Raw genomic sequence first — 113,678 nt, 5'->3', positions numbered from 1 at the left:
GGCTTGGCCACGGCGTCGACGGCGCCGACCTCCAGCGCCGCCAGGGTCACGTCGGTCCCTGCCTGGGTCAGGGTCGAGACCATGACCACCGGCATGGGCCGCAGCCGCATGATCTTCTCGAGGAACTCCAGCCCGTTCATGTTGGGCATCTCGACGTCCAGGGTGATGACGTCGGGGTTCAGCTCCTTGATCTTCGTGCGCGCCTCCAGGGGATCGGCGGCCGTGCCGACCACGTTGATCTCCGGATCGCGGCGCAGGACGGCGCTGATCAGGCTGCGCATGGTGGCGCTGTCGTCCACCACCAGGACCGAGACCGCGCTCATGCCCCCGCGCCCTTGACGTAGGTGGTCAGTCCCGCCGGTTGCAGCTGTTGCGTCGCCGGGCCCGTCACCCGCTCGGAATGGCCGATATAGAGGACGCCGCCGGGGTTCAGGATCGGCGTGAACCGGCCCCAGACCCGCTCCTGGGTCGCGTCGTCGAAATAGATGACCACGTTGCGGCAGAAGATGACGTCGAAGCGGCCGCGCATCGGCCAGTCGCCGATCAGGTTCAGCTCCTTGAACGCCACCAGACGGCGCAGCGTCGCATCGGCGCTGAACCGGCCCGGCGCGCCCGCGACCGGCGTGAAATGCTTGCGCGACGCGGCCGGGACCGGGGCCAAAAGATCGTCGGAATAGACCCCCGCCGCGCCCTCGGCGACCATGTTGGGGTCGATGTCGGTGGCCAGGATGCGCACGTCCAGTTCCGCCGCTTCCGGCAGGACGTCCAGCACCGTCATCGCCATCGAATAGGGCTCCTGCCCGTTCGAACAGGCGGCGGACCACAGGCGCACCCGCCCGCCCGCCCGCGCCTTGGCGGCCAGCTCGGGCATCACCTTGTCGCGCAGGTGATCGAAGTGGTGCGGCTCGCGGTAGAAGCGGGTGACGTTGGTGGTCAGGGCCGCCATCATCGCCTGGCGCTCGTCCACGCCCTCTACGCCGTCGATCAGGGCGCAGTAGTCGCGGAAGCTGCGCAGCCCCAGCACGCGCAGCCGCTTGGCCAGACGCGAATAGACCAGCGCCGCCTTGCCTTCGCTGAGGGCGATGCCTGCGTGGGCGTGCAGGGTCTGGGCGATGTGGCGGAAATCCTCGGCCGTGAAGACGAACTCGCCTTCGACCAGGGCTTCGCGCCCGGCGACGGTCGTCATGCGGCTTCGGCCTCGCCTTCCGGCAGGACGTTGTTGAGGTCGATCAGGCTGATCATGCGGCCGCCCTCGACAGCGAAGATGCCCTTCACGAAGGACTTCACCTGTTCGCTGGCCACGTCCGGCGTCGGCTGGATGGCCGCGTCCGACAGCTGCACGATGTCCGACACCGCATCGACCAGCAGGCCGACCAGGCGCGAACCGACATGGGCCACCATGATGACGTGCCGTTCGGTCGGCTCGTTCGTGGCCAGGCCGAAGCGCGCGCCCAGGTCGATGATCGGCAGCACCACGCCGCGCAGGTTGATGACGCCCTTCATATAGGCGGGCGAGCGCGGCAGGGGCGTGGCGGGGGTCCAGCCGCGGATCTCGCGCACGCTCATGATGTCGACGCAGAATTCCTGCTCGCCGATGCGGAAGGCGATCAGTTCGCGGTCGGTCCCGGCGACATTGGGGGTCAGGGTCTGGTGTTCAGTCGGGGTCATGGTCTCAGCTCGCCATTTGCAGGTCGGAACGCGAGGGGGTTCGGGAACGCTTGGCGGTCACAAGGGCGTCGATGTCGAGGATCAGGGCCACGCGGCCGTCGCCCAGAATGGTGGCGGCGGCTACGCCCTCGACGTGGCGGTAATGGGTTTCCAGGCTCTTGATGACGACCTGGCGCTGGCCGTGGATGGCGTCGACCAGCAGGGCCGCGCGCTGGCGGCTTTCGGTCTCGACGATCATCACCACCCCGCCCTTCAGCTCGGTCGGGGCGTCGCGGAAGCCCATGACCAGGCCGACGTCCACCAGCGGCACGAAGGCCTCGCGGAAGCGCAGCACGGGATCGACGCCGCCGACGTAGTGGATGTCGCCCTCGTTGGGGGTCAGGCTCTCGACGATGGCGGCGAGCGGCGCGACCAGGGTCTGATCGGCGGCGCCCACCACCATGCCGTCCAGCACCGCCAGCGTCAGCGGCAGGCTGAGGGTGAAGGTCGAGCCCTTGCCCGGATTGGAGGTGATGGAGATGCGCCCGCCCAGCGACTGGATCGAGCGGCGCACCACGTCCATGCCGACGCCCCGGCCCGACAGGTCCGACACCTCGGTCGCGGTCGAGAAGCCCGGCAGGAATATCAGGTTGTCGATCTCGTCGTCCGAAAGCACCGCATCCTCGGCGATCAGGCCGCGCTCGACGGCGATGCCCTTCACGCGCGGGCGATTGATGCCCTTGCCGTCGTCGGAGATCTCGATGACGATCCGACCCGAGCGGTGCAGGGCCGCCAGCCGCACCGTCCCCTCTTCCGGCTTGCCCGCCGCCAGACGGTCCGCCGGGCTTTCCAGCCCGTGGTCGATGGCGTTGCGCAGCATGTGGGTGATCGGCTCGGCCAGACGCTCGACCACGGTCTTGTCGACCTCGGTGTCCTCGCCGGACGTGACCAGCTTCACCTTCTTGCCGGTGGCCTCGGCCGCCTCGCGCACCAGGCGCGGCATCCGCTGGAACACCGACTTCACCGGCTGGGCGCGGATAGCCATGACGCTGTCCTGAATCTCGCGCGTCAACAGCTCCAGATCTTCCAGACCCAGGCCGATGTCGGACGAGCGGGCCAGGCCGCTTTCGGTCACGCGCTGGGCCAGCATGGCTTGCTGGATGACCAGTTCTCCGACCGCATTGATCAGGCGGTCCACCCGCTCCAGATCGACGCGGATGGTCACGGGCGCCGCAGCGGCGGGGGCCGTCGCTTGCACAGGCGCCGGAGCGGTCGGCGCGGGCGCAGGTTTGACCGGCGACGGCGCGACCGGCGCGGCGGGCGGAGGGGCCACGGGCGCGACGGCGACAGGCGCGGGCGCCTCCGTCGGCGCGGCGCCGACCGAGGCCAGCAGGGCGGCGATGTCCAGTTCCGGCGCAGCCGCGCGGGCCAGGGCCGAAGCGTCGCTGCCGTCCTCGTCGACCGCGGCGGCAGGCGCGGCATCGACCGGCGCCGCATCGCCCAGCGGCGTGACGCTCAGGTCGCAGTCCATCTCCACGAAGTCGAAGACCTCGCGCACCTCGGCCTCGCTGACGTCGGCGTCCAGTTCGATGGTCCAGATCAGGTGGCTGTCGGTCGGCTCCAGCGCGTCCAGCAGCGGCAGGCCGCTGTCGTCCATCTGCACCCGCGTCGGGCCCAGGCGGCCCAGTTCGCGCAGCAGCAGACCCGTCTCATTGGCGCTGGCGTAGAGGCGCGGATGCGGACGGAAGACGACCCTCCACCCCTGCGATGCGCTCGGCGCCGACAGGTCGAGCAGCGGCGCCAGGGCGGCCAGGTCCGGCAAGGGCGGCAGGTCGGGAAGATCCGGCAGGCCCGCCGGAGCCTCGAACGCCCCAAGGTCCATGGCGACGGGCGTGAAGCCGAAGTCGTCCTCTTCCGACTCGGCCGCCGCAACCGGCGCGGCCCCGCCGTAGGTCAGGGCCTCCAGCTCGGCGACCAGACCGGCCGAGCGCACGGGATCGACGGGCGCGCCTGCGCCGCGCGCGGCGGCGACGTGGTCGGCCAGCACGTCCGCGGCGCGCAGCAGGGTCTTCACCGTCGGCTCGTCGCACGGTTTTCGGCCCGAGCGCAGCTCGTCCATCAGCGTCTCGAAGACGTGGGCGAAACGGACCAGGTCTTCCAGCCCGAAGGCCCCCGCCCCGCCCTTCACCGAATGGACGGCGCGGAAGACGGCGTTGATGACCTCGATATCCGTCGACCCGGACTCCAGCGTCAGCAGATTGCCTTCCAGATCAGCGAGCAGCTCCTCGCATTCCTGGAAGAAGGTCGCCTTGATCGCCTCGAACGGATCGTCGCTCATCGTCTTAGATCCTCAGGCCGCCACGCGGCGCACGGCGTCGACCAGACGCACGGGGTCGAACGGCTTGACGATCCAGCCGGTGGCCCCGGCCTCGCGGGCGCGCTGCTTCTTGGCGGCGTCGCTCTCGGTCGTCAGGACCAGCACGGGGACGGCGCTGAACGCCGGGTCGGCCCGCATCCCCTCGATGAAGCCGAAACCGTCCATACGCGGCATGTTGATGTCGGTGATGACGATGTCCGGGTTTTCGGCCTGAAGCACCTCCAGCCCGTGGACGCCGTCCTCGGCTTGGACCACGCGATAGCCCGCGTCCTTGAGCGCCAGCATCAGCATGTCGCGCATGGTGCGTGAATCATCGACGGTCAGAACGGTCTTGGTCATTGGGGGGCGTCCTGTGCGGAGAGATCGGAGGGCGAAGCGCCGAAGGCGCTCCATTGGGTCGTCAGCGCCTCGGACGCATTGACGAAGGTCAAGACCTGGCCGTCGGCGCGCCAGGTGCGGATCGCCGACAACAGCAGCTGAAGGCACAGCCCGCCCAGCCGCTCGACGGCCGAGCCGTCCAGCGTCAGGGCCTGACCGCGCGCCGCCAGCAGCTCGCCCTTCAGCGGCTCGGCTGCGCGCAGGTCCAGAACTGGGGCCAGAACGACGGCGGCCGTCATCAGAATTCCTCCCACCCGTCTTCGATGGCTTCGGGCTTCAGGGCGGCGCCGCCGCGCCCCATCGTCTTCAGGGCGGCGACCGTCTCGGCCACCGGCTGCGGCGTGCGGGCAGGCGCAGGCTCGACGGCGACCGGAGCCGGCTTGACCTTCGGCGCCGAGACCGGAGCGCGGCGCTGAGCGACGACCTGCGTCGCCTGCTTCACCCTGAAGTGCGCCACCGAGGCGGCCAGGACGTCGGCCTCCTGGGCCAGCGAGTGGCTGGCGGCCGTCGATTCCTCGACCATCGCAGCATTCTGCTGAGTGACCTGATCCATCTGGTTCACGGCGGTGTTGACCTGCTGCAGGCCTGTCGCCTGCTCCTGGGCCGAGGCCGAGATTTCAGAGACGAGACTATTGATCTCGGCCACTTCATCCACGATTCGGCTCAGCGCCTCGCCCGCCCGGCCCACCAGGTCGACGCCCTGTTCGACCTGACGGCTGGAGGCGGTGATCAGAGTCTTGATCTCCTTGGCGGCCCCGGCCGAACGCTGGGCCAGGGCGCGCACTTCGGAGGCCACGACCGCGAAGCCGCGGCCGGCGTCGCCCGCGCGCGCCGCCTCGACGCCCGCGTTCAGCGCCAGAAGGTTGGTCTGGAAGGCGATCTCGTCGATCACGCCGATGATGGCGCCGATCTGGTTGGACGACTGTTCGATGGCGGTCATGGCGGCGACCGCCTCGCCGACGACCAGGCCCGAAGCCTCGGCCTCGCCGCGCGTCTTCTGCACCACGTCGGCGGCCTGACGGGCGCCGTCGGCGGTGCGGTTCACCGTCGTCGTGATCTGGTCCAGGGCCGCAGCGGTTTCCTCCAGGCTGGCGGCCTGCTGTTCAGTGCGGCGCGACAGGTCGTCCGACGCCTGACTGATCTCGCTCGAGCCCGAACGGATGGCCGCGACATTGGCCGCCACCGAGGCGACGGCCTTCTCCAGCTGCGCAATGGCGTCGTTGAAGTCGGCCCGCAGCTGTTCGGCGTTCGGCGCGAACGTCACCTCGATGCGGTGGGTCAGGTCACCCGACGCCATGGCGTTCAGGCCCTGGCCTAGGGCGGTGATGGCGATGCGGTCTTCCTCGGCGGCCTTGGCCTTTTCGGCCTCGACGCGGGCGCGCTCCTCGGCCGCCGCCTGGCGCTGGGCCACGGCCTCGGCTTCCAGCCGCTCATTGGCGATGGCGGCGTCCTTGAACGCCAGGACGGCGGCGGCCATCTGGCCGACCTCATCCTTGCGGCCCATGGCGGGCACCTGGATCGACTTGTCGCCGCCGGCCAGGCGACGCATCGCGGCCGTCATGGCGGCGATCGGCTTGGCGATCGACTGGGCCAGAACCAGACCCGAAGCCACCGACAGGATCAGCGCGACCAGCACGCCGACGCCCAGGGCGATCTTGGTGGTCCGGAAGGCCGCATCCTGCGCCTTCAGGGCCGCCGCCTTGCGGGTCTCCTGCGCGTCGCTGATCTCCTTGAACGCAACATCGACCGGATCCATGAACTGGTTCGGCAGGGCGCTGGCCGCCAGGGCCAGGGCGTCGGAATGGGTCTCGGGACGGCCCGCCAGGGCGATCTCGGGATTGATGACCGAGGCCTCATAGGCGGCGACCGCCTTGTCCAACGCGTCCATGCGGCCCAGGGCGCCGGAGATGTGCGACACCATCTGGCGCATCTCGGCCGAACCCTGCTTGTAGCGGGCCTGATGCGACTTGACCCGTTCCAGATAGTCCGGCGACAGCGTCAGAAGATAGGCGCGGGCGTTGCTTTCCTGCTGGTCCACCGACCGCTTCAGCACATTGGTCTGGCCGATGACGGTCTCGGCCAGGGTGACCGTGGCCTTGGCCTTTTCCAACTGCCCCACTTCAAACAGCACCACCCCGCCCAGCGTCACGATGACGGCCAGGATCAGGGCGAAGGCGCCCGCAAGCTTGCGCGATATTCTGACGTTGTCCAACTGCACGAGAGTTTCCTGTTCGAAAACGCCGAGCCCCCCCGGCGGATAGCTAAGGTAGAGGAGAGAGGGTTCAGAAAGCGTAAGTGAGAGCGCCGACCAGACGCCCGTCATAGTTGTCGCCCAGCGCATGGCTGTCGGTGTCGTACCAGCGCACATCCACCGCAAAACGCTCGCTCAGGTTGTGCTTCACGCCCAGATTCCAGGCGTTGTAGTCAGCCCCGCCGTCCGCCGAGCGCACGCCGTATGCCGCCGACGCCTTGGTGCGCGGCCCCAGGGCCGTCGACGCCTGCGCCTCGATCCACCAGGCCTCCTTGGTCGCGGCGAAACCGTCGGGCGTGTAGTTGACCCGCAGCCGCCCCGAAACGCGCCCGAACTTGCGCGAGGCGTCAGCCTGATATTCCCAGAAGTTGGAGTCGATCCCGGCGCGCGTGCCCGGCAGGTCTCGGTTGGCGACCGAAAGATCAAAGGCGAAACCGGCCGCCTTGGGCCGCCAGCCCAGACTCGTGACGATCTCGGCGTCCGACCCCTGAGACAGTCTGGCGGTCGAGGCGAAAACGGCGCCGTAGAAATCGCCGTATGAGACTTCGAGCGAGCCGTTCAGACTGGGATCGTCGGCGCTCTTGCCCAGACCCTTGCCGACGTATTCGCTGGCGACGCCAAACTGGCCTTCGACAGACTGGGCCCCCGCAGGGGCCGCTAGCGCCGCTGACAGAGCGATGATCAAGCCGCCCGCGAGCGGATTACGGAGCGCGCGAGCGCCTTTCTGGCGTCGAGCGATGATTTGGAAGGGCATTCAGACCTCTTTGAGACTGATCCCCTTCTGCGTGAGACAACGGTAGGCAATCGTAAATTCGGCCGTACGTAGAAATCCGCAATTCATGCTGTCACTGCGCAGCTTTCCTTCGTCAGAACGTCGTTCTATTTATTAACACTCGAGTAACCATGATGACGAAGATCACACATACCCACGTTATGACAGAAATGGACATTTTTTCAGCTCACAAAGAACTGTGAGCGATAATTGCATGTTAGCCGAGACCTATTTAAGAGGCCCCTCTTACCTGCCTTATGACGACGACGACACGGAAGGGCTCGCCTCCTGATCTAGCGGGAAGCGAGGACAAGTTCGATTTACTCAGTATTGGACCGCCGCTCCCGTGACATCGCGCCATTCCCGCCTCCTTGGGCGGCGGCTGTCGCCTTGGCGTGCGCCCTGCTCGCCGTTGCGGCTCTGACGATGGGGCTGGCGGCGCCGTCCTTCCCGCGCGACCTCGCCCTGATCGCCTTGGCGGCGGCGCTGGCGGCTTCGACCGCCTCGATCCTGGTCTGGCGGCAGGCCTCGCGTCTCGCAAAGGCCCTGGCGGCGCGCGACGCCATGCTCCAGGTCGCCTTCCTGTCGACGCCGACCCTGATGCTGACCCGCGAGGGCGTCATCTCGCGCCTCAGCGACACGGCGCTCGCCATGTTCAGGACCACCAAGGAGCAGGCCCTGGGGCGCCCCTTCGCCGATATGGTTCCAGGCTTCACCATGGCCGCCGTCATCGCCTCTGGGATGCCATCCGGCCTGCTGAAAGCCGACGCCGACTATTGGGTCGGCCGACGAGCCGACGGCTCGACCTTTCCGGTCGGCGTGCAGTTCGGCCTGGCGCCGGGCGGGCCAGACCAGGATTTCGTGGCCCTGGGCCTGGCCGACCTGACGCTCCACTACGCCGCAGAGACGCAGGCGCGCGAACTGCATGCTCAGTTAAACACCGTCTGGCGGCTGAACTCCCTCGGCGAAATGGCCGCCACCCTGGCCCATGAACTGAACCAGCCGCTGAGCGCGGCCAGCGGCTACATGCACGCCAGCCGGGCCGACATGGAGAAGGCCGGATCCCTGGGCGACAGCGCCTGCCGCACCCTGGACCTGGCCCAGGCCCAGCTGTTGCGCGCGGGTCAGATCATTCGCCGCATCCGCGCCTTCCTGAGCCAGGAGACCGGCGGCATGGGCGACGAAAGCGTGGCTGCCATGATCGAGACCATGAAGCAGATTCTGACGCGAATGGGCCAGGACAAGGATGTCGTCGTACGCATCGATCTGGACGCCGACGGCGACCGGGTGCGGGCCGACCGCATCCAGTTCCAGCAGGCGGTCGTCAACCTGGTCCGCAACGCCGTCGAGGCGGCTGCGGGCGGCGTCGGCGCCCAGGTGCGCATCCTGGGCCGCGCCGAGGCCGACGGCTATCGCATCAGCATCGAGGACAACGGCCCCGGCGTCGCCGACGATCAGCGCGACCGTCTGTTCCAGCCCATGACCAGCACCAAGCCCGGCGGCATGGGTCTGGGCCTGTCCGTCACGCGCTCCATCGTCGAGCGGCACGGCGGCGTCCTGAACGTCGGGCGCAGTCAGGCCCTGGGCGGCGCCGCCTTCTTCTTCACCCTGCCCAAGGAACAGGAGGCCAGGACCGCGTGAGCGATCATTCCGTCTTCGTCATCGACGACGATTCCGCCGTGCGCGACGCCCTCCTGCGGGTGCTGCGCGGGCGCGGCGTGCGCGCGCGCGGTTTCTCCAGCGGGACCGAGTTCTTCGCCGCCCTGCCAGAGGACGCCTCGGCCTGCGTCATCACCGACGTACAGATGCCGGGCATGGACGGAACCGAGATCGTACGCCGCCTGGCCGAACTGCGCGGCGAGACCTGGCCCGTCATCGTCATCACCGGCCACGCCGATGTCTCCATGGCGGTGCAGATGATGAAAAACGGCATCGTGGACTTCATCGAAAAGCCCTTCGATCCCACTCGCCTGGTCGAGGTGGTGAAGGGTTGTCTGGCCAGGCTCGGAGAGCTGGACGCCCGCCAGCAAGCGCGCCAGCAGGCCCGCGTGCGCCTGGGCCGCCTGACCCCGCGCGAGCGGCAGGTCTTCGACGCCCTGGTCGCCGGCGCCTCCAACAAGGAGATGGCCCTGAACCTGAAGATCAGCCCGCGCACGGTCGAGGTCTTCCGCGCCAAGGTCATGACCAAGATGGAGGCCGACAGCCTGCCCGCCCTGGTCCGCATGGGGCTGATGCTCAGCTAGACGTTTCGTCTCCTTGCAGCCGCGCCCGCTCCGGCGCGTTATGTCGGCTCCCCGACCGCGACCAAGGAGCCGCCCCATGTCCGATCCCGCCCGCCTGCTCCGCCGTCAGGCCTATGTCGACGGCCGCTGGATCGACGCCGACGGCGGCGGGACCATTGAAGTGACCAACCCGGCCACCGGCGAGGTTCTGGCGACCGTCCCCGACATGGGCGCCCTTGAGACCCGCCGCGCCGTCGCCGCCGCCGAAGTCGCGATGAAGCCGTGGGCCGCCAAGACGGCGGGCGAACGCGCCCGCATCCTGCGCCGCTGGTTCGATCTGATGATGAGCGAGCAGGACGCCCTCGGCCGTCTGCTGACCCGCGAGCAAGGCAAGAGCCTGACCGAGGCCAAGGGCGAGATCGCCTACGCCGCCAGCTTCATCGAATGGTTCGCCGAAGAGGGGAAGCGCACCTACGGCGAGGTCATCCCGACCCACGACGCCTCAAAACGGCTGGTGACGCTGCGCCAGCCGGTCGGGGTGGTGGGGGCCATCACGCCGTGGAACTTCCCCGCCGCCATGATCACCCGCAAGGTCGGCCCGGCCCTGGCCGCCGGCTGCGCCGTGGTGCTGAAGCCCGCCAGCCAGACGCCGCTGTCGGCCCTGGCCCTGGCCGTTCTGGCGGAAGAGGCGGGCCTGCCGCCCGGCCTGTTCAACGTCGTCACCGGCTCGGCCTCGGCCATCGGCGGCGAGCTGACCTCCAATGAAACCGTGCGCAAGATCAGCTTCACCGGCTCGACCGAGATCGGCCGCCTGCTGATGAAGCAGTCATCGGACACCATCAAGAAGATGAGTCTGGAGCTGGGCGGCAACGCCCCCTTCCTGGTCTTCGACGACGCCGACATCGACGCCGCCGTGGCGGGCGCCGTGGCCTCCAAATACCGCAACGCAGGCCAGACCTGCGTCTGCACCAACCGCTTCTATGTGCAGGCCGCCGTCCACGATGAATTCGTCGCCAAGCTGACACAGGCCACGCAAGCCCTGAAGGTCGGAAACGGCCTCGGCGACGGCGTGCAGATCGGCCCCCTGATCGACGAAAAGGCGGTGAAGAAGGTCGAGGAGCACATCGCCGACGCCCTGGCCAAGGGCGCAAGCCTGCTGACAGGCGGCGCCCGCCATGAGCTGGGCATGACCTTCTTCCAGCCGACCGTCCTGTCGGGCGTGACCCAGGACATGCAGATGTGCCGCGAAGAGACCTTCGGTCCCGTCTCCGGCGTCGTCCGCTTCGAGACGGAAGAAGAAGGGATCGCCCTGGCCAACGACACCATCTTCGGTCTGGCCGGCTACTTCTACGCCCGCGACCTGAGCCGCGTCTGGCGCGTAGCCGAAGCGTTGGAGACCGGCATGATCGGCGTCAACACCGGCCTGATCTCCACCGAGGTCGCGCCCTTCGGCGGGATCAAGCAGTCGGGTCTGGGCCGCGAGGGCTCCAGCCACGGCATCGAGGATTATCTGGAGATCAAATACCTCTGCATGGGACTCTAGGCTCCGCTTCCCGCGAGCGATTATTCGACCAAGGTCGCTCTCCGCAAACCTGCGTTCCTGCTGTCACTCTCCCTTCCGACGCTCGGCGCAAAGCACGCCGGGCGCGAGGGAACGCGCCGCGCATCGCGGCCGCACAGGAAGGGAACTGCCCATGACCGACCGCACCATGGGTGCGGCGGACGGCGGCGAGCACACGGTCGACAAGAACGACCGGCTGGTGATTCTCGCCTCCTCCGTCGGCACCGTCATCGAATGGTACGACTTCTATCTTTACGGCTCGCTGGCCGCGATCATCTCCGCCCAGTTCTTTTCGGGCGTGAACGAGACCACCGGCTTCATCTTCGCCCTGATGGCCTTCGCCGCCGGTTTCGCCGTGCGTCCGTTCGGGGCCATCGTCTTCGGTCGCATGGGCGATCTGTGGGGGCGCAAGAACACCTTCCTGGTGACCATGCTGCTGATGGGCGTCTCGACCTTCGTGGTCGGCCTGTTGCCCCCCTATGCGGCCATCGGCATCGCCGCGCCGATCATCCTGGTGCTGATGCGCCTGATCCAGGGCCTGGCGCTGGGCGGGGAATACGGCGGCGCCGCCACCTACGTCGCCGAGCACGCCCCGCACGGCAAGCGCGGCTTCTACACCTCCTTCATCCAGATCACCGCCACCGTGGGCCTGCTGCTCAGCCTGATGGTGATCCTGGGCGTGCGCTTCGCCGTGGGCGAGGAAGCCTTCGTCGAATGGGGCTGGCGCATTCCGTTCCTGGTTTCGATCCTGCTGCTGGGCGTGTCCCTGTGGATCCGTCTGAAGCTGTCGGAAAGCCCGGCGTTCAAGCGCATGAAGGCCGAAGGCAAGGGCTCGACCACGCCCCTGAAGGACAGCTTCATGAAGTGGCCGAACCTGAAGCTGGTGCTGATCGCCCTGTTCGGCCTGGCGGCCGGTCAGGCCGTGGTCTGGTACACGGGCCAGTTCTACGCCCTCTTCTTCCTCGAGAAAACGCTCAAGGTCGATCCGGCCCTGTCGAACATCCTGATCGCCGCCGCCCTGGCGCTGGCGACGCCCTTCTTCGTCTTCTTCGGCTGGCTGTCGGACAAGGTGGGGCGCAAACCGATCATCCTGATCGGCTGCCTGCTGGCCGCCCTGACCTACTTCCCGCTGTTCCACGCCCTGACCGGCGCCGCCAACCCGCGCCTGGCCGCCGCCGTGGCCGAGTCGCCGGTGACCGTCTACGCCGATCCGGCCGACTGCCACTTCCAGTTCGACCCGGTGGGCAAGACCGTCTTCAACAGCTCATGCGACATAGCCAAGACCCACCTGGCCAAGGCGGGCGTCACCTATGTCAACGAAGCCGCCCCCGCCGGAACCGTGGCCCAGGTCCGCATCGGCGATCAGGTGGTCGACAGCTTCAACGGCAAGGTCATGCCCAAGGCCGACTTCGAAGCCCAGAAGAAGACCTGGGACGCCGGCCTGACCGCCGCCCTGACCCAGGCCGGCTATCCGGCCAAGGCCGACAGCGCCCTGGTCAACAAGCCCATGGTGATCGGCATCCTGTTCCTGCTGGTCCTGTATGTGACCATGGTCTACGGCCCGATCGCCGCCGCCCTGGTCGAGATGTTCCCGACCAAGGTGCGCTACACCTCCATGTCGCTGCCCTATCACATCGGCAACGGCTGGTTCGGGGGCTTCCTGCCGACCACGGCCTTCGCCATGGTCGCCGCCACGGGCAATATCTACTACGGCCTGTGGTACCCCATCGCCATCGCCGTGCTGACCCTGATCGTCGGCGTCCTCTTCGTGAAGGAAGGCAAGGACGTGGATATCCACGACTGATCGAGCGGCTTCGCAACAACTGACTTTCGCCAACCTGCGGGCGGTCCGGCTTCGGCCTGGCCGCCCTCTTTTTCACTTGCCCGCGTGAGCGCGCCCGGCCCAGATGACGCCCATGTTCAGCCTCGCCACCCTGGCCCTGACGGCCTTCTACATGGCCGCCCTGTTCGGCATCGCCTGGTGGTACGAGCGGCCGCAGATCAAGGCGCGGCGCGGGATGCTGGGGCCGTCGCTCTACGCCCTGTCGCTGGCCATCTACTGCACGTCGTGGACCTATTACGGGGCGGTGGGCACGGCCGCGCGCGACGGGTGGGAGTATCTGCCCATCTACGTCGGGCCGATCCTGGGGCTGACCCTGCTGCTGCCGCTGTGGCGGCGCATCGCCTCGGCCGCCCGGCGCGAGAACGTCGGCTCGATGGCCGACTTCATCTCATCCCGCTACGGCAAGAGCCCGGCGCTGGGCGCGGCGGTGGCGGGCGTCGCCATCCTGGGTTCGGTCCCCTACATCGCCCTTCAGCTCAAGTCGCTGTCGATGGCGGGCGAGATGATCACGGCGGGCACCCCCGTCGCCGGGTCCGAGAGCCTGACCGTCCTGGTCATGGCGGCGGTGCTGGCCGGGTTCGCCATCCTGTTCGGCGCGCGACGGCCCGACCTGACCGAGCACAACCGCGGCCTGATCCAGGCCATCGGCATCGAGTCCATCGTCAAGCTGGCCGCCCTGCTGGCCGTCGCCGTCTTCGCCGTCGCCCTGCTGGCCGCCTCGCCCTCGCGTCAGGCCGCAGCCGACAGCCTGGGCCAGTTGGGAACGTGGCCGCATATCGACGCCCGCTTCATGGCCATCACCCTGGTGGCGACCCTGGCGATCTTCTGCCTGCCGCGTCAGTTTCACGTCGCCTTCGTCGAGGGCGGCGATCCGGCCCAGGTGCGCCGCGCGCGCTGGATCTTTCCGCTGTATCTGATCCTGACCACCCTGGCGGTCCTGCCGCTGGTGGCGGCGGGCGGCCTGTTCCGGCCCGAGACCAACCCCGACCTGCTGGTGTTGGCTCTGCCGTTCGGCGCGGGACAGAGCCTGCTGACCGCCGTGGTCTTCGTCGGCGGCTTCTCGGCCGCCACCGCCATGGTCATCGTCGAGGCCGTGGCCCTGTCGGCCATGGTGTCCAACAACCTGGTCCTGCCGCTGATGGGGGCGGGACGCCGACGCGGCGCGGCCCAGCCGGACATGGCGCGGGCTCTGCTGAACATCCGCCGCCTGGCCATCGTCGCCCTGCTGCTGCTGGCCTGGCTCTATTATCTGGCGATGGACCGCTCCAGCGGCCTGGCGGCGATCGGCCTGGTGTCCTTCGCCGCCCTGGCCCAGTTGGCGCCGTCGCTGTTCGGGGCGGTGCTGTGGCGCGGCGGGCGGGCCAGCGGCGCCCTGGCGGGACTGGCGGCGGGGATGACGGTCTGGGCCGTCATGCTGGCCGCGCCGCAGCTGGCGCCCGGCTTCGGCCTGAACGTCCCCGCCATGCTGGGGCTGGAAGACCCGTTCGCGGCGGGGTCTTCCTCAGCCTGACGCTGAACCTCGGCGTCTTCGTCCTGGTGTCGCGGGCGCGGCCGCCGCGCCTGATCGACCGGGTGCAGGCCCGCGCCTTCGTCGACCGGCTCGGCCCCGACTGGCTGGAGGGGCGCGGCGGCTCGGCCGGGGCCTCGGTCGGCGACCTGCGCGCCCTGGTCGCCCGCTTCATCGGCGACGAGCGGGCCGAGCGCGCCTTCGCCGCCTGGGCGCGCGAAACCGACGTCAGGCTGAAGGACGCCGACCCGGCCGACGCCGCCCTGGCCCGCGCGGCCGAGCGGATGCTGGCCGGGGCCGTCGGCGCCGCCGCCGCCCGCCGCGTCCTGGCCGCCGCCCTGGCCGCCGGGGGCCGCGCGCCCGAGGACGTGGTGCGGATGCTCGACGAGGCGTCCCAGGCCGTCCAGTTCAACCGCGACCTGTTGCAGACCACGCTGGACAACATCGACCAGGGCGTCAGCGTCGTCGACGAAGACCTGCGCCTGACCGCCTGGAACCGCCGCTATGTCGAGATGTTCGGCCTGCCCGCGGGCTTCGTCCACGTCGGCCTGCCGATCGCCGCCGTCTATCGCCTGAACGCCGAGCGCGGCGAGGCGGGCGTGCCGGATCACGAGATCGACGCCTGGGTCGAGCGACGGCTGGAGGCCCTGGCCCGCCGCATCCCTCACGACCACGAGCGCGAACAGCCCGACGGCCGCATCCTGCGCTCGTCCGGGGCGCCCATTCCCGGCGGCGGCTACGCCACCAGCTACACCGACATCACCGCCCTGCGCCGCGCCGCGCGCGAGCTGGAAGAGGCCAACGAACGGCTGGAGGCCCGCGTCGCCGACCGCACCGAACGGCTGGAGGAGGCCCGCCGTCAGGCCGAAGACGCCACCGCTTCCAAGACCCGCTTCCTGGCCGCCGCCAGCCACGACCTGCTGCAGCCGCTGCACGCTGCGCGCCTGTTCATCGCCGCCCTGAGGGAAGACGCCGATCTGGCCGGATCGCCCGCGCGCGGCCTAGCGACCAATGCCGACCGCGCCATCGACAGCGCCCACCGCCTGCTGACCGCCCTGCTCAACCTGTCCCAAGCTGGAGGCGGGCGGGGTCCAGCCCGCCGTGGCGCCGCTGGCCCTGGGCGGTCTGTTCGACGAACTGGCGCGCGAGTTCGCCCCCGTCGCCCGCGCCAAGGGGCTGACGCTGACGGTGGCGCCGTCCAGCCTGTGGATCGCCTCGGACCGCGACCTGCTGCGCTCCATGCTGCAGAACCTGATCGCCAACGCCATCCGCTACACCGACCGGGGGCGGGTGCTGATCGGCGCCCGACGCGACGGCGAGCGGGTGCAGATCCTGGTCAGCGACACCGGGCGCGGCATCGCCGAGGCCGACCGCCAGGCCGTCTTCGGCGAATTCGTCCGCCTGCCCGGCGCCCCGGTGGACGAGCCGGGCGCGGGCCTGGGCCTGGCCATCGTGCAGAAGCTGTCGGACCTGCTGAGACACCCCCTGTCGCTGGCCTCGCGCGTCGGACGCGGCACGACCTTCCGCGTCGCCGTCCCCCGCGCCGCCGCCCGGCCCGAGCCGGAGATCATGTCCGACGACCGCCGCCTGCCGCTGGCGGACCTGCGGGTGCTGTGCGTGGACAACGAGCCCGCCATCCTCGACGCCCTGACGGCCCTGCTGGACCGCTGGGGCGCGCAGGCCGTGACCGCCCGCTCAGTCGCCGAAGCCCGCGCGTCCGACGGCCCGTTCGACGCGGCCCTGGTCGACCTGCATCTGGGCGACGACGAGCCGGACGGCCTGGCCGCCGTGGACGTTCTGCGCGCTCAGGGCGTCAGGCGCATCGCGCTGGTGACGGCCGACACCCGCGACGGCCTGAAAGAGAGGCGGCGGCCGCGGGGGCGGTGCTGCTGCCCAAGCCGGTCAAACCGGGCGGCGCTGAAGGCCTTCCTCCGCAGCTGACCCTTCTCCCCTTGTGGGAGAAGGGAAATGATGCGCTAGCGTTTTCGGCTGTTGGAGCGCCCGCTAAATATCCAGCGACTGCGCCAGGATCACCGCCTGGGTCCGGTTCTGCACGCCCAGCTTGCGGAAGACGCTGGTCAGGTGCGCCTTGATGGTGGCCTCGGTGACGCCCAGGTCGAAAGCGATCTGCTTGTTCAGCCTCCCGACCTTCAGCCCCTCCAGAATCCGCAGCTGCGACGGCGTCAGGCTGGCGATGCGGGCCTGAAGATCCGCTTCTTCCTCGCCCGCCGCCTCGACCTCGGGCGCCCAGCTGTCGCCTTCGAGGATGGCCCGGATGGCCTCGACCATGGTCGGCAGGGCCGCCGACTTGGGAATGAAGCCCGCCGCCCCCAGCGACAGGGCGCGGCGGATGGTCGGCGCCTCCTCGCTGGCCGAGACGACGGCGACCGGCACGGCCGGGTGATCGGCGCGGATCAGGGTCAAGCCCGTCATGCCGTCCACGTCCGACAGCTTCAGATCCAGCAGCAGCAGGTCCGTCGCCGCCGCGCCCAGGGCGGTCTGCGCCTCGGCCAGGCTGGCGCATTCGACGATCAGGGCGCCCTCGGACGCCTTTTCGACGGCCGACTTCAACGCCGCCCGAAACAGGGGGTGGTCGTCGGCGACGACGATGCGGTCCATAGGCGTCCTTCCCACGCGCGGTTCTTGTTCGTTCGGCCGCGTCGCGACGACACCATGCCGCGCCTCGACTTTGGTCGAAACTAGACGAATGGCTAATGGCCGCAAACCCGGAGCGCGCGGAATGCTGCCGTCCTGAGGCCTGCGACAGACAGGTCCGGAACAACGGTCTGGGAGGACCACGCATGGGAAGCTGCCGTTTGTTCGGCGGCGTGGCTGCGGCCGCGCTGCTGCTCGCGCCCCGGCGCCGCACTGGCTCAAGACGCCAGCGCGGCCCTGGAAGCCCGTATCGCCCAGCTCGAAGCCGAGCTGAACAGCCTGAAATCCGAAGTCGCCGCCGCCCGAACGCAGCAGGCCTCGCAGGCGCAGGACATCATCCGCCTGGAGACGCGGCCGGCGCCCGCGCCCACGCCGGTCTCCGCCCCGGCGGCGCCTTCAGACGGCTTCCGCATCGGCGACCACACGGTGAAGTTCGGCGGCTTCATCAAGACCGACTTCATGGCGTCGAAATATTCCGGCGGCGACCCGGCCAACGGCGATCCCTTGCGCGACTATCACCTGCCCGGCGCCATTCCGGTCGGCGGTACGGACGAAGACGTCGCCACCGACTTCAACGCCCGCCAGACCCGCTTCTGGCTGACCACCGACGGCGTGGTGGCCGGACACAAGATCGGCACGCGGCTGGAGATGGACTTCCAGACCCTGCCCGGCTCGGGCGATCAGCGCACGACCAGCGGCTCGAACCCCGCCCTTCGCCGCGCCTTCGTCACCATCGACAACTGGCTGATCGGCCAGGAGTGGACCAACTTCCAGAACACCGCCGTCCTGCCGGAATCGGCGGACTTCGTCGGCGCGGCCGAGGGCACGGTCTTCGCCCGTCAGGCCCAGGTCCGTTATACCCGCGGCCCCTTCTCCATCGCGCTGGAGAACCCCGAGACCACCATCACCCCCTTCGGCGGCGGCGCCCGCATCGTGGCCGACGACAACAGCCTGCCCGACCTGACCGCCCGCTACGCGCTGAGCCGCCCGTGGGGCGACGTTCAGTTGTCCGGCCTGGTGCGTCAGCTGAAGTATCAGAACCCGGCGAGCAACATCGATTCCACCGCCACGGGCTGGGGCCTGTCGGCCTCGGCCAAGTTCAAGGTCGGGGCGCAGGACGACATCCGCCTGATGCTGACGGGCGGCGAAGGCATCGGCCGCTATGTCGGGCTGAACTTCTCCAACGACCGCGGTGCTGGACGCCTCGGGCGATCTGGAGGCCATCGGCGTGGTCGCGGGCTTCGCCGCCTATCGCCACGTCTGGGCGCCGGGCTGGCGCTCCAGCCTGATCTGGTCGACGCAGAAGGTGGACAACGACACGGCCCTGACCGGCGTCGGCGTCAACCGCTCGGCCCAGAGCCTTCACGCCAATCTGATCTGGTCGCCGGTCACGGCGTTTGATGTGGGCGCCGAGGTGATGTTCGCTGATCGCAAACTGGAGTCAGGGCTGGACGGCGACATGACCCGTCTGATCCTGTTCGCCAAATACGGCTTCTGAAGCCGCAAAAGAAAAAGACCCTGGAGGAAAATCGCGTGTCTGATCCGGAAATCTATCCCGTCCCCGCCGAACTGGCCGCCCGCGCCCACATGGACCGCGCCGGCTATGAAGCGGCCCGGATGCAGGCGCGCGAGACCCCCGAGGCCTTCTGGGCGGAACAGGCCGAGCGCCTGGACTGGATGACCTTCCCGACCAAGATCAAGGACGTCTCCTTCAGGAAGGCCGACTTCCGCATCCGCTGGTTCGAGGACGGGGTGCTGAACGCCTCGGTCAACTGCATCGACCGCCACCTGCCCGCCCGCAAGGACGAGGTCGCCATCCTGTGGGAAGGCGACGAGCCGACCGACAGCGAAGCCGTCACCTTCGGCCAGCTTCACGACCGCGTCTGCCGCCTGGCCAATGTGCTGAAGGCCAACGGCGTCCAGAAGGGCGACCGCGTCACCATCTATCTGCCGATGATCCCGAGGCGGCCTACGCCATGCTGGCCTGCGCCCGCATCGGCGCCGTGCATTCGGTCATCTTCGGCGGCTTCTCGCCCGACAGTATCGCCGGGCGCATCGAGGACTGCCAGTCGACCTTCGTCATCACCGCCGACGAAGGCTGCCGCGGCGGCAAGAAGGTTCCGCTGAAGGCCAATGTCGACAAGGCGCTGGAGAAGGTCGGGGGCGTGAAGACCGTCGTCGTCCTGCGCCATACCGGCGCCGACGTGCCCTTCGTCGAAGGCCGCGACCTGGACTGGGGCGTCGAGGCGGACAAGGCCTCGCCCGACTGCGCGCCCGAGCCGATGAACGCCGAAGACCCGCTGTTCATCCTCTACACCTCCGGCTCGACGGGCAAACCCAAGGGCGTGCTGCACACCACCGGCGGCTATCTGTTCTGGGCCAGCTATACGCATGAGCTGGTGTTCGACTATCGCCCCGGCGAGGTCTTCTGGTGCACCGCCGACGTGGGCTGGGTCACGGGCCACACCTATGTCGTCTACGGCGCCCTGGCCAATGCGGCGACGACCCTGATGTTCGAGGGCGTGCCCAACTATCCGACCGTCAGCCGCTTCTGGGAGGTGGTGGACAAGCACCAAGTCAACATCTTCTACACCGCCCCCACGGCCCTGCGCGCCCTGATGCGCGAGGGCGACGCCCCGGTGAAGACGTCCAGCCGCAAGTCGCTGCGCCTGCTGGGCACCGTCGGCGAACCGATCAACCCCGAGGCCTGGCGCTGGTATCATGAGGTCGTCGGCGAGAGCCGCCTGCCCATCGTAGACACCTGGTGGCAGACCGAGACGGGCGGCGCCCTGATCTCGCCCCTGCCCGGCGCGACCGACCTGAAGCCCGGCTCGGCGACCCTGCCCCTGCCCGGCGTCGAACTTGAAATCGTGGACGCGGAAGGGGGCGTGCTGAGCGGCGCGACCGAGGGCAATCTGTGCATCACCGACAGTTGGCCGGGCCAGATGCGCACCGTCTACGGCGACCACCAACGCTTCTTCGAGACCTATTTCTCGACCTATCCGGGCAAGTATTTCACCGGCGACGGCTGCCGCCGCGACGCGGACGGCTACTACTGGATCACCGGCCGGGTCGATGACGTCATCAACGTCTCGGGCCACCGCATGGGCACGGCCGAGGTCGAGAGCGCCCTGGTCCTGCACGACATCGTGGCCGAGGCCGCCGTGGTCGGCTTCCCCCACGACATCAAGGGCCAGGGCATCTACGCCTATGTCACCCTGGTGCGAGGCGTCGACGCCACCGAGGACCTGCGCAAGGAGCTGGTCGCTCACGTCCGCAAGGAGATCGGCCCCATCGCCGCCCCTGACGTGATCCAGTGGGCGCCGGCCCTGCCCAAGACCCGCTCGGGCAAGATCATGCGGCGGATTCTGAGAAAGATCGCCGAGAACGAACTGGGCGCCCTGGGCGACACCTCGACCCTGGCCGATCCGTCGGTGGTGGACGATCTGGTGAAGAACCGGGCGGCCTGACTTCAATACCCGCTCATCCCGGCGGACGCCGGGGTGAGCGGTACATCATTCAGCTCCCCCCGAAGAGGCGGCCCCGGACGGCGCAAGCTGGACGGGGCCGCCCGCCTCGGCTTCAGTGCCGGACATGAGCGGAACCCTCGACGGCCTGACCATCATCGAAATCGGCGGCATCGGCCCCGCCCCCTTCTGCGGCATGATGCTGGCCGATCACGGGGCGGAGGTGGTGCTGGTCCACCGCCCCGGCGCCGCGCCCGACCCGCGCGATCCCCTGAACCGCAGCCGCGCCCGCCTGGTCGAAGCCGACCTGAAGACGCCCGAGGGCGCCGCCCTGATCCGCGATCTGGCCGGCGCCGCCGACGGCCTGATCGAGGGCTTTCGTCCCGGCGTGATGGAGCGTCTCGGCCTCGGCCCCGACGCGCTGCTGGCCGACAACCCGCGCCTCGTCTACGGCCGCATGACCGGCTGGGGCCAGGACGGGCCGCTGGCCCCGGCGCCGGGCCACGACATCGACTACATCGCCGTCTCGGGCGCGCTTCACGCCTTCGGCCGGGCGGGCGAGAAGCCGACCCCGCCGATCAACATGGTCGGCGACTTCGGCGGCGGCGGGATGCTGCTGGCCTTCGGCATGGTGGCGGGTCTGCTGAAGGCCCAGCGCACCGGGCGCGGCGACGTCGTCGACTGCGCCATGACCGACGGCTCCTCCCTGCTGATGAGCATGATCTGGGGCTTCCGCCAGAACCTGCCCGCGCCCCTGCCGCCCAGCCTGGCCTGGCGCGACGAGCGCGGCGTCAACCTGCTCGACACCGGCGCGCCCTTCTATGAGGTCTATGAGACGCAGGACGGCAAATACGTCGCCGTCGGCGCCATCGAACCGGCCTTCTACATCGCCCTGATGCGGCTGACCGGGCTGGGCGGCGATCCCGACTTCGCCATGCCCTTCGACCCGGCCCAGTGGCCGAGGCTGAAGGACAAGCTGGCCGCCGTCTTCCGCACCCGCACCCGCGACGACTGGTGCAGCGATCCCGACGCGCAAAGAGCCTGCGTCGCCCCCGTCCTGTCCATGACCGAGGCGCCCGACCACCCGCACAACCGCGCCCGCGAGGCCTTCGTCACCGCGCAGGGCGTGGTGCAGCCCGCGCCTGCACCCCGGTTCCGGGACAGCCCGGCGCGGCGGCCGGAATAGAAGGCCTGTCACGAAATCACCGCTCGTCCCGGCGGACGCCGGGGCCCAGTGCTTTGGCCTCAAACGCGCGGCCTGAATAGGCAAGTCCTGTGCGCGCGCTCTCACTGGATCCCGGCCTCCGCCGGGACGAGCAGGGGTAAGGTCAGCCCCCGTCCGTCCACACCGTCTTGTAGAGATCGAACCGGCGGTCGCGCAGGTTCCGCACCGTCCCCTGCGCCTTGGCCCAGGCCAGATCGGACAGGTCCAGGTCCGCCACCGTCACCGTCTCGACGTTCTCGCTGGCCTCGGCCGCCACCCCGTCGCGCGCGAAGGGAAAGTCGCACGGCGTCAGGATGCAGGACTGCGCATACTGGATGTCCATGTTCTCGACGTTGGGCAGGTTGCCGACATTGCCCGACAGGACGACGTAGCACTGGTTCTCGATCGCCCGCGCCTGAGAGCAGTACCGCACGCGCAGATAGCCCTGGCGGTTGTCGGTGCAAAAGGGGGTGAACAGGATGCGCGCCCCCTCGTCCGCCAGACGCCGCGCCAGTTCGGGGAACTCGGAATCGTAGCAGATCATCACCCCGATCGGCCCGCAGTCGGTGGGGATGGCGTGGACGCGGTCGCCGCCCTTGATGTTCCACCAGTGCCGCTCGTTCGGGGTCGGGTGGATCTTCTCCTGCTCATGCACCGAACCGTCGCGCAGGAAGACGTAGGCGACATTCTGGATCTCGCCGTCCTCGGTCCGCGTCGGGTGCGAGCCGCCGATGATGTTGACGTTGTAGCCGACCGCCAGCTCGCGCATCGCCTCGACGAAGCGCGGCGTGTAGCGGGTCAGGGCCTCGATCGATTCCGCAGGCGTCAGCTTCTTCGTCTCCAGCGACAGCAGCTGAAGCGTGAACAGCTCGGGGAAGACCACGAAGTCGGCGCGATAGTCCGATCCCACGTCGACGAAATATTCGACGTTGTCCATGAACTCGCGGAAGCTCTCGACCTTGCGCATCTGCAGCTGGACGGTGGCGACGCGCACCGTCTCCTTCACCGCAAAGGCCGCCCCCTTGCCCGTCGCCTCGACATAGTAGGGGTTGCGCCAGACCCAGCGCGCCGCATGGCCCAACGACGCCTTGTCCGACGGCAGATAGTTCAGCAGCACCCCCGCCGGCTCGAACCCCGAACGCTGGTGAAAGGCCATGATCGGATCCTTCACCTTGCGGTCGCGCACCGCCTCGACATAGGCGTTCGGGTCGGGATAGGCGGCTCGGCGGCGCGAAAGGCCCGGCATCCGGCCGCCGAACACGACGCCCTTCAGGTTCTGCGCCTCGCACAAGTCGCGGCGCGCGTCGTACAGGCGCTGGCCGATGCGCAGGCGACGTCGGGCGGGGTCGACGCAGACCTCCATCCCGTACAGCCACGCGCCCGCCGGATCGTGTCGCGCCGCATAGCCCCCGCCGGTGATCTCGTCCCAGCTGTGCGGCCCCATGGCCGAGGCCTCGTCGATGCGGAAGCTGGCGGCGTAGCCGACGATCTCGCCCTCGAACTCGACCACGAACTGGCCGTCGGGATAGGTGGCGATCTGGCCGCGCAGCATCCCCGGCGTATAGGGCGGCATGTCCTTGTAGACCCGCTCGACCAGGGCGTTGATCCCGGCGACGTCGCCCATGCGCGCGTTGCGGATGGTCAGGACGGCGGGCTTGGCCGGCTCGGCGGGCGGGACGGTTTGGGCGGTCTGAAGATCAGTCATCCGCTCCTAACGCACGAGCTTGGCCGTTGGATCATTTTCGTCGTCTTGGACCCGCGCCGGGATGGGCGCACAATGACGTCATGTCCGGCATGGCCCAGGAAATGGCGCAGGAAATCGAACTCAAGTTCCGGCTCGGCCCCGGCGCCGCCGCGCGCCTGGCCGCCCACCCGGCCCTGGCGGGCGAGGACAGCATGCAAAGCCTGCGCTCCGTCTATTTCGACACGCCGGATCAGGCGCTGCGCCGCGCCGGCTGGGGCCTGCGCGTGCGCGCAACCGGCCGCGGCTTCGTCCAGACCCTGAAGGGCCAGACCGGCGGCGACGTCCTCAACCGCGCCGAATGGGAGACGCCCGTCTCCAGCGAGGCCCTGGACTGGCGGGCCGTCAAGACGACGCCCGCCGCCGCCCTGCTGAAGGGCCGCCGCCGCAACCTGTCGCCCCGCTTCGCCAGCACGGTGCGTCGCCGCGCCCGGCTGGTCGCCTTCGAGGGCGCCGTGATCGAGGCCGCCTATGACGAGGGCGAGCTGTCGGCGGGCGGCCGCGTCGAGCCCTTGCGCGAACTCGAACTGGAGCTGAAGGACGGCCCGCCCCAGGCCCTGTTCGCCCTGGCCCGGCGCCTTTCGGCCGACGTCGCCCTGGTCCCCCTGTTCGAGAGCAAGGCCGAGCGCGGCTGGCGCCTGGCCGAGGGGTCGGAGCGCGCGCCCCGTTTCGCCCGCGTCGATCCCCTGCCGCGCGCCCTGAGCGCCGAGGCCGCCCTGCGCCGCACGGCCCTGGCCGCCTTGGGCCAGGTCTCGGCCAACGCCGAACTGCTGCGCCGGGTGCGGCGGCCCGAGGCCCTGCATCAGCTGCGCGTGGGCCTACGCCGCCTGCGCGCCGCCCTGTCCGTGTTCGCCCCCCTGCTGGGCGAGGACGCCGCCCCCGTCGTCGCCGAGCTGAAATGGCTGGCGCATGAGACCGACGCCGCGCGCGATCTGGACGTCTTCATCCGCGACGTCTTCCACCCCGCCGCGCTCGAAACGCCCGACCCCGACCTCGCCCCCCTGGGCCTGCGACTGCTGGCGGCCCGCAGCGGCGCCTATCGCCGGGCGATGGCGGCGATCGATTCGCCGCGCTACGCCGCCCTGATGTTCGAGACCCTGGCCTGGATCGAGACCGGCGCCTGGCGGACCGATCCTGACCCCGTGCGCGCCTGGCGCCGACAACGGCCCGTCGCCGCCTTCGCCGCCGAGGCTCTGGAGCGATTGAGCCGGCGCGTGCGGCGCGGCGGGCGACGCCTGGACCAGTTGGACGTCGCCGGTCGCCACCGTCTGCGCATCCGCGTCAAGCGTCTGCGCTATGCGGCCGAGTTCTTCGCCGGCCTGTTCGACCGCCCCGGCCGCGAGCGGCGTTTCCGCGCAGGTCTGGAGCAGGTCCAGGACGCGTTCGGCGCCCTCAACGACCTGGCCGTGGCGCGCGACCGCATCCCCGCCGAGGCCCGGCTGACCTCTCCCGAGATCGCCTTCACCGCCGGACGCCTGATCGGCCGCCGCGAACAGAGCGCCCCCGTCCTGCTGCTCGCCTCAAGCAGCGCCTTCGCCCGCCTGTCCCGCGCCCGGCGCTTCTGGCGGTAAACTTACGACTAAATCGGTCGCATCGCGATAAATGTTCTCGTTCAGTTCATGAGAACATCTTGCGAACAGGAACAAACCGTGTCCATAGTCCGGCTCAACGAGGGAGCGGGTCCGTGGCGGGTCTCTCCCGAAGTCAGATGGGAATCATGGCAAGGGAGAGAAAACCAATGTCACAGGCGGCACTGAAGCTCGTGGGTAAAGAAGACGGCGACAAACAACGCGCTCTAGAGGCGGCGATCGCGCAGATCGATCGCGCCTTCGGCAAGGGCTCGGTCATGAAACTGGGCAAGGCCGGACAGGTGGCCGAGATCGAAAGCGTCTCGACCGGCTCTCTGGGTCTCGACATGGCGCTCGGCATCGGCGGCCTGCCGGTCGGCCGGGTGATCGAGGTGTTCGGCCCCGAATCCTCGGGCAAGACGACCCTGGCCCTGCACACCGTGGCCGAGGTCCAGAAGAAGGGCGGCGTGGCCGCCTTCGTCGACGCCGAACACGCGCTGGACCCGGTCTACGCTCAGAAATTGGGCGTCAACCTCGACGACCTTCTGGTGTCGCAGCCCGATGCCGGCGAACAGGCGCTGGAGATCGTCGACACCCTGGTGCGCTCGGGCGCCGTGGACATCGTGGTGGTCGACTCCGTCGCCGCCCTGACGCCCCGCGCTGAGATCGAGGGCGAGATGGGCGACAGCCTGCCCGGCCTTCAGGCCCGCCTGATGTCGCAGGCCCTGCGTAAGCTGACGGCCTCCATCTCCAAGTCGAAGTGCATCGTCCTGTTCATCAACCAGATCCGTCACAAGATCGGCGTCATGTACGGTTCGCCGGAAACGACGACGGGCGGCAATGCGCTGAAGTTCTACGCCTCGGTGCGCCTGGACATCCGCCGCACCGGCGCGATCAAGAACCGCGACGAGGTGGTCGGCAACACCACCCGCGTCAAGGTGGTCAAGAACAAGGTCGCCCCGCCGTTCCGCGAGGTCATCTTCGACATCATGTACGGCGAAGGCATCTCCAAGATCGGCGAGATCATCGACCTAGGGGTCAAGGCCAACATCATCGAGAAGTCGGGTTCGTGGTTCTCCTACGACTCCACCCGCATCGGTCAGGGTCGCGAGAACGCCAAGGAGTTCCTGAAAAACAACCCCGACATGGCCCTCGCCATCGAAAAGGCGGTCCGCCAGTCCACGGCCAAGATCGCCGACGACATGCTGGGCGCGCCCGAGCCGGACGAAGGTCAGGATCTGGAGGGCTGATCCGTCCCATCACCTAAACGCCGTCATCCTCGGGCTTGACCCGAGGATCCAGCCAGGCAGCGTCCTCTTCCGTTCCAGCCGTGATCGCGCTGACGATCCGATCCTCGGGTCAAGCCCGAGGATGACGGCAGAAGGCAAGAGGCGTCCTGACGACCAGAGCTTCTCCGTTCGCCGCCTCGCGACCCGCCTACCGACCCCGCGGGGCCGGTCGGACGGAGACCGGCCCGCCCGACCTGCGTCGGGCGGGCCTCTTTTTTTATCCCGCCTCAATCTCCGCTCAAGGGCCTTGTTTCCCATGACCGCCAACGGGCAAGCTTCGCGCAAAGAACCGGAGCCTCCTCATGACCAGCCCCGCCACCGCCGACCTCTGCGACGCCCACTCCGACGTGGTGAAGGTCTGCCAGACTCTCTTCCGCAGCTTCGGCCAGGTCGCGGCCTTCCACGGCCCGATCCGCACCCTCAGCGTGCTGGACGACAACGCCCTGGTCCGCCAGACGCTGGAGCGCCCCGGCCAAGGCGCGGTCCTGGTCGTCAACGGCGGCGGTTCGCTCAAACGCGCCCTAGTCGGCGACAATCTGGCGAAGCTGGCCATCGACAACGGCTGGGCCGGGATCGTCGTCCACGGCGCCGTGCGCGACACAGCCGTCATCAACACCATGAACGTCGGCGTCAAAGCGCTTGGAACCGTTCCCCTGCGCGCGGACCGCGACGCCATCGGCGAGATCGACATCCCCACCGCCTTCGGCGGCGTCATCTTCACCCCCGGCGACTGGCTCTACGCTGACGAGGACGGCCTGATCGTCTCGCCGCATCGCCTGCACGATTAAAGCGCTCCTGGCCCTAAAAACGCGCCCGCGCCCGCAGGATCACGCGCCAGTGATGCGTTCGGCGCAAAATCCCTATATGACGCCGGTTCCGATATTTCCTCCCGCGCGCCCGAGTTCCAGAGCGATACGCCCATGACCAGCCTGAAGCAGATCCGTTCCACCTTCCTCGACTACTTCGCCGCCGACGGCCACGAGAAGGTGCAGTCGGCTCCGCTCGTGCCGCAGAACGACCCGACCCTGTTGTTCGTCAACGCGGGCATGGTGCCGTTCAAGGACTACTTCACCGGCGCGGCCGTCCCGCCCTATAAGCGCGCCACCAGCTCGCAGAAATGCGTGCGCGCCGGCGGCAAGCACAACGACCTGGACAACGTCGGCTACACCGCGCGCCACCACACCTTCTTTGAAATGCTGGGCAATTTCTCGTTCGGCGACTACTTCAAGGACCACGCCATCGAGAGCGCCTGGGGCCTGCTGACCAAGGAGTTCGGCCTGGCCCCCGCACGCCTGCTGGTCACCGTCTACCACACCGACGATCAGGCCTTCGACATCTGGAAGAAGGTGACGGGCTTCGCGGACGAGAAGATCATCCGCATCCCCACCAACGACAACTTCTGGGCCATGGGCGACAGCGGCCCCTGCGGCCCCTGCACCGAGATCTTCTACGACCACGGCGACCACATCTTCGGCGGCCCTCCCGGTTCGCCGGACGAGGACGGCGACCGCTTCGTCGAGATCTGGAACAACGTCTTCATGCAGTTCGAGAAGGAGAACGACGAGATCGTTCGCGAACTGCCCAAGAAGTCGGTCGACACCGGCATGGGTCTGGAGCGCATCGCCGCCGTGCTGCAGGGCGTCCACTCCAACTATGACGTCGACCTGTTCAAAAGCCTGATCAACGCCTCGGAAGAGCTGACCTCGACCAAGGCCGAGGGCGAGCGCGCCCCGTCGCACCGGGTCATCGCCGACCACCTGCGTTCGACCGCCTTCCTGATCGCCGACGGCGTGACGCCCTCGAACGAGGGCCGGGGCTACGTCCTGCGCCGCATCATGCGCCGCGCCATGCGCCACGCCCACCTGCTGGGCGCCGCCGATCCGCTGATGCACCGTCTGGTGCCGACCCTGGTCGAGGAGATGGGCGAGGCCTACCCCGAGCTCGGCCGCGCCCAGGCCTTCATCGAAGACACGCTGAAGCAGGAAGAGATCCGCTTCCGCACCACTCTGGGCCGCGGCATGAACCTGTTCGATCAGGCCACGACCGGCTTCAAGGCCGGCGACATGCTGGACGGCCAGACGGCCTTCACCCTGTACGACACCTACGGCTTCCCGCTGGACCTGACGCAGGACGAGGCCCGCCGTCGCGGCTTCAGCGTCAACGTCGACGGCTTCGAGGCCGCCATGACCGAGCAGCGCGACCGCTCGCGCGAGCACTGGAAGGGCTCGGGCCAGACGGCCTCGGCCGGCGCCTGGCTGGCCCTGCGCGACCAGCACGGCGGCACGGAATTCACCGGCTATGAGTCCGAGACCGGCGAGGGCAAGGTTCTGGCCATCGTCAAGGACGGCGCCGAAAGCCCCTCCGCCGCGACCGGCGAAACCGTCGAAATCCTGCTGGACAAGACCCCCTTCTACGGCGAAGGCGGCGGCCAGGCGGGCGACAAGGGCGCCTTCGTCTGGAGCGGCGGCGAAGGCCGCGTGCTGGACACCAAGAAGCACGGCGGCGATCTGCACGTTCACACCCTCGAAGTGACCAAGGGCGCGCTGGCGACCGGCGCGGTCGTGACCGCCACGGTCGAGGAAGGCTCGCGCCCGACCACCCGCGCCAACCACTCGGCCGCCCACCTGTTCCACGCCGCCGTCAAGAACGTCCTGGGCGCCCACGTCGCCCAGAAGGGCCAGATGGTCGACGCTGAGCGCATGCGCTTCGACTTCAGCCACAACGCCCCGATGACGGACGAGGAAATCGCCCGCGTCGAGGACGAGGTGAACGCCGTCATCCGCCAGAACGTCCCGGTCACGACCGAGTTGATGACGCCCGACGCCGCCATCGCGGCGGGCGCCGTGGCCCTGTTCGGCGAGAAATACGGCGACGAGGTCCGCGTCCTGACCATCGGCCGCGCCCTGTCGGGTCCAGGCGCCTATTCGGTTGAACTGTGCGGCGGCACCCACGTCTTCCGCACCGGCGACATCGCCCTGTTCAAGATCGTGTCCGAAGGCGGCGTGGCCGCCGGCGTGCGCCGCGTCGAGGCCCTGACCGGCGAGGCGGCCCGCCGCTTCCTGCTGGATCAGGCTAATGTCGCCCGCCATCTGGCGCAGGGCTTCAAGATCCAGCCCGCCGAGGTTCCGGCCCGCGTCGAGGGCCTGCAGGCTTCGGTCAAGACGCTGGAGAAGCAGGTCGCCGACCTGAAGAAGCAGCTGGCCCTGGGCGGCGGCGCAGGCGCCAATGCGGCCCCTGAAGAGATCGGCGGCATCAAGCTGATCGCCCGCATTCTGGACGGCGTCGACGGCAAGGGCCTGCGCGGCGTGGCCGAGGACTTCAAGAAGCAGATCGGCTCGGGCGTGGTCGCCCTGGTCGGCGTCACCGACGGCAAGGCGGCCATCACCGTCGCCGCCACGCCGGACATGGCCGGCAAGGTCAATGCGGCCGATCTGGCCCGCGACGCCGTCATCGCCATGGGCGGCAAGGGCGCAGGCGGCAAGCCCGACTTCGCCCAGGGCGGCGCCCCGGACGGAGCGAAGGCCGAGGACGGCCTGAACGCCATCCGCGCCGCGCTGAAGGGCTGATCGCCCGCACAGACTGAAACGACAAAGGGCGGCGCATTCGATGCGCCGCCCTTTTTCTTTCCTCCCCATGCAATGGGGAGGGGGACCGCGAAGCGGTGGAGGGGCCAGGATAACGGAACCAAGCAGCCCCTCCGTCTCGTCGGCTGCGCCGCCGATCCACCTCCCCATTACATGGGGAGGAGAAGCCTAGTCCGGCGTCCCCAGATCAATCGCCGCCAGCTTCCAGCCGAACAGGTTGCGGCGCTTCATCAGCAGCGACACCGCCTCGTCCGGCTGGTCGTCGCGGGTCAGGGTGACGGCGAAGGTGTCCAGGTCGCGATAGCCCCACGACTGCCGCACGCGGTCATGGCCGCTCTTCGCCTTCGGCTCCGTTTCGACCGAAAGGGCGGGTTTGGGCGTGCGGCCCTCCTGCACCATCATGGAGATCGCCTGCGGGGTGACGAAGGCGTCCACCGCCCCGCCGACGATGGCGGGCGCCAGCAGCATCCCCAGGCCCGACAGGCCGCTGTCGGCCATGCGCGGGTCATTGCGCATCTCGGCCATCATGCGGGCGTTCAGCTCGTCCTTCAGACTGGCGCGGAAGGCGGGAAAGTCCACCTGGCGCTCCAGCCCTTTTTCATCCCCCGCCTTCGCCGCCTGGATCAACGACCGCGCCGCCAGCAAGGGCGATGCGGCGTAGGCGACCACAAGGACTGCGGCCGCAGCCACCCCCAGACGAATGATCAATTTGCGATTCATCGGCCCTCCCCTGCCTTACGAACGCGACCAGACGACGACGAAACGGCGTCAAAATCCCCAAGAGTATTAGGGACATGGTTCGTCGGCCGGTTCAATGCGTGTTTTCACGCGGCTCCGTCCCCCTGTCCCCACGCCGTCTTCCTCGAGGATGACGACGCGTTTGAGGGGAGCGAACGCGATACGCGCCCAACAAAAAAAGCCCGCCGGATCGCTCCGGCGGGCCTTGATGTCTTGGCGGCTCCGGGCCGCGCCGGGTGGAGACCCGAAGGGCGGCGCGAAGCAGCCAAGGCGGAGCCTTCTGACCGCGGCCGACTAGAAAAGCCTCAGCCGATGCCCGGCAGGGCCTTCTTCAGGTTCTCGGACACCTTGTCCAGGAAGCCTTCGGTCGTCAGCCAGGACTGCTGATCGCCGACCAGCAGGGCCAGATCCTTGGTCATGAAGCCCGACTCGACGGTCTCGACGACCACGCGCTCCAGCGTATCAGCGAACTCGGCCAGCTCGGCGTTGCCGTCCAGCTTGGCGCGGTGCTTGAAGCCGCGGGTCCAGGCGAAGATCGAGGCGATCGAGTTGGTCGAGGTGGCCTCGCCCTTCTGATGCTGGCGATAGTGACGGGTGACGGTGCCGTGGGCGGCCTCGGTCTCCATGACCTTGCCGTCCGGCGTCATCAGCACCGAGGTCATCAGGCCCAGCGAGCCGAAGCCCTGCGCCACGATGTCCGACTGCACGTCGCCGTCGTAGTTCTTGCACGCCCAGACGAAGCCGCCCGACCACTTGATCGCGGCCGCGACCATGTCGTCGATCAGGCGGTGCTCATAGGTCAGGCCGCGCTTCTTGAATTCCTCGGCGTAGTCGGCGTCGAAGACTTCCTGGAAGATGTCCTTGAAGCGGCCGTCGTAGGCTTTCAGGATGGTGTTCTTGGTCGACAGATAGACCGGGTAGTTGCGCTGCAGGCCATAGGCGAACGAGGCGTGGGCGAACTCGCGGATCGAGGCGTCCAGGTTGTACATGCCCATGGCGACGCCGGCGCCCGGCGACTTGTAGACCTCGTGCTCGATGACCTGGCCGTCGTCGCCGACGAACTTGATGGTCAAGGTGCCCGGTCCCGGCATCAGGAAGTCGGTGGCCTTGTACTGGTCGCCGAAAGCGTGACGGCCGACGACGATCGGCTGGGTCCAGCCCGGCACCAGGCGCGGGACGTTCTTGCAGATGATCGGTTCGCGGAAGACCACGCCGCCCAGGATGTTGCGGATGGTGCCGTTCGGCGACTTCCACATCTTCTTCAGGCCGAATTCGGCGACGCGCGCCTCGTCCGGGGTGATGGTGGCGCACTTCACGCCGACGCCGTGCTTCTGGATGGCGTGGGCCGCGTCGATCGTGATCTGATCGTCGGTGGCGTCACGGCTTTCCATGCCGAGGTCGTAATAGTCGAGTTCGAGGTCCAGGTACGGGAAGACCAGCTTGTCCTTGATCATCTGCCAGATGATCCGGGTCATTTCGTCGCCGTCGATGTCCACGATGGGATTGGCGACCTTGATCTTGGCCATGCTTACGCCTCTGTCTCTCAGGGGAAGGAATTCGGTGCAGGGGATATAGCGACCCCGGCGCGCGGGCGCAAAGGGGACGAAAGCCGCACGGCCTGAACGGCGGGCCGGAACGAAACGACGGCTTGGCCGCTAGGCTTCTTCACGGCTACGCTTGGCGTCGCCGGTCGATCAAGAACCTATGGAACGCCTGATGACGCTTCGCCGCCTGCGGTTCGCCGCCTCCGTCGCTCTGCTTCCCCTGGCCCTGGCCGCCTGCAAGGGACGTGAGGCCGCCGCCGCGCCCGAAACGCCTGCCGCGCCGGCCCCCGCAGAAGCCGCCGCCGCGCCCGCCGTTCAGTCCGCGGCCGCCAACCCGCCCAGCGTGACGCGCGAGTTCCGCGACTGGACCGCCACCTGCGACAACACCAACCACTGCGTCGCCTTCGGACCGGGCGAGAATGAGATGGGCTTCGTCCTCGTCTCGCTCGCCCCCGGCCCTGAGGCGCGGCCCGTCGTCCACATGGGCGGCTGGGGCCTGGAGGACGGCGAAGGCTCCGTCTACGCTGAAATCGACGGCCGCCGCCATGCGGGCCAGAACACCAAGATGGACGAGGAAGGCGACGTCATCGCCTTCAACACCCCCTCGGCCCAGCTGATGAACGGACTGGGCAACGGCTCCTTCATGGCGCTGCGACGCGGCGACAAGCAGATCAAGGTCAGCCTGGGCGGGGCCGCCGCCGCCTTCCTGTGGATCGACGAGCGTCAAGGGCGGCTGGGCACGACCACCGCCCTGATCCGTCGCGGCGACCGCCCGGCCTCCAGCGTTTCCGCCGCCCCGGCCGCGCCGCGCGTGACCGTGGCCGCCGCCGTGTCCCAGAACGGCCTGGTGCAGGACGACCTGTCGCCGGCGCTGCTGGCCCACCCCAAGGTCAAGGAATGCCTGGCCACGAGCCGCAAGGGCGAACGCTTCGAGCCGGACGTCGAGGTCGCACGCCTGGCCTCCGACAAGCTGCTGTGGAGCGTGCCGTGCGGCGAGGGCGCCTATAACTTCACCCAGGTCTATTTCATCACTCCGGCGGACAGGACCGCACCCCAGCCGGTCGCCTTCCCCACGGCCACGGGCAGCCACGACGAACTGGTCAACAGCCGCTATGACCCCAAGAGCCGCACCCTGTTCGCCTTCGGGCGCGGGCGCGGCATCGGCGACTGCGGCCGCATGGGCACCTGGGCCTGGACCGGCGAACGCTTCGCCCTGCTGGACGAGAAAAACATGCCCAGCTGCACCGCCATACCTCAAGATCTGTGGCCGACCACCTGGCGCGCGGCGACCTGACGACAGCTCGACGCCAAACACGAAAACGGCCCGGACGCACGAACGTCCGGGCCGTCATTCGTTTCAGGCTTCAGTCACGCCTCAGGCGCGCATACGCCCTTCCAGCACCGCCAGCGGCAGGGAGCCGCTGCCCAGCACCTTGTCGTGGAAGGCGCGCAGGTCGAAGCCCGGCTTGGCTTGCGCCTCTTCGCGCAGGCGCGCGATCACCGTGTGGCCGACCTTGTAGGCGCAGGCCTGGCCCGGCCAGACCGAATAGCGGTTGATCTCGCTGTTCGAGGCGTCCAGCGGCTTGGCGCCCGAGGCCGCCATATAGTCGACCGCCTGCTCGCGGCTCCAGCGTTCGGAGTGAATGCCGGTGTCGACCACCAGGCGCACCGCCCGGAACAGGTAGGACATCAGGAAGCCCACGCGGCCCAGCGGATCGGTGGCGTAGGCGTCCAGGTCGTTGGCCGCCACGGCCTCGGCGTACAGCGCCCAGCCCTCGTTGAAGGCCGAGAAGCCGCCCGCGCGGCGCCATTGCGGCAGTTCGCCCGACTCGCGTTGCAGCGCCACCTGCAGGTGGTGGCCCGGCGAGGCCTCGTGATAGGTCAGGGTCGGCAGGGCGAACTTGGGCCAGTTCCCGCTGTCGCGCAGGTTGATGTAGTAGGCGCCCGGCCGCGAGCCATCCAGCGGCGGCCCCTGATAGTATCCGCCCGGCGCGCCCGACTGGATCGACACCGGCACGCGGCGCACCTCGACATGGGTCTTGGGCAGGCGGCCGAAGACGGCGGGCAGTTTCGGCTCCAGCGCGGCGACCTGCTCGTTCAGCCACTTCAGCAGCTCTTCCTTGCCCGCATCGGTGTTGGGGAACAGCTGGGCCGGATCCTTGTTCAGCGCCTGCACGCGTTCGCCGACCGTGCCCTGGGTCATGCCTTGCGACTTCAGGATGCCGTCGATCTCGGCGGTGATCTCGGCCACCTGCTCGCGGCCCATCGCGTGGATCTCCTTGGCCGAGAGCGTGGTCGTCGTGTTCGACTTCAGCCCGGCGGCGTAGAAGGCCTCGCCGTCCGGCAGGCGCCACACGCCCGCGTCGTGCACGGCGTCGGGGCGGATCTTCTCCAGCGCCTCGATCTGGCGGGCCAAGGCGGGCTTGATCTTCTGATCGACCAGGGCGACGGCGCGCGTGTCATAACCCGACAGGTTCAACGCCCCGGCCTTGCGGGCCAGCGACTTGATCATGGACATGTCCGCGGCCGACGTATCGCGCAGGGTGCGGATCTGCGGCAGCATCCGGTCGATGATGAAGTCCGGCGGAATGACGCCCTGACCAGCGTCCTCACGGATCTTGGCCGTCTCGCCGTCCAGCACGCCGGCGAAGGCGTCCAGGCGCGACAGGAAGGCGTCGGCGCCCGCCGCATCCTCGATGCGGTGCTGGTTGTCCATGAAGTCCGGCATGGAGAAATAGGCGCCCGACAGCTGGGTCACGACATAGGGGGACGGACGGCCCGGCCCGGCGCCGTAGGCGAAGCGCGCCGTCTCGGCCGAGGTCTGACGCCCGAAAGAGGCGATGGCGTAGTTCAGCGCCCCGGCCTCGGACAGGCCGGTCTGGTCGAAGGCGCGCAGCTCGGCCCAGCGGCTGATCGCCTTGTCGCGGTCCTTGCGGATGGCGTCAGGCCCGGCTTCGCTCAAGCGAGACGACAGGCCCGCGCGGGCGCCCTTGTCCAGGCCCAGATTGGTGGCGCGCTCGGGCGACTCGTCGATGTCGGCCTCGAACCAGCCGTCCAGCAGGGCGTTCAGACGCGCATCGGCGTCGGTGACAGCGGCGGCGGCTTGCGCCAGCGTCGGCGCGGCGACGGCGGTCGCGGCGGCGGTCAGAAGAAGGCGGCGGCGGTCGATCATTCGGATATTCCCCCAACGGAGCCGCGCCGCGCCGGACGCCGCTCCCAAAGCTTACTGAAATGACGGACCGGCGCGTCCGTAAGAGGTCCAGCCGTCAGACCGGGGTCCAGGCGTTCATGGTCCGCTCCAGAACCGTCAGCGGCACCCCGCCCAGGTTCAGGCCCGTGTCATGGAAGCCCTTGATGTCGAAACGCGATCCCAGGCGCTTCTTGGCGTCTTCACGCAGGCGCACCCAGGTGGTGTGGCCGACCTTGTAGCTGGACGCCTGACCCGGCCAGACGCAGTAGCGCTCGACCTCGGTGGCGATGCTGGATTCCTGATCGCCCAGGGTATCGACCATGTAGCGGATGCCCTGTTCGCGGCTCCAGCGCTTGTGGTGCAGGCCCGAGTCCACGACCAGACGCGCGGCGCGGAACATCAAGGACTGCAGATAGCCGATCTGGCCGAAGGGATCGTTCTCATAGGCGCCGATCTCGTCCGCCAACTGCTCCGAATACAGGCCCCAGCCCTCGGAATAGGCCGAGAAGCCCATGACCTTCATCAGCAGCGGGGTGTCCGGCTGCTCCATCTGCAGGGCGATCTGGAAGTGATGGCCCGGCACGGCCTCGTGATAGGTCAGGGTCGGCAGTGTCCACTTGGGCCACTCCGCCGTGTCGCGCAGATTGATGTAGTAGGCGCCCGGACGCGAGCCATCCAGGGCCGGCGCCATGTAGTAGCCGCCCGGCGCCCCGGCCTCGATGGCCTTGGGCACGCGACGGATGTCGCAGGGCGACTTGGGCAGGCGGCCGAAATAGTCCGGCATGCGGGCCTGCATGGCCGCCATCTGGACGTTCAGCTCCTTCAGCAGCTTTTCCTTGGCCTCGTCCGTGTTCGGATAGACGAAGCGCGGATCCTTGCCGAGGGCGGCGATGCGCTGGCCGACCGTGCCTTGCGTCAACCCTTGCGCCTTCAGCAGGCCGTCGGCGCGGGCCGAGATCTCGGCCACCTGATCCAGCCCCATCTGATGCACCTCGTCCGGCGTCATCGAGGAAGTGGTGTAGTTCTTCAGCCCATAGCGATAGTAGGCCTCGCCGTCGGGCAGACGCCACACGCCGCCGTCGTGCGTCGCGCCCGCGCGCACCGCCTTCAGGGCGTCGGCCTGGCGCTGGATGGCCGGATAGACCTCTCGCGTCAGGATCGTCTGCGCCCGTGCGGCCCAGTCGCCGGGGATGTTCTTCTCGGCCGTGCGACGCGCGATCGACTGGCTCATGACCGAGTCGGCCACAGCCGTGCCGGTGATGGCGCCCATCTGCGTCAGGGTGCGGTCGATGACGAAGTCCGGCGGCACGGCCCCGGCGGCGTAGTCGATCCGCATCCGCTCGCGTTCGTCGTCCAGGCTGCGGGCGAAGTCCGACAGGCGCGACAGATAGGCCTCGGCGTCATCCGCCGCCTCGATTCGGTGCTGGCTGTCGAGGAAGTCCGGGATCTGCTGGTATGAGCCGCCCAGCTGGCTGACCGTATAGGGCGAGGGGTACATCCCGCCGCCGTAGGGGAAGGCGTAGCCTTCCATCACCGTCTCGCCGAAGAAGGTCAGGGAGTCGTGATAGATCTGCTCCTTGGCCGGCAGGGCGTTGCGGTCGATGGCCGCCATGTCCTTCATGGCGGCGACGAACTTGACCTTGTCGGCCTCGACCTTGGCCTGGCTGCGGTCGCTCAACTTGAAGCGGGCGTCGGCGTGTTCGCCCCGGTCCATGCCCAGCATGGTCAGGGATTCCGGATCCGTCAGGAGCATCTCCTGCGCGATCCGGTTCATCAGGGCGTTGAAGTCGGCCGAGGCGGTCTGCGCCACAGCGGCGTGGGCGAGGGCGCGAACCGGGCCGACAGCGGCCAGCGCTCCCCCCGCGGCGACCGACATCAGCAGGCGGCGGCGATCCATCATGAGCTTCCTCCCAAAAGCGATGGGCCGGGATGCTAGCGAAGCGATGGCCGCCCGCAAGGCTTGATCGTCGCCTTGCGGATTAAGTCTGCGTCATGCGCCCGATCTGGGCGCGCTCACATGAGCCTTGATGCAGTCGCGCACCGCGCGCTTCAGGTCGCCGGGCGCGTTCGGCTCGTCCACGCCCTCGGCGGCGAAGACGGCGCGCATGGCGGCGTCCAAGCCCTTGGGCAGAGCCTCGATCACCTTCTTCTGCCCCTTTTCATGCAGGCAGAAGCCGACCTGATTGCACAGGTCTGCGAACATCTGATCAAAGTCGGGGGCGGCGTTAGTCATCACACTCAGGCTTTCAGCCGCTTGGCGTGGAAGGCCACATGGTCGTCCACGAAGCTGGCCATGAAGAAGTAGGAGTGGTCATAGCCCGGCTGCATCCTCAGGGTCAGCCCCTGCCCGGCCTTTTGCGCCGCCGCCTTCAGCAGTTCCGGCTTCAGCTGATCGGTCAGGAAGGAATCCGCGTCGCCCTGATCCACCAGGATGTCGTCGAAAACGCCTTTCGCCGCCCCGCCTTCGATCAGCAGGGCCGCGTCATGTTTAGCCCATTTCGTCCGGTCCTCGCCCAGATAGGCGGAGAAAGCCTTCTCGCCCCACGGACAGCGCGTCGGCGAGGAAATCGGCGCAAAGGCCGACACCGACCGGAACCGTTCGGGATGGCGCAGGGCCAGCGTCAGCGCCCCATGCCCGCCCATCGAATGACCGAAGATCGAGCGCGTCTTCGTCGTCGGGAACTGGGCGTCGATCAGGTCGATCAGTTCGCCCGTGACATAGCTTTCCATGCGGAAATGCGGCGCCCACGGCGCTTCCGTCGCATCGACATAGAAGCCCGCGCCCTGCCCCAGATCATAGGCGGCGTCATCGGCCACGCCTTCCCCGCGCGGCGAGGTGTCCGGCGCGACGATGATGACGCCGTGTTCGGCGGCGGCCTTATAGGCCCCGGCCTTGGTGGTGAAGTTGTCCTCGGTGCAGGTCAGGCCCGACAGCCAGATCAGGACCGGAAACGGCCCCTCCCCGGCGGGAATGAAAACTGACAGCGTCATGGGCGTGCCCGTCGTTGCGCTGTCGTGCTTCAGATAGCGCAGCGTCCCGCCGTGAACGACGTGGCTCTTGACCGTTTCCATCAGACTCAAACTCCAGATCAGTCCGGCCATACCTTGGCCATGAGGTCGTCATCGAGGACGCCCCCGTCTTCAGAGAAGTGCGCGTACCAGTCGCGCGGGATCGGGGCGACCGCCCCCTCGGGCTGCGCGCCGCCGCCCCAGGCGTCGAACTGCAGGCCGACCAGGATCGGTCCCTGCCGCACCGACGGCGCCGGAACCGCCCCGGCGGCGGCGGTCAGAGCCGCGACGACGTCCGGCTTCATCGCCGGCTCGCCGGTGACGACCCAGGCTCTGGACCGCTCGCCCGGCTTGACCATCAGCAGCATCATGCCCGAAGCGCCCGGCTGTATCGGCTGAGCCTCGGCGGCGTCGGCGACCGCCTCGTCGACAGCGGCCAGATAGGGGGACAGGTCGGCGACCGCGACCCGCTCCTTCATCACCCGATCCGGCAGATACAGCACCACCTTCTTGCGGACCCAGGCCTGCGCCGACGCCTCCGCGGGCGCGGGCGCCTCGCCCTGACTGCAGGCGGCGAGCGCCCCGACGGCCGCAACCGCCATGATCGACGCAACCGCCGCCTTCGCCTTCATCGCCTCAACCCTCAGCTCGGCCGGTGAACGGCGCAGATCTTATTGCCCGACGGATCGCGCAGATAGGCCAGGTGCACCACGCCGAAAGGCGTATTGCGCGGCCCAGCCGGATCTTCGATCGCCACGCCGCCCGCCGCGACCCCGGCCTCGGCGAAGGCCACGACCGCCTCCGGCGTAGACGCCGCGAAGCCGATGGTGCCGCCGTTGGCGTGGCAAGCCGCCTGGCCGTCGCGCGGACGGACCACGCCCAGCATTCCGCGCGGCGTCATGTACCAGACCCCCGGCATCGGCACGTCGCTGGGCGCGCCCGCCTGATGGCCCAGGGCGCCCAGAACGGCGTCATAGAATTTGTGCGAGGCTTCGAGGTCGTTGGCCCCGACAGTGACGTGTGTAAACATGGTGATCCTCCCAGATCCGCCCGATCATCGCGCCGGGCGCGGCAAGCTAAGCCGACAAGGTTTCGTTTGGCAACGAACTTTGCTGCACCTGCTCAGTCGGGCCGCGCGCCCTGGCGGGCGTAGGCGCCCATCAACTCGGCGTAATCCTCGGGCGGCGGGAATTCCGGATAGCCGACCTTGGCTCCCGACTGAGCGCCGGGCAGACGCTCCGTCGTCCAGGTGTCGGCATAGGGAACGACCCACGCCCCGTCGTCCAGCAGGCTGGGCCTCAGGTTGACGAACTGCCCCCCGGCGATGCCGCGCGTGAACAGCCAGGTCTTGCATGACGGACAGAAGTGATGCTCCGGCACGGGATTGTGCAGGCCGCCGATCTCCGTCTCGCCCTCGACCGTCAGCCCTTCGCTGGGCAGCATCAGGCTCAGGGAATAGGCGCCGCCCGTCAGCTTCTGACAGGCGCGGCAGTGACAGGCCGCCGCGAAGACCGGCGCCTGGACGACCTGAACTCTCACCTGCCCGCAGAGGCAGGCCCCCGTCCACGGCAGCTTCCAGTCACTCATAGGCCAGTCCCTCCCTGTTCTCTTAGACAATCAGCGCGCACGCTCAGATATCTGGTCGCCAGACAGAGCCGTCGCCACTGACATTATAGAACCCCACGCCATGCCGCTTGGCGAGGGTGAGCGCCAATTCCTGCGCCACATCAGCGCGGCTCCAGGCAAAACCCGCATAGATGGCGCTGGGCGCACAGGTGATATCCGCAGAATCGGAGGGCCTGAACCACGGCCCTGTTCGCGAGGCGTGCGGGCCGTTCAACGCCCAAAATCGCCGCCGCACACCCGCTTCCCAGCGTTGCAGGGCGGGCGAACAGACGGCGGGATCATTGTAGTCCCACGCGCCGTCCCAACGCATGAAGGCGTCATACCAAGCCTGAAACGCGGCACGCTCGACCGGAACGGCGGCAGGCTCGAACACCAGAAGATCGTAACTCATCGTCGCCCCGCCGCCTCATTTCACCCGTCTGTTAGAAGACGATGACCGAACGAATGCTCTTGCCTTCATGCATCAAATCGAAGGCCTCGTTAATCCGCTCCAGCGGCAGGGTGTGGGTGATCATCGGGTCGATCTCGATCTTGCCGTCCATGTACCAGTCGACGATCTTGGGCGTGTCGGTGCGGCCGCGCGCCCCGCCGAAGGCCGAGCCCTTCCAGACGCGGCCCGTGACCAGCTGGAACGGACGGGTGGCGATCTCCTTGCCCGCCTCGGCCACGCCGATGATGACGCTCTCGCCCCAGCCGCGGTGACAGGCTTCCAGCGCCTGACGCATGACCACGGTGTTGCCGGTGCAGTCGAAGGTGTAGTCGGCGCCGCCCCCGGTCAGCTCGACCAGATGGGCCACCACGTCCGACACGTCCTTGGGATTGACGAAGTGGGTCATGCCGAAGCGACGGCCCCACTCTTCCTTGTCGCCGTTGATGTCGACGCCGATGATCATGTCGGCCCCGACCATCTTCAGCCCCTGGATGACGTTCAGGCCGATGCCGCCCAGACCGAAGACCACGGCGTTGGCGCCCGGCTCGACCTTGGCCGTGTTGACCACGGCGCCCACGCCCGTCGTCACGCCGCAGCCCACGTAGCAGGCCTTGTCGAAGGGCGCGTCCTTGCGGATCTTGGCCACCGCGATCTCAGGCAGGACCGTGTAGTTCGAGAAGGTCGAGCAGCCCATGTAGTGGTGAAGGGTCTGGCCCTTGTAGGAAAAGCGCGAAGTGCCGTCCGGCATCAGCCCCTTGCCCTGCGTGCCCCGGATCGAGGTGCACAGGTTGGTCTTGCGGCTCAGGCACGACTTACACTGGCGGCATTCCGGCGTGTACAGCGGGATGACATGGTCGCCGACCGCAAGGCTGGTCACGCCCGGCCCCACCTCGACCACCACGCCCGCGCCCTCATGGCCCAGGATCGAGGGGAAGAGGCCCTCGCTGTCCAGACCGTCCAGCGTATAGGCGTCTGTGTGGCAGACGCCCGTCGCCTTGATCTCGATCAGCACCTCGCCCGCGCGCGGCCCTTCCAGATCGACCTCGACGATCTCGAGCGGACGTTTGGCTTCGAACGCGACGGCGGCGCGGGTTTTCATGATGAGTGGTCCTTCGGACGCCCCTAACGCTCGCGACGCGGTCGCTCGCTGCTTCAGGGGCATGAGGTGGGCGGGTGATTTGGCGACCTTACTACGCCGCGCCGCGCTTGGCCGAAACGGCGACAACCGCAAAACATTATTGCCGTTAAGCAATAATCCTGATCCAACGTCCCCATGAGCCGCTGGGACGGGATCGACGAATTCACCGCTGTCGCCGAACAGGCCAGCTTCTCGGCCGCCGCCAAACGGCTGGGCCTGTCGACCTCGGCGGTCAGCCGCGAGATCGCCCGGCTGGAAGACCGCCTGCAAACGCGTCTGCTCCACCGCACCACCCGCCGGGTCGAGCTGACCGACGCAGGCCGCGACTTCCTTTCCCGCTGCCGCCGCCTGATCGACGAACGCGACGAGGCCCTGGCCGCCGTCCAGCCCGACGATCAGGCCCCGCGCGGCCTACTGCGCATGACCTGCTCCGTCTCCTATGGCGAGCGGTTCATCGCCCCCGCCGTCAACGCCTTCGCGCGCCAGAACCCCGAGCTCAGGATCGAACTGGATCTAGACAACCGCCTGCGTGATCTGGTCGGCGACGGCTATGATCTGGCGGTGCGCTTCGGCCATCTGACCGACTCGCGGCTGATGGCGCGGCGGCTGGCCTCGCGGCGGCTGATCCTGTGCGCCAGCCCCGACTATCTGGCCCGGCGGGGCGCCCCGCGCGACCTGTCCGAGATCCCCAGCCACGACGGCCTGATCGGCTCGGCCGAACACTGGCGCTTCACCGAGGCGGGGCGCGAGGTCAGCCTTCGCCCCACCGGCCGCTGGCGCTGCAACTCCGGCGCGGCGGTGCTAGACGCGGCGTTGCAGGGGCTGGGCCTGTGCCAGCTGCCCGACTTCTACGTCGCCGAGGCCCTGTCAGCGGGCGCGCTCACCTCCCTGCTGGACGAGGCCCGCCCGCCCGACGAAGGCGTCTGGGCCGTCCACCCTCACCCCCGCCACGTCCCGCCCAAGGTCCGCGCCATGATCGACTGGCTGCACGACCGCCTGTCTGAGCAAAGGATCCCCGCATGAACCTCGTCATCCTGACCGGCGCCGGCGTCTCGGCTGAGAGCGGGGTGCCCACCTTCCGCGCCTCGGACGGCCTGTGGGAGGGGCATCGCGTCGAGGCCGTCGCCACGCCCGAGGGCTTCGCCGCCGACCCGGCCCTGGTGCAGGACTTCTACAACCAACGACGACGCCAACTGGCCGGCGTCCAACCCAACGCCGCGCACCGGGCGCTGGCCGATCTGGCGGCGCGATGGACGAGCGATTTCCTGCTGGTGACCCAGAACGTCGACGACCTGCACGACCGGGCGCACATGGACACGCCGCCCGCGCCGGACTTCGAGCTGATCCACATGCACGGCGAGCTGAAGAAGGCGCGCTGCACCGTCTCGGGCGTCGTCTGCGACTGGCATGATGATCTGGAGCCGGCCCACGCCTCGCCCCATCACCCGCACGGACGTTTGCGCCCGCACATCGTCTGGTTCGGCGAAATCCCGCTGGAGATGGAGCGGATCGAGGCGGCGCTGGCGCGATGCGATCTGTTCGTCTCCATCGGCACCTCGGGCGCAGTCTATCCGGCGGCGGGCTTCGTCCAGCTGGCGCGCATGGCCGGGGCGCGGACGGTCGAGATCAATCTGGAGCCGACGCAGGGCGCGGGCCTGTTCGACGAAGGCGTCTACGGCCCCGCCAGCGAGACCGTGCCCGCCTTCTTCGGCGCGCTTTAGGCCCTCGGCCCGAACAGAATGATCGCCGCGCCGATCAGGCAGACCGCGCCGCCGATGACATCCCAGCGGTCCGGCGTCGTCTTCTCGACCAGCGCCATCCACGCCAGCGACGCCACGATATAGACCCCGCCATAGGCCGCGAACGCCCGCCCCGCCGCTTCGGCCGGAACCAGCGCCAGCAGCCACGCAAAGGCGATGAGGCACAACACGCCCGGCGCCAGCCACCACGGCGAGCGATCCAGCTTCAGCCAGGCCCAGAAGGCGAAACAGCCGCCGATCTCAGCGAGGGCCGCGAGGGGATAGACAAGGACGAGTTTCACTTATCCTTCTTCGCCGCCTCCGCCTTTTCCGCCGCCAGCTTCGCCAGCACCCGGCCGCGCCCCTTGGCCAGGGCGTGGATGGCGCCGCGCATGGTGGCGACCTCCTGCTCGGTGAAGGCCGCGCGGCCCAGCATGACGCGCAGATTCTGGCTCATCGAACGCTTCTTCTCGGGCGGATAGAAGAAGCCGCCGTTGTCCAGCTCCGCCTCCAGATGCTCGTACATGCCCAGCAAGAGGTCGTTCGACGCGGGCGGCTCGCCCTCGCGGAAGCGCGGCGGTGGGGCGTCCAGGATCAGGGTGCGCCACTCATAGGCGTTGATCGCCACCGCCTGCGCCAGATTCAACGAGTGGTGCTTGGGGTCGATCGGAATGGTGGTGATCCCGGCGCACAGAGCGATGTCGCCTGTCTCCAGCCCCGCCCGCTCGCCGCCGAACAGCAGGCCGGTCTTCAGCCCCGAGGCCGTGTCGTCATACAGGATGCGCGCGCTCTCACGCGGGGTGCGCACCGGCTGGCGCGTCTCGCGCGGGCGGGCGGTGGTGGCGAAGACGGTGTTCAGGTCGGCGATGGCCTCGGCCACGCTGTCGAACACCTTGACCCCGTCCAGCACCCAGTCGGCGCCGGACGCCGTGGCCCAGGCGCGGTCCTGAGGCCAGCCGTCGCGCGGGCTGACCAGCCGCAATTCCGACAGGCCGAAATTGGCCATGACGCGGGCGACCGCGCCGATGTTGTCGGCCATCTGCGACTTGTCGAGGACGACGACGGGAGGGGTGAGTTCAGTCATGGGCGCTCAATAGTCCTTCTCCCCTTGCGGGAGAAGGTGGCAGTCCTCGGGCTTGTCCCGAGGGCTGACGGATGAGAGGTCTCGCCTCCCCATCCGTCAAAGCCTCGCGAAACCCCTCATCCGAGCCCTTCGGGCCTGCCTTTTCCCGCAAGGAGAGAAGGAAGAATCAGTCCTCGCCGACCATCGAGGTCCACGGGTCGACGCGGCCCGCCTCGACCTCGGCGACCTTCACCGCCGGCCAGCCGATGCTGCTGTTCGCCGACACGCGCCAGGCGGCCGACACGAAGTCGCGCAGCTCCGACGCCCCGGCCGCCAGACGCTCATTGACGAAGACCGCGCCGCGCGGGTCCGTGTCCTTGAACGCGCCCGCCTTCTCCATCCGATAGAAGGGGATCACCGTCGTCAGGGTGGCGTTCAGATGCGAGGCCGTGCGGGCGCGCAGGTCGAAGCCTTCGACGTTCATGGGCGCCATGGCCGCCTCGACCGCATCCAGACGCAGGGTCCGGCTGGTGAAGGCGCCCTCGAAATCGCCGTGGGTGCGGCGCGACTTGGTGAAGCCCTCGGGGTTGGTCTCGCCCGCCCAGCCGTTGAAGTGGATGGTCGTGTGGTGCGGCTGGGACGCATCGCCGACGAAGTGGCTCAGCACCCCGATGTCGCGCAGGATCAGCCGCTCGCGGCGTTCGCGGTCGGCGCGGTACCAGGCCTGCTTGGCCAGGTCCGGCTCGCGCGCCTCGGCCGCGGTCAGCACGCGCCAATAGGCGAAGTCGCGCTCCAGGTTCTGCCAGGCGTCCATGATGGCGTAGGGCAGGTATCCGGCCTTATCCACATCCAGACCGGCGCGGATCAGGGCGGCGTCGTATTCCGACTTCAGGCGCGGCAGGTCGGCCATGGTCATGCCGCGCGCATCCATCACCCGGCCCTCATCATCCATATCGACGAAGTGGGCGGTGTCGCGCTCGCGGTCGTGCGGCTGGCCCGCGCCCTTCCAGCGGTCGGGCTCGCGCGAATATTCGCCGACGTCAGACGCGGCCCCGGCCGTGCGCAGGAAGGCGGGCAGATCGCCCGGCAGGGCCCGCATGGCCGCCACGCCGATCACCCGGTGGCCCGAACTGCCCCAGGCCTCGACCTGAACGGCGGGCGCCGCGACGAGCACCAGGGCCGCGGCGGAAATCATCAGGCGTTTGACTTGTCGGTTCATGAGACGGCGCCGTTGGAAATTTCAGAAAGGGAAACGACGGCTTATCCCATTCCCGCGCACCGCTCCACCCGCCGCTCACGACCGCAGCAGCGCCGATCACGCCGCCGTTATCTTGGCGTCGGCGCCAGCTTTTCTTGCCAATAAAGTGTTAGCGCCCGCGATCAAGTCGTTAACGGCGGAGACGGCTACGACAGTATAGAACTTAAAATTGCTCAATACTTATATTCTATAGTCACAACAGTCTGACGCCGGGAGGCGATAGACTGGCCCCATTTGCGCCTTATCCACTACCGATACAGCGACTGATCTCATTTGCCGCAATTGCGCCGCAATTCGTCGTCAGAAACCGCCCTGCCGGAGCGTGTCGGGACCGGTGCTGCATGAAGTTTGAACGATGTTGAGCACGGCCGCCGCGCTTGCCATGTTGTGGACCATGGCCTTCTCCGGGTCCGGAGAGCCCGTCCCTTACGAAACGGCCGTCGCCCGCGACGCCGCTGTCGTAGAAGCCGCCGCGACGGCCCCCGGTTCCATCGACTCCGCCGAAACGGCGGACCTGTCGGCCGAACAGCTCGAGCTGATGGCCGGCGATCCCGACTGGCGCGCCTCGGCCCGCCTCTATCACGCCGGCGGCGGCGGAGCGACCGGCAACGATTCCCTGGGCTGCCGCCCGATTCCGATGCGCACGGTCGCGGTCGACCCGCGCGTCATCCCGCGCCGCACCAAGCTGTTCATCCGCGAGACGGTCGGCCTGCAGATGGCCGACGGCACGGTGCACGACGGCTACTGGTACGCCTCCGACACCGGCGGCGCGATCAAGGGCGCCAAGATCGACCTCTACACCGGCCACGGCCGCGCCTCGATGCGCCCGGCCATGAGCCTGAACATGAAGACCCTGACCATCGCTGACGCAGGCGATTTCGACGGCTGCCCCCCGGCGTGGGAGACCGCCTCGAACTGAGGCCTTTCAGCCTGACGACAAAAAGGGCGGCCGGTTCGATCCGGCCGCCCTTTTTCGTTCTCCTCCCTACGCAGTGGGGAGGTGGCGCGGCGCCGAAGGCGACGTGACGGAGGGTCTGCTTGGTTCCGCGACCTAAAACCTGACTGGCTGCACAGGGCTCGCCGTCCCGGCCCCTCCACCGCTTGGCTGCTCCGCGCCGCCCTTCGGGTCGCGGTCCCCCTCCCCATTGCATGGGGAGGAAAGCGTCAGTCAGAACTTCCGCTTGCCGCTGACCGTCTCGAAGAACAGGCGGAAGTCGCCCATCAGGCTCCACAGCGGATATTTGAACGTCGCGGGCCGGTTCTTCTCGAAGAAGAAATGCCCCACCCAGGCGAAGCCGTAGCCGACCAGCGGCACGGCCAGCAGCCACCAGGGATTCAGGGTGAAGCAGAAGGCCACGAAGGCCGCGATCACCAGCCCCGTCCCGACCACATGGATGCGGCGGCACGTCCGGTTGGAGTGCTCATGGATGTAATAGGGGTAGAAGGCCTCGAACGAGGCGTACCGCCCTTGGGGTTGCTCGATGCTCATGGCCCCAGCCTGCCCCCGGATCGCGCCGGGGGCAAGCCAAAGACCATCGATCAGGGATCAGCGATCAGTCGAAACGCTTGCCCGCCTTCTTCGGCCCCTTGGCGAAGGGCTTGCCGCCGCCCTTGAAGTCCGGCTTGCCCTTGAAGCCCGCCTTGGGCGTGAAGGGCTTCTTGTCGCCCTTATCCTTGAAGCCCGGCTTCTTGCTGAAGCCGCCCTCGCCCGGCGCCGCATCGGTGCGCGGCGCATAGGGCTTCTTCTTGAAGGAACGTTCGCCATCGGCGCTGCGGCCCGCGTCGCCGTCCGGGCTCCACGGCTTCTTCTTGAACGGCGGGCGGCCCTGGCCGTCCTCGTCGCGACGGAAAGGCTTCTTGGCGTAGGGGCGGGCCTCGCCGTCACGCTCGAAATTGCGGTTGCGGGCGCCCTTCATCGAACCGGGCGTCGGCGCCTCGGACGGGGTGATGCGGGCCTCTTCCTTGCTCTGGGCCGCCGCGGCGCGGAAGGCGTCGGCGTGGGTCAAGGCGACCTCAAAGCGCGTCTCTTCGGGGAAGGTGCGGATCGAGCCGATCTGCTGCTTGGTGATGCCCCCGATGCGGCAGATCAGCGGGATCAGCCACTTGGGATCGGCGTTGCGGTTGCGGCCGATGTCCAGACGGAACCAGCTGACTTCGTCCGGCTGCAGCCGGTCGCCCGGCCACGGCGCGGGGGCGTAGGCGTCGCCGCCCGCCGCATCGCGATCCTTGCGCGGCTTGCGCTGCGGGCCCTCGCCCGGATCGGTCAGGTCTTCCGGCGCGGGCAGGTTCTTGCGCAGCAGCACCAGCAGGGCGCGGGCCAGATCGTCCGGCGTGCGCTCCTTGACCAGCTTTTCGACCAGACCCGCGTCCTCGTCCGCGCCTTCCTCGGCGAAGACGGGGGCGGCCAGCAGGCGCTGCTCGTCCTGGGCGCGGATTTCATCGGCGGTCGGGGCGCCCGACCAGACGGCCTCGACCCCGGCCGAGCCCAGCAGCATCTCGGCCTTGCGGCGGCGGCTGTGCGGGACCAGCAGGACCGAGATCCCCTTCTTGCCCGCGCGGCCGGTGCGGCCCGAACGGTGCAGCATGGTCGCCTTGTTGATCGGCAGTTCGGCGTGGATCACCAGCCCCAGATCGGGCAGGTCCAGACCGCGCGCGGCCACGTCGGTGGCGACGCAGACGCGGGCGCGGCGATCGCGCAGGGCCTGCAGCGCCTCATTGCGCTCGCGCTGGCCCATCTCGCCCGACAGGGCCACCGAGGCGAAGCCGCGCTCGACCAGCGAGGCCTGAAGATGGCGCACGGAATCCCGCGTCGAGCAGAAGACCAGCACGCCCGGCGCCTCGAAATAGCGCAGGACGTTGACCACGGCGCGCTCGATCTCGTTCGGGGCGATGCGCAGGGCGCGATATTCGATGTCGTTGTGCGGCTGGCTGCGGTCGACGGTGTCGATGCGCACCGCGTCCTTCTGATAGCGCTTGGCCATGATCGCGATGTCGCGGGCGATGGTGGCCGAGAACAGCAGGGTGCGGCGCTCTTCCGGCGCCTGGTCGAGGATGTATTCCAGATCCTCGCGGAAACCCATGTCCAGCATTTCGTCGGCTTCATCCAGCACGACGACGCGGGCGGCCGACAGGTCCAGCGCCCCGCGATCGATATGGTCCTTCAGGCGGCCCGGCGTGCCGACGACGACGTGGGCGCCGTAGTTCAGGGCGCGGGCTTCCTTGCGGGCGTCCATGCCGCCGACGCAGGTGACGATCTTGGCGCCCGCCTCGGCGTACAGCCATTCCAGCTCCGCCGCGACCTGCAGCGCCAGTTCACGCGTCGGGGCGATGGCCAGCATCAGCGGCGTGTCCGGTTGACCGAACCGTTCGTCCTCGCCCAGCAGGGTCGGCGCCGCCGCCAGACCGAAGGCCACCGTCTTGCCCGATCCGGTCTGGGCCGAAACCAGCAGGTCCGCCTCGCCATGGCCTTCCAGCACGGCCGCCTGGACCGGCGTGGGCTCGGCATAGCCCTTGTTCAGCAGGGCGCGGTCAAGCGCGGGATGGATCGCGGGAAAGGGCATGAAAGGCCTGGAGTTCAGATGCGAGGCGACCGTCAAACGGCCGCGCCCGGCGAGGCGTCGCAGCCTGCCGGGCGTCGGGGAAGGCGCTCCCTATACACGAATAAGGGCCGGGGTGGGGCCGAATCGCACAAAAACGACCGCCGTTCACCACGTCCGTTGATCGGGCGTTGACCACGCAGGGGCGATGCTGGCCGGGTTCAGACCTCCGTCCGCCGAAGGATCATCCATGATCGCGCCGCTCAGCACCGCCGCCGCCGGGATGCAGGCCGCCTCGGCCCGGCTGGAGGACAGCGCCCGCCGCGTCGCCACAGTCCGGATGGACGACTACGCCGTCGAGGCGGTCGAGCAGATCCGCGCCAAGAGCGAGTTCTCGGCCAACGCCGCCGTCGCCCGCACGGCGGATGAGATGACGGGAACCCTGCTGGATATCCTGGTCTAGGCCCTAGCCGTTACCCCGCCTTGTCCGGCAGGTGGAAGAAGTCGACGAACCGCGCGAACATCGCCCGGTCGCCCTCGATCATCATCGCCCCCTCGCCTTCCAGCGCCTCTAGCGGAACCTTGCCGTAGACGGCGGCGGCCACGACCTGGGCCGGCGCGCGCACCACGACGTCGCAGCCCTCGACCTCGCCGCGCATGGCGTCGATGACGCCGCTCGCCACGCTTACGATCATCCGGTCCTCGCCCAGCGCAAAGCCCAGCCGCATCTCGGCGCCCTGCGCGCGGGCGGGATCGAACATGGTCTTGAACGACTGCATGATGGAGACGGCACTGATCGGCAGGGTCGGGTCGTGCTGGGGCGAGCGCGCGGCCCAGCGGCCCAGCACCATGAAGACCGGCTCGATCTCATAGCCCCAGTCGGTCAGCTCATAGACCTGGACCGAGGCGGGCGGCGGCAGCTTGCGGCGCCGGACCACGCCCGAGGCTTCCAGCCCCTCCAGCCGCTGGGTCAGCACATTGGCCGACAGGCCGCACAGGTCTTTTCGCAGGTCGCTGAAACGCCGCGGCCCCATCATGAGTTCTCTGATGACTAGCAAGGCCCACCGCTCGCCCACCAGGTCCAGCCCGTGCGCCGCCCCGCAGGCGTCGTGATAGCGCCGGGATCGGGATTCGGACCTATTAGTTACTTTTTCTAACTTCATGGTTGACTAACATAACATCAAGGCGCAGAACGACCAACATCATAGGGCAGGCCGTCCGGGGAGGGAGGGCCGCGCAAGGGAGGACCACCGCCGATGCCCAAGCTGATCTTCATCAACCTGCCGGTCGCCGATCTGCCGCGCTCCGTCGCCTTCTATGAGGCGGTCGGCGCGACCATGAACCCGCTGTTCTCGGACGAGACGGCGGCCTGCATGGTCTTTTCCGATACCATCCACGCCATGCTGCTGACGCATGAGAAGTGGGCGACCTTCACCGACCGCGCCATTCCGGACGCGAAGAAGACGGCCCAGGTGCTGATCTGCGTGTCGGAGGACAGCCGCGACGGCGTCGACGCCGTGATCGATCGCGCCGCCGCCGCCGGCGGCCAGGCCGATCCCAACGCCAGACAGGACTACGGCTTCATGTACGGCCGCAGCTACGCCGATCCCGACGGCCACATCTGGGAGGTCATGTGGATGGACCCGGAAGCCGCCGCCCAGGGGCCGGAAGCCTTCGCCTCCCAGGTCGGCGGGGGTTGAGCCATGAGCGACCTCTACGAACTCAGCATCAGCCGCTTCATCAAGGCCTCGCCCGAGACGGTGTGGCGGGCCTGGACCCGGCACGCGACCGAATGGTTCACCCCGCGCCCGTGGAGCACGGTGTCGGTCGACCATGACCTGCGTCCCGGAGGCCGCGCCGACGTCGTCATGCAGTCGCCCGAGGGCGAGCGGCATGAGTATCGCGGCGTGGTGCTGGAGGTCGAACCGGGCCGCCGCCTGGTGACGACCGGCGCCTTCACCGAAGGCTGGATCCCGCAACCGGGCGAGATGAACTTCGTCCGCATCGACACCTTCGAGCCCGAAGGCGACGGCACGCGCTACACCGCCCGCGCCCGCCACTGGGACGAAAAGGCCATGCAGACCCACCGCGACATGGGTTTCGAGCCCGGCTGGGGCGCCGCCGCCGACCAACTGGCCCAGGTCGCTGAAACCCTGAGCCCTCAGGAGAGCGCGCCATGAGCGACAAGATCATTCCCTGTATCTGGTACGACCTCGGCCAGGCGAAGAAGGCGGCCGAGTTCTACGTCTCGCTGGGCCTGCCCGACAGCCGCATCGAGCGCGTCGTCGCCAGCCCCGCCGACAATCCGTCCAGCCCCGAAGGGTCCGAACTGGTGGTCGAGTTCACCCTGGCCGGGCGCCGCTACGTCGGCCTGAACGGCGGTCCGAACTTCCCCCAAACCGAGGCCGTGTCGTTCATGATCATGACCGACGACCAGGCCGAGACCGACCGCCTGTGGGACGCCATCGTCGGAAACGGCGGGGCCGAAAGCGCCTGCGGCTGGTGCAAGGACCGCTGGGGCGTGAACTGGCAGATCACCCCGCGCCGCCTGATGGCCTTCTACGACGATCCTGACCCGGCCCGCGCCAAGGCCGCCTTCGAGGCGATGATGACAATGCACAAGATCGACATCGCCGCCATCGAGGCCGCTGCTGACAGGATCGGGTAGGCCAAGAAGCTAAGCCGTTCGATCTGTCGCTTTCGACCAAGACGACGACCCCGCCCGCCCCGACGATCCGCCTGCCCTCAAACAGCGAGCCGCCGCGCGGCGAGCGATTGGGGCCAACCTCCGAAGGAGAACCAAGATGAGCTACATCACCGGCTTCCTGACCCCCGTGAAGACCGAGAACAAGGCCCGCTACATCGAGTCCGCCCGCGTCGCCTGGCCGCTGTTCAAGGGCTACGGCGCCTTGGCCCATGTCGAGAACTGGGGCGTGGACGTGCCCGACGGCAAGGTCACCAGCTTTCCCATGTCGGTGAAGCTGGAGGACGGCGAGGTCGTCGTCTTCTCCTGGCTGATCTGGCCCGACAAGAAGACCGCTGACGACGCCTGGGCCAAGATGCAGGACGACCCCGCCATGGCGAACATGGACATGCCCTTCGACGGCAAGCGCATGATGTGGGGCGGCTTCGAAACCGTCTTCGACGAGAAGCAGTAAAACCTCGCCCAAGGCCCTCCCCCTCGATGCGGGAGGGAGACCGCGTCAATAAAAAAGGGCGGCCCCGTCGGAGCCGCCCTTTTCCAATCATTTTCCCGGATCAGCTGTCCAGGAAGCTCCGCAGCTTCCGCGACCGCGAGGGGTGCTTCAGCTTGCGCAGGGCCTTGGCCTCGATCTGACGGATGCGTTCGCGCGTGACCGAGAACTGCTGGCCGACCTCTTCCAGGGTGTGGTCGGTGTTCATGCCGATGCCGAAGCGCATCCGCAGGACACGCTCCTCGCGCGGGGTCAGCGAGGCCAGCACGCGGGTCGTCGTCTCGCGCAGGTTCGACTGGATGGCGGCGTCGATCGGCAGGACGGCGTTCTTGTCCTCGATGAAGTCGCCCAGGTGGCTGTCTTCCTCGTCGCCGATCGGGGTTTCCAGCGAGATCGGCTCCTTGGCGATCTTCAGCACCTTGCGGACCTTCTCCAGCGGCATGGCCAGACGTTCGGCCAGCTCTTCCGGGGTCGCCTCGCGGCCGATCTCGTGCAGCATCTGGCGCTGGGTGCGGACGATCTTGTTGATCGTCTCGATCATGTGCACCGGAATACGGATGGTGCGCGCCTGGTCGGCGATCGAGCGGGTGATCGCCTGACGGATCCACCAGGTGGCGTAGGTCGAGAACTTGTAGCCGCGGCGGTACTCGAACTTGTCGACCGCCTTCATCAGGCCGATGTTGCCTTCCTGGATCAGGTCCAGGAACTGCAGGCCGCGGTTGGTGTATTTCTTGGCGATGGAGATCACGAGGCGCAGGTTGGCCTCGACCATTTCCTTCTTGGCCTGACGGGCCTCGCGCTCGCCCTTCTGCACCATCTGGACGATGCGGCGATAGTCGTCGATCGGCACGCCCGCCTCGGTGGCGACAGCGGCGATCTGGGTGCGGATCGTGTCGATCTGGGCGGCTTCATTCTCGCTGAACTTGGTCCAGCGGACGCCCATCTCCTTGATGCGCTCGGCCCAGGTCGGGTCCATCTCCGAGCCGAAATAGGCCTTGAGGAACTCGGGCCGCGAAATGCCGTAGCCGTCGGCCAGACGCAGCAGGCGGCCTTCCTGGCCGATCAGGCGCTTGTTGATGGCGTACAGCTGCTCGACCAGCGCCTCGATACGGGCGTTGTTCAGCTTCATCGTCTTCAGGCGGTCCGAGATGGACGCCGTCAGGGCCTCATAGGTCTTCTGGTCCTTGGCGGTCAGGACTTCGCCCTTCAGGCGCGCCTCGACCAGCTTGTCCTGCAGCTTGCGGAACTCGCCGAAGTCGACGGCGATGGCGTCCAGCACCTCCATGACGCCGTCGCGCAGCTCGGCCTCCAGGGCCGAGATCGACATGGCGCCGCCGTCGTCGAAGTCCTCGTCGTCGTCCTCTTCGCCGTCGCCGTCCGGCTCGCCGGTCGGCTGGGCCGGGGCGGGCTGGTTGTGCGGCAGGGACGAGGGATTCAGGATGCCGTAGGTGGCGTCCAGGTCGATCACTTCGCGCAGCAGGATGCGGTTGTTGGCCAGCTCCTCGCGCCAGACCATGATGGCCTCGAAGGTCAGGGCGCTTTCGCACAGGCCCGAGATCATGGCGTCGCGGCCGGCCTCGATGCGCTTGGCGATGGCGATTTCGCCCTCGCGGCTCAGCAGCTCGACCGTGCCCATTTCGCGCAGATACATCCGCACCGGGTCGTCGGTGCGGTCATAGGCGGCCTTGGCCGGAGCTTCGGCGACCGAGGTCTCGGCGGCGGCGGCCACGTCGGTGCCGGTCGCCTCAGCGGCGTCCTCTTCGGCTTCGACGACGTTGACGCCCATCTCCGACAGCATGGCCAGGATGTCTTCGATCTGGTCCGGCGTGACTTCTTCGGACGGCAGAACCTTGTTCAGCTCCTCCATCGTCACATAGCCGCGCGTCTTCGCCTGGCGGATGAATTTCTTCACCCCGGCGTCGGTGAGATCGAGCAGGGGCCCGTCGGCGTTGGTTTCGGCGTCCTGCGTCTCGGTCTGCGCGCTCATTCAGTCTGTCTCCACGGCCACGGAGGGTGATCAGGCCCCTGCGGCGAAAATACAACGCCCGACGACTTCGTTGGTTACGAAGAAGCCGCGTCTTCCCAAATCGTTCCGGTCTTGATGGCTCGCCGCAAAGCATCGCGCTCAGCCTTCACCAGGGCGAAAGCTGAGTTATCGAAGGCCCGATGAGCCTCCGACTTCGCTGAAGCCAGCGCCTCGTCCAACGCCGCTGCGCGGGTCAGAGCGTCGAACGCTTGCGACCACCGGATCCTCGCCTCGCCGAGGGGCTTGTCTGCAGCCAGGAATGGCGCGCCGGACTTCGCCGCCGCCTTCTCGACCTCGTGCATCAAGGCATCATGACCCGATTGGGCCAGATGGCGGCGCAGGGCGGCGGAGTCAAGGGTCCGGCCCGAGAAACGCAGTCGAACCAGCTCCTGGGCCAGCCCGTCCAGGGCCGGATCGCCGAAGCCGTAGCGCGCCACCGCCTCCATGTGATCGTCCAGCCGCTCCGGGTCGTCGATGGCGCCGTGGGCCAGGGCGGCGGCGATCGGCTCGACCGATCGGAACAGGGCCTGCATGGCCTGCGCCCCCTCCACCGTCTGTCCCTGCAGGGGCGGCGGACCGCGCCAACGCCCGCCCGGCCCCGGCCGTCCGCCCGACTGCGGCGGCCGCTGCTGTTGCTGACGCGGGAACAGGGCGTCGAAGCGATCGAACAGGTCGCGCCTGTATTGCTCGGCCAGATCCTTGTCCTGCACCGCGTTGGCCGCCTGACGCAGACGCCCCTTCAGCCCCGCCTTGCGTTCGGGCGTGTCCAGCGGTTCGGCCTCCACCTCGCGGCGGAACAGCACCTCGGCGAAGGGCCGGGTCGTCGCCATCGCCTGACGCAGGGCGGGCGCCCCGCGATCGCGCAGGATGTCGTCCGGATCCTGCCCGCCCTCCAGCAGGGCGAAGCGGAACGATTTGCCCGGCTTCAACAGCGGCAGCGCCCGCTCGATCGAACGATAGGCGGCGCGCAGGCCCGCCGCATCTCCGTCGAAGCTCAGCACCGGCTCGGACGAGACGCGCCACAGACGCTCCATCTGCTCCTCGGTCAGGGCCGTGCCCATCGGCGCGACCGCAGGCAGCCCCGCCCGCTGGCAGGCGATGACGTCCATATAGCCTTCGACGACGATGATGCCCTGCTCGCCCCGGCTCTCGGCGCCCATGATCCGCCGCGCCTCCGGCAGGCCATAAAGCGTCGCCCCCTTGTGAAACAGGGAGGTCTCCGGCCCGTTCAGATACTTGGCCCGATCGTCGGGATTCATCGCCCGTCCGCCGAAGCTGACGATGCGCCCGCGCGCGTCCAGGATCGGGAACATCAGCCGGTCGCGGAAGCGGTCATAGGGCTGGCCGCCCCCTTCCGGCGCGATCAGCATCCCCGCCTCGACCAGATCGCCCGGCCGCGCCCCGCGCTGGACCAGCGCCTGCTTCAGCCCCTCGCGGTCGTTGGGCGCATAGCCCAGGCCGAAACGCTCCCACTGGTCCTCGGGCAGGCCGCGCTTTTCCAGATATTCGCGCGCCGCCTTGCCGACGCTGCGGCGCAGATTGGCGGCGAACCACTTCTGGGACAGGTCCATCCAGTCGGCCAGACCCTGACGCTTCTGCTCGCGCTCGGCGGCCTGAGGGTCTTCGGCCGGAAGCTGCATCCCCGCCTCGCCCGCCAGACGGCTGACCGCCTCGACGAAGCTGAGGCGCTCCGTCTCCTGCAGGAAGCTGATGACGTCGCCGTGCTTGCCCGAGCTGAAGTCGTGGAAGAAACCCTTGTCGTCATTGACGAAGAAGCTGGGCGACTTCTCCTTCGAGAAGGGGCTCAGGCCGACGAACTCGCGTCCCTGACGCTTGAGCTTCACCGTCCGCCCGATGATGTCGGACGGCCGAAGGCGGGCCTTCAGCTCCTCGATGAACCGTTCGTCAAATCGCACGCCTGACCTATGCCGTCCGATGGCGGGCAAAGGCCAGCCCCCGCCCGCTCGCCGCCGCGACGGCCCCCGGCCAAAACGCCGCCTGGGGATAAGTCCGGGGACAACCGCCTGACTTCCTTCTGTCGCACGACTGGGCTTTAAGTCGTGCCAGCCTTGCCGGAGTCCTTGCGATCATGCGCCACCTTCGCCTGCTGATCCTGATGCTGCTGCCCGCCGTCTTCCTGACGCTCGGCGCCTGCCAGACGATTCCGCGTCCGGTCTTCGACGCCGCCGACCTGGCCGCCGCCAGTCCGCCCTGGCGCTATGATTTCCGCACCGAGGGCGAGCGCGCCCGCTTCGTGCGCGAGACGATCAACGCCCAGAACGCCGCCCACGACGGAGCCTTCGACATCCTGGCCCTGTCCGGCGGCGGGGCCAATGGGGCCTATGGCGCGGGCGTCATGGTCGGATGGAGCCAGGCCGGAAACCGGCCCGACTTCGAGGTGGTGACCGGCGTGTCGACCGGCGCCCTGATCGCGCCCTTCGTCTTTGCGGGCCAGCGTTTCGACCCGGCGCTGGAGCACGCCTACACCAGCGGCCAGACCGACCAGCTGCTGAAGTCGCGCGGCCTCTACGCCCTGCTGCTGCCCGGCGTGTTCAAGCCCGAGCCCCTGACCAATCTGGTGCTCAACAACATCTCGCCCGAGCTGCTGGCGGCCATCGCCGAGGAACACCGCAAGGGCCGCCGCCTCTATGTCTCGACCACCAGCCTGGACACCCAGACCCAGGTCGTCTGGGACATGGGCGCCATCGCCCAGCGCGACGACCCGGCCTCGCGCCTGCTGTTCGTCAATGTGCTGATCGCCTCGGCCAGCATCCCCGGCGCCTTCCCGCCCGTCCTGCTGGACGTCGAGCATCAGGGCCGCCGCATTCAGGAGCTGCACGTCGACGGCGGCACGGTGTCCAGCTTCCTGGTCGTGCCGCAGGCCCTGCTGCTCGACACCCCGTCCAACCGCCCCCTCGGCGACGCCCGGATCTGGATCGTCGTCAACGGCCAGTGGGATCCTCGCTTCGAAGTGGCGCGCATCTCGGCGGTCAGCATCGCCGCGCGCAGCTTCGACACCATGATGAAGGCGCTGCAACGCTCGGATCTGACGGCCGTCACCCAGTTCGCGCACCGTCACGACATGACCCTGTCGGTCGCCGCCATTCCCGATGAGGTCGAGGCCAACACCCTGGACTTCACCCAGGCCCACATGACCGCCCTGTTCCAGGCGGGCGAGGCCCAGGCCATGGCCGGCCGCGCGTTCGAGCGGCGCGTCGCTCCGTCAGAGGCGCGCCCCAGCCCCCGCCGTCGTACGGACCAGGCCCCCAGGGTGGTCATCGGCCCGCCCGGCGGTTAGGATTTCATTAACCATATTGACCAGATTGCGACGACAACCATCTGATTACGAACAATATTTTTCGTATAACAGCGGAACTATCCACAGCTTCTGTGGATTCTTTCAGCGCCTCTGAGAAGCAGAGGCCGTTCCGACGACGCCGCCGCAGACCGTGGCCGACGCCGTCCCAGATGGGTTTTCGCATGTTCATCGCCATCGCCCGCCCGGCGGTGGAGCCCCAAGGCCCCGACGCCGTCGCCGTCCCCGGCTCTCCCGCTGTCCCCCCGCTCAAGCCGCGCGCGCTTCACGCCCGCCTGCTGGCCAACGCCGCGTTGAGGCGGCAGCGCGGCCGGCAGCGTCGGCAGGAGAATCGCAACGAGGACGCCGACTACTGGCTGCACGCCGCCTGCGTCGCCGTCGGCAAGGCGGCCGATCTGCGCCGCGCCGAGGCCGCGCCCCTGCCCTGAGCCTCAGCGCAGTTCGGGCAGACGCCGCGCCAGGGATTCCTTCAGCTTGCGCCCGCGCTCGGACAGGCTCTTGCCCCGCCGCCGCTCGCGCACCTCGAAGCCCCGCCCCCAGCGTTCGTGCATGGCGGCCATCAGGGCCGGGTGGCGGTCGTACTGGTGCACGATCGCGCTGATCCCCCCGTCCGGGTTGACGATCCGCCCGTCCGCCAGGGACAGGTCCGCGCTCGGGGTCAGGCCGATCGTGGCGATCCGGCCGTAGTTGGGGGACGCCTCCCCCTCGACCAGCCCCAGATGCAGGGCGATGTTGCAGGCCGCCTGATCCGCCCCGAAGGCGCCGCCGATCTCGGACCTCGGAATGGCCGCCAGCATCAGCAGGGTGCGGCAGAAGCGGATCATGCTCTCGCGCGGTCCCATCACCGTGCCGACGCAGACGCACGGCTTGTCGGCCAGCGCCCGCGCCACGTCCTCGCCGCCGACGCCGCGCAGATATTTCATGTTGAAGGCGTGGCCCTTCAGCCCCCCGTCATACTCGACGAAGAACTCGGACTTCAGCGGCGGCGGGTCGAAGGGCGGCGCCTGGAAGACCACGTCGCGCACATCGGTCATCAGCACGCTGCGCGCCCAGGGCCGCTCGCTCATCAGCCTGTCGAAGGCGGCGAACCGCTGCATCACCGGGTGCGGCCGCCAAGCGTCGTCGGGCAGGCGGGCGGGCGGGACCGACGCCACGTCGTGCTCGGCCAGAAAGGCCAGAAGCGCAGGCTCCTGATCCGTCACCAGCACCACCGGCCCGGCGTAGACCGCGCGCAGCGAGCGCACGAAGACCGCCACGTCGGCGGCCTCATACCCCGTGGCGTAGCCCAGGATCAGGTCATGTTCGGCCGCCGCAATGGCTGGAGAAGCCTCCCTCTCCCCTGCGATCGCAGCAGAAACCCAGCCGAGATAAGCGGACTTCGCTGCGGGAGCCCCCATTTACGCCCTCATGGAATCCACGAAACGCTTGAACAGATAGAGGCTGTCGGTCGGACCCGACGAGGCCTCCGGGTGATGCTGCACGCTGAACACGGGTTTATCCTTCAGCGCAATCCCGCAATTGGTCCCGTCGAACAGCGACACATGGGTTTCAACCACGGCCTCGGGCAGGCTGTCGCGGTCGACCGAGAACTCGTGGTTCATCGACACGATCTCGACCTTGCCCGTGGTCAGATCCTTGACCGGGTGGTTGGCGCCGTGGTGGCCCTGCTCCATCTTCAGCGTCTTGGCGCCGAGCGCGATGGCCAGCATCTGGTGGCCCAGGCAGATGCCCATCAGCGGCTTGCCGCTGTCCAGCAGCTTGCGGATTTCCGGCACGGCGTACTCGCCGGTCGCCGCCGGATCGCCCGGACCGTTCGACAGGACGACGCCGTCGGGGTTGCGGGCCAGAATCTCTTCCGCCGTGGTCGAGGCGGGGACCACGGTGATCTTCACCCCGGTCGAGGCCAGGGCGCGCAGGATGTTGCGCTTCACGCCGTAGTCGACGACCACCACCGACGTGTCGCCGGCCTCGGGCTGGGCGTAGCCGGTCGGCCATTCCCAGGCGCCCTCGGTCCATTCAAAGGCCTGGGTGGTCGAGGCGTCCTTGGCCAGGTCCAGGCCGACCAGGCCCTTCCAGTCGCGCGCCTGGGCCGTCAGAGCCTCCAGGTCGAACTGGCCGTCGGGGGCGTGGGCGATGACGGCGTGCGGGGCGCCCTTCTCGCGGATCAGCTGGGTCAGGGCGCGGGTGTCGACGCCCGCCAGGCCGATGACGCCGCGCGACTTCATCCAGGCGTCCAGCCCGCCCGAGGCGCGCCAGTTGGCCGGATCGGTCGGCACGTCGCGCAGGATGACGCCGCGCGCCGCGCGCTCGGGCGCCTCGCCGATCTGCTCGATGTCTTCCAGGTTCATGCCGACGTTGCCGATGTGCGGGAAGGTGAAGGCCAGGATCTGGCTCATGTACGAAGGGTCGGTCAGGATTTCCTGATAGCCCGTCATCGAGGTGTTGAAAACCACTTCGCCCAGGGCCGAGCCGGTCGCGCCGACGCCGATCCCCGACAGGACCGTTCCATCTGCGAGCACGAGGACGCCGGTGGCGCCGGACAGGATTTGAGTCGTCATGGCGCAGGGCTCCTAGCAGTGAATACGGGCGGACAAACGGCGGCGTCGCTAAAGAGATGAAGGGGGCGTGTCAACACAGGCTTTCGACTATGCGCCCTGCGCGCGTCCCTGTCGCTTGCGAACCCACAGCCAGGCCAAGCTGGTCGCGGCGAAAAAGCCGACGCTGGGCCAGATGTAGCCGCCCGCCGCCGCCGCGACCGCAAAGGCCGAGAACACCGCCCCGCCGACGGCCAGCAGACGCCAGCCCGGCTTGGTCGTCAGCTTCCACAGCGTCACCGAACACAGGGCGTAGAGGCACAGCGTCAGCACCGAGGTCACGCCGATCAGCACGCCGAACTGCTGGCCCAGGGTCGGCTGGGCGCTGGCGATCACCATGGCGCTCATGATGACCCCGTTGATCAAGGGATTGGACAGGGGCGTCTTGCCCTTCTGCGCCCCGCCGAACCAACGCGGCAGCCAGCCCGCCTCGGCCGAGGCGCGGGCCGTCTCGCCCCCCATCATGGTCCAGCCCGCAATGGTGCCGGTCGCCTTGATGACGGCGCAGGCCGCCACCAGCCCGGCCACCGAGGCCCCCATGACCCGCGCCACCAGATCGGCGTAAGGGCTGGTCGAATGGGCCAGCACGTCGGCCGGGATGACCCCGAACACGGCCACGCTGGCCGCCACATAGACGACGAAGGCCAGCAGCACCCCGCCCAGCGAGGCGCGGCCCACGTCGGTCGCCGGGTTCTTCACTTGGCTGGACAGGGCCGCCGCGCTCTCGACGCCCAGGAAGGCCCAGAAGATCACGGCCAGCGAGGCCGGAACCGTCTTCATCAGCGGCTCGCCCGCCGGGCTCCACGATGCGGCGAAGGTCTCTCCGCTGAAGGCGATGACGCCGGCGATGATGGCCAGGCCGATCGGGATCAGCCCCAGCACCAGGGTGATCGCCCCGAACCGCGCCGCCGTCTTCGACCCCGCCGCATAGGCCGCCGTGGTCAGCCAGATCAGCGCCAGATTGCTGAGCGCGCCCCACATCGGCTCCTTCAGCGCGGGGAAGAAGAAGGCCAGATAGCCGGTCCCCGCCACCGCCACGGCGACGTTGCCGGTCAGACAGGCCGCCCAATAGGCCAGCCCCGTCTGATAACCCAGGAAACGCCCCAGACCGCGCCGGGCGAAGTCCGACAGGCCGTCGGCCTCCGGCTGCATCCGCCCCAGACCGCCGAACACCAGCGCCAGGGTCACGGCCCCGACGCCGCAGACGAGCCAGCCGATGACGCTCGAGCTGCCGGTCGGCGCCAGGGTGGCGGGCAACAGGTAGACGCCCGATCCGATCATGTTCCCCGCCACCACCAGGGCGGCCAGGCCCCAGCCGATGCGGTGCGAGGGTTCAGGCAGGATGTCGACTTGGCTCATGTCCGCCGCATAGACCGAAATGTCGCAGCCGTCGCCATGAAGATTCTTCCCACACCGCCGCCTTCCCCCCGCTCATCCCGGCGGACGTCGGGATGAGCGGGGACATGAACCATGCTAATGCCCCGGCCAGAAGTTCTGGAGTTCGCCCATGCCCGTCACCACGGTCGGCCTCGATGCCGACGACACCCTCTGGCACAATGAGACCATCTTCCGCCTGAGCCAGAAGCGGTTCGCCGAACTGCTGGCCGACCACGCCGAAGAGCCGGTGATGATGGACCGCCTGGCCCAGGTCGAGCGGCGCAACCTGCGGCTCTACGGCTACGGCGTGAAGGGCTTCACCCTGTCGATGCTGGAGACGGCGATGGAGCTGTGCGACGGCTCGGCCCCGCCCCACATCGTGCGCGAAATCCTCGCCGCCGGGCGCGAGATGCTGGTCCACCCCGTCGAGACCCTGCCGGGCGTCGACGAGACCCTGGCCGAACTGGCCGAGACCTACCGCCTGGTGCTCGTGACCAAGGGCGACCTGATGGACCAGGAGCGCAAGCTGGCGGCCTCGGGCCTGGGCGAGCTGTTCGCCGCCGTCGAGATCGTGTCGGAGAAGGACCGCTCGACCTATGACCGCGTCTTCGCCCGCCACGGCTCGGGCGCGGCCGAGGCGGTGATGGCCGGCAATTCCATGAAGTCTGACGTCCTGCCCGCCATCGAGGCCGGCGCCTGGGCGGCGCACATCCCCTACCACATCACCTGGGCCCACGAACTGGCCGACGCGCCAGAGGGCAACGCCCGCTACGTCAGCCTCAGCCGCATCGCCGAACTGCCCGACTGGATCGCCGCGATCGACCAGAAATAACGGCTTCGGCTCAGACGTATCCCAGAAGACGGCGCAGACCCGGCGCGTGAAAATCGACCAGTTCTTTTTGCTGTTCAGGTAGCGACTTAGGGAAGGCCATGCCGTCCGGCAGCTTCAGATTTTCGCGCGCAGTCCGGCTTTGCTTGCGGTCGGAGCCGATACGCACGCGCTCACGCCAATCGCCTGGCCGATCAATGCCGCACGCATCAAGCAAGGCGCCGAAATACGCCTCGGCGGCCTCCGATTCCAGGTCCGAAAGGGCGCCGAGTATGTCCTCGTAGCGTACCAGATACACCCCGGTTCCCAACCAGGCGGCGGCATTGTGCGTGTAGACGTCCGCCAGGGCCGGCGTCTTTCCGTGCAAGCCGAAGATCATAAAATTCAGCAGCATGGTCGGATTGAAGACGCCGGACTTCAGATGCTCGAGATTGTCCTGGTGAAAGGCGTCCGAGACAAAGAAACGGGCCCGAGCCAAAACCCAGTCATAGGGGTCGCGGACAAGCAGAATGTGACGCGCGGTTCGCACATTCGCGGCAGCCTGGTCGCTAAAAAGCAGATGGGCGGCGCACAGCTTGGGCCGGTGCGGATTGAACGCCTCCAGATGCAGATGCATGTTCGGAATTTGAATGAAATCAGCGTCATAGTGCTGATCGATCGGCACGAACATCCTGATGATGTTCCTGAGTAGGTGCGTTCCACCCTTTGGCACGCTGTTGAGCATGACGGGCTGGTTCAGAGAGACCTGATTGAAGCGCGCCACCTCCTGATTCAACGTGTCTGCAATCCCCGTGATAATCGCCATCTTTTCCCCCACAGCGGCCAGATTAAGCGCCCGCCCCACGCCCACCTGTTCCTAATCCAGATGAAAAGAGGGCGACAAGGTACAACCTTGCCGCCCCCATAGATTTTAAGTCCTTAAATTTCCGTCAGATCAGAAGGACTTGCTGATCCGAACGAAGACACGACGCCCATAGTAAGCCTCGTTGTACTGCGAAGCTAGAATCGAGTTTCCAACTGTCGAGTACTCGCCGATCACGGTCGTGGCCGCCGGCGGCTTTTCGTCGAACAGATTCGCGACGCCGCCAATCAGCTTCCAGCTATCGAAATCATAGCCCAGCGAAGCGCTATGGAAGCCGGTGAACTCGGCATGCGCCTTCACCGCGACCCTGCGGCCGTCGACGGTCAGGGTCGGCGAACCATTGCCTGCCAGGAACTCGCCGAAGCTGTCCTGCTTGCCGATCCAGTCGAAGCCCCAGAAGGCCGTCCAAGGCCCCCGCTGGAACGACAGGTTGATGTTGCCGACCAACTCAGGATAGCCGACTTCACCCAGCGGATTCTCGATATTGTCCGCGAACATCGCGGTTTGGTTCTCAAGCGTCCACGTCGTCTGGCTGTCGATCGTCAGCTCGCCCCAGCGGGTATCCTGGACATAGCGGACAGTGAAATCGAGACCGCGGTTATTCTGCTTGGCGACGTTGATGAAGCTGTCGCGCACCTGCGTGATGCCCAAATTCGGATCACGATCGAACTGGTTGCAGATCGGGTCGGTCGGGAAGTTGTCCGACAGATAACAGGCTCTCAAAATGCCGCTGGCGCCCAGAGAATCCACCTGATCTTCGATCTCGATGTCGAAGTAATCGACAGCCAGGCTCAGCCCGCTGTTCGGCGGCGTGATGACCACGCCCAGAACCGTTGCCTTGGAGGTTTCCGGCGTCAGGACGCCTAGACCGCCGCCCGTCACGATCTCCGACGAGGAGTTGCCGCCCGTATAATCGCCGGCCACGCCGCCGCCAGGTCCGGCCGTGCTCGTGCAGTTGTTGTAGAGCTTTTGCGTGACCGAACCGTCTGCCAGACGTTGATCTAGATTCAGGCAGGGGTCGATGTTTCGTTGGCCCAGGTAGCTGGTCTGGTCAGCGAGGTAGAGCTCGAACAGCGCCGGGGCGCGGAAGGATGTGCCATGCGTCGCACGGAAGCGGACGGCATCGTTCACCGACCAGTTCAGGCCGATCTTATAAGTCGAGGCGTCGCCCGATGTCTTTGTATCGGTGTAGCGACCCGACAGCGACAGATCGAGCTCCTGAGCGAACGGAGCGTCCTTCAGCAGCGGCACGCCCAGTTCGGCGTAGACCTCGCGGGTGTCCTCCGTCCCCTTGGTGATGCCTGCACCGGTCAGGCCCCAGCTGTTGCTCGCCAGCGTGATTTCGCCCGGCGTGTCATTGATCTCATCGCGACGAATATGGAAGCCGAGGGCGAGGCCGAGCGGCCCGGCGGGCAGATCCATCAGCGTGCCGCCGATAGAGCCCTCAGCATAGACCTGTTCATAGACCGTCGTGCCGGTCTCACGATCCAGCAGGAAGGCGCGTTCTTCCGCCGTAAGGTCGCCCCGCAGGACGCGCGGGTCCGCAAAGTTCATGTCGATGCACTTGCGACCGCTGACCGCCAGAGTTTGGCCGACGCAGCTTTCCGTCTTGAAGTTGGTCGACTCGAGCGCGTCCTTCAGGATCACATCCGAGGTGTATTCGCCGTCAGAGCGGCTGTACTGCGCGAAGACATCCCACTTCCAGTTGTTGGAGAACAACCGCAGATCGCCACGGACGCCCGCAACGCCGCGAATATAATCCACGCGCTGCGACTGATCGAAGTGGTCCGTGACGGGAGTCGGGCTCAGATAGTAGTCGCCGGTGAAGCCGTTGACCGGGTCGCCGCCAGCCCCCATTCCCGTCGAGGTATAGGTATAGTTCCAGAACTGGCGATAGCTGTCCGTCCGGCTTTCACGGCGGTTCAGCAGGAACTCACCGTAGAGCTCCACGCCGCCGACTTCATAGGCGCCGTCGATGAACGCCGTGTAGCGCTCGACCTCTGGAATGATCGATTCTTCGCGAGCGAAGGGATGGCTGGCGTTGACGACACCGCGCGAGGCCGCGTCGTAGTTCACCAGGTAGAAGCCCGAGGGCGCGCCGGGATACTGGGCGCTGACGGCGGGATTGGTCGGACGCACAGGAATATGTTGGCCCAGGTCGCCGTCATAGTCGTATTGGAAGCGGCCGGCGCGGCCGGCGAAACCCGGACCATAGACGTAAACTTGGCCCCACAGGGTGTCGTTGCAGGTCGGTTGCCCGGTGCGTGGGTCGATACGGTCCGCCCGATTCTTGGTGCCGGGCTCAAAGACGAACTGGTTCTTACAGATCAGATAGTCGCGGTCCCCGGCGCGCAACGCCTCTTGGCGATAGTAGTCGCCCGAGATGCTGATGTGACCGCGATCGAAGCGCTTACCGAACGAGCCCGAGATGTTGTACTGCTCGCCGCCGCCGTCGATGGGCGCCGTAGCGAACACGCTCATCTGGCCGCCGTCGCGTCCCCGTTCAGTGATCAGGTTGACCACGCCGGCGACTGCGTCCGAGCCATAGATCGAGGAGGCGCCGTCCTTCAGGACGTCAATGCGATTGATGGCCGACTGCGGAATGACGTTCAAGTCGAAGGCGGACACGCTGCCTCGCGTACCGGCCGGACCGGCGCGACGGCCGTTCAACAAAACCAGGGTGCGGTTGGCGCCCAGGCCGCGCAACGAGATCGTCGCCGCGCCCGGCCCGCCGTCCGTGACGAAGGCGCTGGAAATGGTCGAGTTCACCTGCGGCGCCCCCGCGGCGACCGTCGACGACTGCAGCATCTGAGCTGTATCGCTTAGGCCGCGCGCCTGCGCGCGCGCGCTGGTCAGAACCTGTACGGGCGACGCGCTCGTGAACTCGTTGCGAGGAATACGCGATCCGGTAACGACGATCTGCTCGACCTGAGTGGCTTGTTCCTCCCCCGCCACCGGCTCCGGCGTCGTCTGGGCAACGGCCGGAGCCGTGACCAACATGGCGGCGAGGACGCCTCCCGCCAGCGATGAAGTTTCACGCAAACGCATTTTGACGGCCATTACAGCCCCTTCCTAACTATCGACGCCGCGTCCCCCAGCAAGCCCTCCAGCTGCCGATCAACGCCGCAATTCGAACATGCAAACAGTGTTTTGAGCGCACGGCACGCACAAAAAAGTCGCAAACATGACATAAATACCATCTTCGGCCGCCTGCGTGACAAACGCGCCACAGAAAATGCGAAACGCTCGCATATCAAGGCCCTTGCCCCCCGGCCCCTCCCTCTCTAAACGGGCCGCTTAACCGACAACCTGAACGGATCGGCCGCGAGCGCGCTCGCGCCCGTCCGTCTGCGCGCGTGGAGACCGCCGCCCTGACCAGCCACGAAGAAAAGGACGCCATGGTGCGCGCCGCGCTCGCAGAGCAAGGCGACAGCGGGATCACCCCGCGCCATACGCTGTTCTACTTCTACGGCGAGGAAGAGGCGCACGGCGACCTGTGCGAGGTGGCCCGCCGTGCGGGCTTCCTGACGCGGGGCCAGGGCGACATGACCGTCCTGGAGACCACCATGCCGGTCGACGAGGCGTCGTTTTCGCCTGTGTCGGCCATGATGCAAACCTGGGCCGCGGCCTTCCAGCTCGACTACGACGGCTGGGAGTGCGCGGTCGTGACGAACTGAGTAGACGCCGATGCCCAAGCGCACAGACATCCAGTCCATCCTGATCATCGGCGCCGGTCCGATCGTCATCGGCCAGGCGTGCGAGTTCGACTATTCCGGCGTTCAGGCCTGTAAGGCGCTGAAGGCCGAGGGCTACCGGGTCATCCTGGTCAACTCGAACCCCGCCACCATCATGACGGACCCCGAGGTGGCCGACGCCACCTATATCGAGCCGATCACCCCCGAGATGGTCGAGAAGATCATCGCCAAGGAGAAGCCGGACGCCCTGCTGCCCACCATGGGCGGCCAGACGGCGCTGAACACGGCGCTGGCCCTGAACGCCTCGGGCGCCCTGGCCCGTCACGGCGTCGAGATGATCGGCGCCAAGGCCGAGGTCATCGACAAGGCCGAGGACCGTCAGAAGTTCCGCGACGCGATGGACAAGCTGGGCCTGGAATCGCCCCGCTCGCGCGCCATCCACCATATCGAGGAAGCCGACGACGCCCTGGCCTTCGTCGGCCTGCCCGCCATCATCCGCCCGTCGTTCACGCTGGCGGGCACCGGCGGCGGCATCGCCTACAACGTCGAGGAATTCCACGAGATCGTGGAGCGCGGCCTCGACCTGTCGCCGACCACCGAAGTGCTGATCGAAGAGTCGGTGCTGGGCTGGAAGGAATATGAGATGGAGGTCGTCCGCGATCATGCGGACAACTGCATCATCATCTGCTCGATCGAGAACATCGACCCGATGGGCGTCCACACCGGCGACAGCATCACCGTCGCCCCGGCCATGACGCTGACGGACAAGGAATACCAGATGATGCGCGCGGCCTCGATCGCCGTGCTGCGCGAGATCGGGGTCGAGACGGGCGGATCGAACGTCCAGTTCGCGGTCAACCCCAAGGACGGCCGTCTGGTCGTCATCGAGATGAACCCGCGCGTGTCGCGCTCCTCGGCGCTGGCGTCCAAGGCCACCGGCTTCCCGATCGCCAAGATCGCCGCCAAGCTGGCCGTCGGCTATACGCTGGACGAGCTGAAGAACGACATCACCATGGTCACCCCGGCCAGCTTCGAGCCGGCCATCGACTATGTCGTCACCAAGATCCCGCGCTTCGCCTTCGAAAAATATCCGGGCTCCGAGCCGTCGCTGACCACGGCGATGAAGTCGGTCGGCGAGGTCATGGCCATCGGCCGCACCTTCCAGGAATCCATGCAGAAGGCCCTGCGCGGGCTGGAGACGGGCCTCAACGGCTTCGACGACATCGAGATCGACGGCGTGGCCGGGGCCGAGGACGACGCCGCGATCAAGGCCGCCGTCATCCGCGCCCTGGGCCTGCCGACGCCGGACCGCATCCGCGTCATCGCCCAGGCCTTCCGCCACGGCCTGACGGTCGAGGAAGTGCAGGCCGCCTGCGCCTATGAGCCGTGGTTCCTGCGCCAGATCGCCGACCTGATCCGCACCGAAGGCCACGTCCGCGTTCAGGGCCTGCCCACGGACGCGACCGATTTCCGCAAGCTGAAGGCCAAGGGCTTCTCCGACGCCCGTCTGGGCGCCCTGACCGGCAAGACCGAGGGCGAGGTCCGCAAGGCCCGCCGCGCGCTGGCCGTGCGCCCGGTGTTCAAGCGCATCGACACCTGCGCCGCCGAGTTCGCCTCGGCCACCGCCTATATGTATTCGACCTATGAGACCGGCGCGTTGGGCCAGATCCCGGCCTGCGAGGCCGAGGTGTCGGACCGCAAGAAGGCCGTCATTCTGGGCGGCGGTCCGAACCGCATCGGTCAGGGCATCGAGTTCGACTACTGCTGCTGCCACGCGGCCTTCGCCTTCGACGACATCGGCGTCGAGAGCATCATGGTCAACTGCAACCCCGAGACCGTCTCGACCGACTACGACACCTCCGACCGCCTGTATTTCGAGCCGCTGACGGCTGAGGACGTGCTGGAGCTGATCGACGTCGAACGCTCCAAGGGCGAACTGCTGGGCGTGGTCGTCCAGTTCGGCGGCCAGACCCCGCTGAAGCTGGCCCACGCCCTGCAAGAGGACGGCGTGCCGATCCTGGGCACCAGCGTCGACAGCATCGACCTGGCCGAGGACCGCGAGCGCTTCCAGCAGATGCTTCAGGCCATCGGCCTGCAACAGCCGCCCAACGCCCTGGCCCGCTCGGCCGAGGAAGCCGCGATCAAGGCCGAGGAGGTCGGCTATCCGGTCGTCCTGCGCCCGTCCTACGTCCTGGGCGGCCGCGGCATGATGATCGTCCACGACCGCGAGGGTCTGGACCGCTACGTCGGCGAGGCCATGCGCGTCTCGGGCGACGATCCCGTCCTGATCGACCACTATCTGAACCGCGCCACCGAGGTGGACGTCGACGCCCTGTGCGACGACGAGACCGTCTTCGTCGCCGGTGTGCTGGAGCACATCGAGGAAGCCGGCGTCCATTCGGGCGACAGCGCCTGCTCCATGCCGCCCTTCTCCCTGCGCCCCGAGACGGTGGCCGAGCTGAAGCGCCAGACCACCGCCATGGCCAAGGCCCTGAAGGTGCGCGGCCTGATGAACGTGCAGTTCGCCATCGAGGAGCCGCACAGCGAGAACCCGCGCATCTTCGTGCTGGAAGTGAACCCGCGCGCCAGCCGCACCGCGCCCTTCGTCGCCAAGACCATCGGCCAGCCGGTCGCCGCCATCGCCGCCAAGGTCATGGCCGGGGTTCCGCTGTCGTCCTTCGGTCTGGTCGACAAGAATCTGGACCACATCGCGGTCAAGGAAGCCGTCTTCCCGTTTGCCCGTTTCGCCGGGGTCGACACCATCCTGGGCCCGGAAATGCGCTCGACCGGCGAGGTCATGGGCCTGGACTGGAAGCGTGAGGGCGAGGCCGATCTGGCCCCCGCCTTCGCCCGCGCCTTCGCCAAGTCCCAGACCGGCGGCGGCACCATCCTGCCGACCGAGGGCACAGCCTTCGTCTCGGTGCGCGACGCCGACAAGCCCTTCATCGTCGAGGCGGTGAAGACCCTGCTGGCGCAGGGCTTCTCGGTCATCGCCACCGGCGGCACCCACAGCTACCTGACCGAACAGGGCCTTGAGGTCGGTCTGGTCAAGAAGGTGCTGGAAGGCCGTCCGAACATCGTCGACGCCATGAAGAACGGCGAGGTCCAGCTGGTCTTCAACACCACGGACGGCAAGCAGGCCCTGGCCGACAGCTTCTCGATCCGCCGCACGGCGCTGATGATGAAGATCCCCTACTACACCACGGCGTCCGGCTCCCTGGCCGCCGCCCAGGCCATCGCCGCCGTCCGCCACGGCGAAATGGATGTCCGCCCGATCCAGTCCTACAACTGAGATCAGGCTTCGACCTGAAGAAAGGCCCCCGGCGATCGCTCGCCGGGGGCCTTTTCGTGCCCCGCCTAGGCGCCGCCATCACCCCTTCCCCGGTTGCCCCATCCCCACCAGCGGCTAAGGTCGTGCGTGACATTGGAGGGGACGCCATCATGAAGAAGACCACGCTCACCGCCATTCTGGCCGCCGTTCTGGCGGCCGGTGCCGCGCCCGCCATCGCCCAGGACGCGGGGCTGAAGGCGGCGGTCAAGGCGGACTATGACGCCAACCTGGCCAGTCTGTTCGACCACTTCCACCGCAACCCCGAACTGTCCGGCCTCGAAGTCCAGACCGCCGCCCGCATGGCGCAGGAGCTGCGCGCCCTGGGCTATGACGTGACCACCGGCGTCGGCGGCACGGGCGTGGTCGCCGTCCTGCGCAACGGCCCTGGACCCACGGTCATGATCCGCGCCGACATGGACGGCCTGCCGGTCGAGGAGAAGTCGGGCCTCGCCAACGCCTCCACCGCCCGCCAGGTCGACAGCGACGGCGTGGAGAAGCCCGTCATGCACGCCTGCGGCCACGACGTTCACATCACCGCCCTGGTCGGCACGGCGCGCCAGATGCAGGCGCGCAAAGCCAACTGGTCCGGCACGCTGGTCCTGATCGCCCAGCCGGCCGAGGAGCGCATCTTCGGCGCCCGCGCCATGGTCGAGGACGGCCTCTACTCCCGCTTCCCCAAGCCGGACTACGCCCTGGCCTTCCACGTCTCGGCCGACACCCCGACCGGCAAGATCGAGGCGCCGCTGGGCATCACCTCCTCCAGCTCGGACAGCGTGGACATCGCCGTCCACGGCGTCGGCACGCACGGCGCCTCGCCGCACATGGGGGTCGATCCCATCCTGGTCGCCTCGCACATCGTGGTGGCGCTGCAATCCCTGCGCAGCCGCGAGACCAATCCTCTGGAGGGCGCCGTGGTCACGGTCGGGGCCATCAAGGGCGGCATCAAGCACAACATCATCTCGGACCGCGTGGACCTGCAGCTGACCGTCCGCGCCGACAGCCCCGAGGTGCGCGCCCAGCTGCTGGACGGCATCGACCGCATCGCCCGCAACACGGCCCTGGCCCTGGGCGTGCCCGACGACAAGCTGCCGACGGTGGTGCGTTCACCCCTTGAGAACACCCCGCCGACCATCAACGACGCCGAGACCGCCGCCCGCGTGCGCGCCGCCCTGACCGCGGGTCTGGGCGACGACGTGCTGATCGACAAGCCGCGCGGCGGCATGGGCGCCGAGGACTTCGCCTATTTCGTCACCCCCGAAAGCGGGGTGAAGGGCGTCTACTTCAGCGTCGGCGGCACCCCGCCCGCACAGGTGGACGACGCCCCCGGCCACCACTCGCCCCTGTTCCGCATCACGCCCGAACCCGCCGTCACCCTGGGCGTCGAAGGCTCGGTCCTGGCCGCCGAGGCCCTGATGCCCAAGCGTTAGGCAAGGGGCGCTGAACCCGGCGGCGCCGCAGCCGTTCCTCAGGCAGGTTCCGCTTCCCGAGGAGACGCCGCCGATGCCCCTGCCCCGCCTTTCCACCCTGCTGGGCGGCCTGCTGCTGTCCCGCCGGGGCCGCAGCATGGCCGCCCGCCACGCGGGCAAGATCGCCCTGGCGACCCTGGCCTGGCGGCTGTGGAAGAGCCGCCGCGCGCCGGTCCAGAGCGCTCAGACGGGCGGAGCAGGCGCCCGCGCGCCGCACCGGCGTCAGCGCTGGAGCGGACGGCGCCGCTGACGGCGCGTCGTCCCGCCCAGGAAACCCGGATCGGCCGACGGCGTTAACATCTTCATGCGTCTGTCCGTTATCCAGGTCATCGCCGCCCTGTTCGCGGCCGTCTGTCTCGTCATCGCCTTCATCGCCGCGGGCGTCGCGGTCGTATCGGGCGTCTTCATGCTTCTGGCCGTCGCCGCCCTGGGCTTCATCGCCTGGAGCGCCCTGCGGCGCGCCTTCAGCAAGGCGCGCGGGCCGTCATCCCCGCCCGCCCCGCCCTCCGGGCCGTAGGGAAACCGCCGAAACACGGCTGCGCGCTTGCGTCGCGCGGCATGGCGCCGTTTCGCCATCTTGAGTTTGGGCGTCGGGCGCCCTAACTTCCTTCCCCGGTCACGCAACGCCCCCGTGGCCGCAGCGGTACCGGAACGTCTCTCACCTGTCTTCGGGCGTAGCAAGAAACTCACGACACAATGGAAAAAGTGCCGATGACGGCCGAGGGATATCGCTCCCTCGACGATCAACTCAAGCAATTGAAGTCGGTGGAACGACCCAGCGTGATCGCCGCCATCGCGGAAGCCCGCGAACATGGCGATCTGTCTGAAAACGCCGAATACCACGCCGCCAAGGAACGCCAGGGCTGGATCGAAGGCTCGATCGCCGAGATCGAGGACAAGCTGTCGCGCGCCCAGGTGATCGACGTGTCCAAGCTTTCGGGCGACCAGGTCAAGTTCGGCGCCACCGTCACCTTCGTGGACGAGGACACCGAGGAAGAAGGCGTCTATCAGATCGTTGGCGAACACGAAGCCGACGTGAAGCTGGGCAAGATCTCCATCGCCTCGCCGATCGCCCGCGCCCTGATCTCGAAAGAGGTCGGCGACGTGGTCGAGGTCAACACGCCCGGCGGCGTGAAGGCCTATGAGATCCTGAAGGTCGAGTGGAAGTAACCTCCGCCGACAGTGAGGCTGAAGGCAGGGCGCGCGGCTTGGCCGCGCGCCCTCTTTCCATCTGGGTCGTGTCCGACGGCCGCACCGGCATCCAGAACCAGGCCTTAGGGCTGGCCGAGGCGGTCGCCCGCCTGACCCCGGCCGAGATCACGGTTCAAACCGTCCGCTGGCGCCCCGCCTTCGACCGCTGGCCGTCGGCGCTGAAGACCCCCGCCATGCTGGCGCCGGGGTCGTTCGATCCGCGCGACGTGACCGAATGGCCCGACCTGTGGATCGCCACCGGCCGCGCCAGCCTGCCGCTGTCGGCGCGCGTGCGCGGCTGGAGCGGCGGCAAGACCTTCATCGTCCAGACCCAGGATCCGCGCTGGCGCAACGACCGCTACGACCTGATCGTCGCCCCCGCCCATGACGGCCTCAGCGACCCCAACGTCCTGTCGATCATCGGCAGCCCCCATCGCATCACCCGTGAAAGACTGGCCGAGGCCGCGCCCGCCTTCGCCGCGCGCATCGCCCCCCTGCCCCATCCGCGCGTAGCGGTGATGGTGGGCGGCGCGTCCGCCGCCTTCGACCTGCCGCCCGCCCACGCCGCCGAACTGGCCGACCGGATCGCCAAGGCCGTATCGGCCGCGAACGGCGCCCTGCTGCTGACCTATTCGCGCCGCACGCCCGAAGCGGCCAAGGCGGCGATGACCGAGCGCCTGTCGGCCCTGCCCGGCTGGATCTGGGACGGTACGGGCGACAATCCCCTGTTCGCCATGCTGGACGGCGCCGACCACATCCTCGTCACCGAGGACAGCGCCAATATGGCGACCGAGGCCGCCTCGACCGGCAAGCCCGTCCACATCCTGCCGATGGTCGCGAAGAAGGCGCCGGGCAAGTTCGCCCGCCTGCACGCCGATCTTCAGGCGCGCGGCGCCGCCCGACCCTTCGACGGGTCGCTGGCGCCCTGGACCTATGAGCCGCTGAACGAGACCGAGCGCGCCGCCCGCGCCGTGCTGGCGGCGACGCGCCGCGCCTAGTCGCCGCCGCCGTCGCCTCCGCCGTCGGAACCGTCGCTGTGGTGGCTGTTCACGCAGGGAACGCCGTCCGTCAGCGGCGCAGCCTCTTCGGTCTTCTTGTCCGCTCGCTTGACGCCGCTCAGCCCCATCAGGGCCACGCCCAGACCCGAACCGATGGCCACGCCCAGCGCCAGCCACATCGCCAGATTGTCGGTCGCCGCGCCGATCCCGGCGCCGATCGCGATGCCCGCGCCGATGCCGACCGGCATCCAGACCGCCTTGTTCACCTGTTTCATCTGGTCCCCCCTCGTTGAAAACCCGAACTAGCCCAGCGACAGCCGGGCCATGTTCTGATCGCCGCGCTGACAGGTCGGCCCGCTCTCGGAACGGATCGACACCCCCGCCGCCGCCAGTTCGGCCAGGAAGACCTGTCCGGCGTCCGGCTGGGCCTCGCGCCCCTCGGCCGCGGGCGCGCCCGGCGCCGGTCGGCACAGGCTCACGGTCGGCGCGGCGCGCCAGCGCGCCAGGGCCCAGACCATGCGCGCGCGCGCCTCGGCGTCGCCCAGGTCCACCGCCTTCGGCTCCTGCACCGGCGGCGTCACCCACACGTCCACCCCGTCGAACCGCGTCCGCAGGGCCGCCTCCAGCGCATAGGCGCTGTCCAGGTCCAGCCCCGCATCGGGCCGCAGCAGGACGATGGCCCGCCGCCCCTCGGCGTCGGTCATCACCGCATCGGTGGCGAAGGGCACGGCCTCGGCCAGGCGGTTGCGCAGGGCCGCAGCCGGATCAGGGGCCGCTGACTGGCTGGTCTGCACGGCGCGCGCCGCCGCCTGCGGATCGGCCACGACGATCTGGTCCAGGGTCGCCGACACCGGCACGTGCAGGGCGCCGGTCAGCCGCTCCTGCAGCCGCGCCTGGGCGTCGGCCACCAGCTTGCGCGTGCTGACCAGAGCCGAGACCGTCACGCCGCGCCCCTCGCTGCGCGCGTCCAGCAGGGTGATGCGCGACTCGGCGCCGGCGAAGATGTCCTCGACCGCCACCCGGGTCTCGGCCGTGGCCCGGCTCTCCAGGGCGATGCTGCGCAGCGACAGGGCCAAGGGCACGGCCAGCAGGACGAACACGACCATGACCGCCACCCCGCGCCAGGGCTTGGGCCGCTCCAGCAGACGCGGCCGGAAGCCGTAGAAGCCCGCCGTCACCGTCGCCGCCAGAGCGATGGCCACCAGGTTGGTCATGAACAGGAAGAAGGCGCCCCCCGCGATCGACAGGTCGCCGGTCCCCAGGCCGAAGCCCACCGTCGCGACCGGCGGCATCAGGGCGGTGGCGATGGCCACGCCGATGATGGTCTCGCCGCGCTGGCGGATCACCGCATAGGCGCCCGCGATCCCGGAGAAGACCGCGATCAGCAGGTCGAAGAAGTTCGGCCGGGTGCGGGCCAGGATCTCTGCCGTCGGCTCCTTCAGCGGCGACAGCAGGGTCAGCAGGATCGCCACGAACAGGGCCAGCCCCACCCCGACGCCCAGCGCCGTCAGCGACTGCTTCAACTCGTTCCAGTCCAGCAGGGCCAGGGAGAAGCCCATGGCCACGATCGGCCCCATCATCGGCGACACCAGCATGGCCCCGATCACCACCGCCGGCGACGACAGCATCAGGCCCAGGGCCGCGATGGCGGCCGAGATCACCGTCATCATCAGATAGCGGCCGCTCAGCCCGCCGTTCTCATAGACGGCGGCGGCCGCCTCGGCGTGATCCACGCCGCGGCGGGCGCCGACCAGCAGACGACGCAGCAGGTTTCGGGTCTGGGCGGCGGCGGGCGTTTCGGCGGTCATCCCCGTTTCATATCCCTCCATGAAGCGTGACGGAACGACAGGCGTCGCGAAATCGGGAATCAGCGCCTAAATAGGAGCCATGACCCAAGCCAAAGCCCCAGCCCGCACCGTCCGCGTCGCCATCATCGGTTCCGGCCCCGCCGGCTGGACCGCCGCCATCTACGCCGCTCGCGCCTCGCTGAACCCGGTGATCATCGCCGGCCTGCAGCCCGGCGGCCAGCTGACCATCACCACGGACGTCGAGAACTATCCCGGCTTCGCCGAGACCATCCAGGGCCCCTGGCTGATGCAGCAGATGCAGGCCCAGGCCGAGCACGTCGGCACGGAGGTCATCCACGACATCGTCACCCAGGCCGACCTGTCCCAGCGTCCCTTCCGCCTGACGCTGGACTCGGGCGCCGAGATCCTGGCCGAGACGGTCATCATCTCCACCGGCGCCCAGGCCAAATGGCTGGGCCTGGACTCCGAGGCTGAGTATCAGGGCTTCGGCGTCTCGGCCTGCGCCACCTGCGACGGCTTCTTCTATCGCGGCAAGCAGGTGGTGGTGGTCGGCGGCGGCAACACCGCCGTCGAGGAAGCCCTGTTCCTGACCAACTTCGCCGAGACCGTCACCGTGGTTCACCGCCGCGACGAGTTCCGCGCCGAGAAGATCCTGCAGGACCGCCTGTTCGCCCATCCCAAGATCAAGGTGATCTGGGACGTGGCTGTCGAGGAGATCGTCGGCGTCGTCGACGGCGTGGCCCGCAACGTCACCGGCGTGCGCCTGAAGAACGTCAAGACCGGCGAGATCAGCGAAATCCCCGCCGACGGCGTCTTCATCGCCATCGGCCACGCCCCCTCGTCCGAACTGTTCAAGGGCCAGCTGGAAACCAATTCCGGCGGCTATCTGCGGGTCAAGCCGGGCACGGCGGCGACCGCCATCGAAGGCGTCTGGGCCGCCGGCGACGTCACCGACGACGTCTATCGCCAGGCCGTCACGGCGGCGGGCATGGGCTGCATGGCCGCCCTCGAAGCCGCCCGCTTCCTCGCCGAGGAAGACCACAAGGCCGCTCAACACCCCATCAGCCACAAGGAAGCCGAGAAGATCGGCGCCTGGTGAGTCCTCAGGCCCCGCCCTGATCCGACAGGGCGGGCGCCGCCCGCGGCAGGCGCACCGTCGCCCGCAGCCCGCCTTCGGGGCGATCGCCCAGGACCACGCCGCCGCCGCTGCGCTCGATGATCGACCGACTGATCGCCAGGCCCAGCCCCGCCCCGCCCGTGGCGCGGCTGCGCGACGCCTCCAGCCTGTGAAAAGGCGAGAACACCGCTTCCAGCTGATCTGGCGGCAGGCCCGGCCCTGAATCGTCGATGATGCAGACGACCGCGCCCTCATCGGACGTCACGGCGACCTCGGCTCGATCGCCATACAGCACCGCATTGTCGATCAGATTGGACAGCGCCCGGTCCAGTTGGTCCCGATCGCCGTTGACCAGATACTCTCCGTCCGCCGACAGCCTCACGTCCCGCCCCATTGCGACCTGCCGCGTCGCCATTTCGCGCGCCAGATCCGCCAGGTCGACAGGCTCGATGGTCCACGGCGCATCCTCGCCCCGCACATAGGTCAGCAGTTGGGCGATCAGCCGCTCCATGCGCGCGATGTCGGCCGCCGCGGCCTCGCGCGGCGCGGCCGCCAGCCCCTCGACCCGCAAACGCAGGCCGGTCAGCGGCGTGCGCAGGTCATGGGCGACGGCGGCCATGATGGCGGTGCGCTCCTTCAACGCCTCGCCCAGACGGTCGCGCATGGCGTCCAGCGCCCGGGCCGCTTCCTGGGCCTCGCGCGGGCCGCCGACGAAGGCCGCCGCACGACGGTCCCCCCGCGTCGCCTCGGCCAGCCGCTGGAAGGGCGCAGTCAACCGTCCGGCGCCCCACAAGGCCAGCGGCATCAGGACAGCGGCGGCGATCAGGAAGGCCAGCGCCATGCGCAGACGCTGCGGCGTCAGCCAAGGCGACGGCGGCGTCGCCACGACCCAGCGCCCGTCCGCCTGACGCGCCGCCGCCTCGAAGGGCGCAAAGCTCATTCCCGGCGACAGGGCCATGCCCGCCAGCAGGGCCTTCAACCTCTCGGACGGCGGTCCTGACGGCGCGGGCGGCCCGCCCGCCGGGGCGCGCTCGGGGTTCAACGGCCGCACCCGCACCTCAGCGTCCAGCAGCACCGCCAGCCCGGCCTGAGCCACCAGGGCCTGCCCCTCGTGCGCCGCCTTGAACGGCGGCGCGGCGACGACGCGGCGCCGCCAGCCGGTCTCCGCGTCTCCCGTCACAGCCGCCTCGGCCTCGGCCAGCGTCACCCGTGCGGGGGGCGGGGCGGGAAAGGCCAGGGCGATGACGAAGGCGACCGTCAGACTCAGCAGGATAGCCGCGACGGTGAAGCCCGCCGCCAAGGTGCGAATGGACAGGCTGCGGATGCTCATCCCCGCACCGGCGTTCGGAAGCGATAGCCCGCCCCGCGCACCGTCTCGATCAACGACGCCTGTCCCGGCCGGTCCAACTTGCGCCGCAGGCGGCTGACCGCCAGATCGACCGCTCGGTCGAAATTCTCGGCCAGCGGTCCGTGGGTGTTCTCCAGAATTTGATCGCGGCTGAGGATGCGCCCCGACGATCGCAGGAAGGTCAGCAGCAGGGCGAACTCGCCCCCTGTCAGCTCGACCGGCGCCCCCGCCGGATCGGTCAGGCGCCGCGCCTCGACCTCCAGCGTCCAGCCCTCGAAAATCAGCGGTCGATCCGTCGCCTCGTCCAGAAGGGTCGGGCGACGCAACACTGCGCGGACGCGGGCCAGGAGCTCGCGCGGCTCGAACGGCTTGGGCAGATAGTCGGCGGCCCCGACCTCCAGCCCGACGATGCGGTCGGTGGTCTCGCCCATGGCGCTCAGCATCAGCACCGGCGCCCGCCCCTGCAGCCGTCGACAGATCGACAGCCCGTCCTCGCCCGGCATCATCACATCCAGAACGACCAGGTCCGGCGCGGCCTCGGCCAGCCGCGCGTCCATCGCCCCGCCGCTGTCGGCGGTCCGCACGGCATAGCCGGCGCCCGACAGATAGTCCTGCAGCGCCGCCCTCAGGCTGGCGTCGTCATCAACGATCAGAATGTCGGCCGTCGCGTCCATGCTCCCCCTTTTCTTCTTCCCCCTTGTATCTCTCGTGTGTCGGAACGCCCTCGGCAAGCGCCCGCAGCCGACATGAAGGCGATACGAACGCCCACGAGCCTGTCTTCCCATCTTCGGAGACGCCCATGCTCGCCCTCGTCCTGCTGCTGACCTCGACCGCTCCCTCCCCGGTCCCCGATCCGATGTGCGCCCGCGCCCTGCGTGCTGCGCCCGATCTCAGTTGCGCGGCGGCGGATCACGGCGTCGCCCTGGCCGCCTCGCCAGCGGAAGCGGAACGGCTCGCGACCTACGCGCGCGCGGGCGAAGCCCGCTTCAGCACCCGCTTCGACCGCGACATCGCCCCCTATGTCGTCGTCTCGACCCCGCCCCAGCCCGACCGGGCCGCGCTGAACGCCGCGGGCTTCTCTCACATCCTGCCCTGGCCCGCGCCACGGGCGTTCGACGAGGCGGCGCGCCGCAGCGTCGAACAAGGCGCGCGCCGTTTCGCCGCCTCCCAGAACATGAGCCCGGCCCAGACCGAGGAAGTCGTCGCCCGCGCCCTGTCCCAGATCCCCGACGCCAAGGCCCAGGCCGCGCTGGACGCAGCCATGGTCCCGCATGAACTGGGCCACCTGTGGTTCACCGCCGCCTTCTGGCCGGAACGGGCCGCGGCGGACGTCGCCCCGCGCCACTACGGCGGCCCCGGCCCCGACTGGCTGGACGAAGCCGCCGCCGTCATTCTGGAAGACGAGCCGACCGCCGCCCAGCGCCGCGACCACTTCGGCGCCCTGATGAAAGGAGAAACGGTCCCCGCCGTCGGTCCCATCGACGGCCGCGCCATACTGCTGGACCTGCCCGGCTTGCTGGCGCGCGAGCATCCCGGTCTGGCGCGCGCCGTCGCGGTCGCGCCCGAGGTAGCGGCCAGCGGCGGCATCGGCGTCAGCTTCACCCCGGCTGGCGCAGGCCCGCGTCCGGCCGCGCTTGAGCGCGTCTTCTACATCCAAACCCGTGTCTTCGCCGACTATCTGATCCACACCTCAGGCCGCCCGGCCATTCTGGCGGTCATCGCCCAGGCGATGGCGGACGGACGCAGCTTCGAAGACTGGCTGGCGTCTGACGGCGCAGCCCATGGCCTGCCTTCGACCCTCTCCGCCCTCAGCGACGGCTGGCGCGACTACGTCTTAGGCGTTTAGGCGATCGCCCGCCCCTCTCACCCCTGCGGCTTGCCGACCTCTTCGACGGCCATCGGCGTAACGCCCGCAGGCGGCGGGGCGGTCACGGTCACGCTGGGGACGGCGCCGCTCTCGAAAGCCTTGAGCCGTTCGTTGATGGCGGCGATCTCGTCCTTTCCTGCCTGACGACGGCCGCCCAGGCTGGCGACGCCCACCACGCGGGTCTGGCCGTCGATCTCGACCGTGCGCAGTTCGCCCGACTTGGCGCCCTCCAGCGCCGCTTCCACGCTGTCGGCGGCCGTGGCCAGCAGAACGCGGGACTGGGCGAAGCGGGCCTCATCGATCGACGGCTCGCGGCCGGAATAGGCGGTGACGAAGGCGGCCGTCTCTCCGGCCGCGCCCTTCCAGCGATAGAAGATGTGCGCCCCGACCTGGGTGATCTTGGCCAGGCTGGGCGACCACCAGGGGTGGACGTAGTCGGCGTGGTAGTGGGTCGCCGTGCCCACGCGCTCGGACACATGGCCGTTCAGGGCGCGGGCCGCGACCCGCTCGGCCCGGTCCCAGGCCCAGCGCACCGGGCCCCGCGCCAGGGAGCCGTCGCAGGTGAAGCTGAACTGGCAGCCCGTGGTCCGCTCGGCGCCCTGATAGACGACGCCGCAGACGCTGGAGGGATAGTTGGGATCGCGCACCCGGTTCAGCACGACCTGGGCCACGCCCTCCTGCCCCTCGGTCGGCTCCAGCGCCGCCTCGTAATAGACCGCCTGGGTCAGACAGCGCAGGGCGCGCTTGCGCGACGCCTCGTCCGCCGGGCGGAACAGGAAGGGCCGCGCGGGCTGAAGCGCGCCCAAGGCGTTGGGCATGGCGGCGTTCAACTGCTGCGCCGCGACGCCGGCCACGCCCTGATCCAAAGAGGGCTTGCCGCCCAGGGTCAGGCTCTCCCAGCCGGGGGTCAGGCCGTAAAGCTCGGGCAGGCCCAGAGCCGGGTCGTGCCGACGCGCGATCGCCAGTTGCCCCGCATCCATCCGCGCCGTCACCGCCGCCAGGCCGTCCGGCCCCAGGTCGCCGCCCGTGGCGCGGGCCACGGCTTCGGCGGTGCGGTCGATGTCGGGGCGCGGGGTCGAACTGGCCGACATGGCCACGCCCATCGCCGCCAGGGTCACGGCCATGGCGGCGGGCGCCGCTGCCACAGCCCGGCGTCCGGTCGTCTTCAGCGGCGTAAGGCGGCCGAGGTTCATGCGATGTCCGTATAGCGGCGTCTGACGGCGCCGGAAATCAGCGATCTGCATGACCGCCCAATCCGGCGCTTTTCAGACGCGAAGATTACCGTTCCGTGAGGCGGAAGCGGCGATCTCCTCGCCGCTTAACGATCGCCCAGGCTGGAGCGCAGCATCCAGGCGGCCTTTTCGTGGGCGGCCAGACGCTGGGTCATCAGGTCGACCGAGGCCTCGTCCCCCACCTCGTCGGCGGCGTCCAGGGCCGCTCGCGCGGTCGATATGACCACGCCGTGGTCCTTGATCAGCTCCTTGAGCATCTCGGACGAATCCTTCTCCGGATCGCCGTCCTTGATCGAGGTCAGATTGGCGAAGGCCGAGGCGCTCTGCGGGGCCAGTTCGCCCAGGGCGCGGATGCGCTCGGCGATGTCGTCCAGGGCGGCCCAGATCTCGCGGTACTGCTCTTCCAGCAGGTTGTGCAGGCTGAAGAACTCCGGCCCGCGCACGTTCCAGTGATAGCCGTGCGTCTTCAGATAGAGGGCGTAGCTGTCGGCCAGGGCCTTGGACAGTTCGCGCGCGACGTCGGCGCGTTCCTTGGGCTTGAGACCGGTGTCGATGGCGTTCATGACGGCTCCCGTTGGCAGTGCTGTGTGAAGATCAGCCTTGCAGTTAGGTCGCCGAACGCACGATCCAAGAGGTCGGCGGCGACGCGTCGCAGGAATCTTCGCGCCTGTAACGCGACGGCCGCAGGGATGTTGCAACGCAAACCCTTCTCCCCCTGCGGGAGAAGGTGGCCGATCCCGGATTCAATCCGGGTGAGGTTGGATGAGGGGTTGCTCGACGATGGCTTCGCCCTTCGTCAGACTTCGGAGAGACCCCTCATCCGTCGGCCTGCGGCCGCCACCTTCTCCCGCAGGGGGAGAAGGATGCAGCCCTTTAGCGCTGGCGCGCCTTGCGGGCGGCGTAGCGCGCGTCGCGGGCCGCCTTCTGCTCTTCCTTGGTCAGTTGCTTGCGCTCCTTGCGGGCGGCGCGCTTGGCGGCGTCGACCTCTTCCTGAGCGGCCATTTCGGCGGCCAGACGGGCGGCGTCCTTCTCGGCCTTCTCGCGACGAATCTCGGCCTTGGCCAGTTCGTGCTGCTGGCGGATCGCCTCCTTCTCGGCGGCGCGCTTTTCGGCGAGTTTCTCGAACTCGGGATCCTGAACGGTCGGCTTCGGCTTGAACCGGGCCAGCAGGGCTTGTTTGGCGTCTTTCTGGGCGGACAGGCGGTCGTTAAAGCCGGTGTTCTTGAGGTCGCGCATGCTGAGAGGCGGGTGTCCTTGATAGGGAATGGAGACGGCGAAAAAGGCCGATCGCCGGAGCGACGGCTGCAGATCGGGCCGGAAGGCGCATCTCGACGCGCTCGACCCGGCGCGAGGCCAAAGCCGAATTTCGCGCCGAAATCAAGCTCTACGGCCCGTTTTCATGGGATTTAGCGGCAATAGGGCCGCCAGAACGCAGAATGCGGCCGCTCGACGCGGCCGCATCCACGCCGAGGCTTCAGTGCGGCTTCTGGGCGTGGCCGACGGCCGCGCCGGCGGCGCCGCCGACCGCCGCTCCGACCGGACCGGCCACCACGGCCCCGGCGATCGCGCCGGTGGCGGCCTTCTGTTCAATGCTGTGGCCGCAGGCCGACAGCGCCAGGGCTCCGGCCCCGGCCAGCGCCACGACGGCCAGACGGGAAGCGATGCGGGTCATGGGTCAACTCCTTGAAATAGCACAGCTTGCAACGCGAGAGTCGCAGGCTGGTTCCCATCTATGGCGCGACTCTGACGAACAAGTTGTCACACCCTGATCAATAGCTTATTCGCGCCCCACGCACATCAGCGCCAATCTTCCATCAGCATACAAATACAGTCTTCGTAAGAAATTCTAAGGCGCAATTTCGTCACGATTAAAAACAATCCAAATAATGACTGAATATCATTTTCTCTATGCTGCGGAAATTACAATTCTAGCGAATCAGTCACATTGAGGCCATGATCGGATGGATAAAGGCCCGCCTTCGAGGGCCGGCGTTCAGTCGGCGTTCGCCCGACCTGCTTAAGCGCGACGCGTCCTTGTCGCCGGGGTTCGGGATTTACGGGGGCGGCATCCTCGCCCTGTTGTACAGGACTACGCCTTTGTTTCTCTCCTCGCAGACGCGTGCGCTGATGCACGCCGCCCGCTCATTCCGCCTGCGCCCCACGACGGCTGCGGCGGCGTTCGGCGGCGTCGTCGGCCTCGCAGTCGGAGGGGCCTATCTGGGCGGCCTGGCCGCCCAGGCCTCGACCGTGCGCGCCCAGGCCGAGCGCCTGCAGAACGCCGGCGCCGGCGGCTATACTCAGGAAGCCCTGGCCCAGGCGGCCGGCGGTCTGGACGCCAGCGCCCTGACCATCGCCCATCGCCATGACCCCTATTCCGTCGCCGGCTCGGCCCAGCGCGACCGCCAGGCCGAACTGCTGACCGCCCGCCTGGAGCAGCTTCAGGGCCAGGACGGTCTGCGTCGTGAGTCCGCGACCAGGGTCTCCGCCGCCCGTCCTTTCCGCCTCGACGGCGCCCTGGACCAGTCGCGCGACCTCGATTGCCTGACCCAGGCCGTCTATTATGAAGCGCGCGGCGAAGGCCGCGACGGCATGAAGGCCGTGGCCCAGGTGGTGCTGAACCGCGCCCGCCACCCCGCCTTCCCCAACACCGTCTGCAGCGTCGTCTATCAGGGCGCCAACCGCAGCACGGGCTGCCAGTTCAGCTTCACCTGCAACGGCGCCATGCGCGGCCGCGTCAATCGCGCCGCCTGGAACCGCGCCCGCGAAGTGGCGACCAAGGCTCTGTCGGGCCAGGTCTTCGCCGCCGTCGGCAACGCCACCCACTTCCACACCACCGCCGTCTCGCCGTCGTGGCGCAACAGCCTGGTGCGCGTGAACCAGGTCGGCGACCACCTATTCTACCGCTTCGGCGGCCGCTCGGGCGGCAGCCAGGCCTTCGCCTACAACCCGCGCCCGTCGGGTCCGGCCGAGCAGGCTCCGCGCCTGATCCAGGCCAGCCTCGACCCGGTGGAGACCGCCCGCAACGCCTCGGGCGCCGTGGCCTACACCGCCGTCCTGGCCCGCGAAGCCCTGACCTCCGGCGGCAAGACGGAAGAGCGTCCGGTCGCCGCGCCGCGCGCCTCCGCGACGCCCGCACCGACGGCGACGCCCCCGGCCGCGCCGAAGCCCGCCGCCGCACCCGTCACGGTCAACGCCGAGGCCTGATCGCGCGCCTCAAGGGTGCGTCTGGCGGTGGGTCGTCAGATTCTGCTGCAGATTGCCGTAGCGCCCCTGCTGGCTCAGGTTGACGTCTGCGTCGCCCGGCTGACCGGACTGCACGCCGTTCGCTCGGTCGCGCCGATCAGCGGCGGCCTCATCCTTCAGCTGGGCGCCGCGATCGGCGAAGCTGCGTTGCTCCCTGGGCGGCTGTGGGGCCCTGGTCATGGCGTCTCTCCTTCGAGGTCGCGCCCTCCCGCCCCATGAAAACGGCCCCCCGCCGGGCCCGTTCCCCGAAAAACCCCGGTCCGCGTCCGCTCAGCCGGCGTCCAGGCCGATGTCGAGCTGCATGACCGAATGGGTCAGGGCGCCCACGGAGATGACATCCACCCCCGTCGCGGCGATGCCTGCGACGGTGCTCAGGTTCACCCCGCCCGACGCCTCCAGCACCACCGGCCCGAAGGCGCTGTCGCGCACCCGCCGCACCGCCTCGGCCATGTCGTCCAGGCTGAAGTTGTCCAGCATGACGACGTCCGGCCGCTCGGGCAGCACCTCGTCCAGCTGATCCAGACTGTCGACCTCGACCTCGACCTTCATCAGGTGGGGGGCGAAGGCCCTGGCGCGGCGCACCGCCTCGCCCGCCCCGCCGCAGACGGCGACGTGGTTGTCCTTGATCAGGATGGCGTCATCCAGACCGAAGCGATGGTTCAGCCCGCCGCCGCAGGCCACCGCGTGCTTCTCCAGCGCGCGCAGCCCCGGCGTCGTCTTGCGCGTGTCGGCGATGCGCGCCTTCGTCCCCTCGACCGCCTGCACATAGGTCCGCGTCAGGGTGGCGATGCCGCACATCCGGCCCAGCAGGTTCAACGCCGTCCGCTCGGCCGCCAGCAGGGCGCGGGCGTTGGCCTCGACCGCGATCAGCACCGCTCCGGCCTCGAACGCCTCGCCGTCGGCGACCTTCACCGTCACCGTCGCCTGCGGGTCCAGCGCGTGGACGGCGATCCGCGCGACCGCCCCGCCGGCCATCACCCCCGCCTGACGCGCTGAAAACACGGCGCTGAAGCGGGCGTCCTCGGGGATGCAGGCCTGCGCCGTCACATCGCCCGTGCGCCCCAGATCCTCGGCCAGCGCCATGCGCACCACGGGCTCGATCAGCAGGTCCGGCAGGGTTCGGGTCACGGAAACGTCCTTCGTCATTCAGATCACGGCCGCCAGGGCGGCGAGCGTCGCCGCCTCGGCCTCTTCGTCGCGCACCGGCGCCGGCGCTGCGCGCATCCGCGTGTGCTCGGCCCTCGGCAGACTGTCGGGGAAGTCGCGGCGATAGTGGCCGCCCCGGCTTTCGCGCCGGTTCAGCGCCCCTTCGGCGACCAGCCGCGCCGCCGCCAGGCACGCCGCCGTCGGATGGGCCTTCGCCAGGTCGTCGATCAGGGCCAGCAGCGCCGTCAGCCCCGCCTCGTCCCGCACCACGCCCGCATGGCGCGTCATGGCGGCGCGCAAGGCCGCCAGCGCCTCGGGCGGCAAATCCGTCATCGCCTGCGCCGCCGCCAGCGGCCGCCGCTCGGGCTGGACCTCGGCCGCCGCCGCCCGGCCCGCGCGCCGCCCGAAGGCGCCCGCCTCCAGCAGGGAGTTGGACGCCAGCCGGTTGGCCCCATGCACCCCCGTCGCCGCGCACTCGCCGATGGCGAACAGGCCGGGGACCGTGGTGCGCCCCTCGTCGTCGGCGACGATGCCGCCCATGTGATAGTGGGCCGCCGCGGCCACCGGAATGGGACTGACACGCGGGTCCAGCCCCGCCCTCATGCAGGCGGCGAAGACAGCCGGAAACTCATGCGGAAAGGCCTCGCCCACCGCCTTGGTCGCGTCGAGGAAGGCGCCGCGCCCCTCGATGCGCGCCGCGTGCACCGCCCGCGCCACGATGTCCCGCGGCGCCAGATCGGCGTCGGGATGATCGCCCAACAGGAAGACGCCGCGCCCATCGACCAGCCGCGCCCCCTCGCCGCGCAGGGCCTCGGTCGCCAGCGGCGCCGGGTCCAGCCCCACGTCGATGGCCGTCGGGTGGAACTGCACGAACTCGGGGTCCAGAATCTCGGCTCCCGCCTGATAGGCCAGCGCCAGCCCCTCGCCGCGCAGGGCGGACGGATTGGTGGTCGCCTCGTACAGGCCGCCGATCCCGCCGGTGGCCAGCACCACGGCGGGCGCGAACACCTCGTCCAGACGGCCGCCGCGCCGCTCGATCACCGCGCCGCGTACCCGACCGTCCACGTCGCGGATCAGACCGCGCAGCCGCCCGTCCTCCCAGATCTCAATGGCCTTCGTCGCCCGCGCGGCGGCGACCACGGCCGACAGTATGGCCCGGCCCGCGCCGTCGCCGCCCACCCGCGCCACGCGCGGCAGGCTGTGCGCCGCCTCCAGACTGACGGAAAAGCCGCCGTCGGCGTCGCGGTCGAAGGGCGCGCCCAGCGCCGCCAGCCACTCGACCGTCTCACGCCCCCGCGTCGTCAGGGCGCGCGCCGCCTCGGCCTCGACCAGGCCCGCGCCCGCGCCTTCGGTGTCCTTGGCGTGCAGGGCCGCGCTGTCCTGCGGCGACAGGGCCGCCGCCATCCCGCCCTGCGCCCAGGCCGAAGAGCAGGCGTTCAGCAAGGGCTCGGGCGTCACCACCAGCACCTTGCCGTCCGCCCCCAGCACCCCGGCCGCCTCCAGCGCCGCCGACAGGCCCGCCAGCCCGCCGCCTATGATCAGAGGCCCGTCATGCCGGATGCGCGCCATTCGCCTAGCGGCCTCCCAAGCCGAAGAACCGCAGGCCCATCTCGAACGCCGGTTCGACCGCCCCGCCCGTCAGCGGCAGCAGGGCGCCGATCGCCGCCGCCGCGCAGACCACGGCCGTCAGCAGGTAAAGGGCGAGGCTGCGCCCCGCCTCGGGCCAGCTCAGTCGTCCCCACGCCGCGCGCCAGACGCCGCGCTTCAGATGGCCGAACACCGCCAGTCCCAGAAACACCGCCAGGATGAACCGCCCCGTCGACACGCCCCACCACACGGCCAGGCCGCCGATGAGCAGCAGCACCACCTGCTCCAGCCGCGGATGCACCCGCGTGAGCACCGGCCCCAGCGCCTTGGACCCGTCCAGCGGCGGGGCAGGCAGCAGGTTCAACAGATTGATCATGGCGATGAAGAAGGCGCCCATCAGCCATTCCGGCGACTTCATCGCCAGACCCACGGCCACGAAGGGGATCATGGCCAGCAGGCCGAACGCCGGCCCCGCCAGCGACACCAGCACCCCGTGCCACTCGCTCTTCGGCTCACGCTGGCCCTTCGCCAGTCCGCCCAGGAAGGGGATGATGTAGATACGCGCCGGCCCCATGCCGACCCGGTTCATCGCCAGCACATGGCCGTACTCGTGCACGAACAGGCCGAACAGCACCGCCCCCGCCACCACCCAGCTGCCGGTCAGGAACCACAGGAAACCCGCCATCAGCAGGGTCGAGACCACCGCCCAGACCGGGTGCTGGCCCTTGTCCTCCTGCGGCGCCTCATGGCGCGCGCTGTAGCGGATCGTCTCGCGCGCAGGCTCAGGCGCAGACTTCGACCCGTCGCGAGACCCCCAAGGCCCCTCGACGCTCATCCTTCTCCCCTCGGGGGAGAAGGTGGACGGCGGAGCCGGACGGATGAGGGGGACGCCAGCCACACCCTCGCCGTCTCACCCGTATCCGACAGCCCCCTCATCCGAGGCGCTGCGCGCCCCACCTTCTCCCCGAGGGGAGAAGGATTGCGGACAGGGCCATCAGATCAGCTCCACATCGACATGATGCCGCGCCTTGACCAGGTCGTAGCGCGCGGGCTTCGACGGCGGCGGCAGGTCGATCATCCGCTGCACCGCCAGGCGCGCCTTCTCCAGCATGTCTTCGGGGACCGTCACCTCGAACTGCATGTGCAGCAGGCAGTCGCGGATGTTCTCCAGCGTGATGCGCTTCATGTGCGGGCACAGGTTGCACGGACCGACGAACTCCACCTCGGGCACGTCGCCCTTGATGTTGGAGGCCATCGAGCATTCGGTGATCAGCACCACCCGCTTGGGCCGACGCTTTTCAACATACTCCGTCATGGCCGCGGTCGAACCGGCGAAGTCGGCGGCGCGCAGGATCTCTTCAGGGCATTCGGGGTGGGCCAGCACCTCGGCGTCCGGCCAGGCGTCGCGCATGTCGGCGATGTCCTGCGTCGTAAAGCGCTTGTGCACCTCGCAGTGGCCCGCCCAGGCGATGATGCCCACCGTCGTCTGCGCCGCCACGTTGCGCGCCAGATATTCGTCGGGGATCAGGATGACCTTGTCGACGCCCCACTCCTTGGCCGCCCATTCGACGACCTGAACGGCGTTGGCGCTGGTGCAGCAGATGTCGGTCTCGGCCTTCACATCGGCCGTGGTGTTCACATAGGTGACGACCGGCAGACCCGGATGCCGCTCCTTGATCAGCCGCACGTCCGCCCCCGTGATTGAGGACGCCAGCGAACAGCCCGCGCGCAGGTCGGGGATCAGCACCGTCTTGTCCGGCGACAGGATCTTGGACGTCTCGGCCATGAAGTGAACGCCCGCCTGAACGATCACCTTGGCGTCCGAGCGCGCGGCCTCCTTGGCCAGCCCCAGGCTGTCGCCGACATAGTCGCCCACGCCGTGAAAGATCTCGGGCGTCATATAGTTGTGGGCCAGGATGACCGCGTCGCGCTCGCGCTTCAGCCGGTTGATCTCGCTGATCAGCCGGGCCTGCTCGGGCCATTCCAACGGCGTGACGTGGTCCTTGACCTTCTCCCACACCGGAGCGGTTTCTTCCGCCAGTTCCTTCGACAGACCGAAAGCGCCGTCCGCCATCGTCCCTACTCCCTATCGGCCGTCTGCGCGGCCCCGACTTATGCTCAAACTTAGCATAAGCAGGCGCAATGTAGGCTCTTCCGCACGCGGCGCAAGGGAAATCGGCTCAGTCTTCCAGGGTGAACAGAGCGTCCAGCGGCACGCCCAGCGCCTGCGCCAGCGTCAGGGCCACCAGCACCGAAGGGGTGAAGACCCCGTTCTCCACCGTATTCACCGTCTTGCGCGACAGCCCGGCCCGGTCGGCCAGTTCCTGCTGCGTCAGGCCCGCCGCCGTGCGGACGGCCTTCAGCTTCACGACCAGACGCGGATCAGCCACCGGCGGCCCGCCGGTCCAGCTGCCAGTAACGCAGCCCCGCCGCCGAGGCCGTGACGAACATCAGCCCCGGCATGGCCGCCACCGCCGCCTGCGGCTTCCACAGGCCCAGGGCGAAGACGACCACCATCCCCGCCAGCGCCACGCCCAGGGCTGCGTTCAGCGCCGAGCGCCGGAAGGACAGGGTCAGTTCGTCCTCCAGCAGCCGCTTCATCTTCTTGTCGCCACGAATATCGAAACCCGTGACCATCATCAGGTGCACCGCCGACATCATCGGCGACAGCGCCACCATCATCCAATTCAGCGCCTCGCCCTGACCTCCGGCGATAGCCCAGGCCGAGATCGTGCCCTGATAGACAAGAAAGAGCGACGCAAACGGCATGAACGCCATCGACACGGCGCGCTTCTTCTGGACGGTGTCGCGATAGCCCTCCTTGGAGCGCTCCACCCGTATGGTGTCGGAATCCGGTCCATTGTGTGTTCCCAGCACCATCGAAACGACGACAGCGCAGAGTCCGAGCAAGGCCAGGATAGGCCCGACGGTCACCGTCCGGCCTTCGCTACGCTTGACCATCAGGACACCGCAGAAGGCCGCCGTGAGGCCCACGCCGCCCAGAGCCGCGATCATCTGCAGCCGCCGCACCCGACGTCGCTCGTTCGCCTTCGCTCTTTCGAGTTCGTCGCTCATCCGCCCCTCACATGACACCTACAGGTTACATATCACCTACAGGTTACATCGCAAGATCCCAACCTTCCTTCTCCCGCAAGGGAAGAAGACTAGAACGCAATTTTCGTTCTCATGCGCCGCAGCATCGCCTAGACCGGGACACGCTTCATCCTCCCCTGCGCCGCCTGACCGAGATCATCGTGCAAGATACTGTCCGCCGCATCCTGACCGCCCGCGTCTATGACGTGGCTGTAGAGACCCCGCTCGATCCGCTGAAGCGGCTGTCGGCGCGGATCGGGCGCCCCGCCCTGCTGAAGCGCGAGGATCTGCAGCCGGTCTTCTCGTTCAAAATCCGCGGCGCCTACAACCGGATCGCGGCCCTGAGCGAGGCCGAGCTGGCGCGCGGCGTCATCTGCGCCTCGGCGGGCAATCACGCGCAGGGGGTGGCGCTGGCGGCGGCCAGACGCGGGGCGGCGGCGACCATCGTCATGCCGACCACCACGCCGGGCATCAAGGTGGCGGCGGTTCAGGGCCTGGGCGGTCAGGTGGTGCTGCACGGCGAAAGCTTCGATGACGCCTACGCCCACGCCCGCACGCTGGAGAAACAGACCGGCGCGACTTTCGTCCATCCCTTCGACGACCCCGACGTCATCGCGGGGCAAGGCACGGTCGGGCTGGAGATCCTGCGCCAGCACCCGGACCCGATCGACGCCGTCTTCATCCCCATCGGCGGCGGCGGGCTGGCGGCGGGGGTGGCGGCCATCGTCCGTTTCCTGCGGCCAGAGACGCGGCTGATCGGCGTCGAACCCGCCGAGGCCCCGACGATGAAGAGCGCCATCGAGGCCGGGCGCGTGGTCGATCTGGATCAGGTCGGCCTGTTCGCCGACGGGGTGGCGGTGCGCCGCGCCGGGTCCGAGACCTTCCGCCTGTGCCGCGACCTGCTGGACGAGATCGTGCTGGTGGACACGGACGCCATCTGCGCCGCGGTGAAGGACATCTTTGACGACGTGCGCGCCGTGGCCGAGCCGTCGGGCGCCGTGGCCCTGGCCGGGCTCAAGGCCTGGGCCGCGCGCCATCCCGGATCGGGCGCGTTGGTGGCGATCAACTCGGGCGCCAACGTCAACTTCGACCGCCTGCGCCACGTCGCCGAGCGGGCTGAGATCGGCGAGGGCGCCGAGGCTCTGTTCGCCGTCTCCATGCCCGACCGACGCGAGGATTATCACCGCTTCCTGCGCAGCCTCGACGGCCGTTCGATCACGGAGTTCAACTACCGCTGGTCCGGCGACGGCGCGGCCCAGATCTTCGTCGGCGTAGCCCTGCGCGACGGCGCTGCCGAGCGCGAAAGCCTGCTCAGACACCTGACCGCCGACGGCTATTCCGTCGTGGACATGAGCGACAATGAGACCGCCAAGCTGCACGTCCGCCACATGGTCGGCGGCCGCACCATCGGCCTGCCGCACGAGCGTCTGCTGCGCTTCGAATTCCCCGAACGGCCGGGCGCCTTCCTGCGCTTCCTCAACAGCCTGCAGCCCGCCTGGGCGCTGACCCTGTTCCACTATCGCAACCACGGCGACGACGCAGGCCGGGTGCTGGCGGGGGTCAGTGTGCCGCCGGATCAACAGGCGGCCCTCAGCGCGGCGCTGGACGAACTGGGCTACCCTTACGTCGACGAGACCGACAACCCGGCCTGCCGCCTGTTTCTGGACGGAGCGACGTAGAAAAGACCTTCTTCTCGACGGTAGAGCACAAGGCGGCGCAACGACTCTCCTCTCTAGTCAGCCCCGTCGCTCCTTATACCCCCCCAAACCATGGTCCCCTCCCCGTCCGCCAATGGGAAGGCGGCGGCGAATGTTTACGCTAGCGCGCGGCGCGGCGGCTGCTAGCGTGGCGGTCATGAAATCGGCGCGCTCCTTTCTGACCTCTCTCAGCACGCTTGTGCTGCTGTCGCTTGTGCTGGGCCTGCTGGCCGGGGCGGCGGCGCAGGCCTGGGGCCTGCCGGGCGGTCATGTGACGGCGGACTTCATCCAGGCGCTGGGCCAGCTGTGGCTGAATGCGCTGAGGATGACGATCATTCCGCTAGTGTTCAGCCTGCTGGTGACGGGCATCGCCTCCATCGCCGATGCGGCGCGGACCGGGCGGCTGGCGCTGAGGGCGGTGTCGTGGTTCGGGGGGCTGATCGTCTTCGCGACCGTCTACGCCGTCGCGGCGGCCTATGGGCTGCACGCCCTGTGGCCGATCGACCCGGAAGGCGCGCGCCTGTTGCTGGCGATCAAGCCGGAAGGCGCTGAGGGCCTGGGCGCGGGCGCGCCGTTCAGCGAATTCGTCAAGACCATCGCCCCGGCCAATCCGATCCGCGCGGCGGCTGAGGACGCCATTCTGGGCATGGTGGTGTTCGCGGTCTTCTTCGGCTTTGCGGCGTCGGGCCTGCCGGAGCGGCTGCGAGTTCCGCTGATCACCTTCTTCGAGGCGGTGGGCGAGACGATGATCGTCATCGTCCGCTGGGTGCTGAAGGCGGCGCCGCTGGGCGTCTTCGCCCTGTCGATCGGGGTGGGGCTGACGGCGGGGGCCAGCGCGGCGGGGGTTCTGCTGCACTATGTGGCGCTGATCTCGCTCGCCTGCATCGGCATCGGCCTGATCTTCTATCCGCTGGCGGTCCTCTTCGGGCGGGTGAGCCTGGGCCGTTTCGCGCGGGCGGCGGCGCCGGCGCAGGTGGTGGCCTTCTCGACCCAGTCGTCGCTGGCCAGCCTGCCGGTCATGGTCGAGCGGGCGGTCGACGAACTGGGCGTCAAGCGGTCGACGGCGGGCCTGGTCCTGCCGCTGGCGGTGGCGGTGTTCCGCATCACCAGCCCGGTCGCCAACCTGGGCGTCGCCATCTATTGCGCCCATCTGTTCGGACTGGAGCCTTCGGCGGGGCAGTTGCTGGCCGCCATGCTGACGGCGGTGCTGATCTCGATCGGCACGGTGGGCCTGCCGGGTCAGGCCAGCTTCTTCGCCTCCATCGCCCCGATCTGCATCGCCATGGGCGTGCCGCTGGAGCTGCTGCCCCTGTTGCTGGCGGTCGAGGTCGTGCCCGACATCTTCCGCACCTTGGGCAACGTCACGGCTGACCTGGCCGTGGTCCGCATCGTCCAGGGCGGAGAGGTCGAAGCCGCAGAGTGAACATCGGTTGACGACGCGGCCGCGCCGAGGTCAAGCTTTCCCACGGGGCGTAAGGGGAGTGACCATGAGCAAGACGATTCTGCGCGCGGCCGCCGCAATGGCGACGGTCGCAGCCATGACATGCGGCGCCGCGGCGCCCGCCCAGGCCCAGCAGGCGGCGACGGTCGAGGCGCGCTCGGCGCCCGGCGGGGTGGCCGTGACCTGGCGCCTGGTCGAGCCGACGACGCGCGTGGCGTTCCTCAATCAGAACATCGTCCGCACCGAGTGGACTGTGACGACGCCGGGCCTGACGTTGACGGATGGGGCGGTCGAGGGCGAGGCGCCGTTCCAGTCCTTCGAGATTCTGATCACGCCCGATACGACCGAGCGCGACCGCGGCTACCTTGCCCTGGCGCGGATCGGATCGGGCAGCATCCTGTACGGACCCGCCGTGGCGTTGCGGGGCATGGACGCCGAGTTGACCGCGCGCCCCGCGGCGGGCGAGACGACCCTGCCGACGACGAAGGCGGAGAGGGGCTCTGTCTATCTCGGCCCTCAAAGCCAGGTCGAGACCTATCCAGGCGCCAAGCTGGTGATCGGCGAGACCGTATCGCCGACCTTGGCTGGGATCATGCGCGACGGCTTCTTCGCGGCCCAAGCCTTTTTCGGCGCGCGGCTGGGACGGGATCTGCCGTATGAGCCGGTGCTGTTGGTGACGACCGACAGCCCGGGGCCGGTGGATTTCCGCGGCGACGTGAGCGACAGCGGCGTCATCTCGACCCGGTTTCACGGGGCGGCCTGGGACGAACCGCCAGCGCTCGTGGCGGCCGGCCTGGCGACCTTCGTCTGGCATGAGACCTTTCATCTGTGGAACGGACATCGGCTGGAGAACCGGGACGGCGAGGCCGCGCCCTGGCTGCATGAGGGCGCGGCTGAATACGGCGCCTGGGCGGCGGCGGTCTCCACAGGCGCGGTGACGGAGACGGCGGCGCATGAGGCTCTGTCGCAACGGTTGAACGGGTGCCGCAAGGCCTTGGGCGACCGCGATTACGACCCGGCGCGGCTGCGCTCGGGGTCGGCGGTCTATGATTGCGGGACGGTGGTGCAGTGGATGGCCGATCTAGAGACCCGTCATGCGTCGTCAGGCGCGCGGGATGTCTTCGACCTGTGGAAGGAGGTCTTGGATCAGGGCATGGCGGGCGACGGTTACGGCGTCGCCGAGTTCCGCGCCCGGCCTGAGGGCGAACGCGCGGTCGCCCTGCTGATGGATGGTTCAGGAGCGACGCGCTGGGACGGCGTCGCCGCGCGGCTGGCGGCGCTGGGCGTCACCCTGGAGGAAAAGCCTTCCCCGGACGAGTATCGCGCGGCGGCCCTGTTCCACCTGAACGGCGAGAATTGCACCGGGGGGAGCACAGGCTTCTATCGGACGGAGAAGGGCGTGCGGCTGGACACGGGCGACAAGTGCGGCGTCCTGTCGGGCGATCCCTTGCTGGCGAAGGTCGAGGGTCATGATCCGATGACGGACGCGACGGCCATGTTCTTCGCCGTCCAGGCGCGCTGCGCGTCCGCCTCGCCTGTGCGCTACAGCACGCAGGAGGGGCGGATGATCGAGGCGAAGTGCGACAGGCCTTTGGTCGCGCCCCGGGCTTGGAGCGTTACGGCCGCCCCGCCGCTGGCGACGCGGGCGCAGTGATCGCCGGGAAATCGTAGCGGATCGCGCTGCGCTGGACGGAGGGCCGGGGCAGGAAGGCGTGATGGCGGCGCTCTGTCCGGGTCTGGATGATCAGGCCGCCGTTGGGGCCGACGGACAGGACGCCGAGGGCGCGGGTCTCGGTCATGGTCTCATACTGGGTGCGGACGGTGCTGAGACCGATCCACAGTCGTCCGTTTGCACAACCAGCGACGCGGGAGCCGTGGGCCGACCAGTCGGGGTCGAGGGGGGCGGGCGCTCCATCGGCGGCCAACCGAACCTCGCCGTGGGCGTCGGACAGGAGCCAGGCGTTGCCGGTTGCGGCGCGGGCGATGGTCACGGTCGCGGCCGGTTCGGCGTTCACGGCCAGCAGCCGCGTAAGGCCCAACTCGCGGCCGAGCACGGCTTGAAGCGTCGCCGCCTTCGTCTCGTCGCCCTGGGCCTGGCCGGTCGAGTCGTAGGCGCCGTCGAGGGTCGGGCAGTCGCCGGGCGGGGCGGTCACGACCGGCGGGCCGTCGGCGCGCCACTGCACGGGCAGGCCGCCTACGCTGGAGGCGCAGCCGCTGAGCAGCACGGCGCCCGCCAACAGAGCGGGCCAAGCGGCGCGGCTCACTCCTCCATCGCTTCGAACATGGCTTCGGCCTCGTCGAAGGTGTCGTAGTCGAGGCGTTCGGGCGGGCGCAGGATGACGAAGCGGCTGAGGACGGGCGCGTCCGGCTCGCGGCGGCGATCCCACTGCCAGAAGCTGCGGTCGATCCGGCTTTGCAGCAGAGTCCAGTCGCCGTCGTCGGCGGGCGGGCGCGGCGTGTGGATGGTCATGCGTGGTCAGCTCCCCTGCTGGCGGACGCAGCAAAGCCTGTGCGGGCGCGGGTTGTCAAAGCCGGTGTGCTGTTCCTTCCCCCCTTGTGCGAGAAGGTGGCCGAACGGAGTGAGGTCGGATGAGGGGTTGCGAGACCTCAGCCTCGGCCTCTCGTCAAACCTCAAACAGACCCCTCATCCGTCCGGCTTCGCCGTCCACCTTCTCCCACAAGGGGAGAAGGGATGTCAGTCGCCCTTCGTCCCTGACGTATGCGCCGGGCCGCGGAAGACGGCGTTGAGGAACAAAGGCTTCAGCCCTTCCAGGAAGGCGCGCATGGTTACGTCCTGGGTGAAGGCGACGACCTGGCCGCGACCGACTTCGGAGGCCATGGCGACGGGCTTGTAGGCCAGCTGGCGGCGGTTCTCGGCCCACAGCTGGCCGGACGCCAGCACCTGATCCGGTCCGGCCAGACGCACGACGTTGGTCCCCTGGTCGCGGGCCAGCGGAGTGTAGATGTCCGAGCCGCGCACCATGACGCTGAGGGTCGGGGCGACGCCCGCGCCCAGCCAGTGTTCGTTGTCGACCACGGCGCTGGCCAGGACGCCGGCGACCGGATCGGGCGCGCCGCCGTGGTGGCCGGTCAGGGCCATGTATTCGGCGTCGGTGGCGATCTCGCTGCCGCCGTCCTTCTTGTCCTTGTCGCCGTCGCCGGAGACGGCGTTTTCGCGGCGGCTCTCCAGCAGCTTGGAATCGGGATCGGTCAGCAGGCGGCTGGCCGAGCCGACGCCGATCAGGACGCCGCCCGCCTGGACCCAGGCGCGCAGGTTGGCGACGCCGCTCTCGCCGAGGATCTGCTCATAGTTTCCGCCCGACGGCAGGATTAGCACCTGGTAGCGGGACAGGTCGGCGTTCGCCAGGCGGCGGGTGCGGACGGCCGTGACGGGCCAGCCGTATTCGCGCTCCAGCACATGACGGATGGAGCCGGCGGATTCCGGCTCGGTCGGGTCGTCCCAGGCCATGGCGACGCGCGGGGCGGCGATGACGGTGGCCTTGTCCGAGCCGACGCTGGGGCCGCTGGAGACCCAGGAGGTGGCCAGGGGCGTCACCTGGGCGCCGCTGCCGGCGGCCAGGCGGCGGACGCGCTCGTCCAGGTCGGCGGGCGAGCCGGCGCGCGGCACGATGAAGGTTCCGCCCGGATAGGCGCGGCCGTCCAGGGTGAAGGGCTCCTCGACCGAGCGGACCGGCAGCTTGTCCGTCAGGGCGGCGGTCAGGAAGCGCATCCCCGCCGTGCCCGGATGGATGGCGTAGCCGTAGGCCGCGTCGCCCGAGGCCACGGCGGCGGGGCGGATCAGTTCGGGGCCGACGGCGGCCGTCTGCACCGACGGAGCGCCGGTGCAGCGCTGGCTCGGCACGTTGAACAGTAGCGGCAGGGACCAGCCGGTCAGGTCGTAGATCTCGTCGCCTAGGCCGCGCGCGCGGCGGGCCTCCTGTTCGGCCAGGAATTTGGGGTCCAGCGGCACGTCCTTGGCCAGCAGGGTCTCGGCCATGCGGCGCTGGGGCTGGGACAGGTTCACGATGTAATCGCCCGCCTGATAATTCTGGCCGCAGGCGGAGAAGGATGCGGCGGCGCGTCCGACTTCCAGTCCCGAACGGACCAGCAGGCCCGCCAGCTTGTCGGCGGCGGCCGGATCGGCGGCGGCGGAGCGCGACAGGACATAGGCGCCGCGTCCGCCCGAAATCCCGTCGCGGTGGAAGGCGTAGAAGTCGCTGAGCAGCTTCTCGCGGTCGCGGGCGGCGGTCTCGATGGTCGACAGGGTGGCGGTCAGATGGCCCTTGACCGTGTCGGCGTAGGTCAGCATCTCGCCCGACGAGCGGCGCGCCAGCAGACCGCGCGACGAGCCCTGCTCATAGGTCATGGAGACGGCGCCGAAATAGGCGGGCCAGCCGTCGCCGTAGCCGGGATAGAAGGCGTCGAAGGTCTCGCGCGTGAAATAGTCCAGCCCGGCCTGGTCGAAGCGCCCGGCGGTGTTGCGGCCGAACCGCTCGCGCGCGTCCAGGATCGGCGGATAGATCCACGGGTTCAGCGGCTGGGCCTCGGGCGGGAAGAAGAAGCTGGAGTCGGTGCCCATCTCGTGGGAATCGACCACCACCTGCGGCCGCCATTCGCGGATCAGGGCCGAGTGGCCCTGCGTCTCCGGCTGGGACTGGATGAACCAGTCGCGGTTGAGGTCGAACAGATTGTGGTTGAAGCGGCCGGACGGCCACGGCTCGGCCCGCTCGGCCGACAGGGGATCGCCGTTGGGCTGGGCGCCGAGGCCCGCCTCGAAGCTGTTGATGAAGCGCTCGCGCCCGTCGGGGTTCTGGGTCGGGACGAAGACGACCACGACGTTCTCCAGCCAGCCCTGCGCCTCGGCGTCGAGGCTGTCGGTCAGGCGGCGCGCGGCGATCAGGGCGGCGTCGGCGGGGCTGATCTCATTGCCGTGGACGGAATAGGCCATCCAGACGATGGCCGGGGTGTCGTTGATCAGGGCGCGGGCCTGCTCGGGCGAGGTCTTGCGCGGGTCGGCCAGGGCGTTGGTCGCGGCCTTGATGGCGTCCAGTCGGGCGATGTTGCGCGGCGAGCCGACGGCGGCCCAGAACAGGGGGCGGCCTTCCCACGACTGGGCGTAGTCGCCCATGACCATGCGGTCGGGATTGGCGGTCCGCAGCGCCTCGAAATAGCGGCGCACGTCGGCCGAGCGGGTGATGCGCTCGCCGCTGTCGTGGCCGACGACAGCCAGAAGTTCGGGCTGATTCTGTTGCGCCAGGGCGGGCGCGGCGCCCAGGGCCAGGCTGAGCGCCAGCAGAGAACAGGCGGCGCGGCGACGATACGGCATGAGAATACTCCCCCTACGGAACGCCGACCTTAACCGTGGAGCCGAGGGGAAGGGAAGCGGCGCCGCGCCGTCATTTCTTTGGGTTTCGAGCCGGAACGCGACGGAGATCAGGTTGGGGGGCTTGGGTCAGGAAGAAATGGATGGAAAGCGCACGCCGTCGCGATCGCCGGGAGGCCTTTTCGCCGCCGATAGCAGGTGCGCGCCTTGTGGCGAATGGGTCGATGTCCTGTAGAGGTCACCAGGCGTCGGGTTCGCGGACCACGTGCACGATGTTGGCGGGGTTCATGATCCAGCCGCCGCGAAACGCCTCGCCCAGCGGTTCGATCAGGTCGCAGCGTACGGCGCCGCCGTCCTCCAGCCGTCGCAGGGCGGCGCTGTGGTCCGGGGAGAACAGTTCGAGCCAGACCTCGGCCTGGGTCAGGGTGTCCGAGGCATCGATCCAGAGCTGGTTCGGGCCGAGCTTGAAGCCGATTGCGGGCGCTTTCTCGTCGATGCTCTCTAGTCCGACCACGTCGCGATAGAAGGCGACCACGGCCTGATGCTGGTGGCCAGGCACCTTCATGGCGATGTTGACGCCGCCTTCTATCTTGATGGTCATGGGGAGGCTCACTTCCGGTTGTCGCTGGTGGGAAGGGCGCCGCGCAACTCGGAGGGATAGAAGCCCTCGCGCAGGTTGATGCCGTATTCGAGCCAGGCCTTCATCGCCGACAGCATGGCCGCCCAGCCTTCGCAGTTGGCGAAGGAGGCCTTCTTCCCCGCCGCGTCGTCGAGCCATCCAGACTCGGCGATGGTGACGAAGGTCGAGCCGTCGTCCAGCGGCTCGAACTCCATGACGATGCGGGTCTTGAAGGCAGGCTGTCCGTCAGCCGTGTCCGCATCCCAGCGCAGCACGATGCGCTGATCGGGCGTGACCTCCTCGACGTCCACGGGAACGGAGCCCCACCAGATGACGACAGCCCCTGGCGTCAACGGCGCGCTGGCGCCGCCCAGGGTGGTGAAATAGCGGCTCAGCTTGTTCGGGTTGACCACTGCGTCGAACACCTCGTGAGGCGGCTTGGCGATGCGCCCCGAAACCGTGAAACCCAAGGACATGTTCGAACCCTTCGTGCTTGCAGGAGGTCAGTTTATGTTATAAAAAAATAACATGTCAAACGAGACAGAAGATGATCGTGTTTTCAAGGCGTTGGCCCATGCTCGTCGTCGGCAGATGCTGGACTGCCTGAAGGAAGGCCCGGTCACCACCGGCGGATTGTGCGAGCGTTTCGACGACATGGACCGCTGCACCGTGATGCAGCATCTGAAGGTGCTGGAAGGCGCAGGTCTGGTGGTGGCGCGAAGGGAGGGGCGCGAGCGGTGGAACCACCTCGACGCCCTGCCGATCAAACGCATTCATGACCGCTGGATCAGCGAATACGCTGGTCACGCCCTGTCTTTGATCGACCGGCTGAAGCACGACCTGGAAGGCGCTAAGCGGTCCTGACGCAAATCAGATAGCGAAGGTCGTTGACTCATACGGTATGCCGCATACACTGTGTATCACACACTATGTGACGGCAGGTGAGGCGGCGACGTGGATCGGGAACTGTTCGAGACGATGCGGCTGGAGCTGCGGCGCGGGACGCTGGTCCTGGCGGTGCTCGCCTGCCTGCGGACCGAACGCTACGGCTACACCCTGCGGCAGGCGCTGGCGGCGGACGGGCTGGAGATGGAAGAATCCACCCTCTACCCCCTGCTGCGGCGGCTGGAGGGGCAGGGGCTGCTGACCAGCGAATGGCGCGAGGAGGAGAAGCGAAAGAAGCGTTTCTACGTCCTGTCGCCGGGGGGCGAGGCCATGCTGGCCGCCCTGACCGAGGAATGGCGCGGCATCAACGCCTCGCTGGAACGGATTCTCTAAAAGGGATGGGAGTGGGCGCGATGGACATCATCGAACGCTATCTGGAGGCCGTGGCCGCGCAGCTGCCGACCGAGGACCGCGAGGACATCGTCGCCGAACTACGCGACCTGATCCTGAGCCGCGTCGAGGCGCGCGAGGAGGAGCTGGGCCGGGCGCTGAACGACGAGGAGAAGGAGGCGATCCTGCACGAGATCGGCCACCCGCTGATCGTCGCCGCCCGCTATCGCAAGGGGCCGGACAGCCTGATCGGCCCGGAGCTGTTCCCCTATTGGCTGTTCGGGGCCAAGGCCGGGCTGATCGTCATTGCGGCGGTTCAGGCGCTGGGGCTGCTGATCAGCGTGCTGGGCGCGCCGGCCGATTTCGGGCGGGCGATCAGCCAAGCCTTCCACGGCTTCTTCTCCGGAGGGCTGACCCTGCTGGGGGCGCTGACGCTGGCCGGTGCGATCATGGAGCATTACGACATCAAGCCGAAGTGGCTGACGAAGTGGCGGGTGCGCGACCTGTCGGCCTTCGGCCTGGCCGATCCGGCGAAGTGGGGCGCGTCTCTGGCCGGAACCGAGAAGGCCAAGTCCGAGTGGTTGCCGAAGGGCGCGCGCGTCTGGGGCGTGACGGCGAACGACAAGCCGGGGCTGGAAGCGCTGGCTTCCCTGATCGTCGGGGGCGTCTTCGTGATGTGGTGGATCGGCGTGATCCGCTTTCCGGGCCTGGGCGAGTTCTCCTTGAGAAGCGGCGCGGTGGGGATCGAGGCGGCGCCGGTGTGGGCGGCCCTGTACGGCCCCATCCTGGCCCTGGCCGTCGGCGGCATGGCGGTGGACGCGGTCAGTCTGATCCGCGGGCGCGAAGGGCGGTTGACCTGGCTGCTGAAGATCCCGCTGGCGGGCGCGGCGCTGTGGGTGCTGTGGCGGCTGTTCGATGCGGGCTGGTGGCTCACCCTGACCCAGGGCGCGGCGAGCGCCCGCGTCGAGGGCGGGGCGACGAACATCAATCTGGACGCCCTGCGCGCGGTGAACGATGCGGGCCGCGATCTGAATGGGACGGCCCTGACCCTGGGTACGGTGCTGACCTGGGTGTTCGCGGTGATGGCGATCAGCTTCGTCGTCAATATCGCGACCTATGTCTGGCGGCTCGCGACGACGCGCGAGGGGTGATCCGCCGGGCTGCGGCGCCGTCATGTCCGAAAACCGCGAGACAGGGCGGCGCGGCGAGCGCATGTTGCGGGTATGGAAAACGCCCGCGACATGCTGGATCAGGATGCCTGCTACCGGGCCGTCCTGACGCGCGACCCGCGCTTCGACGGGCGCTTCTTCACCTGTGTGAAGTCCACCGGAATCTATTGTCGCCCGGTCTGTCCGGCGCGGACGCCCAAGCGCGAGAACATGCGCTTCGTCGCCAGCGCGGCGGCGGCCGAAGAGGGCGGTTTCCGCGCCTGTTTGCGCTGTCGGCCGGAGACCGCGCCCGACATGGGCGCGTGGCGCGGGACGTCCAACACCGTCAGCCGGGCTCTGAACCTGATCGAGGCGGGCGCGCTCGATGAAGGCGACGTCGACGCCCTGGCCGCCCGTCTGGGCGTGGGCGAGCGGCACCTGCGCCGCCTGTTTCGCCAGCATCTGGGCGCCGCTCCGGTCAGCGTGGCCCAGACGCGTCGCGTCCTGTTGGCCAAGGCCCTGATCCACCAGACCGATCTGCCGATGGCCGAGGTCGCCATGGCGTCCGGCTTCGGCAGCGTGCGGCGCTTCAATGAGACGTTTCAGGCCCTGTATGGACGGCCGCCGTCGGCGCTGCGGGCGCGGGCCGAGCGGCCGTGGGATGGAGGCGTGCGGCTGAGCCTGCCCTATCGTCCGCCCTATGAGGTCGAGGCCATGCTGACCGCCCTGAAGGCGAAGGGCGAGACGGTCGAGGGCGGGGTCTGGCGCCGCGTTCTGGCCCCGGCGACGGACGGGGCGGCGGGCGAGGTCATGGCCCGGTTCGAGGCGGAAAACCGGCTGGCGGTGACGGCGGCGCTGGATGATCTGAAGGCCCTGCCGGGGGTGCTGGCGCGGGTGCGGCGGCTGTTCGACCTGTCGGCCGATCCCGAGGCGATCCGCCGCGACCTGTCGGCGGACCCTGTGCTGGCGCCGCTGGTGAAGGCGCGGCCGGGGCTGCGTCTGCCGGGCGTCTGGCTTGATGAGGCGGCAGACATGGCCAGCGACCGGCTTGAGGACGAGCGGCTGGCGGGGCGGGCCGAGCAATGGCGGCCCTGGCGGGCCTATGGCGTGCTGCACCTGCGCGAGGCGGGGATCGACGGCATGACGATCATGGAGAATGACGATGAAAAAGACGCAGCCTGAGACCTTCACCCTGGACCGCATCGCCACGCCGGTGGGCGAGGTGCTGCTGGTCACGGACGCGGACGGCGCCGTGCGCGCCTTCGACTTCACCGATTATGAGGCGCGGATGATGAAGCTGTTGGCCCGCCACTACGGCGAAGCGCGGCTGACGCCGGGGCGGGCGCCCGAAGCCGTGCGGAGCGCCATTATCGCCTATTTCGACGGCGATCTGACGGCGTTGGACGGCCTCGCCGTGAAGACGGGCGGCACGGAGTTCCAACGCGCCGTCTGGGCGGCGCTGCGGACCATTCCGGCGGGCCGGACCTGGAGCTACGGCCAACTGGCCCACGCCATCGGCAAGCCCGCCGCCGTGCGCGCCGTGGGTCTGGCCAACGGCGCCAATCCGATCGGCGTCATCGTGCCCTGCCACCGGGTCGTCGGCGCCAATGGAACCCTGACCGGTTATGCGGGCGGGCTGGAGCGCAAGCGGTGGCTGCTGGCGCACGAAGCGTCGCAGGAGGGAACGGTGCAAGGGGCGTTTGCGCTAGACTGACAGCGCCCTCCCTTTCGGCGCTCATTTCGGGAGTCTGATGATGAACCTGCCCAACGGGGCCCTGGTCGCCGTCGCCGACGGCGAGAAGCTGAGCCTGTTCCGCAACACCGGCCACAACCTCGACATCCAGCTCAAGCCGATGGCGACGCCCGAGATCCCCGAACGCCTGTCCGGCGCGCCGGGCCGCCGTTCCAGCGACGCCAACCCCGACAACGACACCCAGGCCGAGGACGGCTTCGCCATGGGCGTGGCCGAGGCGCTGAACCACATGGCCCTGACCAACAAGATCGAGGCCCTGGCCGTCGTCGCCGCGCCCAAGACCCTGGGTCAGCTGCGCAAGCATTGGCACAAGACGTTGGAGCAGCGCCTGGTCGGCGAGATCGCCAAGGATCTGGCCGGCCGCCCCGCCGAGGAAATCGCCGAGGCGATCAGCCGGGCGTAGGCGCGAACGCCCTCCCCTGCCGAGGGGAGGGCTTTTAATTCGGCGCGCCCGAGTTGGCCGGGTCCAGCGGCAGGCCCGCCGCCTGACGCGCCTTCATCACCCGCAGCCAGCCGTGCATGGCCTCCGAATCCAGCCCGTGCATCATCAGCCGATAGCCCGCCTGCAGCGTCGACAGCGCCACCAGCGGATGGCCGTTCTTGACGAAGGCCATGTGGTAGCTCGTGCCCAGGATGCGGGCGATATAGATGGCCATCACCTCGTCCAGCTGCAGCGAACTGGACGCCCGCACGAAGTCGTCGCGCGGCAGCATCAGCGCATAGATCGGGGTGTAGAACTCCACCGCCGTCTGCACGTCGACGAAGTTATGCCACTTCCGCGGAAACTCCTCGAACGGCGGAAATTCGTCCGAGATCATGGAGAAGTCGATCCGCTCGGGGGGCATAAGCTCCCGCCCCTCGGCGCGCAGGGCGGCGTTCATCTCGATGACAAAGTTGAAGATGTTCAGATCGTGCTGAAGGAACAGGTCCGGTTCGATGTCCTTCAAGCGCGTCGGCGTCAGCGGCCACTTCGTCACCTTGTCGCCCACGCCCGCATTTTCGCGCACGAAGGCCGTCAGCTCCGATCCGACGTGGAAGTGGCGCAGGATCACCCGGTTGCCCTCGGGCGTCACAAAGGTCCGCAGGCCCCAGTGGATGGTCTTGTGCAGCAGGCCGTTCAGGTTCGGGTATTTGGGCGAAATGACCCGCAGCACCTTCACCAGACAGAAGAACAGGAACACCAGCGGCCGCGCCACCGGAAACAGCCAGCGCCGCGACCGCGACCGCGCCCCCAGCAACAGATCGCGCTTGGCTCCGTCGTCGATCGGCAGGCTGTGGTCCAGATACAGCGCCATCCACGGATCGGGATCCTTGGGGTCGAACCGCGCGGGGTCGAACGGATCCTCCCCCGGCTTGTAGTACCTCACGCCGCGATCTCCTCGATCTGCAGGGCGTAGAGGCGGGCCGTCACCCTGGCCGTCGTGACGATGCGTTCTGCGATGAAGGGATCGGGCAGCACCATGCCCAGCATCTCCTCGAACTCCTTCATATGCTCGGCGTCGTTGTCGCCGTGATAGAGCAGGAAGCGCACCGCCTCGTCGGGCAACTCCAGCCGCTCCTGCACCTTCAGGCCCCACGGCCGCGCCTTGATCGAGCCAAGCCCCTCGATGATGAACATGGCGCCCAGAAGGCCGAAGGGATCGGGCTTCGACGCCTCATGGAACATCCAAGCCGACAGGGCCTCGGACCCCACGTTCTTCGGCGCCGACTGGATGTCCTCCAGCGCCCCGCCCGCCGCCACAAAGTCGGCCTCCAGCAGACGGAAGTCCCGATGCTCCGTCACCGCATGGCGCATCAGGGTCGAGCGCAACTCCAGATGGTCTTCGCCGATGTTGGACGCCGCCCGGCTCATCCACAGCGCCCCGTCCTTCACCTGCTGGCGCAGATTGATCAGGAAGGCGTGGTAGTCGGCGATCTCGAACCGCCCGCGCGTCAGCTTGCGGATCAGCGGCGTCGCCTCCAGCCGCTGCTCGAAATCGGCGAATACGACCGCCAGCTTCCTCAAGGTCTCGGCCACTGCCGCCTCGGCTTCGCGTTCCGCCATCACACAATCTCCAGCATCATGAAGCCGATCATCGCCCGCCCGCTCTCGGGCACGATGCACAGCACCTTGTCTCCGCGCTTTCCGCGTCCCGATTTCAGGAAGGCGTCCAGCATGACCCATATCGAGGCCGAGCCGACATTGCCGCTGTCCGGCAGGGTCGTGAACCACTTCTCCTCCGGGATCATGGCCGCCGTGCTTTCCAGCAGGCCGACGATCTCCTCGCGCAGCGACCGCGCGGAGTAATGACACAGCAGATGGTCGACCTGATCGGGCACGATCCGCCCGGCGTCCACCTTCTCCAGCCAGACGCCGATCCAGGCGCGAATGACGATCTTCAGCAGGTCGAAGTCCTGCAACAGGGCCACCGCCCCCGCCGCGTGAGCGGCCGCCGGTCCCGCATGGCTCCAGGCGCTGGTCATGTCGGCGCGCGCCTGCGGCGTCGATCCGGCCCACATGCAGGGATCGAAGCGCCCGGCCAGGGAGGTCATGTCGATCCACTCGACCTTCAGGCTCAGCCCCTCGGGTTTCGGCCTCGGCTCCATCACCACGGCGCCCGCCCCGTCCGACAGGGTGAAGCGCAGGAAGTCCGCCTCGATCCGCGCCCGCCCCTTCTCGTCCACCAGCGCCGTGCCCTCATAGAAGGCGGGCCGGAACCAGCGGGATGAAAACTCCCCTGCACAGGCCGCGGCCACCTCCGCCTCGCCCGCACGCACGCTCAGCCACGCCCCCTTGGCCGCCATCAGGGCGCTGGCGCAGACGGACTGATAGCTGAACGCCTCCAGCGGCCCCGCGCCCAGTTCGGCCTGAACGGCGCTGGCGTGACCGGGCACCAGATAGTCGCCCTGCGTCGCCGCCGCGCCCAGATGCTCAAGGTCGCCCAGGCTCAACCCCGCCTCATCCAGCGCCGCCCGCACGGCGTCCGCGCACATGGAGGCGTTGGAATGCAGCGGCTCGCCCTCAGCATCCAGGGCGTAGTGCCGCCCTCGATCCCGTTCCAGCGCAGGGCGCGCCGCCCGACGGCGGACGCCCGCCCGCCGATGCGGCCGATGAAGTCCTCCATCCGATCATTGCCGATCCGCTCGCCGGGCAGAACGGCGCCGGTCCCGGTGATGAAGACGTCGCGAAGCTCACTCATGGTTGCGGACCTTGGCGACCCGCCCTGCTTCGCACAACCCGGAAACTGCCGTTTCAAAAGCAGAAAGGGCGGCGAACCGAAGTCCGCCGCCCTCTCCTCAACCTGAAATCTGACCCGTCTTAGAACGGGCGATAGTTGAAGCTCAGGAAGAACCGACGCCCGAACAGATCGAAGTTGTCCGAGGTCGTATTGCCCAGCCAGCGCGCCCGGCTCCGCGTCGAAGGCGTTCACCACGCCGGCGCGAACCGTCAGGTTATCACGCGCCGCCCAGCGGACCGAGAAGTCATGCTGAGAGAAGTCGCCCGTCTCCAGGTACTTCGAAGTGGCATACAGGTCCGGATTGGAGCGCATGTTGTCGACGTCGAAGATTTCCTGGCTCGCCTGCCAGTCCCAGGCCCAGGTGAAGGCCAGGGTCGAGGTCGGCTCCCAAGTCATGGTCGACAGGAAGCGCACGCGCGGGTCACCAACCGTGTCTTCGTTGATGTCCGCATCCGTCGGATCCTCGATGTTGACGAAGTCGTGCTGCTCGATCAACCAGTTACCGCGGATCGAATGGCTGAACGCACCCCACTGACGACCGAAGAACTCCGGCAGATCAGTACGGTAGGAGACCGTGAAGTCCACGCCCTTGGCCGTCAGCGCCGCATAGTTCAGCGAGCCCTGAATGAAGCTCGTGACCAGGAACGTCGAGGGATCACGGGTCTGGGTGGCGCAAGCGCCGCCGTTCACGGCGTCGCCGTTCACGCACTGGTTGGCCGCATCCTGGGCCGACACCGAGTCGATCGCATCGCTGATCTCGATGTCATAGTAGTCCATTACGACCTGTAGGTTCGGCAGCAGGAAGTCCGGGGTCCAGACGCCGCCGATGGTGTAGCTTTTCGACGTCTCAGGCTTCAGGAAGGGGTTGCCGCCCGACAAACCGGAAACCGAGCGCTGCCGTAGTTGGGCAGGTAGGCGTTGCTGGCCGACGGATCCGAAAAGCTCAGATCCAGCCCCGCAGCCTTGGCCAGAGCGCCGCAGTTGGCGATACGGTTAGTGGCGATGGAGCGATCGGCCAGATTGTTGATGACCGTGGCGCTGCAGGGGTCGACGAAGCCGTTTGCGAAGGTCTGGCTGTAGGGATCATGCGTCTCGGCCAGGTTCGGAACGCGGATCGCGGTCGCGGTGGTGGCGCGGAACATGAACTGATCGACCGGACGCCATTGGAACTGGGCGCTGTACGTATCCTGCTTGCCGACGTGCGAGTAGTCCGAGAAGCGATAGGCGCCGCTGATCTCAGCCGAACGCCCAAGAACAGAGTCGCGCAGCAGCGGAATGCTGATTTCAGCGAAGATGTCGTTGGTGTCGTAGCTCACTTCCGGGAAGTCCGGACCCGAGTTCAGGAACAGGAAGCGACCAGCGCGATCACGATCTCGCCCCGTGCCGCTGGTGATCTCCTTGCGGTACTCATAACCAATCGACGCACCGATCGGACCTGCGCCCCAGAAGTCCCACAGCTTACCCGACGCATAGGTCAAGAAGTCGTGCTGCTTGTTCTGGTCCGTGACCGTGACCGAGGCCTGAATATAGTCAAGCGCTTCCTGGCTGAAACCACCCGGGCCGAAGACGCGGATCGGCGCGCAATCATCAATGACCGCGCCCTGTCGCGAATAGGTGTTGCCGCCGACCACGGCGTCCGGCACGGCGACGCCCTGAGCCTTCAGCAGTTGCACGCGGCAGACGACTTCGCCCGCTCGGCCGTTGACCAGACCGCCGGTATCGACGACGGCGTCCACGGCGGCCTGGTAGCGAACGACGTCCACGCCCAGCTCGCGGTTCTTGTTATTCATTTCGCCGTAGGTGTAGCCGGCTTCCCAGTTGATGTCCTTGACGAAGCCGAAGTCGCCCAGATCGCCGCGCAGGCCGACGACATAGCGCTGAAGGTCGCGGTTGTTCAGTTGGTTTCGGGCCGGACCGTACAGCTTGTGCTGAGCGCGCCGGTCAGCGACCGTGCTGGTCAGGACGCCGGCCGAGTTGTAGACCTCGCGGCGGTTGTTCATGATCGCCTGGCGCACGTTTTCGGGCAGATAGGCGTTGTCCAGACCGATCTCGAAGGCCGAGGTGCCGGTGATGGCCCCCATGGTGTTCGGCGACAGCTGGCGGATGTTGAAGTCGTGGAAGACGCGCTGACCGGCGTCGTACGTTTCTTCCTCGATATACTTGGCTTCGGCGAACAGCTGGATGTTGTTCGTGATGTCGAAGTTCAGACCCGTCTGGAAGCGGTAGTTGGTCGACTCCGGCAGACGGCTGGCCTGGCCCTGCTCGGTGTTCAACAGTTGGCCTTCGCCGCCGTTGCTGACGACGCGGTTGATGCCCGTGCCCTGACGGATCGAGCCGAAGGTCACGCCCCGCGAAACGCCGTTCTCGTCATAGAGATAGGCGTTGTCGAGACGATTGGCGGGCGCCAAGGCGAAGCAGTTGGCGGCGAACGACGTCGCCGAGCAACTGCCGAACGGCACATCCGGATCGCTGGCCGGACTGGGCTTCACGCCGGTGGCCAGTATGGTCATGCCGCCGAAATTCGTGCCGCGGATGTAGGTACGGGCGTTACGAATCAGAATCTGGTCCGGCACGCCGTCCGAAGGCGCCGAGGCCGGATCGGAGTCGTTGCCGATCAGGGCCCACGACTCACGTCGCCAGTCGACGTCCGAGTCCAGCACCTCGTCGCTACGCTGATACTCGCCTGACACGTAATAGTTCAGTCGGTCGTTCAGAAGGTTCTGGCCCCACAGCACCGACAGGCGCTGGCTGAGCTGATGGTCCTGGTTGACCTCGGCGATCGACCCGTCGATCTCCAGGCCGTCGAAGTCCTTGCGCAGAACGAAGTTGACCACGCCCGAAACGGCGTCCGCGCCGTAAACGGCGGCGGCGCCGCCGGTGATCACTTCGGTGTTGGCGACCAGCAGACGCGGAATGGTGTCGACATCCACCGACAGACCTCCAGGCGTCGAGCCTACATGGCGACGGCCGTCGACCAGGGTCAGCGTGCGTACCGACCCAAGGCCTCGCAGGCTCAGCAGCGACAGACCGCCGTCATTCAGGTTCGAGCCGGTGGTGTCTTCCGGCACGATCGAAGTCGACAGAGCGGGGATATCGGCCAGGAAGTCGATGACGTTGACCTGTCCCGACTGCATCAGCTCCTCTTGGCCGATCTGGATAAGCGGCGTGGGCGAGTTGGTCGGGCTGCGGCGGATGCGCGAGCCGGTGACCACGATCTCATCGACCTGGCTTACCTGTTCTTCCTGGGCGTAGGCGGCGTTCGGCGCGAGGGCCATGCCGCCAGCGATCGCCATCCCGGCGATCAGCGTCGAGCCTAACAGCTTCGTCTTGCTGAGCATTTCTGTTCTTCCTAAGCGCTGCAGGACCCCTCGTCCGCAACACGCGCTTTTCTGCTCAACAGCGTCGTGTCCGCAACAAATTACGTCAAGATAACGACGATTGATTGCTGATTTGGAGACAGGTGCAACATTTTCGCCATATTCGAACAGCTTCTCGAACGGCCATCCGCCCGTTGAACAATAAGCCGCATTGATCCACGAAAAAGGGCGGCGAACCGAAGTCCGCCGCCCTCTCCTCAACCTAAAATCAGGTCAGACCTTAGAAGGACTTCGTGAGGTTCACGAAGGCCGTCCGGCCCAGGTAGTCGTAGCCCGAGTACAGCGGGGCGTTGCCGACCCGGTTGTAGTAGCCCGACGAGATCGTCGGCGGGTCTTCGTTCAGCAGGTTGCGAACGCCGACCGTAGCCGTCCAGCCCTCGGCAGTGTACTGGACCGAGGCGTTGTGCAGCCAGTAATCCGGCACCTGGTGATCGTAATTCACCATGGCGGGACGATCCTTGTAGTAATCGTAGCTATCCATGCCTTGGATCCACTCGACACCGTAACGAACGCGCCACTGATCCCAAGCATAGGACACATCCGCCGTTCCAGTGAACTCAGGATTGTTCAGCATGCCCTTGTAGTCTTCCAGGCGGTCTTCCTCGAACAGCTTGCTCGAGATTTCCGTGTACTGGGTAACTGCCAGGTTCGCCAGGATCGAGCCAGGGCCGACGTCCTTGCGATAGCGGACCGTGTAATCCAGGCCCTTCACATTGTCCGTAGCCAGGTTCACGTAGCTGTCGTGCACCGTCAGCTTGTTCGAGGTCGGGTCACGCTCGACCAGACGGCAGAAGCCCGCGCGAGCCGTGAAGTCGGCTTGGCTAGAGTTGTAGCAGCGGTCCAGGATTTCCCCCGCACCAGTGCGCGACACGCCGTTCTTAACTTCAATCTCGTAGTAGTCGACGGCGAAGGCCAGATCGCCCCAGCCCGAGGGCAGCGGCGGCTGAAGGACCATGCCGATCGTCATGTTGGTCGAGGTTTCGGCAGCCAGGCCTGCATCCGCGCCGCCGGCCGTGATCACCGTCACGCCGTTGGTCGACTGGAAGTCGTCGGCCAGACCGTCGATCTTGCAGTTCTTGTACAGATCGGTGGCTTTGTCCTTGCTCGCCAGGCTGTCGCAACGATCGAAGTTGCTGGACTGGAAGCCCGTGGACGCGCCGACGAACTGCTCGAACAGCGCCGGGGCGCGGTACGAGGTGCCGTAGGTTGCGCGCACCGTCACCCAATCGATCGGACGATAGACCAGGCCCGCCTTATAGGTGGTGTCGTCACCGTACGAGTCATAGTCCGTGTAGCGGAACGAGCCGTTGAACGTCAGTTCCTTGGCGAAGGGCGCGTCACGCAGCAGCGGCGCTTCGATTTCACCGAAAACTTCCCACACCGAGTCCGAACCGCGCGTGATCGCCGAGCTCGAATAGTTGTAGGTGTTGTTGTTTTGGGAATCGAGAGCCGGCGTGTCGTCGATTTCCGACTTGCGGTACTCGGCGCCGAAGAAGCCCATCACCTGGCCCGCAGGCAGGCTGAACAGCGGGCCGTCGAAGCCGGCGCTGATGATGGTTTCCTTGTATTCGGTAATGCCCGTGACCGGACGGAAGACGTAGTCCACCCACTCCTTCGGCAGCTTGCCGCCGATAGTCGCGCCGTTCAGAGCCGGAGCGGCGACGCAACCCGGGTTCGAAGCCAGCTCGCGGCACACGAAACCGCCGGCGCCGTTGCTTACGACATCCAGGCTTTCGCGCAGACGGTTCGTCAGGAACTGCTGGCTAACGTACTCGGAACGCGACCGCGAGTAGCTCGCCGCGACGTCATAGCGCCATTCCGGAATGAACAGGTCGCCCTTGAGGCCGACGACATTGCGGTTGAACACCTGCTCCTGCGTCGAAGTGTCGTTACCGAAGCCGATGAAGGCGCGCACGCCGACAGCTTGACCCTTGCTCAGTCCCAAATCCGAAGCGGACATGGTGCTCCACGCCAGATTGCTCGGGATCAGCGGGCTGCCCTTGGCGTAGTCCAGCGCCAGCTGGCGATAGCCGGTCTGCGAGGACTTGCGCTGGTTGATCAAGAACTCGCCATACAGTTCGGCGTTGCCAAGCGCGTTCAGTTGATAACCGCCTTCACCGTAGATGGTGTTGATCTCGACCGGCGAAATCAGCGAGCGATTCAGCATGCGGTCGTCGAAGGTGTCACGAACGTTCAGATTCGTGCCCGTGCCGCCGACGCCTTCAAAGCCGACGACGCCCGTGGTGACGGCCGCATTCGGACGCCAGCGGTTGAAGGTGGTCGCCGTCGTTCCAATCGCGCCAACCCCAGTCGCGTTGCTGGTGCCGATCGAGTTGATGGCCGAGCCGTTCGACCCCGTGCCCGTGATCGGGTAGCACTTCGACTTGCCCGTCATCGGGTCAATGTAGTCTTTGTTGTTCAGGAAGCCGTCGGTCTGGCAACGCGTGAACTCACGATCGCGAAGAGTCAGTTCGTCACGCTCATAGCGTTCGATCGAACCTGCGGCGCGCCAACGATCGCCACGTGCGCCGCCCGTCAACGAGAAGCGGCTCGAGCCGCCGTTGCCGTTGGCTTCCAGCGGCAGGTTGCCCTGGGCTTCGAAGACCAGGCCTTCAACGTTCTTGCGGGTCTGGATGTTGACCACGCCGGCCACGGCGTCCGAACCGTAGACCGACGAAGCGCCGTCCCGCAGGACTTCGACGCGGTCGATCATGGCGGTCGGCAGCACGTTCAGGTCGGCCGAGCCGACCGAGCCGCGGGAACCGGCGGGCGAGACGCGACGGCCGTTCAGCAGCACCAGGGTGCGGCTGGGGCCCATGCCGCGCAGGCCGATGGTGTTGGCGCCGGGGCCGCCGTTGGTGACGTAGCCGCCGTAAGAGTTATTGATCTGGGCGGAACCGCCCGTGACGGCCGTGCTCTGCAGCGCTTCCGTCGTCGAGGCGAAGCCTTGCAGCGTCGCTTCTTCGCGCGTCACAACCTGCGTGGGCGAAGGCGCGTTATAGTTGTCGCGACGGATACGCGAGCCGACGACGACGATTTCGTCGACCTGGGTCGCTTCCTGGTCAGTATTCGAAGCGCTTTGAGCAAGCGCCGTCCCCGGAATAAGCATGGCCATCGACAGTGCGGCGGCCCCAGCCGCCATCGTCGTGCCCAGCAGGTAGTCTTTACGA

At 68.3% G+C, this 113,678-nt stretch carries 103 protein-coding genes and 2 pseudogenes (2 of these 105 only partly in view); 45 read left to right on the top strand and 60 right to left on the bottom strand.

What is annotated here, in order from left to right; all coding sequences use genetic code 11:
- The 8 genes from FGL25_RS02435 to FGL25_RS02400 form a co-directional block, all read right to left on the bottom strand.
- Positions 1-323: the start of a protein-glutamate methylesterase/protein-glutamine glutaminase gene (locus FGL25_RS02435; RefSeq protein WP_003166010.1), read on the bottom strand. Its footprint begins 715 nt before the window's first position; only the first 323 of its 1,038 coding nucleotides appear in the window; its start codon is at positions 321-323; the stop codon falls past the left edge of the window.
- Positions 320-1,186, bottom strand: a complete 867-nt coding sequence (locus tag FGL25_RS02430; protein ID WP_138140867.1) for a CheR family methyltransferase — start codon at positions 1,184-1,186, stop codon at positions 320-322. The genes FGL25_RS02435 and FGL25_RS02430 overlap by 4 nt, the downstream gene beginning before the upstream one ends.
- Positions 1,183-1,644: a chemotaxis protein CheW gene (locus tag FGL25_RS02425; protein WP_373863225.1), complete on the bottom strand. Its 462-nt coding sequence runs from the start codon at positions 1,642-1,644 to the stop codon at positions 1,183-1,185. Before FGL25_RS02425 ends, FGL25_RS02430 begins: the two co-directional genes overlap by 4 nt.
- 28 nt (positions 1,645-1,672) lie before the next feature.
- Positions 1,673-3,985, bottom strand: coding sequence for a chemotaxis protein CheA (locus FGL25_RS02420; RefSeq protein WP_138140866.1), 2,313 nt, complete (start codon positions 3,983-3,985; stop codon positions 1,673-1,675).
- Positions 3,986-3,997: 12 nt separating this feature from the next.
- On the bottom strand, positions 3,998-4,363 hold the full coding sequence (locus FGL25_RS02415) for a response regulator (RefSeq protein ID WP_040346123.1): 366 nt from the start codon (positions 4,361-4,363) through the stop codon (positions 3,998-4,000).
- Positions 4,360-4,641 (bottom strand): STAS domain-containing protein, encoded by a 282-nt coding sequence (locus FGL25_RS02410; RefSeq protein WP_138140865.1) that lies wholly within the window; start codon positions 4,639-4,641, stop codon positions 4,360-4,362. Before FGL25_RS02410 ends, FGL25_RS02415 begins: the two co-directional genes overlap by 4 nt.
- Entirely contained in the window at positions 4,641-6,620 is a 1,980-nt protein-coding gene (locus FGL25_RS02405) for a methyl-accepting chemotaxis protein (RefSeq protein WP_252969973.1), read from the bottom strand. Before FGL25_RS02405 ends, FGL25_RS02410 begins: the two co-directional genes overlap by 1 nt.
- A gap of 64 nt (positions 6,621-6,684) precedes the next feature.
- On the bottom strand, positions 6,685-7,338 hold the full coding sequence (locus tag FGL25_RS02400) for a TorF family putative porin (RefSeq protein ID WP_138140863.1): 654 nt from the start codon (positions 7,336-7,338) through the stop codon (positions 6,685-6,687).
- 477 nt (positions 7,339-7,815) lie between these two features.
- On the opposite strand from FGL25_RS02400, the gene FGL25_RS02395 reads away from it, so the two are divergent.
- The 7 genes and pseudogenes from FGL25_RS02395 (at position 7,816) to FGL25_RS17170 (ending at position 16,499) form a co-directional block, all read left to right on the top strand.
- Positions 7,816-9,066 carry a sensor histidine kinase gene (locus FGL25_RS02395; protein ID WP_138140862.1) on the top strand — a complete coding sequence of 417 codons (1,251 nt, stop codon included), beginning with the start codon at positions 7,816-7,818 and terminating at the stop codon, positions 9,064-9,066.
- A complete protein-coding gene (locus FGL25_RS02390) occupies positions 9,063-9,668 on the top strand; it encodes a response regulator transcription factor (RefSeq protein ID WP_003166019.1) in 606 nt (201 codons plus the stop codon). Before FGL25_RS02395 ends, FGL25_RS02390 begins: the two co-directional genes overlap by 4 nt.
- A gap of 76 nt (positions 9,669-9,744) precedes the next feature.
- Complete coding sequence (locus FGL25_RS02385) at positions 9,745-11,190, top strand: NAD-dependent succinate-semialdehyde dehydrogenase (RefSeq protein ID WP_138140861.1); 1,446 nt, start codon at positions 9,745-9,747, stop codon at positions 11,188-11,190.
- Between the two features lie 151 nt (positions 11,191-11,341).
- Positions 11,342-13,012, top strand: a complete 1,671-nt coding sequence (locus FGL25_RS02380; RefSeq protein ID WP_076223653.1) for an MFS transporter — start codon at positions 11,342-11,344, stop codon at positions 13,010-13,012.
- Between the two features lie 112 nt (positions 13,013-13,124).
- Positions 13,125-14,561 carry a hypothetical protein gene (locus tag FGL25_RS17180; RefSeq protein WP_252969972.1) on the top strand — a complete coding sequence of 479 codons (1,437 nt, stop codon included), beginning with the start codon at positions 13,125-13,127 and terminating at the stop codon, positions 14,559-14,561.
- Between the two features lie 281 nt (positions 14,562-14,842).
- Positions 14,843-15,580, top strand: a pseudogene (locus FGL25_RS17175) (PAS-domain containing protein); the annotation flags it as partial.
- 79 nt (positions 15,581-15,659) lie between these two features.
- Positions 15,660-16,499, top strand: a complete 840-nt coding sequence (locus FGL25_RS17170) for a hybrid sensor histidine kinase/response regulator (RefSeq protein WP_252969971.1) — start codon at positions 15,660-15,662, stop codon at positions 16,497-16,499.
- A 63-nt stretch (positions 16,500-16,562) separates the two neighbouring features.
- On the opposite strand, the gene FGL25_RS02370 is transcribed toward FGL25_RS17170, so the two are convergent.
- Entirely contained in the window at positions 16,563-17,177 is a 615-nt protein-coding gene (locus FGL25_RS02370; protein WP_076223651.1) for a response regulator transcription factor, read from the bottom strand.
- A gap of 462 nt (positions 17,178-17,639) precedes the next feature.
- On the opposite strand from FGL25_RS02370, the gene FGL25_RS02365 reads away from it, so the two are divergent.
- From FGL25_RS02365 to FGL25_RS02355, 3 genes and pseudogenes are all read left to right on the top strand, one after another.
- Positions 17,640-18,614: a DcaP family trimeric outer membrane transporter gene (locus tag FGL25_RS02365; RefSeq protein WP_252969970.1), complete on the top strand. Its 975-nt coding sequence runs from the start codon at positions 17,640-17,642 to the stop codon at positions 18,612-18,614.
- 186 nt (positions 18,615-18,800) lie between these two features.
- A pseudogene (gene acs / locus FGL25_RS02360) lies at positions 18,801-20,683 on the top strand (acetate--CoA ligase).
- 124 nt (positions 20,684-20,807) lie between these two features.
- Entirely contained in the window at positions 20,808-21,866 is a 1,059-nt protein-coding gene (locus FGL25_RS02355) for a CaiB/BaiF CoA transferase family protein (RefSeq protein ID WP_138140860.1), read from the top strand.
- A gap of 142 nt (positions 21,867-22,008) precedes the next feature.
- On the opposite strand, the gene FGL25_RS02350 is transcribed toward FGL25_RS02355, so the two are convergent.
- Positions 22,009-23,589 (bottom strand): bifunctional GNAT family N-acetyltransferase/carbon-nitrogen hydrolase family protein, encoded by a 1,581-nt coding sequence (locus FGL25_RS02350; RefSeq protein ID WP_138140859.1) that lies wholly within the window; start codon positions 23,587-23,589, stop codon positions 22,009-22,011.
- Positions 23,590-23,669: 80 nt separating this feature from the next.
- Here FGL25_RS02350 and FGL25_RS02345 point away from each other — a divergent pair, with 80 nt between their 5' ends.
- From FGL25_RS02345 to alaS, 4 genes are all read left to right on the top strand, one after another.
- Entirely contained in the window at positions 23,670-25,196 is a 1,527-nt protein-coding gene (locus FGL25_RS02345) for a CYTH and CHAD domain-containing protein (protein WP_138140858.1), read from the top strand.
- A 167-nt stretch (positions 25,197-25,363) separates the two neighbouring features.
- On the top strand, positions 25,364-26,443 hold the full coding sequence (gene recA / locus FGL25_RS02340) for a recombinase RecA (RefSeq protein WP_040346130.1): 1,080 nt from the start codon (positions 25,364-25,366) through the stop codon (positions 26,441-26,443).
- 341 nt (positions 26,444-26,784) lie between these two features.
- Positions 26,785-27,270, top strand: a complete 486-nt coding sequence (gene rraA, locus FGL25_RS02335) for a ribonuclease E activity regulator RraA (protein WP_138140857.1) — start codon at positions 26,785-26,787, stop codon at positions 27,268-27,270.
- Positions 27,271-27,402: 132 nt separating this feature from the next.
- Positions 27,403-30,048 (top strand): alanine--tRNA ligase, encoded by a 2,646-nt coding sequence (gene alaS / locus FGL25_RS02330; RefSeq protein ID WP_138140856.1) that lies wholly within the window; start codon positions 27,403-27,405, stop codon positions 30,046-30,048.
- Between the two features lie 186 nt (positions 30,049-30,234).
- Here the strand turns inward: alaS and FGL25_RS02325 are convergent, their stop codons facing one another.
- Positions 30,235-30,786, bottom strand: a complete 552-nt coding sequence (locus tag FGL25_RS02325; RefSeq protein WP_138140855.1) for a DUF2939 domain-containing protein — start codon at positions 30,784-30,786, stop codon at positions 30,235-30,237.
- 323 nt (positions 30,787-31,109) lie between these two features.
- Positions 31,110-32,330, bottom strand: coding sequence for an NADP-dependent isocitrate dehydrogenase (locus FGL25_RS02320; protein WP_003166034.1), 1,221 nt, complete (start codon positions 32,328-32,330; stop codon positions 31,110-31,112).
- 190 nt (positions 32,331-32,520) lie between these two features.
- Here FGL25_RS02320 and FGL25_RS02315 point away from each other — a divergent pair, with 190 nt between their 5' ends.
- Positions 32,521-33,642, top strand: coding sequence for a DUF1176 domain-containing protein (locus FGL25_RS02315; protein ID WP_138140854.1), 1,122 nt, complete (start codon positions 32,521-32,523; stop codon positions 33,640-33,642).
- Between the two features lie 81 nt (positions 33,643-33,723).
- Here the strand turns inward: FGL25_RS02315 and FGL25_RS02310 are convergent, their stop codons facing one another.
- The 9 genes from FGL25_RS02310 to FGL25_RS02270 form a co-directional block, all read right to left on the bottom strand.
- Positions 33,724-35,520: a DUF885 domain-containing protein gene (locus tag FGL25_RS02310; protein ID WP_138140853.1), complete on the bottom strand. Its 1,797-nt coding sequence runs from the start codon at positions 35,518-35,520 to the stop codon at positions 33,724-33,726.
- Between the two features lie 94 nt (positions 35,521-35,614).
- The gene (locus FGL25_RS02305; protein WP_138140852.1) at positions 35,615-37,438 is read right to left on the bottom strand and encodes a DUF885 domain-containing protein; all 1,824 of its coding nucleotides are present in this window, start codon (positions 37,436-37,438) and stop codon (positions 35,615-35,617) included.
- A 90-nt stretch (positions 37,439-37,528) separates the two neighbouring features.
- Complete coding sequence (locus FGL25_RS02300; protein WP_040347012.1) at positions 37,529-37,771, bottom strand: hypothetical protein; 243 nt, start codon at positions 37,769-37,771, stop codon at positions 37,529-37,531.
- A 5-nt stretch (positions 37,772-37,776) separates the two neighbouring features.
- Complete coding sequence (gene fghA / locus FGL25_RS02295) at positions 37,777-38,610, bottom strand: S-formylglutathione hydrolase (protein WP_138140851.1); 834 nt, start codon at positions 38,608-38,610, stop codon at positions 37,777-37,779.
- Between the two features lie 17 nt (positions 38,611-38,627).
- Positions 38,628-39,149: a hypothetical protein gene (locus FGL25_RS02290; RefSeq protein ID WP_138140850.1), complete on the bottom strand. Its 522-nt coding sequence runs from the start codon at positions 39,147-39,149 to the stop codon at positions 38,628-38,630.
- 41 nt (positions 39,150-39,190) lie between these two features.
- Positions 39,191-39,577, bottom strand: coding sequence for a VOC family protein (locus tag FGL25_RS02285; RefSeq protein ID WP_046652181.1), 387 nt, complete (start codon positions 39,575-39,577; stop codon positions 39,191-39,193).
- A gap of 92 nt (positions 39,578-39,669) precedes the next feature.
- A complete protein-coding gene (locus tag FGL25_RS02280) occupies positions 39,670-40,134 on the bottom strand; it encodes a GFA family protein (RefSeq protein WP_138140849.1) in 465 nt (154 codons plus the stop codon).
- A 43-nt stretch (positions 40,135-40,177) separates the two neighbouring features.
- Positions 40,178-40,546 (bottom strand): hypothetical protein, encoded by a 369-nt coding sequence (locus FGL25_RS02275; RefSeq protein WP_138140848.1) that lies wholly within the window; start codon positions 40,544-40,546, stop codon positions 40,178-40,180.
- 49 nt (positions 40,547-40,595) lie between these two features.
- Positions 40,596-41,702, bottom strand: coding sequence for an S-(hydroxymethyl)glutathione dehydrogenase/class III alcohol dehydrogenase (locus FGL25_RS02270; RefSeq protein ID WP_076223638.1), 1,107 nt, complete (start codon positions 41,700-41,702; stop codon positions 40,596-40,598).
- A 174-nt stretch (positions 41,703-41,876) separates the two neighbouring features.
- On the opposite strand from FGL25_RS02270, the gene FGL25_RS02265 reads away from it, so the two are divergent.
- Together FGL25_RS02265 and FGL25_RS02260 are read left to right on the top strand one after the other, a co-directional pair.
- Positions 41,877-42,764: a LysR family transcriptional regulator gene (locus FGL25_RS02265; protein ID WP_138140847.1), complete on the top strand. Its 888-nt coding sequence runs from the start codon at positions 41,877-41,879 to the stop codon at positions 42,762-42,764.
- Positions 42,761-43,462 carry an NAD-dependent deacylase gene (locus FGL25_RS02260; protein WP_138140846.1) on the top strand — a complete coding sequence of 234 codons (702 nt, stop codon included), beginning with the start codon at positions 42,761-42,763 and terminating at the stop codon, positions 43,460-43,462. Before FGL25_RS02265 ends, FGL25_RS02260 begins: the two co-directional genes overlap by 4 nt.
- Here FGL25_RS02260 and FGL25_RS02255 read toward each other — a convergent pair.
- The 3 genes from FGL25_RS02255 to FGL25_RS02245 all read right to left on the bottom strand — a co-directional run bounded on the left by FGL25_RS02255 (position 43,459) and on the right by FGL25_RS02245 (position 45,762).
- The gene (locus FGL25_RS02255; RefSeq protein ID WP_138140845.1) at positions 43,459-43,782 is read right to left on the bottom strand and encodes a YnfA family protein; all 324 of its coding nucleotides are present in this window, start codon (positions 43,780-43,782) and stop codon (positions 43,459-43,461) included. The genes FGL25_RS02260 and FGL25_RS02255 overlap by 4 nt on opposite strands.
- Positions 43,779-44,564, bottom strand: a complete 786-nt coding sequence (locus FGL25_RS02250; RefSeq protein WP_128718725.1) for an RNA methyltransferase — start codon at positions 44,562-44,564, stop codon at positions 43,779-43,781. Before FGL25_RS02250 ends, FGL25_RS02255 begins: the two co-directional genes overlap by 4 nt.
- Positions 44,565-44,730: 166 nt before the next feature.
- Positions 44,731-45,762, bottom strand: coding sequence for a S1/P1 Nuclease (locus tag FGL25_RS02245; protein ID WP_138140844.1), 1,032 nt, complete (start codon positions 45,760-45,762; stop codon positions 44,731-44,733).
- Between the two features lie 394 nt (positions 45,763-46,156).
- Between FGL25_RS02245 and FGL25_RS02240 the strand changes: the two genes are divergently transcribed.
- Complete coding sequence (locus tag FGL25_RS02240; RefSeq protein ID WP_040346148.1) at positions 46,157-46,720, top strand: 3D domain-containing protein; 564 nt, start codon at positions 46,157-46,159, stop codon at positions 46,718-46,720.
- A gap of 249 nt (positions 46,721-46,969) precedes the next feature.
- On the opposite strand, the gene FGL25_RS02235 is transcribed toward FGL25_RS02240, so the two are convergent.
- Both FGL25_RS02235 and FGL25_RS02230 read right to left on the bottom strand, forming a co-directional pair.
- Positions 46,970-47,290 (bottom strand): Mpo1-like protein, encoded by a 321-nt coding sequence (locus tag FGL25_RS02235; protein WP_138140843.1) that lies wholly within the window; start codon positions 47,288-47,290, stop codon positions 46,970-46,972.
- A gap of 64 nt (positions 47,291-47,354) precedes the next feature.
- Positions 47,355-49,361 (bottom strand): DEAD/DEAH box helicase, encoded by a 2,007-nt coding sequence (locus tag FGL25_RS02230; RefSeq protein WP_138140842.1) that lies wholly within the window; start codon positions 49,359-49,361, stop codon positions 47,355-47,357.
- Positions 49,362-49,587: 226 nt separating this feature from the next.
- Here FGL25_RS02230 and FGL25_RS02225 point away from each other — a divergent pair, with 226 nt between their 5' ends.
- Positions 49,588-49,800, top strand: a complete 213-nt coding sequence (locus FGL25_RS02225) for a hypothetical protein (RefSeq protein ID WP_088410406.1) — start codon at positions 49,588-49,590, stop codon at positions 49,798-49,800.
- Between the two features lie 10 nt (positions 49,801-49,810).
- Here the strand turns inward: FGL25_RS02225 and FGL25_RS02220 are convergent, their stop codons facing one another.
- On the bottom strand, positions 49,811-50,500 hold the full coding sequence (locus tag FGL25_RS02220) for a winged helix-turn-helix transcriptional regulator (RefSeq protein ID WP_088410407.1): 690 nt from the start codon (positions 50,498-50,500) through the stop codon (positions 49,811-49,813).
- Between the two features lie 93 nt (positions 50,501-50,593).
- On the opposite strand from FGL25_RS02220, the gene FGL25_RS02215 reads away from it, so the two are divergent.
- The 4 genes from FGL25_RS02215 to FGL25_RS02200 all read left to right on the top strand — a co-directional run bounded on the left by FGL25_RS02215 (position 50,594) and on the right by FGL25_RS02200 (position 52,495).
- Positions 50,594-51,037: a VOC family protein gene (locus FGL25_RS02215; protein ID WP_088410408.1), complete on the top strand. Its 444-nt coding sequence runs from the start codon at positions 50,594-50,596 to the stop codon at positions 51,035-51,037.
- Between the two features lie 3 nt (positions 51,038-51,040).
- A complete protein-coding gene (locus FGL25_RS02210; protein ID WP_088410409.1) occupies positions 51,041-51,517 on the top strand; it encodes an SRPBCC family protein in 477 nt (158 codons plus the stop codon).
- The gene (locus tag FGL25_RS02205) at positions 51,514-52,005 is read left to right on the top strand and encodes a VOC family protein (RefSeq protein WP_003166059.1); all 492 of its coding nucleotides are present in this window, start codon (positions 51,514-51,516) and stop codon (positions 52,003-52,005) included. Before FGL25_RS02210 ends, FGL25_RS02205 begins: the two co-directional genes overlap by 4 nt.
- Before the next feature lie 136 nt (positions 52,006-52,141).
- Positions 52,142-52,495, top strand: a complete 354-nt coding sequence (locus FGL25_RS02200) for a DUF1428 domain-containing protein (protein ID WP_138140841.1) — start codon at positions 52,142-52,144, stop codon at positions 52,493-52,495.
- 100 nt (positions 52,496-52,595) lie between these two features.
- On the opposite strand, the gene rpoD is transcribed toward FGL25_RS02200, so the two are convergent.
- Positions 52,596-54,518 (bottom strand): RNA polymerase sigma factor RpoD, encoded by a 1,923-nt coding sequence (rpoD, locus tag FGL25_RS02195; RefSeq protein ID WP_003166061.1) that lies wholly within the window; start codon positions 54,516-54,518, stop codon positions 52,596-52,598.
- 74 nt (positions 54,519-54,592) lie between these two features.
- Positions 54,593-56,473, bottom strand: a complete 1,881-nt coding sequence (gene dnaG / locus FGL25_RS02190) for a DNA primase (protein WP_138140840.1) — start codon at positions 56,471-56,473, stop codon at positions 54,593-54,595.
- 173 nt (positions 56,474-56,646) lie between these two features.
- Here dnaG and FGL25_RS02185 point away from each other — a divergent pair, with 173 nt between their 5' ends.
- Positions 56,647-57,855: a patatin-like phospholipase family protein gene (locus FGL25_RS02185; protein WP_138140839.1), complete on the top strand. Its 1,209-nt coding sequence runs from the start codon at positions 56,647-56,649 to the stop codon at positions 57,853-57,855.
- A 170-nt stretch (positions 57,856-58,025) separates the two neighbouring features.
- Positions 58,026-58,301 carry a hypothetical protein gene (locus tag FGL25_RS02180; protein ID WP_128718735.1) on the top strand — a complete coding sequence of 92 codons (276 nt, stop codon included), beginning with the start codon at positions 58,026-58,028 and terminating at the stop codon, positions 58,299-58,301.
- 3 nt (positions 58,302-58,304) lie between these two features.
- Here FGL25_RS02180 and FGL25_RS02175 read toward each other — a convergent pair whose 3' ends face one another.
- The 3 genes from FGL25_RS02175 to FGL25_RS02165 form a co-directional block, all read right to left on the bottom strand.
- Positions 58,305-59,270 carry a hypothetical protein gene (locus tag FGL25_RS02175; RefSeq protein ID WP_138140838.1) on the bottom strand — a complete coding sequence of 322 codons (966 nt, stop codon included), beginning with the start codon at positions 59,268-59,270 and terminating at the stop codon, positions 58,305-58,307.
- On the bottom strand, positions 59,271-60,431 hold the full coding sequence (carA, locus tag FGL25_RS02170) for a glutamine-hydrolyzing carbamoyl-phosphate synthase small subunit (protein ID WP_138140837.1): 1,161 nt from the start codon (positions 60,429-60,431) through the stop codon (positions 59,271-59,273).
- An 87-nt stretch (positions 60,432-60,518) separates the two neighbouring features.
- Complete coding sequence (locus FGL25_RS02165) at positions 60,519-61,826, bottom strand: amino acid permease (protein WP_138140836.1); 1,308 nt, start codon at positions 61,824-61,826, stop codon at positions 60,519-60,521.
- Between the two features lie 148 nt (positions 61,827-61,974).
- Between FGL25_RS02165 and FGL25_RS02160 the strand changes: the two genes are divergently transcribed.
- Positions 61,975-62,676: an HAD family hydrolase gene (locus tag FGL25_RS02160; RefSeq protein ID WP_138140835.1), complete on the top strand. Its 702-nt coding sequence runs from the start codon at positions 61,975-61,977 to the stop codon at positions 62,674-62,676.
- Between the two features lie 10 nt (positions 62,677-62,686).
- On the opposite strand, the gene FGL25_RS02155 is transcribed toward FGL25_RS02160, so the two are convergent.
- Entirely contained in the window at positions 62,687-63,517 is an 831-nt protein-coding gene (locus tag FGL25_RS02155) for a hypothetical protein (protein WP_252969968.1), read from the bottom strand.
- A 90-nt stretch (positions 63,518-63,607) separates the two neighbouring features.
- Positions 63,608-66,595, bottom strand: a complete 2,988-nt coding sequence (locus FGL25_RS02150) for a TonB-dependent receptor plug domain-containing protein (RefSeq protein WP_252969967.1) — start codon at positions 66,593-66,595, stop codon at positions 63,608-63,610.
- 296 nt (positions 66,596-66,891) lie between these two features.
- On the opposite strand from FGL25_RS02150, the gene FGL25_RS02145 reads away from it, so the two are divergent.
- The 7 genes from FGL25_RS02145 to FGL25_RS02115 all read left to right on the top strand — a co-directional run bounded on the left by FGL25_RS02145 (position 66,892) and on the right by FGL25_RS02115 (position 74,216).
- Entirely contained in the window at positions 66,892-67,212 is a 321-nt protein-coding gene (locus FGL25_RS02145; RefSeq protein WP_003166071.1) for a ribonuclease E inhibitor RraB, read from the top strand.
- Between the two features lie 10 nt (positions 67,213-67,222).
- Entirely contained in the window at positions 67,223-70,522 is a 3,300-nt protein-coding gene (gene carB, locus FGL25_RS02140; RefSeq protein WP_138140834.1) for a carbamoyl-phosphate synthase large subunit, read from the top strand.
- A 149-nt stretch (positions 70,523-70,671) separates the two neighbouring features.
- Positions 70,672-71,988 carry an amidohydrolase gene (locus tag FGL25_RS02135; RefSeq protein WP_138140833.1) on the top strand — a complete coding sequence of 439 codons (1,317 nt, stop codon included), beginning with the start codon at positions 70,672-70,674 and terminating at the stop codon, positions 71,986-71,988.
- A gap of 73 nt (positions 71,989-72,061) precedes the next feature.
- Positions 72,062-72,277: a cysteine protease gene (locus FGL25_RS02130; RefSeq protein WP_138140832.1), complete on the top strand. Its 216-nt coding sequence runs from the start codon at positions 72,062-72,064 to the stop codon at positions 72,275-72,277.
- A gap of 54 nt (positions 72,278-72,331) precedes the next feature.
- Positions 72,332-72,544, top strand: coding sequence for a hypothetical protein (locus FGL25_RS02125; RefSeq protein WP_003166074.1), 213 nt, complete (start codon positions 72,332-72,334; stop codon positions 72,542-72,544).
- A 179-nt stretch (positions 72,545-72,723) separates the two neighbouring features.
- On the top strand, positions 72,724-73,197 hold the full coding sequence (gene greA / locus FGL25_RS02120; RefSeq protein WP_003166075.1) for a transcription elongation factor GreA: 474 nt from the start codon (positions 72,724-72,726) through the stop codon (positions 73,195-73,197).
- Between the two features lie 38 nt (positions 73,198-73,235).
- The gene (locus FGL25_RS02115) at positions 73,236-74,216 is read left to right on the top strand and encodes a mitochondrial fission ELM1 family protein (protein ID WP_252969966.1); all 981 of its coding nucleotides are present in this window, start codon (positions 73,236-73,238) and stop codon (positions 74,214-74,216) included.
- Here FGL25_RS02115 and FGL25_RS02110 read toward each other — a convergent pair.
- Both FGL25_RS02110 and FGL25_RS02105 read right to left on the bottom strand, forming a co-directional pair.
- Entirely contained in the window at positions 74,213-74,491 is a 279-nt protein-coding gene (locus FGL25_RS02110) for a hypothetical protein (protein WP_088491643.1), read from the bottom strand. The genes FGL25_RS02115 and FGL25_RS02110 overlap by 4 nt on opposite strands.
- Before the next feature lie 27 nt (positions 74,492-74,518).
- Positions 74,519-76,024 (bottom strand): TIGR00341 family protein, encoded by a 1,506-nt coding sequence (locus FGL25_RS02105; protein WP_167493275.1) that lies wholly within the window; start codon positions 76,022-76,024, stop codon positions 74,519-74,521.
- Positions 76,025-76,103: 79 nt separating this feature from the next.
- Here FGL25_RS02105 and trxB point away from each other — a divergent pair, with 79 nt between their 5' ends.
- Positions 76,104-77,123 (top strand): thioredoxin-disulfide reductase, encoded by a 1,020-nt coding sequence (trxB, locus tag FGL25_RS02100; protein WP_138140829.1) that lies wholly within the window; start codon positions 76,104-76,106, stop codon positions 77,121-77,123.
- 4 nt (positions 77,124-77,127) lie between these two features.
- Here trxB and FGL25_RS02095 read toward each other — a convergent pair whose 3' ends face one another.
- A complete protein-coding gene (locus FGL25_RS02095) occupies positions 77,128-78,471 on the bottom strand; it encodes a sensor histidine kinase (RefSeq protein WP_138140828.1) in 1,344 nt (447 codons plus the stop codon).
- Complete coding sequence (locus FGL25_RS02090) at positions 78,468-79,163, bottom strand: response regulator (RefSeq protein WP_138140827.1); 696 nt, start codon at positions 79,161-79,163, stop codon at positions 78,468-78,470. Before FGL25_RS02090 ends, FGL25_RS02095 begins: the two co-directional genes overlap by 4 nt.
- Positions 79,164-79,288: 125 nt before the next feature.
- Between FGL25_RS02090 and FGL25_RS02085 the strand changes: the two genes are divergently transcribed.
- Positions 79,289-80,335 carry a hypothetical protein gene (locus tag FGL25_RS02085; RefSeq protein WP_138140826.1) on the top strand — a complete coding sequence of 349 codons (1,047 nt, stop codon included), beginning with the start codon at positions 79,289-79,291 and terminating at the stop codon, positions 80,333-80,335.
- Between the two features lie 17 nt (positions 80,336-80,352).
- Here the strand turns inward: FGL25_RS02085 and FGL25_RS02080 are convergent, their stop codons facing one another.
- The 4 genes from FGL25_RS02080 to FGL25_RS02065 all read right to left on the bottom strand — a co-directional run bounded on the left by FGL25_RS02080 (position 80,353) and on the right by FGL25_RS02065 (position 83,260).
- A complete protein-coding gene (locus FGL25_RS02080) occupies positions 80,353-81,600 on the bottom strand; it encodes a cell wall hydrolase (RefSeq protein WP_252969965.1) in 1,248 nt (415 codons plus the stop codon).
- A 74-nt stretch (positions 81,601-81,674) separates the two neighbouring features.
- Complete coding sequence (locus tag FGL25_RS02075) at positions 81,675-82,151, bottom strand: Dps family protein (RefSeq protein WP_128115073.1); 477 nt, start codon at positions 82,149-82,151, stop codon at positions 81,675-81,677.
- A 310-nt stretch (positions 82,152-82,461) separates the two neighbouring features.
- The gene (locus FGL25_RS02070) at positions 82,462-82,824 is read right to left on the bottom strand and encodes a DUF6481 family protein (RefSeq protein WP_138140825.1); all 363 of its coding nucleotides are present in this window, start codon (positions 82,822-82,824) and stop codon (positions 82,462-82,464) included.
- Between the two features lie 238 nt (positions 82,825-83,062).
- On the bottom strand, positions 83,063-83,260 hold the full coding sequence (locus FGL25_RS02065) for a hypothetical protein (protein ID WP_046652213.1): 198 nt from the start codon (positions 83,258-83,260) through the stop codon (positions 83,063-83,065).
- Between the two features lie 425 nt (positions 83,261-83,685).
- On the opposite strand from FGL25_RS02065, the gene FGL25_RS02060 reads away from it, so the two are divergent.
- Positions 83,686-84,792 (top strand): cell wall hydrolase, encoded by a 1,107-nt coding sequence (locus FGL25_RS02060; protein WP_252969964.1) that lies wholly within the window; start codon positions 83,686-83,688, stop codon positions 84,790-84,792.
- A 9-nt stretch (positions 84,793-84,801) separates the two neighbouring features.
- Here the strand turns inward: FGL25_RS02060 and FGL25_RS02055 are convergent, their stop codons facing one another.
- From FGL25_RS02055 to FGL25_RS02025, 7 genes are all read right to left on the bottom strand, one after another.
- Complete coding sequence (locus tag FGL25_RS02055; protein ID WP_003166084.1) at positions 84,802-85,011, bottom strand: hypothetical protein; 210 nt, start codon at positions 85,009-85,011, stop codon at positions 84,802-84,804.
- A 90-nt stretch (positions 85,012-85,101) separates the two neighbouring features.
- Positions 85,102-85,977 (bottom strand): carboxylating nicotinate-nucleotide diphosphorylase, encoded by an 876-nt coding sequence (nadC, locus tag FGL25_RS02050; protein WP_138140823.1) that lies wholly within the window; start codon positions 85,975-85,977, stop codon positions 85,102-85,104.
- Positions 85,978-87,546, bottom strand: coding sequence for an L-aspartate oxidase (locus FGL25_RS02045; RefSeq protein WP_138140822.1), 1,569 nt, complete (start codon positions 87,544-87,546; stop codon positions 85,978-85,980). It abuts the gene before it with no gap.
- A gap of 4 nt (positions 87,547-87,550) precedes the next feature.
- On the bottom strand, positions 87,551-88,399 hold the full coding sequence (locus FGL25_RS02040; RefSeq protein ID WP_138140821.1) for a metalloprotease: 849 nt from the start codon (positions 88,397-88,399) through the stop codon (positions 87,551-87,553).
- Between the two features lie 159 nt (positions 88,400-88,558).
- A complete protein-coding gene (gene nadA, locus FGL25_RS02035; RefSeq protein WP_138140820.1) occupies positions 88,559-89,638 on the bottom strand; it encodes a quinolinate synthase NadA in 1,080 nt (359 codons plus the stop codon).
- Between the two features lie 106 nt (positions 89,639-89,744).
- The gene (locus tag FGL25_RS02030) at positions 89,745-89,954 is read right to left on the bottom strand and encodes a helix-turn-helix transcriptional regulator (protein WP_046652219.1); all 210 of its coding nucleotides are present in this window, start codon (positions 89,952-89,954) and stop codon (positions 89,745-89,747) included.
- Positions 89,947-90,639 (bottom strand): hypothetical protein, encoded by a 693-nt coding sequence (locus FGL25_RS02025; RefSeq protein ID WP_138140819.1) that lies wholly within the window; start codon positions 90,637-90,639, stop codon positions 89,947-89,949. The genes FGL25_RS02030 and FGL25_RS02025 overlap by 8 nt, the downstream gene beginning before the upstream one ends.
- A 179-nt stretch (positions 90,640-90,818) precedes the next feature.
- On the opposite strand from FGL25_RS02025, the gene ilvA reads away from it, so the two are divergent.
- The 3 genes from ilvA to FGL25_RS02010 all read left to right on the top strand — a co-directional run bounded on the left by ilvA (position 90,819) and on the right by FGL25_RS02010 (position 95,449).
- Entirely contained in the window at positions 90,819-92,336 is a 1,518-nt protein-coding gene (gene ilvA / locus FGL25_RS02020) for a threonine ammonia-lyase, biosynthetic (protein WP_138140818.1), read from the top strand.
- Positions 92,337-92,466: 130 nt separating this feature from the next.
- On the top strand, positions 92,467-93,777 hold the full coding sequence (locus tag FGL25_RS02015) for a dicarboxylate/amino acid:cation symporter (protein ID WP_252969963.1): 1,311 nt from the start codon (positions 92,467-92,469) through the stop codon (positions 93,775-93,777).
- 64 nt (positions 93,778-93,841) lie between these two features.
- Positions 93,842-95,449 (top strand): hypothetical protein, encoded by a 1,608-nt coding sequence (locus tag FGL25_RS02010; protein WP_138140817.1) that lies wholly within the window; start codon positions 93,842-93,844, stop codon positions 95,447-95,449.
- On the opposite strand, the gene FGL25_RS02005 is transcribed toward FGL25_RS02010, so the two are convergent.
- From FGL25_RS02005 to FGL25_RS01985, 5 genes are all read right to left on the bottom strand, one after another.
- Positions 95,412-96,059 carry a hypothetical protein gene (locus FGL25_RS02005; RefSeq protein WP_138140816.1) on the bottom strand — a complete coding sequence of 216 codons (648 nt, stop codon included), beginning with the start codon at positions 96,057-96,059 and terminating at the stop codon, positions 95,412-95,414. The genes FGL25_RS02010 and FGL25_RS02005 overlap by 38 nt on opposite strands.
- Positions 96,056-96,265, bottom strand: coding sequence for a hypothetical protein (locus FGL25_RS02000; protein ID WP_040346158.1), 210 nt, complete (start codon positions 96,263-96,265; stop codon positions 96,056-96,058). Before FGL25_RS02000 ends, FGL25_RS02005 begins: the two co-directional genes overlap by 4 nt.
- A gap of 225 nt (positions 96,266-96,490) precedes the next feature.
- Positions 96,491-99,121 (bottom strand): M14 family metallopeptidase, encoded by a 2,631-nt coding sequence (locus FGL25_RS01995; protein ID WP_138140815.1) that lies wholly within the window; start codon positions 99,119-99,121, stop codon positions 96,491-96,493.
- A 235-nt stretch (positions 99,122-99,356) separates the two neighbouring features.
- Positions 99,357-99,719 carry a hypothetical protein gene (locus FGL25_RS01990; RefSeq protein ID WP_076223590.1) on the bottom strand — a complete coding sequence of 121 codons (363 nt, stop codon included), beginning with the start codon at positions 99,717-99,719 and terminating at the stop codon, positions 99,357-99,359.
- Positions 99,720-99,727: 8 nt separating this feature from the next.
- Positions 99,728-100,213: an SRPBCC domain-containing protein gene (locus FGL25_RS01985; protein WP_076223591.1), complete on the bottom strand. Its 486-nt coding sequence runs from the start codon at positions 100,211-100,213 to the stop codon at positions 99,728-99,730.
- 52 nt (positions 100,214-100,265) lie between these two features.
- Between FGL25_RS01985 and FGL25_RS01980 the strand changes: the two genes are divergently transcribed.
- The 6 genes from FGL25_RS01980 to FGL25_RS01955 all read left to right on the top strand — a co-directional run bounded on the left by FGL25_RS01980 (position 100,266) and on the right by FGL25_RS01955 (position 104,316).
- Positions 100,266-100,601 carry an ArsR/SmtB family transcription factor gene (locus tag FGL25_RS01980; protein WP_076223593.1) on the top strand — a complete coding sequence of 112 codons (336 nt, stop codon included), beginning with the start codon at positions 100,266-100,268 and terminating at the stop codon, positions 100,599-100,601.
- Positions 100,602-100,715: 114 nt separating this feature from the next.
- A complete protein-coding gene (locus tag FGL25_RS01975) occupies positions 100,716-101,015 on the top strand; it encodes a PadR family transcriptional regulator (protein WP_046652788.1) in 300 nt (99 codons plus the stop codon).
- Positions 101,016-101,035: 20 nt separating this feature from the next.
- Positions 101,036-102,163, top strand: coding sequence for a hypothetical protein (locus tag FGL25_RS01970; RefSeq protein WP_138140814.1), 1,128 nt, complete (start codon positions 101,036-101,038; stop codon positions 102,161-102,163).
- Between the two features lie 72 nt (positions 102,164-102,235).
- Positions 102,236-103,342: a bifunctional transcriptional activator/DNA repair enzyme AdaA gene (locus FGL25_RS01965; protein ID WP_138140812.1), complete on the top strand. Its 1,107-nt coding sequence runs from the start codon at positions 102,236-102,238 to the stop codon at positions 103,340-103,342.
- A complete protein-coding gene (locus FGL25_RS01960) occupies positions 103,323-103,874 on the top strand; it encodes a methylated-DNA--[protein]-cysteine S-methyltransferase (RefSeq protein ID WP_138140810.1) in 552 nt (183 codons plus the stop codon). Before FGL25_RS01965 ends, FGL25_RS01960 begins: the two co-directional genes overlap by 20 nt.
- 40 nt (positions 103,875-103,914) lie before the next feature.
- Positions 103,915-104,316: a host attachment family protein gene (locus FGL25_RS01955; RefSeq protein WP_223850887.1), complete on the top strand. Its 402-nt coding sequence runs from the start codon at positions 103,915-103,917 to the stop codon at positions 104,314-104,316.
- Between the two features lie 34 nt (positions 104,317-104,350).
- Here the strand turns inward: FGL25_RS01955 and FGL25_RS01950 are convergent, their stop codons facing one another.
- The 6 genes from FGL25_RS01950 to FGL25_RS01930 all read right to left on the bottom strand — a co-directional run.
- Positions 104,351-105,280: a DUF6999 family protein gene (locus tag FGL25_RS01950; protein WP_088410439.1), complete on the bottom strand. Its 930-nt coding sequence runs from the start codon at positions 105,278-105,280 to the stop codon at positions 104,351-104,353.
- Entirely contained in the window at positions 105,277-106,017 is a 741-nt protein-coding gene (locus FGL25_RS01945) for an iron-containing redox enzyme family protein (RefSeq protein ID WP_138140808.1), read from the bottom strand. Before FGL25_RS01945 ends, FGL25_RS01950 begins: the two co-directional genes overlap by 4 nt.
- A complete protein-coding gene (locus tag FGL25_RS01940; RefSeq protein ID WP_252969962.1) occupies positions 105,957-106,886 on the bottom strand; it encodes a 3-oxoacyl-[acyl-carrier-protein] synthase III C-terminal domain-containing protein in 930 nt (309 codons plus the stop codon). The genes FGL25_RS01945 and FGL25_RS01940 overlap by 61 nt, the downstream gene beginning before the upstream one ends.
- Positions 106,841-108,010, bottom strand: a complete 1,170-nt coding sequence (locus tag FGL25_RS17165) for a TonB-dependent receptor domain-containing protein (protein ID WP_252969961.1) — start codon at positions 108,008-108,010, stop codon at positions 106,841-106,843. Before FGL25_RS17165 ends, FGL25_RS01940 begins: the two co-directional genes overlap by 46 nt.
- Entirely contained in the window at positions 107,986-110,469 is a 2,484-nt protein-coding gene (locus FGL25_RS01935; RefSeq protein WP_252969960.1) for a TonB-dependent receptor plug domain-containing protein, read from the bottom strand. Before FGL25_RS01935 ends, FGL25_RS17165 begins: the two co-directional genes overlap by 25 nt.
- Before the next feature lie 259 nt (positions 110,470-110,728).
- Positions 110,729-113,678 carry the 3' portion of a TonB-dependent receptor plug domain-containing protein gene (locus tag FGL25_RS01930; RefSeq protein ID WP_088410443.1) on the bottom strand. It continues 8 nt past the right edge of the window, so only the last 2,950 of its 2,958 coding nucleotides appear in the window; its start codon lies beyond the right edge, outside the window; its stop codon occupies positions 110,729-110,731.

The sequence above is a fragment of the Brevundimonas vancanneytii genome (assembly GCF_901421975.1).
GTDB lineage: Bacteria > Pseudomonadota > Alphaproteobacteria > Caulobacterales > Caulobacteraceae > Brevundimonas > Brevundimonas diminuta.
Note: the sequence above shows the minus strand (reverse complement) of the source record. Positions and strands in the feature narration are given on the sequence as shown.

What these genes read in the sequence shown, in the direction of transcription:
- FGL25_RS02370 (WP_076223651.1), bottom strand. Translation starts at nt 17,177, where the DNA reads ATGGACCGCATCGTCGTCGCCGACGACCACCCCCTGTTTCGGGCGGCG.
- FGL25_RS02230 (WP_138140842.1), bottom strand. Translation starts at nt 49,361, where the DNA reads ATGCCCTTTCCCGCGATCCATCCCGCGCTTGACCGCGCCCTGCTGAAC.
- FGL25_RS02265 (WP_138140847.1), top strand. Translation starts at nt 41,877, where the DNA reads ATGAGCCGCTGGGACGGGATCGACGAATTCACCGCTGTCGCCGAACAG.
- greA (WP_003166075.1), top strand. Translation starts at nt 72,724, where the DNA reads ATGGAAAAAGTGCCGATGACGGCCGAGGGATATCGCTCCCTCGACGAT.
- carA (WP_138140837.1), bottom strand. Translation starts at nt 60,431, where the DNA reads ATGACGACTCAAATCCTGTCCGGCGCCACCGGCGTCCTCGTGCTCGCA.
- FGL25_RS02175 (WP_138140838.1), bottom strand. Translation starts at nt 59,270, where the DNA reads ATGGGGGCTCCCGCAGCGAAGTCCGCTTATCTCGGCTGGGTTTCTGCT.
- FGL25_RS02075 (WP_128115073.1), bottom strand. Translation starts at nt 82,151, where the DNA reads ATGAACGCCATCGACACCGGTCTCAAGCCCAAGGAACGCGCCGACGTC.
- FGL25_RS01980 (WP_076223593.1), top strand. Translation starts at nt 100,266, where the DNA reads ATGTCAAACGAGACAGAAGATGATCGTGTTTTCAAGGCGTTGGCCCAT.
- recA (WP_040346130.1), top strand. Translation starts at nt 25,364, where the DNA reads ATGTCACAGGCGGCACTGAAGCTCGTGGGTAAAGAAGACGGCGACAAA.
- FGL25_RS02015 (WP_252969963.1), top strand. Translation starts at nt 92,467, where the DNA reads ATGTTTACGCTAGCGCGCGGCGCGGCGGCTGCTAGCGTGGCGGTCATG.
- FGL25_RS02420 (WP_138140866.1), bottom strand. Translation starts at nt 3,985, where the DNA reads ATGAGCGACGATCCGTTCGAGGCGATCAAGGCGACCTTCTTCCAGGAA.
- FGL25_RS02090 (WP_138140827.1), bottom strand. Translation starts at nt 79,163, where the DNA reads ATGGACGCGACGGCCGACATTCTGATCGTTGATGACGACGCCAGCCTG.
- nadA (WP_138140820.1), bottom strand. Translation starts at nt 89,638, where the DNA reads ATGGCGGACGGCGCTTTCGGTCTGTCGAAGGAACTGGCGGAAGAAACC.
- FGL25_RS02235 (WP_138140843.1), bottom strand. Translation starts at nt 47,290, where the DNA reads ATGAGCATCGAGCAACCCCAAGGGCGGTACGCCTCGTTCGAGGCCTTC.
- FGL25_RS02080 (WP_252969965.1), bottom strand. Translation starts at nt 81,600, where the DNA reads ATGCAGATCGCTGATTTCCGGCGCCGTCAGACGCCGCTATACGGACAT.
- FGL25_RS02385 (WP_138140861.1), top strand. Translation starts at nt 9,745, where the DNA reads ATGTCCGATCCCGCCCGCCTGCTCCGCCGTCAGGCCTATGTCGACGGC.
- FGL25_RS02280 (WP_138140849.1), bottom strand. Translation starts at nt 40,134, where the DNA reads ATGAGTGACTGGAAGCTGCCGTGGACGGGGGCCTGCCTCTGCGGGCAG.
- FGL25_RS02085 (WP_138140826.1), top strand. Translation starts at nt 79,289, where the DNA reads ATGCTCGCCCTCGTCCTGCTGCTGACCTCGACCGCTCCCTCCCCGGTC.
- FGL25_RS02240 (WP_040346148.1), top strand. Translation starts at nt 46,157, where the DNA reads ATGTTGAGCACGGCCGCCGCGCTTGCCATGTTGTGGACCATGGCCTTC.
- trxB (WP_138140829.1), top strand. Translation starts at nt 76,104, where the DNA reads ATGACCCAAGCCAAAGCCCCAGCCCGCACCGTCCGCGTCGCCATCATC.
- FGL25_RS02065 (WP_046652213.1), bottom strand. Translation starts at nt 83,260, where the DNA reads ATGACCCGCATCGCTTCCCGTCTGGCCGTCGTGGCGCTGGCCGGGGCC.
- FGL25_RS01940 (WP_252969962.1), bottom strand. Translation starts at nt 106,886, where the DNA reads ATGTGCGCGGACGCCGTGCGGGCGGCGCTGGATGAGGCGGGGTTGAGC.
- FGL25_RS02220 (WP_088410407.1), bottom strand. Translation starts at nt 50,500, where the DNA reads ATGAAGTTAGAAAAAGTAACTAATAGGTCCGAATCCCGATCCCGGCGC.
- FGL25_RS02215 (WP_088410408.1), top strand. Translation starts at nt 50,594, where the DNA reads ATGCCCAAGCTGATCTTCATCAACCTGCCGGTCGCCGATCTGCCGCGC.
- FGL25_RS02430 (WP_138140867.1), bottom strand. Translation starts at nt 1,186, where the DNA reads ATGACGACCGTCGCCGGGCGCGAAGCCCTGGTCGAAGGCGAGTTCGTC.
- FGL25_RS02185 (WP_138140839.1), top strand. Translation starts at nt 56,647, where the DNA reads ATGCGCCACCTTCGCCTGCTGATCCTGATGCTGCTGCCCGCCGTCTTC.
- FGL25_RS17180 (WP_252969972.1), top strand. Translation starts at nt 13,125, where the DNA reads ATGTTCAGCCTCGCCACCCTGGCCCTGACGGCCTTCTACATGGCCGCC.
- FGL25_RS02270 (WP_076223638.1), bottom strand. Translation starts at nt 41,702, where the DNA reads ATGAAAACCCGCGCCGCCGTCGCGTTCGAAGCCAAACGTCCGCTCGAG.
- FGL25_RS02315 (WP_138140854.1), top strand. Translation starts at nt 32,521, where the DNA reads ATGACGCTTCGCCGCCTGCGGTTCGCCGCCTCCGTCGCTCTGCTTCCC.
- FGL25_RS01990 (WP_076223590.1), bottom strand. Translation starts at nt 99,719, where the DNA reads ATGACCATCAAGATAGAAGGCGGCGTCAACATCGCCATGAAGGTGCCT.
- FGL25_RS02260 (WP_138140846.1), top strand. Translation starts at nt 42,761, where the DNA reads ATGAACCTCGTCATCCTGACCGGCGCCGGCGTCTCGGCTGAGAGCGGG.
- FGL25_RS02320 (WP_003166034.1), bottom strand. Translation starts at nt 32,330, where the DNA reads ATGGCCAAGATCAAGGTCGCCAATCCCATCGTGGACATCGACGGCGAC.
- rpoD (WP_003166061.1), bottom strand. Translation starts at nt 54,518, where the DNA reads ATGAGCGCGCAGACCGAGACGCAGGACGCCGAAACCAACGCCGACGGG.
- FGL25_RS02355 (WP_138140860.1), top strand. Translation starts at nt 20,808, where the DNA reads ATGAGCGGAACCCTCGACGGCCTGACCATCATCGAAATCGGCGGCATC.
- FGL25_RS02345 (WP_138140858.1), top strand. Translation starts at nt 23,670, where the DNA reads ATGTCCGGCATGGCCCAGGAAATGGCGCAGGAAATCGAACTCAAGTTC.
- FGL25_RS02415 (WP_040346123.1), bottom strand. Translation starts at nt 4,363, where the DNA reads ATGACCAAGACCGTTCTGACCGTCGATGATTCACGCACCATGCGCGAC.
- FGL25_RS02165 (WP_138140836.1), bottom strand. Translation starts at nt 61,826, where the DNA reads ATGAGCCAAGTCGACATCCTGCCTGAACCCTCGCACCGCATCGGCTGG.
- FGL25_RS02160 (WP_138140835.1), top strand. Translation starts at nt 61,975, where the DNA reads ATGCCCGTCACCACGGTCGGCCTCGATGCCGACGACACCCTCTGGCAC.
- FGL25_RS02180 (WP_128718735.1), top strand. Translation starts at nt 58,026, where the DNA reads ATGGGTTTTCGCATGTTCATCGCCATCGCCCGCCCGGCGGTGGAGCCC.
- FGL25_RS02045 (WP_138140822.1), bottom strand. Translation starts at nt 87,546, where the DNA reads ATGGCGCGCATCCGGCATGACGGGCCTCTGATCATAGGCGGCGGGCTG.
- FGL25_RS02040 (WP_138140821.1), bottom strand. Translation starts at nt 88,399, where the DNA reads ATGAGCGTCGAGGGGCCTTGGGGGTCTCGCGACGGGTCGAAGTCTGCG.
- FGL25_RS01970 (WP_138140814.1), top strand. Translation starts at nt 101,036, where the DNA reads ATGGACATCATCGAACGCTATCTGGAGGCCGTGGCCGCGCAGCTGCCG.
- FGL25_RS02200 (WP_138140841.1), top strand. Translation starts at nt 52,142, where the DNA reads ATGAGCTACATCACCGGCTTCCTGACCCCCGTGAAGACCGAGAACAAG.
- FGL25_RS02105 (WP_167493275.1), bottom strand. Translation starts at nt 76,024, where the DNA reads ATGACCGCCGAAACGCCCGCCGCCGCCCAGACCCGAAACCTGCTGCGT.
- FGL25_RS02245 (WP_138140844.1), bottom strand. Translation starts at nt 45,762, where the DNA reads ATGAACCGACAAGTCAAACGCCTGATGATTTCCGCCGCGGCCCTGGTG.
- FGL25_RS02130 (WP_138140832.1), top strand. Translation starts at nt 72,062, where the DNA reads ATGCCCCTGCCCCGCCTTTCCACCCTGCTGGGCGGCCTGCTGCTGTCC.
- fghA (WP_138140851.1), bottom strand. Translation starts at nt 38,610, where the DNA reads ATGGAAACGGTCAAGAGCCACGTCGTTCACGGCGGGACGCTGCGCTAT.
- FGL25_RS02380 (WP_076223653.1), top strand. Translation starts at nt 11,342, where the DNA reads ATGACCGACCGCACCATGGGTGCGGCGGACGGCGGCGAGCACACGGTC.
- FGL25_RS02135 (WP_138140833.1), top strand. Translation starts at nt 70,672, where the DNA reads ATGAAGAAGACCACGCTCACCGCCATTCTGGCCGCCGTTCTGGCGGCC.
- FGL25_RS02150 (WP_252969967.1), bottom strand. Translation starts at nt 66,595, where the DNA reads ATGGCCGTCAAAATGCGTTTGCGTGAAACTTCATCGCTGGCGGGAGGC.
- FGL25_RS01995 (WP_138140815.1), bottom strand. Translation starts at nt 99,121, where the DNA reads ATGCCGTATCGTCGCCGCGCCGCCTGTTCTCTGCTGGCGCTCAGCCTG.
- FGL25_RS02095 (WP_138140828.1), bottom strand. Translation starts at nt 78,471, where the DNA reads ATGAGCATCCGCAGCCTGTCCATTCGCACCTTGGCGGCGGGCTTCACC.
- carB (WP_138140834.1), top strand. Translation starts at nt 67,223, where the DNA reads ATGCCCAAGCGCACAGACATCCAGTCCATCCTGATCATCGGCGCCGGT.
- FGL25_RS02205 (WP_003166059.1), top strand. Translation starts at nt 51,514, where the DNA reads ATGAGCGACAAGATCATTCCCTGTATCTGGTACGACCTCGGCCAGGCG.
- FGL25_RS02210 (WP_088410409.1), top strand. Translation starts at nt 51,041, where the DNA reads ATGAGCGACCTCTACGAACTCAGCATCAGCCGCTTCATCAAGGCCTCG.
- FGL25_RS02055 (WP_003166084.1), bottom strand. Translation starts at nt 85,011, where the DNA reads ATGACCAGGGCCCCACAGCCGCCCAGGGAGCAACGCAGCTTCGCCGAT.
- nadC (WP_138140823.1), bottom strand. Translation starts at nt 85,977, where the DNA reads ATGACGAAGGACGTTTCCGTGACCCGAACCCTGCCGGACCTGCTGATC.
- rraA (WP_138140857.1), top strand. Translation starts at nt 26,785, where the DNA reads ATGACCAGCCCCGCCACCGCCGACCTCTGCGACGCCCACTCCGACGTG.
- FGL25_RS02350 (WP_138140859.1), bottom strand. Translation starts at nt 23,589, where the DNA reads ATGACTGATCTTCAGACCGCCCAAACCGTCCCGCCCGCCGAGCCGGCC.
- FGL25_RS02110 (WP_088491643.1), bottom strand. Translation starts at nt 74,491, where the DNA reads ATGAAACAGGTGAACAAGGCGGTCTGGATGCCGGTCGGCATCGGCGCG.
- FGL25_RS02300 (WP_040347012.1), bottom strand. Translation starts at nt 37,771, where the DNA reads ATGACTAACGCCGCCCCCGACTTTGATCAGATGTTCGCAGACCTGTGC.
- FGL25_RS02290 (WP_138140850.1), bottom strand. Translation starts at nt 39,149, where the DNA reads ATGGCGGTTGCGGCCGTCGGGGCGCTCGCCGCCTGCAGTCAGGGCGAG.
- FGL25_RS02225 (WP_088410406.1), top strand. Translation starts at nt 49,588, where the DNA reads ATGATCGCGCCGCTCAGCACCGCCGCCGCCGGGATGCAGGCCGCCTCG.
- FGL25_RS02410 (WP_138140865.1), bottom strand. Translation starts at nt 4,641, where the DNA reads ATGACGGCCGCCGTCGTTCTGGCCCCAGTTCTGGACCTGCGCGCAGCC.
- FGL25_RS01975 (WP_046652788.1), top strand. Translation starts at nt 100,716, where the DNA reads ATGCGGCTGGAGCTGCGGCGCGGGACGCTGGTCCTGGCGGTGCTCGCC.
- FGL25_RS02305 (WP_138140852.1), bottom strand. Translation starts at nt 37,438, where the DNA reads ATGATGGATCGCCGCCGCCTGCTGATGTCGGTCGCCGCGGGGGGAGCG.
- FGL25_RS01985 (WP_076223591.1), bottom strand. Translation starts at nt 100,213, where the DNA reads ATGTCCTTGGGTTTCACGGTTTCGGGGCGCATCGCCAAGCCGCCTCAC.
- alaS (WP_138140856.1), top strand. Translation starts at nt 27,403, where the DNA reads ATGACCAGCCTGAAGCAGATCCGTTCCACCTTCCTCGACTACTTCGCC.
- FGL25_RS02310 (WP_138140853.1), bottom strand. Translation starts at nt 35,520, where the DNA reads ATGATCGACCGCCGCCGCCTTCTTCTGACCGCCGCCGCGACCGCCGTC.
- FGL25_RS01935 (WP_252969960.1), bottom strand. Translation starts at nt 110,469, where the DNA reads ATGCTCAGCAAGACGAAGCTGTTAGGCTCGACGCTGATCGCCGGGATG.
- FGL25_RS02250 (WP_128718725.1), bottom strand. Translation starts at nt 44,564, where the DNA reads ATGACTGAACTCACCCCTCCCGTCGTCGTCCTCGACAAGTCGCAGATG.
- FGL25_RS02070 (WP_138140825.1), bottom strand. Translation starts at nt 82,824, where the DNA reads ATGCGCGACCTCAAGAACACCGGCTTTAACGACCGCCTGTCCGCCCAG.
- FGL25_RS01960 (WP_138140810.1), top strand. Translation starts at nt 103,323, where the DNA reads ATGAAAAAGACGCAGCCTGAGACCTTCACCCTGGACCGCATCGCCACG.
- FGL25_RS01955 (WP_223850887.1), top strand. Translation starts at nt 103,915, where the DNA reads ATGAACCTGCCCAACGGGGCCCTGGTCGCCGTCGCCGACGGCGAGAAG.
- FGL25_RS02000 (WP_040346158.1), bottom strand. Translation starts at nt 96,265, where the DNA reads ATGACCATCCACACGCCGCGCCCGCCCGCCGACGACGGCGACTGGACT.
- FGL25_RS01965 (WP_138140812.1), top strand. Translation starts at nt 102,236, where the DNA reads ATGGAAAACGCCCGCGACATGCTGGATCAGGATGCCTGCTACCGGGCC.
- FGL25_RS02325 (WP_138140855.1), bottom strand. Translation starts at nt 30,786, where the DNA reads ATGAATCGCAAATTGATCATTCGTCTGGGGGTGGCTGCGGCCGCAGTC.
- FGL25_RS02010 (WP_138140817.1), top strand. Translation starts at nt 93,842, where the DNA reads ATGAGCAAGACGATTCTGCGCGCGGCCGCCGCAATGGCGACGGTCGCA.
- FGL25_RS02025 (WP_138140819.1), bottom strand. Translation starts at nt 90,639, where the DNA reads ATGAGCGACGAACTCGAAAGAGCGAAGGCGAACGAGCGACGTCGGGTG.
- FGL25_RS02125 (WP_003166074.1), top strand. Translation starts at nt 72,332, where the DNA reads ATGCGTCTGTCCGTTATCCAGGTCATCGCCGCCCTGTTCGCGGCCGTC.
- FGL25_RS02285 (WP_046652181.1), bottom strand. Translation starts at nt 39,577, where the DNA reads ATGTTTACACACGTCACTGTCGGGGCCAACGACCTCGAAGCCTCGCAC.